This is a genomic window from Capnocytophaga stomatis (assembly GCF_002302635.1).
GTDB lineage: Bacteria > Bacteroidota > Bacteroidia > Flavobacteriales > Flavobacteriaceae > Capnocytophaga > Capnocytophaga stomatis.
This window is the reverse complement of record NZ_CP022387.1, coordinates 1,495,650-1,610,992: the sequence shown is the minus strand read 5'-3', so window position 1 is coordinate 1,610,992 and position 115,343 is coordinate 1,495,650. Positions and strand designations below refer to the sequence as shown.

The following is a 115,343-nucleotide window of genomic DNA, read 5'->3' as shown; positions in this document are numbered from 1 at the left end:
TGTTAAAACACAAAAAACCATATATTTAGATATTGACACTACTGATGAGCATTATCTTACAAATCTTTCGTGGTCGCCTGATGAAAAATACATTTTGGTAGCAGAAATCAATCGTGATCAAAACCACTATTGGTTAAACAGATATGATGCTTCCACAGGAAAAAAAGTGAACACACTTTTTGAAGAAAAAAACAGCAAATGGGTTGAGCCTGAATATCCTGCAACCTTCTTGCCTAATAAAAATGATGAATTTCTGTGGATGAGCGAGCGAAATGGGTTTATGAACATCTATCATTATAACCTCAACGGAAAATTAATCAAACAAATAACTGATTTTAAATGGGTTGTACAAGATATTTTAGGATTTGATTCAAAAGGAAAGTTCGTTTTTATCTCAGGAACGGGCAAAGACCCACGTGAGAAACACACTTACAAAATAGAATTAAAAAATCCGAAGAAAATTACAGCTTTAACCAAAATTGCAGGAACGCACAAAACGCAATTGAGTGCTGATGCCAAATTTTTAATAGACGCATACAGCAGTGTTTCCGTTCCTCAAAACATCAATGTTGTAAACACAGAATCGGGAGTGGTGCGAAATATCCTGACTGCAAAAAATCCGCTTGAAAATATCGCTGTGGGAACCACCGAACTTTTGGAAATCAAGGCTAATGACGGAACTCCGCTATATGGAAAAATACACAAACCTAAGAATTTTAATTCTGCAAAAAAATATCCGGTTTTAGTGTACGTTTACGGAGGACCTCACGCTCAAATGGTAACTAATTCTTGGCTTGCCGATTCTTACCTTTGGATACCTGTTTTTGCTCAGAATGAGGATTATATCGTTTTCACACTTGATAACCGAGGAAGTTCCAATCGTGGATTTGCTTTTGAAAGTGCCATTCATCGTCAGTTAGGAGAAATGGAAATAAAAGACCAACTCAGCGGTGTTGAATATCTAAAATCTCTTCCTTATGTTGATAGCTCACGAATTGCCGTTCACGGATGGAGTTTTGGTGGATTTATGGCTTCGAGTTTGATGCTACGTCATCCAAAAGTATTCACTACTTCGGTTGCAGGAGGTGCGGTTACAGATTGGAAATTTTATGAAATAATGTACGGAGAACGCTATATGGACACACCCGAACAAAATCCTGAGGGATACGAAAACAGCCGTGTAGGTAAATATCTCAACAATTTGGAAGGTAAATTACTTTTCATTCACGGAAGCGTTGATGATGTGGTAGTTCCGCAACACGTGCTTTCCATTATGCAAGAATCTATCACGAAGAAAAAATTGGTGGATTTGTCCATCTATCCGATGCACGCACACGGTGTACGAGGTGCTGACCACGCCAATTTAGTACAACGAATTTTAGATTATGTAAAAACAAACAATAAGTAAAAATCACAAAGAGAGAAAAGTAGGAAACTTTCTGTTTTTCTCTCTTCGTTTTAAAAATAAAATCGTGATTCGAAAAAGAACAAAACGTACTTTATTGAAAATCTTCGGGTTATTTTCATCAGTTCGAGGGTACAACATTTTAATGGTTTGTATCGCTCAATATTTGGCTTCGATTTTCATTCTTTCAAAAAGCACTTCTATCCGCAAAGTGTTACTTGACGACAACCTTTTTATGTTGGTTTTAGCCGGAGCTTTGGCAATTGCGGGCGGATATATCATCAACGGATTCTACGATAAAGAAAAAGACCTTATCAACAAGCCACTTAAATCAATGATTGACCGCTTGGTAGGGCAAAACACCAAACTAACACTTTACTTTCTGCTCAACTTTTTATCTGTAATTGTAGCAAGTTATGTTTCTTTCCGAACTGTAATATTTTTTTCGGGTTACATTTTTGGTATGTGGCTTTACTCGCACCGAATAAAAAAAATTCCCTTTTGGGGGAATTTCACCTCAGCAATTCTGGCAATTGTTCCTTTCTTTGCGGTATTCATTTATTACAAAAATTTTGACGGAGTCATCTTCATTCACGCTCTTTTACTATTCCTTTTGATACTTATCAAAGAATTTATTAAAGATTTGGAGAACTTAAAGGGCGATTTGGCACATAATTACCATACAATTCCGGTAAAATATGGCGAAAAACGAGCTAAAATAGTGATAACTCTCGCTACAATCTGTTGTTTTATTCCTATTTATGTACTAATTATTCATTTTAATGTCGGATATATGGCATATTATCTGATTTTTTCTCAAATTACGCTACTTTTATCCCTTGTTATTTTATGGAGCGGCAACTTTCAAAATCGTTATATTTTGATTCATAACATTCTGAAATTTGTACTTATTGCGGGGATATTTAGTGTGCTTCTGATTGATTTAAGCTGGATTTCAAAAATAAAAATAGTTATCTGACAGACATTAACTTAGCTACATACTTCCCTATAACATCAAACTCCAAATTCACGACACTTCCTACTTTGATATTTTTAAAATTCGTATGTTCCATCGTGTAAGGAATAATCACCACACTAAACTGATTTTTAGAGGAATCCACAACCGTCAAGCTAACTCCGTTTACCGTAATTGAGCCTTTTTCAATAGTTACATTGCCGCTGTTAGCATCGTATGAAAATGTAAATCGTGTGCTTCCGTTTTCGTCTTCAATTTTTGTACAAACGCCTGTTTGGTCAACGTGCCCTTGTACAATATGTCCGTCCAAGCGTGTACTTATCAACATTCCTCGTTCTAAATTCACAATTTCATCCATTTGTAAACTTCCAATATTGGTTTTTGCGAGTGTTTCAGCAATGGCAGTTACTTTGTATGTATCTCCTTGAATATCAACAACAGTCAAACAAACCCCATTATGAGCTACACTTTGGTCTATTTTCAATTCTGAAGTAAATCTACTTTTCACCCACAGATGCAAGTTTGATTTATCTTTTTCAATCTTCGTAATTTTGCCTAAATCTTCAATAATTCCTGTAAACATTTCTTATAGAATTAAATTCATAAAAAAAATACACCACAAGCCACAAAGATACTAATAACTTCTCAATATTTTCTGAAAGAAAAAAATTAAATATTTTTTACATTTGTTTAGCTTTTTTGTAAAAAACTTATAAATTTGTGGTTCGTTAACAACTCCTATTTTTCTAAATACCTTTGTTACGAAAAAGAGCAAATGTTCTTCACAATTAGTAAATTAATTCAAAACAATTTGATATGTACAGAAAATTAGCCGCATTATTTGTGCTGATGCTTTTGGTGTTGCCACTGTCAGCACAAGTAAAAGTAACCGGAAAAGTTACTGATGACACCAACAGTCCACTTCCAGGAGCCAGCATTTTGGTAAAAGGGAGTACACACGGAGTTAGTTCTGATTTTGATGGAAATTATGAAATAGAAGCCAAACAAGGCGACATACTTGAATTTAGCTTCATCGGATTTCAAACGCAAACCAAAAAAGTAACAACAACAGGCAAATCAACGACTATAAATGTTGTTCTTTTGGAAGACGCTCAACAACTTGAAGATGTTGTGGTTATCGGTTATGGTACTCAGAAAAAAGAAAGCTTAACAGGAGCTTTACAAACCGTTAAAAAGGAAAAGCTGGCAGATGTTACCACACCTTCTGTGGAGAATATGCTTAACGGAAAGGTTTCCGGAGTGTTTGTTGCTCCCGGTTCAGGGCGTCCTGGAGAAACCGGAGCCGTTATCATTCGTGGGAAGTCGACCTTAAACGGAAGCACAGCACCTCTTTGGGTAATTGACGGGGTGATTGTCGGGTCAAGTGCAGGAGCTTTAAATCCTTCTGACATTGAGTCTATGACCATTTTGAAAGACGCTGCTTCTACCGCAATTTATGGTTCACAAGGAGCCAATGGAGTTATCTTGATTACAACCAAAAAAGCTAAGGAAGGGAAATTACAATCGCAAATATCTCTCAGACAAGGAATCAGCTCACTTACAAATGGAAACTTGGAAGTAATGAACGGAGCAGAGTTGTACGATTATTTCAATTCGTTTTCAAACGTTTCAAACATTAAATTCCCTCGTTGGAATCCTGAACTTCGCAATAGTAATTTTGACTGGTGGAAGGAAGCAACTACAATGGGAATTGTACGCGACTATAGTGCTTCTATCAGTGGTGGTTCCGAAACGCTTCGTTCGTATTTCTCCTTCGGATTTTACGATGAAAAAGGAGCTGTAAAAGGGCTTGATTATACAAAATATGATTTCCGTGCGAAAGCAGATTATCAACCTTTTAAATGGCTTACCATCAAACCAAATATTTCTGGTACAGTTCGTACTACTGACGACAGGCAACATTCAGTAGGGGCGATGTATTCAAATTTACCTTGGGACAGTCCTTACGACAAAGATGGAAATATCGTTCCTCACCGCTCATCACTTTGGGTTAATAGCAACTCAACAAACTATTTGTATGATTTACAATGGAATTGGGGTAAAAGCAAGCTATTCCAAGCAATGGGAGGATTGGATTTTGATATCAAAATAAACGATTGGCTTACTTTCTCTTCAGTAAATAACTATAAGTATATAGGAAGTTTTTCTACTGGCTATGCTGACCCTCGTTCTTCAGGAGGAGAAAGCGTAAAGGGGCGTGTGTCAGAATCACAGGACAATATCATTCGTCGTTATACAAACCAAATTTTGAAATTTGACAGGTCATTTGACAAACATTCAGTAAATGCCTTAGTGGCATATGAGTATAATGACTATTGGGGGAAATCGCTCTCAGTGGCAGGTACAGGCATTGTTCCTGGTTTTTCAGTGCTTGATATAGTTACCAAACCTGAAAAAACTAAAGGAGGAATTTCTGAATGGGCAGTTCAATCACTTCTGTCAAGAGCTGTGTATAGTTACGACAATCGCTATGTTTTGGAAGGTTCTTTACGTCGTGACGGGGCTTCTAACTTTGGTACAAATGCCAAGTATGGTACTTTCTATTCAGTGAGCGGAAGCTGGAACATACATCGCGAAAATTGGTTTGCTCCAAAATGGGTAAATGCACTTAAACTTCGTGCTTCATACGGAACTGTGGGTAGCCGTCCTAATATTTTATACCCGCAATACGATTTGTACGCTGTTTCAACAGGAGCAAGTTATAATCAAACGCCTGGTGCTTTGATATCACAAGTGGGAAATAAAGATTTAACTTGGGAAAGTACAGTAACCACAGGTTTGGGATTAGATGTTACCCTCTTTGACAGAATATCTTTCACATTTGATTATTATAACAAAGACATTGATAATGTGTTATATCCTGTTCCAGTTTCAGGGCTTACAGGTGTTACTTCTATATGGCGTAACGTAGCAGCTCTTTCAAATGAAGGATTCGAAGCTACATTAGGGGCATCAATTATCAAGAATGATAATTTTCAATGGTATTTGGATGTAAACATAGGAAAAAACACCAATGAAGTTAAACGATTATATGGAGATAAGGAAGAAATTATCATTCGTGATGGTTTGGGAATTGCCGGCTCAACTGATAAAATACTAAAACCAGGATTAGATGCTGATACATTCTATATGAGAGAATGGGCAGGTGTAGACAAACAAACGGGAGCTCCTTTGTGGTATAAAACGGTAACAGATGCCAATGGTAATGAAGTTCGTGAAACAACTTCTAACTATGCCGAAGCCAATCAAGTAGCTTTAGACAATGCTACTCCTGATTTCTTCGGAGGATTTGGAACTTCGTTAACTTATAAAAACTTCAATTTGAGTGCTAATTTTGGTTTTTCATATGGAGGAAAAATTTATAACTATTCCCGAACAGAATATGACTCTGACGGAACTTATACTGACAGAAACCAAATGAAACTCAAAAAAGGCTGGTCAAGATGGGAGAAACCTGGCGATGATGCTACACACCCCAGAGCCTTATATGAGAACAAAAGTAATTCAAATAAAGTTTCTTCCCGTTTCTTAGAAGATGGAAGTTACTTGAAACTTCGATCTCTTTCAATTGGTTACAATCTTGATCTTTCTCAATATAAATTACCTAAATTACATTTTTCTCTTACAGGAGAGAATCTGTTCTTTATTTCGGATTACTCAGGTGTTGACCCAGAGATACCAAGCATTGGAGGTAATGCTCTTAATTCTGCTGGTCCGTCAATTTATCCTGCAACACGTAAATTCATCTTTGGAATAACTGCTAATTTTTAAAATAAACATTATGAAGAATATAATATACATACTTATAGTTTTTATAGGGCTATCCTCCTGTGACATTGATAGATTTCCTCACGGAAGTATGCCTTCAGAGAAAATAACAGGAGACCCTGACAGCTCACTTGATGGACTGCTTAACGGTTGTTATGCACAAATGAAAGGCTGGTCGGACGTAATGCACCGTTGTGGAGAGTACGCGGGTGATAATATGATGATTCGTGGTAGCTCAACTGACTCTTTTTATGAGTTTATTTCATATTCACGAACGCCAAACAATGGTCGTCTTCAATCGTTTTGGGACAATGGTTACAAGGTAATCGCACAAGCATCAAATATCATCAAGTTAATCCCTGAAGAAACAGCTTCAGCAGAAACTAAAAGTAAATTGGGAGAATGTTATTTCTTGAGAGGAATGATGTATTTCTATCTTTCAAGAGCTTACGGACGCCCTTATTTTCAATCACCTGAAACAAATTTAGGCGTGCCTATTGTTAACGGAACTCCTGAGGATTTGGTAAATTTGAGCTTGCCTGATCGTTCTTCTGTAAAAGAAACTTATGAACAAGCCATCAAAGATTTGTTAAAAGCAGAAGAGTTAATCACTCGTCAAAGAGGAAATGCCTATGCTTCAAAAGAGGCTGCTCAGGCTCTTTTATCGAGAGTATATCTTTATATGTCAGGGACTTATGAAGCTCCAAATACAAATTACGCTCAACTATCTGCTGATTATGCAACTAAAGTCATTGATTCAGGAAAATATACTTTGCTTGATCGTCAAACTTTTATGAAATACAATACATTAACACCAGAAAACAACAAAGAATCAATCTTTGTAGTAAAAAGAGTTGCGACCGAATTTTCTGGTTACGACCACTACTACGGTATTGGCGGAATGTACGCTAACATCGGTGGAATGGGTTGGGGAGAAATGTACGCCAGTGCCAAGTACATTGACCTGCTTAACGAAACAGGACGCAACGACTGGGCAAAAAACAAAATCGTTGATGCCAGAGCAAGCTTTATTGAGCCTCAATATGTAGCTCCTTCGGTAAAAGTTACGATAAACGGAAAAGAAGAAGTATTTAAACAAAAAGTTTTCCGTTTCATTCATAAAACTTTCGACAAACAAGGAAAACAAACAGGCTATGGTTACACACAAGCCGCTGTTGATTACGATTACGAAAATGACCGCCTAAAAACTCCAACTTGTACTGTTAAAGTTGGTGATGTAACCACTTCATTTACACTTACTACGGTAAATGCTCAAGAAGGTATTTACAGCATTAATTACAACAATGAAGTTTGCCAAGGAGTTATCGATGATTTGATGAAGCTAAATCGTGCTTATCCGATGTTTTACATAGCAAAATGCTCTCGTGAGGGAGAGGATTCACATTTGCATTCACCTGTAATTTCCCGATTAGGAGAAATTTACCTCAACCGAGCTGAAGCTTATGCCAAATTAGGTCGTTACGGAGAAGCTCTAATCGATTTAAATAAAATTCGTGAACGTTCTATCGTGGGCGGAGGTTACCCAGTGTTAAATGCTTCAAACGCCAGTGAGTTGATAGATAAGGAAAGACAATTGGAATTGGCTTTCCAAGCTGAACGTAGTTACGATGTGTTCAGAAACGGAAAATCACTTACACGTCATTACCCCGGACCTCACGATGCTTTAACTGATATTTCAGCAAGTGATTATCGTGTTGTTTATTATATACCACAAACAGCAATAAACTCATACCCAGGCACATTGACACAAAATCCAACTAAATAATTTCTTTTTGTAAAGAATAATTTTATACTTTCATAAAGATAAACAGTAGAGGAGTATTTCTTTACTGTTTATCTTTTTTTATCTGTAATCACAAAAATTAATACTATCTTTGTAGCTCAATAAAATAAACATACAAACCAAATAATATGAACTTTTTAGATTTAGCAAAAAATAGATACACCACAAAAGTTTATCAAGGCAAAAAAATTTCTGAGGAAAAAATAGAAAATCTGAAAGAAATTCTACGTTTAGCACCATCTTCCATAAATTCGCAACCTTGGCGATTCATTTTTGTATCTGACGAAAATAAAAAACAAGAATTAGCAAAAGTTTCTTTCTTTAACGAACCAAAAATCAACAATGCAAGCCATTTGGTTGTTTTCTTAGGATTTGATAATCTTGAGAAATTTGAAAGTCAAATCCAGAAGTATTTACTTGAAGGTCAAATCAATTACTACTTTCAGAATGTAAAGCCTAAAGGTGAAGAAGCCATAAAGAAATGGTTGCATCGTCAGGTATATATTTCGTTGGGTTATTTTTTAAGTGCTTGTGCATCAATGGATATCGACAGTACTCCTATGGAAGGAATCCAGTTAGAGAAATATGACGAAATCTTAAAGCAAGACGGTTATAAAACACTTTTCGCTGTGGCAATCGGTTATCGCGACCCAAACGATAGCAATCAACCCAGCAAAAATCCTAAATCACGTTTACCTTTGGAGGAAATCATTTTTGAATTATAAAATCTTAAAAATGACAAATAAAAAAGGAGTTAGAAAAATTCTAACTCCTTTTTGTTATGTAAAGAAACAAATCTTTTACAACCATTTAACCAAAGCAAAATCCTGACGATGAGGCAGTAAGTCATTTTTAGGGAAAATTCGTACTGCTAATTGCAACGAACCAGGATAATCCGTAACTACTTCAAGTACATAAACGCCTTTGCTTCCTTCTTGTGAAACAGCAGTAAATTCTTTCTTATCTACCACTTTTATGCGTCCGTCCTTATCTTCCTTGGCAATAACTAATTCTACACCTATGTCACTGACTTTCAAGTCTCCTATATCCAAAGTGATTTCTCCTCTGTAATTTTTACCAATTGAAATAAGTTGTTTATTTTTATTCGGTGTTATCACTTCAACCACTTTGATATTATCCCATTCTTGGCTTACTTTACGTTTCCAAGCAGAAATTTCTATTGCTGTAGCATAATTATCTTTTTTCAAACTTGCCGCACGCTCACTCATCGGATAGTAGAACTGATTTTCGTAATCCGTTAACATTCTTGTAGTTGTAAAGTTTACAGCTACTTTAGCAATTGTATTTTTAATGAAAGAACACCATCTTTGCGAAATTCCGTCTCTATCTTTTTCATAGAAAGCCGGAGCTATTTCATCTTCAATAATGTTGTAAATCGTTTCGGCATCCATTTCATTTTGGTACTCTTGACTTTCGTAAGCACGTTCCATTGGCAATGCCCATCCGGCATCTTCACGATAACCTTCTACCCACCATCCGTCAAGTACACTGAAGTGCATCACACCATTCATCGCAGCCTTTTCACCACTGGTTCCTGAGGCCTCTTGCGGACGTGTAGGCGTATTCATCCATACATCCACACCTTGAACCATATGGCGAGCCAGTTCCATATCATAATTCGGGATGAAAAGGATTTTTCCTAAGAATTGTGGTAATTTGGATATTTCAACGATGTGTTTTATCAAATCTTGACCTGCTTTATCGGCTGGGTGAGCTTTTCCGGCAAAAATAAACTGTACGGGACGTTCCGGATTATTCACAATTTTATCCAATCGCTCGATGTTTGTGAATAACAAATGTGCTCGTTTGTACGTTGCAAAACGACGAGCAAAACCGATTGTCAGGATATCTTTACGTAAATTCTCCTTGATTTCAATTAGCTGTTTTGGAGAGAAATACGGCGTGTTTTTTTCTAAACGTAACTTCTGTTCCACGCGTCGTAGAAGTTTAGCACGTAACTCGGTTTTTACTTCCCAAATGCGTTTATCGGAAACCTTGTAGATTCCTTCAAAACTTTTCGGGTCATACGTATGTGTTTTGAAATCTTCTCCAAACACTTCATTTTCAATTTCTTTCCATAAGCCTGCTGTCCACGTTGGTTTATGTACACCATTAGTCACATAGCTGATATGCAATTCCTCAGGCATATATCCAGGCCACAAATATTTGAAGATATCTCGGCTTACCTCTCCGTGTAGCCAGCTCACTCCGTTTACTTCCTGAGAAAGATTCGCTGCCAAATTACTCATTGAGAATTTCTCTCTTGGGTTGTATAAATCAATTTTACCCAAAGCCAGAATTTGTTCCCAATTCACGTGCAATTTTTCTGTATAGTTCTCAATATAAGCACGTAGCATTCCTTCTTCAAAGAAGTCGTGCCCTGCAGGAACTGGTGTGTGAGTAGTAAATAACGATGATGCACGTACCACTTCCATCGCCTCAGAGAATGACAAATTATCATTTTGGATGTATTCGCTAAGTCGCTCTAAACCAATAAACGCCGCGTGTCCTTCATTACAGTGATACACATCAGCATCAATGCCCAATTTACGCAACATTTTGATTCCTCCCAAGCCTAAAAGCATTTCTTGCTTCAAACGATTTTCCCAATCGCCACCGTACAAGTGATGCGTTACGAATCGGTCATCTTCTCTATTGTCTTCAAAATCAGTATCTAATAAGTACAATTCTATTCTACCTACATCCACACGCCAAACTCGTGCATAGAGCGTTCGTTGAGGCAAATCAACGGATACAATCAACCATTTTCCATTAGGCTCAGTTACAGGAGTTACAGGAATTTTTGAAAAGTCTTGTGCCTCATAATCAGCCTCTTGATTTCCTGCAGAAGATAATTTTTGCGTGAAATATCCGTAGCGGTATAACAAGCCGACACCTGTTATTTTTGTAGCTTTGTCACTGGCTTCCTTCAAGTAATCTCCTGCCAGAATTCCTAATCCTCCTGAGTAAATTTTTAACGAAGAATGCAAACCATACTCCATACTAAAATAAGCCACAGAAGGACTTTCCATTTCTACTTTTTTTGCCATATAGTGCTGAAAATCATCATACACTTTTGACAATTTTTTCATAAAAACAGTATCATTTTCAAGCTCTTTGTATCGAGAAAGTGAAATTGTGTCAAGTAACGCAATTGGGTTTTTGCGTGAATCAATCCATTTCACCGGGTCAATGCTATAGAACAATTCCGAAGCCTCATTATTCCAGCACCACCATAAGTTTTTAGCAAGTTCTTCAAGTGGTTGCAATGCTTTTGGTATAGCTCTGTGAATGATAATGTTACGCCACACAGGAGTATTAACCATTTTGCTTTTTTCTAAAGCCGAAGAACCTTCCGTATCGATGTTTGGTAGGTTGATGATTCTATCCTCAATGCTTGTCAATGTAAGTTCGTAGCTTTTCAAATAATGCTGACTTAAATTTTTCCACAACGCTATTTCCGAAACTTTTTTAGCCGTTTCACGCAAAGCATCAAAATCTTCATCTTTCATTTGCAAAAGCGAAATGATATTTTTAGTAACTTCTGCTACTATATCTCCATAATTTCCGTCATTGCGTGAAATAACTTCAATAGCATTCTGTTTTTCAGGATAATATTGTTCTACCCATTTTCCAAATCCTGCTAATGAAGTAGTTATGGTTGGCACTTTGAAAGCCAAACTTTCCAAAGGTGTGTAACCCCAAGGTTCGTAATATGAAGGGAAAACTGTTCCGTCTATCCCGATAAGCAAATCGTAGTAAGACAAGTTGAACACACCATCATTTCCATTCAAATAACTTGGGCAGAAAATAACTTTCACCTTATCTTCCTTACGGTTGAAAAGCTGTTGCTCGTGAATTCTTCGTAAAATTTGGTCATTGTAAGTGTCTGACAAATAATGCGTAAGATGTTTTTGTTCGTTTTCCTTCGCTTGTTGCGGATTTTCCAAATTATGCAATAATCCTGCATTTACGGCTTCGTGAGCTGTCGGAATCAGAACGAAAGCAAGTAATTCTTTCTTGTTTTTTGTATTTCGGTTTAATGCCCCTAACGAATCGATAAAAGCATCAATTCCTTTATTTCGGAATTCATATCTTCCGCTAATTGCTACGATTTTTGTATCCTCACTGACAGAATGCCCCACGAGTGCCTGTGCTACCTTATGAAGCTGTTTTTTAGCCTCTTTGCGTTTCTTATCAAAGGCTTTCGCCGTCGGAACGATAGAATCTTCAAAACCATTCGGAGTAATGATATCCGTTTTTCTGCCTAAGAAATGTAATGCTTCATTGGCTGTAAGCTCACTAACAGTGGTAAAGGTATCAGCTGTTTTTGCAGCAGCTTTCTCCAAGAAATGCTTGTGCTGAACGCCAAATCGGTACGCCATTTCTTCAGGATTATAGCCCTTCATATTGTCATAAAGCGGATAACCATTTCCTGCAATTGAACGACCAACTACCGTTGCGTGCGTGGTGAAAACAGAGCCAATTTTTGGCATTTTGTCCTCAATATAAAGCACTCCACTTCCTGTCATCCACTCGTGGAAATGACAAAGAACATTCTCACGTGAAGCAGTATTGAATTTCACAAAACTTTCTATAACCTTTGCAGAAGCATACCCGAAAAGCACTGATTCGATGTAATCCCACGAACTGTTGAGTGAATCTAACTTGTAAGTATCCCAGTAGTAGCGTAAAATTTCATTTTTGTTGCTGATGTATCGTGCAAAATCAACCAAAATTACTATCGGATTGCCCGGAATATTCCAATTTCCTACACGAACGCGCAAACCTTCACTTTCTGCTTTTATTTTCCACGATTTGAATAATTCCTTATTCTCAACAAATTCTTTACTTTCGGTATGTTGCCACACATCCGGACCAATGAGAATATATTTATTTTTGAATTTCTTGGTGATACTCAACGCTTTGGTTGAAATAACAGTATGAATACCACCCACTTTGTTACACACTTCCCAACTTGTTTCAAAAACATAATCAGGGTTTAATGTTACTTTCTTTGTTGGCATAATTTAAAATACGTTGTTGCTATTATTAACTATCTTTTTTACAATTTTTTCAAGAGGTAAAAGTACGAATTAATATTCTCTTCTCTGCAAAAAAAGAGGAAAAAAATTAATCTTTTTTGCCCAAAAACAAAAACCACAGCCTAAGCTGTGGTTTTCGCAATTCCTAATCCTTAAAAATATGAAAAATTTCCTCTATGAAGAAGATCTCGTGGTACCTCCAGGAATCGAACCAGGGACACAAGGATTTTCAGTCCTTTGCTCTACCAACTGAGCTAAGGTACCAGTTGTTTTGCTTTGCGAGTGCAAATATAGAAACTTTTTTCAAACTAACAAAATAAATCTTGCAAATTTGTACAATTTTTCTTCAAAAACAAAAACAATTACTGATTATCAAATCATTATAAAAATAGTTTTTCTGTAAAAATTTTAATCTCTCCTTTTAGCTCTTGTGCTTTTTTGTATATTTCTGAAATATTGATATCCGAATCATCTGTTTCAAAAAAATAACTTCCTTCAGGAATTGTCCTGAATACATTTTGTAATTTCTCGTTTGTAAGCAATTCTTTCCCGAAAGAAAGACATATTCCTTTCTGCAGAAGCATCTCTGCCACAGATTGGTTTTTATTAAATCCGTGTAAAATCCAGATTTGATGCGGTTGGAATTTCTTTTTTAAGGCTATCAATTCGCTGTATGCTTTTACGCAATGGATGATGAGAGGCTTTTTCAGCGTCTCTGACAATTGTATATGCTTTTCAAAGATGATTTCTTGCAATTCCAAGCTTTCTGAGACGTTTTTGTCCAAGCCACATTCGCCAATGGCAACACAATTAGGATGTTTGGCTACATTAACAAGCGTTTCCCACTGTTTGTGCCAATCCTCCAGAAACCAAGGATGAATCCCAACAGAGAACAAATCATCGGTTTGGGCTGTAAGCGGATATTCATTCTTTATAACGATGGTATCGTAGGAAGATTTCTGCTTGTGCGAATGTACATCTAAAAATTTCATTCTCTATTTTTGGTGTCTATGATAATCGTTACGGGACCATCGTTGCATAAATTCACTTTCATATCTGCTCCGAACTCTCCCGTGCCTATTTCTTTGCCCAAATCATTTTGTAACTGCCTTACAAACCCCTCGTACAAGGGCACTGAAATATCGGGCTTGGCTGCTTTGATGTAACTTGGTCTGTTTCCTTTTTTAGTAGAAGCGTGCAAGGTAAATTGCGAAACTACAATAACTTCGCCATCGATATCTTTGACAGATAAATTCATCACGCCATTTTCATCATCAAAAATGCGGAGACTTGCCACCTTTGCCGAAAGCCATTTCACATCTTCTTCCGTGTCAGCTTCCTCTATGCCAACTAAAATCAACAATCCTTTGTTAATTTTTGACGCTATTTTATTTTCAATCACCACAGAAGCCTCCGATACACGTTGTATTACTACTCTCATCTGTATTTCTTACTTACTTTTTTGATTCAATTATTTTCAGTGACAAAAATAATTCTTTTCCGTTAGCTTAACAATTTCTGAAAACAAAAAAGAAGAGGAACATTTATTCCTCTTCTGACATAAATTATATAATTTGTAAACACCATCTTGCTATAATCCCCAACGAATACCGAAAGAAAGCGGGTATTCATTTACCGGATTATTTCTGAAAAGCGGAACAAGACTATATTTTGCATAAATAGCTTTATTTCTATAACCAATATGTGCCGACAATCCGTACACCCAATCATTGGTGCTTAATTTGTTATAGCTAACATCCTTGCTTCTTTTTCCGTTTTCGTTGTAATACTTTACTTTCTGCTTGCCTGTTAATAATCCGCCCACATATGCACCTATACCCAATCGGAATCCTCTGTTGTACTCTCTTTCTTTGTAGTCATAATACCCTCCCAGATTTAATTCCAAGCTAACCGGAAGTATTAAATAGGTTGCCCGAAACTTAGACTTATACGTATCAAAAGGATATGGCTGTATTGAAGTTACTCCATCTTTATTTACAAAGTAATCATCACCTTTCATTTTTAATTTATTGAACATAAAGGAGTAGCCATAGTTAACACGAAGTAATTCACTGTTTTTGAATATCCTTGTACTTCTGCCTCCACCTATTTCGAAGGATTTTGATCCCCAAACTTTGAATTTATCACTTCCGAAGTTCCCCGCACTGTTCAGTGTATGGAATCCTAAAGCTATGTGCGAGCCTGAAATGGTACGTTTTGACCTTTTGGGAGTTGGAAATATATTAATTTCTGTCCTTTCTTCCTCTCCTCCATTTTTGGTTATCCTTACCAAACCCAAAATATTTATATCCTGAATTCCGTTATTAACACCATCTTGATATTTACTATCGCTATCATCTGAAATCACATCAACAGGAGCCTCCGATTCGGTGGCAAATAATGAATCCAGCTTTTTCACTGCCATTTCAAGCTCTCTTTCAAGATTAGTATTGTTATATTTGTAAATAGAATCCTGTTTTGCTAACTTTTCCTCGATAACTTTTTTCTGCACCTCTCTCTTTTCTTTTAGCAGGACTATAATTTTGTTCCTTTCTTTCTTGATTTTGTTCTGAATACTGTCTTTTGTTTGTGAAGAAAGGTCTCTTTTCATTTTGTTGGCGGTGTATTCGGATATTTCTTTATTCTTAACCATTCTGTCGATTACTATAATCTTCTCGGTAAGTAATTTTCTTTCTTTGCTGATGATAGAATCTATCCTTTCTTTTGATTCTCGGATTTTCTTATCATAATCATCTTGCCCAACAATCGTTCCCGGAAAAAGCAGGAAGATAAATAAAATACTATGTAATATTCTCATAAACTGTATATTTAAAAATTAGTTATTCTTTTTCATATGATGAAATGCTATCCTTAATTTGTCGTATTCATCATTGACTCTGTCAAAAAACAAACGAGCTCTGTACTTAAAATCAGACTTCTCAATATCTGAAAGTATCTTTTCGGTATCCAAATTTTCTTCTATATACTTATTCAGCTTGGCTTCCGATGATGCAACCAATAGCAATTCATCAGGATTGATATTAGTAAAGTACATCGCTTGGAAGATACTATCAACACGTTGCTCAAAGAGAACATCTTCTTGAAGTGCCAGAAATATATTCTCGGAAGAAAAGTCACCCAGAACCTCATCTACATATTTTTCCGAATCCGAAATGATTTCATCTTCCGATATTTCTTTCAATTTATCCCGATTGGGAGGCTCTTCCTCATTGACTACATATTTGTTATTCTTAGTGTAGTTCTTTTCCAAAGCAATTGAATTTTCAATAACCGTTTCGGAAGTATTTTCCTGAATATTTTTAAATTGAAAATCCTCAGCGGGATTCCTTTTCAAGGATTCTGAATTATTTTTCACAATTACATATCCCTTTGTTGGGTTTTTCTGATTAAAGAAATGTTGATTGTACAGTATTATTGTTGTTAAAAAAGATGCTGCTACTGATAAAACAATATAGTGCGACTGTTTCCGATTTTTGTTTCTTGTATAATGGTTATCCAATTGGGATTCCAACTGATTCCATAACTCCGGCGTAGCCTCAATCTCTCTATTTTCAAATGTATCTTTTATATTATTTTTCCAATCATTTTGCATAATTATATTTTTTGTTGGTGAGTTTTTCTTTCAATAACTTCTTGCTGTATGCCAATTGCGATTTGGATGTCCCTTCCGAGATACCTAATTCTTCTGCAATTTCCTTATGGCTATAATCTTCAAATACGTATAAGTTGAAGACCATTTTGCAACCCGATGGTAGTTCGTCGATAAATGCCTGCAAGTATTCTTGCTCAAATAATTGCTCGCTGGATATTTCTTCTGTGTCATCGTAGGAATTTTCCCAGTCCGAATAAACTACCTTTTGGGTTTTGCTTCTCAAAAAATCAATGCATTCATTTACCGTGATGCGTCGCATCCAAGCATACAGATGCTCTTGTTCTTTGTAATCCTTCAAATGTGTGAAAATTTTGAAGAAAGCTTTTAACAGAACATCTTCAGCAAAATGTAAATCATTGATGTACAAACGGCACACGCTTAACAGAGATGACGCATACGCTTCATAAAGTTCCTTTTGTGCTAAACGGTCGTTTTGCTTGGCTCTTTCAATGAGATACTTCTTATCTGTTTTTATTTTTATACTTTTTGACATTCCTGCTAAGTAATTCTATTTGCTTTCTTTCTTATTTCATTTCTTTATAAACTTATTTTGCCCTTCTGAAAGGCTCTTTGCAACTATAAACGAAAAAAATAATACTAAGGTTGGAAAAAATTCATCTTTTTACAAAAAAGGTTGTCCCTAAAACAGAGACAACCCTTTTCTCATCAATGAAAAAATTAAATTACATTACAACTTTAAATATATTTTAAAGGTAAAATACTACATTGTTAAGCTTATACCAATTCCAAAAGAATGATTACGCTGAAAACCTTTTATGTTTTTAAACAAATCCTTTACACCATAATCATAATACAACGATAAGGACAACTCACTATGTTCTCCTATGTTTGGAGCTAATGCAAAACGAAAACCATAATCACTTTTTGCGATACCCAAATTGCTTTTATTAACGCGTAAAGAGTAATAAGGTCCTCCCACAACACGTAAAGTAAATGGCGAATCAAATAAATATCCTTTATGAAGGGCTACACCAAACTCCAAAGGCATTTTCAAGTAATTAATTGGAGTATCGCAACTTCCTTTTGATGAAAATCCAAGCCCTGTTCGAAAAAAATACCAACCATTAAACGTAGTTGATAAATAAATATCCGATGAAACAGAAGTCCGCATTCTTGATGAATAATCTGAAATATAGCTATTCATTAACATAACTCTGGCTCCTAAACGAAACCAAAGCATTTTAGAGTGAGACGTTTTAAATATCTTCTCTTCCTGTAATTTTTCAAGTTCAATAAATCTTAAAAAGTCCTTTACCTTTATATCTCCTGAATAATTATTAATCAAAGTCCCATCGGATGATAAAATAATTAGTTTTCGCATACCTCTTCCTGGGTAAACTTTAAACCTGTCTAAACTTTTTAAGAGGAAAATTAAAAGTTCCAAGAATTTTTAGCATTTTTGTTTTGCATAACAAAATGAAAATCAAGGAACTTTGAGCAAAGATATAATAAAAAAATGGATTATTTCCCATTTGAGTATTGGAAAAAGAGGATTTAAAACAAAATTTGATTTATCATTAATTTTTCTTCTGATAGTCAAACGATTAAAAACAGGTTGCCAGTGGAGGGAACTTCCGGTAGAAGTGTATTTTAAAGACCAAAAAATAAGCTATCAAACAGTCTATTATTATTTCAATAAATGGAGTAAAGATGGTAGTTTTAAGCGAATTTGGCTTAATTTGTTGCTTGAGAATCGGAGAAAATTAGATTTATCAAGCGTCCAACTTGATGGTAGTCATACTCGATGTCGAATGGGAGGACAATCTGTTGGTTATCAGTTAAGAAAAAAGTCAAAGACCACGAATTCTATCTTTCTGTGTGATAATTTGGGGCAAATTTTAGCAATGGGTAGTCCAAAATCCGGTAATCATCACGATTTGAATAATATAGACTTTGTTTTAAAAGAGATTTTGAATCTTTTGGAGGAAGCGAAAATAGAGCATAAAGGCTTGTTTGTCAATGCAGATGCAGGTTTTGATAGCCGAGACTTAAAAAGTTTTTTACAGGAAAAAGAAATAATACCTAATATCAAACAAAATCCCAGAAATGGACAAAATGAAAATATTTATTTTGACGAAGAATTATATAAAAATCGGTTTAAAATAGAGAGAAGTTTTGCGTGGCTTGATGGTTTTAAAGGATTGATTATAAGATATGAAACCCTAAACACAACTTGGATGGCTATGTTGTATCTAGGGATTATACTAACATTTATTCGAAAAGTTTAAACAAGTTTTTTATCTAAAAGGTTTGCCTCCTTTCTGTTTGTATTCATTTTTAACACGATGTACTTTTCCTGAAGCTTTGCTTTTACATCTTTATTAATAAAAATACAATCTTCAAATACTTTATAATCGGAAAAATAAGTATCATAAAAGAAAAGCAATATTTTTTTATCCTCTTCTTTTGCTTTTTTTAATGCTTTTTCAAAAGAAAGCTTTGAAAATATCGACTCTGATTCTGAAATATCATCCGATTTTTGCAAAGAATTTATGCCTGAAATTTCTCTAATTATTCTTTTAAATCCTTTTATGGTATTTTTATCTTCATAATAGGCAAGTTGAACTGATTTACTTGTCTCTGGTAATGGTTCGAAAAATAATTGATACTTAATTTGTTTTCCTTTTTCCATCGGGATTTCATCATAAGTAATTCCTTCTACCTTTTGTAATCCATATTGTAAGGAATCTAACTCTGTCCAGATAAAAAGATTTTCAGGTAGCTTAAAAGTATCCTCTTCTTCCCTTGCTGTTTTTATAAAATGAAAAACAGTGGTACTATCTGTTAATATTATCTTTTCAATTGTTCCCAATATCAATGAATGATTATCCCAAAATTTTTCAATAACCTTTTGTGGGTAAACATATGCACTTACCAAATATAGTGTAACTAATAAAAACTTACCTTTTATATTCATAAAAATTCAATAATACAAAATTAATCTTTTTTAAAAATATTTTTTAAGTTATTTTAATTATCACGACTCCATTTTTCCCATTCCACTGTTTTCGTTACCTTTACGTGGAGCATTTCTTCGTGATAACACATCTGAAAAATACTTTCTGCTGTTGTTAATTACGTCCAATGCTTTTATATGGAAATCTGATTTGCGTATTTCTGCCGATGTAAAAATATAGTTACAAACCTTGCGGTAGTTATCTGACATCTCTTTTCTTAATGCCCTGATATTGTAGGTTGTTTTTTCAAGGTTTTTATGTGAGCGATTTGCAAAAACGGCATCAAATTCCGCACTTGATTTTTCCAACTCTTCAACAAAAGATAAAATTTTTAATACGGAAACATCATTAGCATATTTTTCAGACTTCAACAAGGATAATAATGTTGCCAGACGCTTGGTTTGTATTTCATACGCTTGCGTTTCAATACCTTTGTAGCTTGCTAATAACATCGACAGGTTGTGATACGCATTTTTCTGGGCTTCTGTCTTTGCCGCTCGGTAAGGTTTAATACTTGCACGCAAGGCTTTCATATCCTCATCACGTACTTTATCCAGCTGAGCCAAATTTTTAGACTCCTCATTATAGTAGGTTTGCTCTAACGCTTTGTCGTACGTATTCAAACGGTCTTTCAAATCTTCCAGAACTCTTTTTACTGCCTCATCTTCGGATAAATTAATCCCTGATTTGGTAATATCTTCAAACAATCGGGTCAGTAATTGTCCGAACTCCGCATTTTGCAAACGCGATACTTCTAATTTTTGTAAGTTTATCTTTTCCATAATTTTCTTCTTAAACATTAGAATATTAAAATAGACACTATAATTATACACTTTCAATCCTCAAATTGAAATATCTACTCCACAAATGTATGAAAATATATTTCAGAAAGAAAACTATTTATAAAATATTTAAGAAAAAATCTAAAAAAGTAATATAAACAACAATAAGTTTCTATCTTCCTTCATTTCAGATTTTTTATAATAAAAATACCTCTACGATAATGTAAATCAAAATTATTTCAACTCAAAATACCACTACGACAGACTAAAATATTTTTATAGCTTGATAAAATACCTATACGATAACGTAAATCAAAATTATTTCAACCCAAAATACCACTACGACAGACTAAAATATTTTTATAGCTTAATAAAATACTACTACGACAACATAAGCAAAAACTAATTCAACCCAAAATACAACTACGACAGACTAAAATATTTTTAGATATTGAAAAATTACAACTACGACATATTTAATACTTTTTTATACATCAAAAAATGTATCTACAACAAGCCGAAATCTTTTTTAAAATCACAGAAATAGCACTATTATTATAATACGGAAACTTTCTGAAGACTTTTTTGTAATCAAAATTGTAATTTTACATATCGAAAATCGTGTACTATTGCCTATTTTGCCTTATCGTAAAAATAAAAGTTGCTGCCGTATCCCTACGACAGCAACAACCTAAATCATATGAGTATAGCATTACGCTATGAAAGCTTGGCTATAAAATAGCCGAAATCTTTTCTTTGTTATTTCAGCCTGATATGCAATTCATCAAGCTGTGCCGGGTCAATTGGCGAGGGTGCATCAATCATCACATCGCGTCCGGAGTTGTTTTTCGGGAAGGCTATAAAATCACGGATGGTTTCTTGTCCTCCCAAAATGGCTACCAACCTATCAAAACCGAAAAAGTTATCCTTGTAGATTGAATATAGACTTCTTGAAAAGGTAATTTTTCTAAGAACATTTATAAATTATAATTTACTCCAAAGGATAAGCTCATCAAATCAGGATAACCAGGTACAAAGGACGTCGTTAAGTCAAATCGCTCATTCAAAGCATATTTGTATTCAAATTCTCCGCCATACCACAAAAACAAATATTGCCACTGACTGTCTTTGCCTCCTTTAAATACGTTCGGATTATGATAGCCCTCTAATTTTTGCCAATTCTTACGAAATACCAAAGTGGGACCTACACCACCTGATAATTTATGTTTCTGTATTTCAAAAATTTTAAAGCGAATACCGATATGCGAAAATCCGCCAAACCGAACTGCACAATCGGCATAAATCCCTTGTGCAAATTTTATACTTATATTCTCATAAACAAATTTTTCAGCAGAAATAATCGCTCCCAAATTCAGAACAAAATAAGCATTTTTGTCTAATTTATTAGGCATTAGATGAGCATTCTGCCTCTCTCCCAACGGATGAAAACTCAAACCAAAAAATTTTATGCCGATATTATCTCGTACTAAACATTTATCGTCCTGCCCTAAACATTGAGATGAAATTAATATTGCTAAAATTAAAAAGTATTTTTTCATTTTAACCTGATATGCAATTCATCAAGCTGTGCCGGGTCAATTGGCGACGGTGCGTCAATCATCACATCCCGACCCGAGTTGTTTTTCGGGAAGGCTATAAAGTCACGGATGGTTTCTTGTCCTCCCAAAATGGCTACCAACCTATCAAAACCGAAAGCTAAGCCTCCGTGTGGCGGTGCTCCGTATTTAAAGGCATTCATCAAGAAGCCAAATTGTGCCTCTGCTTGCTCAGGCGTGAAGCCCAATAACTCAAACATTTTGGATTGAAGTTCTTTATCAAAAATTCGGATAGAACCTCCCCCTATTTCGTTTCCGTTCAGCACCAAATCGTATGCATTTGCTCGTACTGCCCCCGGATTGGTGTCAAGCAGCGGAATATCTTCGGGTTTTGGAGATGTAAACGGATGGTGCATTGCAAAAAATCGGTTCTCTTCTTCATTGAACTCCAACAATGGGAAATCTACCACCCATAACGGAGCAAATTCGTCCGCTTTGCGTAAGCCCAAACGCTCAGCAAGTTCCATACGCAAGGCTGAAAGTTGCCCACGCACCTTGTCCGCTTTTCCGGAGAGGATACAAATCAGGTCGCCTGCCTTGGCTTCGGTACGTTCTGCCCATTTTTTGAGGTCTTCTTCCGTGTAGAATTTATCCACAGACGATTTGAAGCTGCCATCTTCGTTGCATTTAACATACACCATTCCTGATGCACCCACTTGCGGGCGTTTTACCCATTCGATTAGGGCGTCAATCTCCTTGCGTGTGTAGCTGTTAGCTCCCGGAACGGCAATCCCGACCACCAATTCCGCTTCGTTAAATACTTTAAAGTCTTTGTGTTGAGCAATATCGTTAAGCTCACCGAATTTCATCCCGAAACGGATATCCGGTTTGTCGTTTCCGTATGTTTTCATCGCTTCGGCGTAAGTCATTCGTGGGAATTTTTCTACCGAAACGCCTTTTACTTCCTTCAAAAGGTGTTTTGTAAGTCCTTCGAAGGTATTTATGATGTCTTCTTGCTCCACGAAGGACATTTCACAGTCAATTTGGGTGAATTCCGGCTGTCTGTCAGCACGTAAATCCTCATCGCGGAAGCATTTTACTATCTGAAAATATTTGTCCAGCCCGCCAACCATCAAGAGTTGCTTGAAGGTTTGTGGCGACTGCGGAAGTGCGTAAAACTCTCCCTCGTTCATACGTGACGGCACCACAAAATCGCGTGCTCCTTCGGGTGTTGATTTGATAAGTACGGGAGTTTCTACCTCAATAAAGCCCTTTGCAGAAAGATAATTGCGAACCTGCATCGCTACCTCGTGGCGGAAAATCAAATTATTACGAACAGGTGTGCGACGAATATCCAAATATCTGTATTTCATACGGATATCTTCCCCGCCGTCCGTGTTATCTTCAATGGTGAAAGGAGGAAGTTCCGATTTATTAAGCACGGAAAGTTCGGTAACCAAAATTTCCACTTCACCTGTGGGAATATTTTTATTTTTGGACTCGCGTTCAATAACTTTTCCCCTTACCTGAATGACGTCTTCCCGTGATAGGGCTTCGGCTTGCTGAAAAACATTTTTGTCAGTGCGTTGTTCGTCAAAAATGAGCTGCGTGATTCCGTAACGGTCACGGACATCTACCCAAATCATAAATCCTTTATTTCGAGTACGCTGTACCCAACCGCTGAGAGTGATTTCTTTATTTACGTCCGTCAGGCGAAGCTCGCCGCAAGTATGTGTTCTGTACATTTTTAGAGATTTGTTTTACGATTGCAAATGTAGTGAAAAATTAAGAATTCAAAAAGCAAGATTTCGTTTTTATAACAAAGAAAAAATCCCCAACAATAATACATACTGCTGAGGATTCATTTCAGAATTTATTGTTTTAACTATCTTTTCTTATATGTTGTAACTGTAGTAATTGTTATATTATTATCTTGCTCTACCAAGGTCATCGTGAGAGTATTGCCACTTATTGTAAAATTAAATTCTTCAATAAAATACCTCTATCTAATAAATGCTTAATTGAGTTTTCTGTATAGGTAATCATATTGTTATACAATGCATCTATTCCACTCGGAGCCCCTTCTCTTACAGGCATATAATAAATAAAATCAGACCACGATTGCGGATAATTAAAATCCATATACAAAAAACTTACTTTATCCAATTTGGACATTTTACTATCATCTGACGCTATTATATCCATTAAAAACGCTACTGCCCAAAACAAATAACAATCTTCTTCAATGTTTACATTTTCGGCATCCACACCCATATTTTGCACAAATTCATTGAGAGCTTCTTCACTATATGAATCTGCTAATACATAAGCATCTGCTAATTGGTCATCTGAACAAAGAATCTTTCCCTCTTTACAAAAAATAATAACCTGTTCTATTGTTATCCAACCCTTTCCTAAACCTACGCAAACTGCATTCCAATCTTTAAGAATAAAATCTCTTTCGAATATTTTCATAACAACATCAAATAATTTTTTTAAAAACTATTTTCTACCCAAGAAAAAACACAACTCCTTTTCGATATAATTTTCAAGATTTTTTATTAATTCCGCATCGCTATATAAAATATTTTCCGTTTTAATTGAATACCTTATGATTTTATTCAACGCCCATCTATTAGGAAAATTAAGACTATAAAACGCCTCATAAACCTTATCAAGTTTTTCTTCTTCTGAAATATTCATTTGATGAATGGTTAGTAAAGAATCCAATTCCCATATTCTAAAATATTCGTCAGGAATATCAAATACATCATCTTTTTCATCACAAGGATTGTTATCTTCATTACAAAACGAAATTATTTGTTCAATAAATTGATTTTCAGACTTCAAATAAGCATCTTCCAAAAAATAATTTCTTAATTCGTCCGATTTTTTAATCATTCCTTTTTTGGACAGTTCTATGATTTCCTTTCCAGAAATGTATCCCAATTTATAATCGACGTAAATTTCAGCAAAATTATCAATTAGGATGTTATATTGGTTAAGTGTCATATTTACAAAAACTTATATTTATTATTTCTACCAAGTAGGAGAAGGTTTGACAGGTGCTCACCCCTAACAGAATTACCCCACGCTTTTTTACTCTCTATTTTAGAAATTTGATTAGAAGCATCTTTGCGATTGTTAAATCTTTCTCCTTCCTCGAAAGTAAGATATCTCTGTTGATTTTTATCTACTTTCATATTTGCATATATACATAAAATATCTCCTTCTATCTTTCCTTTCCAACGAAAAGCGTTCAAAAATCCCCATTGATGTACTTTTTTAAGCTTTCTATTATAACAATTTTATTATCAACTACATATACTCCCTAAATAAATTTATCATCATCAAAATAATTATACATTTTATGCTTTTTATTTTTAACATATTCATCAATATTACCATTATATTTAATTGATAAAAAAGTTCCATCTTCGAAAAAAATTAATATTTTTGAAAAACCTTTAAATACTTTTTTTATTATCAAAAGAAGTTTTTGTACTTCTTTCCGATTGAAACGATTGGTGAGAAGTTATCAATGCACAAGATTGTATCAGAAAGCTCCAAATTACAAGAATGTATAACTTTTTCATAACTCAAATATTTTATCAATACTATCATATTGTAATACTAGGCGGGATTCTTTCCCACCTATATTGATAGATATTATCTGCTAATATAGCTTCTATTTCATCAAAAACGTACTTTCCTTCATCTCCATTATTAAAAAATAAACAATTATTATCGTCTGTTTTTATCATTACATAATAAATAACATTTTCTCCATTAGATTCCTTCCCGATGCCAAATTGAATATCTAAAATTCTTTTCCCTAACAGCCTCCCTAATTTTGATTCTTCTTTATCAATTTTCTTTATTGAATAAATTTCACTATCCAAGTCTTTTGTCTCTATCCAATGCTTGGTTTCTGAAAATAAAATCGTTTCTCCATCATCTGAGATTGCTATTTTTAAAGCCTTTTTCTTACCCAAATATTCAATGTTAATATACAACTCTAAAAGTATTTCTTCTAGTGTTACTTCTATCACATTGCATATTTTATAGCATTTAAGTTTAGTTATCGTGTCCATATAGTTGTGGCTTTATTAAAATATTTATTACCCATAGTATTCTTAAGAGTAGTAATCATTGTTCCATCGGAACGTGTGACAATAATATGTCTTCCATTTGAAAAAATAGAGCATCTTTAAATCCTCCAGCCATAGGATTTTACTTCTAGAATTAGGATTAGCATTGCATCACTTACACTCTCTAATATGTTTCCTACTTGACGTAAAGCTGTTGTAGCCTATTTTGGTTACTTTTTTATTTTATAAACTTGTTTAAACTTTTCGAATAAATGTTAGTATAATCCCTAGATACAACATAGCCATCCAAGTTGTGTTTAGGGTTTCATATCTTATAATCAATCCTTTAAAACCATCAAGCCACGCAAAACTTCTCTCTATTTTAAACCGATTTTTATATAATTCTTCGTCAAAATAAATATTTTCATTTTGTCCATTTCTGGGATTTTGTTTGATATTAGGTATTATTTCTTTTTCCTGTAAAAAACTTTTTAAGTCTCGGCTATCAAAACCTGCATCTGCATTGACAAACAAGCCTTTATGCTCTATTTTCGCTTCCTCCAAAAGATTCAAAATCTCTTTTAAAACAAAGTCTATATTATTCAAATCGTGATGATTACCGGATTTTGGACTACCCATTGCTAAAATTTGCCCCAAATTATCACACAGAAAGATAGAATTCGTGGTCTTTGACTTTTTTCTTAACTGATAACCAACAGATTGTCCTCCCATTCGACATCGAGTATGACTACCATCAAGTTGGACGCTTGATAAATCTAATTTTCTCCGATTCTCAAGCAACAAATTAAGCCAAATTCGCTTAAAACTACCATCTTTACTCCATTTATTGAAATAATAATAGACTGTTTGATAGCTTATTTTTTGGTCTTTAAAATACACTTCTACCGGAAGTTCCCTCCACTGGCAACCTGTTTTTAATCGTTTGACTATCAGAAGAAAAATTAATGATAAATCAAATTTTGTTTTAAATCCTCTTTTTCCAATACTCAAATGGGAAATAATCCATTTTTTTATTATATCTTTGCTCAAAGTTCCTTGATTTTCATTTTGTTATGCAAAACAAAAATGCTAAAAATTCTTGGAACTTTTAATTTTCCTCTTAAAAAGTTTAGACAGGTTTTATATAAACATTTGTACTATCAGGTTTGGGACTAAATTCTTTGAAATGATATATTGTATTTGAATCAAACCATTTGTTTCCCAACCCTTTTTCTTTATAAATAATAAAAGTTGTATCGTTTAAAATTTCTCCAATAGTATGGTATTGCCTATATGTACTTCTCCCTATAAAAGTTTCTGTTTCAATATTGGGATAATTTATTGAAAAAACACCGTAGGAATGAGGTTCTTCTTTTGCCTTTTTTATAAATTCAGAGTTTAGTAATATCTTGTTTTCTATAACAGAGAAAATATTCTCTTCTGTTCTTGTATAAATACGTAAACAGATACCATTTCTATTAAATACAAAAATTCCGTTCCCTCCCCAAGGGTGTGTAAGGGAATAATAATAGCCATCTGTTCGTAATTCTTTCCCTAAATAAGGCTTACGTTGCATAGTTAAACTTTCTACTGTTTGTTTGTAACACGACAAAAACAATAGTGTGAATGTGAATATTAAAAATTTCTTTACCATAATGTATAAGGATTTGATGAATAATAACCATAATATAATCTGTCAGAAAGACTCAATCTTCTAAAATGGGGCACACCAAAAAGGTTGTGAAAACCGTTTTGTATCGGTGCTCGTACGTTTCTTTCGCTGTTGTAACCTACTTTGGCTCCTTTTTTATTTTATATAAACATTTGTACTATCAGGCTTTGGACTGAATTGTCTGAAATGATATGTTGTATTTGAATCAAACCATTTATTTCCCAACCCTTTTTCTTTATGGATTACAAAGGTTGTATCATTTAAAATCTCCTCAATAGTGTGGTATTGTCTGTACGTACTTCTCCCTATAAAAGTTTCTGTTTCAATATTGGGATAATTTATTAAAAAAACACCGTAGGAATGCGGTTCTTCCTTTGCTTTTTTTATAAATTCAGGATTTAGTAATATCTCATTTTCTATGATAGATAAAATATTTTTTTCTTTTCTACTTATGAAAACTTGTAAACAAACACCATTTCTATTGAACACAAAAATTCCGTTTCCTCCCCAAGGATCTGAAAGAGAATAATAATATCCGTCAGTACGTAATTCTTTTCCTAAATAAGGCTTACGCTGCATAGTCAAACTTTCTACTGTTTGTTTGTAACACGACAAAAACAACAATATAAATGCGAATAATAAAAATTTCTTTACCATAATGTATAAGAATTTGATGAATGATAACCATAATAAATTTTGTCAGAAAGGTTTAACCTTCTAGAATGAGGTGCTCCAAAAAGATTATGAAATCCATTTTGTATGGGTGCTCGTACGTTTCTTTCGCTGTTGTAACCTATTCTGGATCCTTTATTATTTTATATAAACACAAGTACTATCTGGTTTGGGACTGAATTTTTTAAATTTGTAAGTCAAATTTTCATAAACAACATTCCCTTTCTTACTATTGACCGTTCTGTGTAAAACAAAAGTAGAATCATTTAAAATCTCACCATAATGCTTAAATGTAGGAAAAACACTACTTTCGAGGGTTTCCATTTCAAGAGTAGGATAATTTACTTGGAAAATACCTATTTTATCTCCTTTGGAGCACACAGATTTTATGTAATCAGCATTTAATAATATCTCTCTTTCCAAATTTTTCAAAAGTTCAGGAATATTTTCGCCTTTACCAATATCTCTACTCGCTAAATTATAACAAACACCATTTTTGTAAAAAATTCCAATAAAAATATATTTACTATATTTTTGATTTACAATATTTGAATAATAGTACCCATCTGTTCGTAACTCTTTTCCTAAATAAGGTCTGCGTTGCATTTGCAAATCATCAATACTTGTTTTGCAACTAAGTGTTGAGATAAAACTAACTAATATTAAAAATTTCTTTACCATAATGTATAAGGATTTGATGAATAATAACCATAATATAACCTATCAGAAAGGTTTAACCTTCTAAAATGAGGCACCCCAAAAAGATTATGAAATCCATTTTGTATGGGTACTCGTACGTTTCGTTCGCTGTTGTAACCTATTCTGGTTATTTTTTCATTTTATATAAACACTCGTGCTATCAGGCTTTGGACTGAATTGTTTAAATTTATACATTAGGTTTTTATTAAAAATATATCCTGTTTTACTATTTACTATTTTATGTAATAAAAAAGTAGTATCGTTTAAAATTTCTCCATAATGCTTGAATGTAGGAAACATACTTCCTTCAAATGTTTCCATTTCAATAACAGAAGAATTTATTTGAAAGACACCTATATGATATGCTTTTGCACGTAAATCATTGATAGTATTAGGATTTAATAACAACTCTTTTTCTAAATTTTCTAAGAGTTGTAAAATAGTTTCATTGTCTTGAATATCTCTTGTTGGAATATTATAGCAAACCCCATTTTTATAAAAAATACATATATAAATATATTTTCTTTCATTATCATACTTACTATCAATAGTAATAACATTTGAGTAATAATACCCATCGGTACGTAATTCTTTCCCTAAATAAGGCTTACGCTGTGTTTGCAAATCATCTATACTTGTTTTACAACTAAGTATTGAAATAAAACTAACTAATAATAAAATTTTCTTTACCATAATGTATAAGGATTTGATGAATAATAACTGTAATAAATATTCTGCATTGAACAATTAACACGCAAATAAAAGCATTATCAAGGAGGTAACCAAATAAAAAATCGGAAATAAAATTTCCGATTTTTTTATATTTATTCTTCAATATATTTGACAGATGATTCTGTTTCACTTTTTTGAGTGTCAGCTTTCGTGTTTATAATACAAAAGGCTATTTCACTAGGCTATTCTTCAGTATCATCATATTGGTCATCATCGTAGTACTCTTCATCAGCTTCTTCTTGAACAGCTTTCGATGTTGCTTTCTTACCCTTTCCCGTTGGCTTAGGTTCAGATTCATTGCCTTTGAGGTATTCTCTGATTTTCGCTTCCAACTCCTCTGCCAATTCAGGATTATCTTTCAATAACGCTTTTACGGTATCACGCCCTTGACCTAATTTTGTTCCTTCATAGCTGAACCAAGAACCACTTTTGGTGATGATATTTGCATCTACGCCTATGTCGATGATTTCTCCAATCTTAGAAATTCCCTCTCCGAACATTATGTCAAATTCAGCCGATTTGAACGGAGGAGCAACCTTGTTTTTAACCACTTTCACCTTGGTACGATTTCCGATAATTTCCCCGCTGGAATCCTTAATCGTTCCACCACCCGCTTTACGGATATCCAAACGCACTGAAGCGTAGAATTTCAAAGCATTTCCTCCCGTTGTAGTTTCGGGATTTCCAAAGGTTATGCCTATTTTATCTCGCAACTGGTTGATAAAAATAACGATACAGTTTGCCTTGTTGATACTTCCTGTTATTTTACGTAACGCTTGCGACATTAGTCGTGCGTGAACTCCCATTTTTGAATCGCCCATATCTCCTTCAATTTCACTCTTCGGAGTAAGTGCTGCCACTGAGTCGATTACAATCAAATCAACTGCATTTGAGCGAATCAAAGCATCTGCAATTTCCAATGCTTGCTCTCCGTGGTCAGGTTGCGAAACTAATAAGTTATTGATATCTACTCCCAACTTATGTGCGTAAGAGCGGTCAAAAGCGTGCTCCGCATCGATAAATGCTGCCGTTCCGCCTGCTTTTTGAACCTCAGCAATTGCGTGTAACGTCAAAGTGGTTTTACCTGATGATTCAGGCCCGAAAATTTCAATTACTCGTCCTTTTGGGTAACCGCCTACTCCTAAAGCCATATCCAAACTCACTGAACCTGTGGAGAAGGTTTCTATTTCTTCTACCTTTGCATCGCCCAATTGCATTACCGTACCTTTTCCAAAGGTTTTATCCAACTTTTCTAAGGTCAATTTCAAGGCATTCAATTTTGCCTCTTGTGGGCTTAATTCTTTACTATCTTTTTTAGCCATTTTTCTACTATTTCTTAATCTGATTTATTGGGTTGCTAAGTTAGCATTTATTTTTATAGAACACAAATTTTCAAGCAGAATCCTACAAACAAAAACAGCTGCAAATCTACAGCTGTTTTCGAAATGTAATAATCCAATTGTTTAATCTGCTAATATGGTAGCTCTGTTATTGTTAAATTCCAGAGTACCCCCATTAATGGCAAGCAAAAACTCTTTTTTCTTATCGCCTTTCTCAAAACGAGAAGCCACTTCCTCCCTCGGTTGGATATCTCCGTACAATTTTATGTATCCTTTTGTTAAAACCGATACAATTGCGGCGTGGTTCTCTAACATTTGAAACTCCCCGTTAATTCCCGGAACAGATATAGCCTCTACCTCTCCCTTGTACAGAATCATTTCGGGGGTAACAATTTCTACTTTCATATTTGTTTATTTTTCAAGATTATTGAGCCTCTGCTAACATTTTCTCTCCGGCTGCGATGGCATCTTCAATATTTCCTTTTAGGTTGAAGGCAGCCTCCGGCAAGTGGTCTAACTCTCCGTCAATAATCATATTAAATCCTTTGATGGTATCTTTAATATCTACCAATACTCCAGGAATACCTGTAAATTGCTCTGCTACGTGGAATGGCTGTGACAAGAAACGTTGTACACGTCTTGCTCTAGCAACTGCCAATTTATCTTCTTCAGAAAGCTCTTCCATACCCAAAATAGCGATGATATCTTGCAATTCTTTATAATGTTGCAACAATTTTTTCACACGTTGAGCACACTCATAGTGTTCTTTTCCTAAAATTTCAGGAGTCAAGATACGCGAAGTGGAATCCAACGGGTCAACCGCAGGATAAATACCTAATTCGGCAATTTTACGAGAAAGTACCGTTGTAGCATCAAGGTGGGCAAAAGTAGTTGCAGGAGCAGGGTCAGTCAAGTCATCCGCAGGAACGTAAACCGCTTGTACAGAAGTGATTGAACCTGTTTTTGTTGATGTAATACGCTCTTGCATCGCACCCATTTCGGTAGCCAATGTAGGCTGGTAACCCACAGCCGATGGCATACGCCCTAACAACGCCGATACCTCAGAACCTGCTTGCGTAAAACGGAAGATGTTATCCACGAAGAAAAGTACGTCTTTCCCTTGTCCGTCACCGGCTCCGTCACGGAAATACTCGGCAATGGTAAGCCCCGAAAGCGCCACACGAGCACGAGCTCCGGGAGGTTCGTTCATCTGACCGAAAACAAACGTAGCTTTTGATTCTTTCATCGCTTGTTTGTCCACTTTGCTCAAATCCCAACCACCTTTTTCCATAGAGTGCATAAATTCCTCTCCGTACTTGATGATTCCGGACTCCAACATCTCTCTTAAAAGGTCATTTCCTTCACGAGTACGCTCTCCTACTCCAGCGAATACGGAAAGACCTCCGTGTCCTTTTGCAATATTATTGATAAGTTCCTGAATCAAAACGGTTTTTCCTACACCGGCACCACCGAACAACCCGATTTTTCCTCCTTTGGCATAAGGCTCAATAAGGTCGATTACTTTAATTCCGGTGAAAAGCACTTCGGTTGAAGTAGAAAGTTCTTCAAATTTTGGAGCTTCGCGGTGGATAGGCAATCCGTTTGCACCATCTTTCGGAAGATTTCCTAATCCGTCAATTCCGTCACCAATTACGTTGAATAGGCGTCCGTAAATATCTTTACCAACAGGCATTTGAATAGGATTTCCTGTTGCAATAACTTCAGTGTCACGGCTCAACCCTTCTGTTGAGTCCATCGAAATAGCTCTAACTACATCCTCACCAATGTGCGATTGCACTTCCAACACCAATTTTGAACCATCTGCTTTAATAATTTCCAATGAATCGTAAATTCGAGGAAGCTCGCTTTCGGAAGCAAATACAACATCTACTACCGGCCCGATTACTTGTGATACTTTACCTTTTTGAGACATTACTTATCTGTTATGTTTAATTTTTTGTTTGATTTTTTAAATTTTCCGTAAAACATTGCAACTATGTGCAATTACTACTGTCCGCAAAGATATATTTTTATCGGTAAATCTAAAAATTTTTTAATCTTTTTTATTGATTAAAATCAGTTTTAATTATCTGACAAGAATATAAGATATTTAAAATCAGTAAAATAAACTTCAAAACATTATTTTCATAAAACTCAATTTCAATGCTTTTCATTTTGTTTTTATTCTTTTTCAATTCAACTAAAAATTATATAAATCAATTTTAAATTAAATCACTTATTCTCAATACGAAATGAGGAACAAGAGTTTTTATGTTTTGAATTTCACGATTATATTTTTGAAATAATTGGTTTACTGTATTATCTTTGACCCTGAATTCTTTTTACACAAAACTGATTTTGATTAACTTATGATAGAAAATAAAAACGAACAACGCACGGCTTTGGCTGATTTGGGAGAATTTGGGCTGATTGAACATCTCACAAAAAACTTTGAAATTAAAAATCCTTCCACTTTAAAGGGAGTTGGGGACGATGCTGCTGTGATTGATTTCAAAGAGAAGAAAGCTGTAATTTCCACCGATTTGTTAATCGAAGGAGTTCACTTTGATTTGAGTTACGTTCCGCTGAAGCATTTGGGATACAAATCTGTAATGGTAAATTTGTCAGATATTTATGCAATGAATGCAAAAGCTACACAGATTACGGTTTCCATAGCTGTATCCAATCGTTTTCCGTTGGAAGCCTTGGAGGAACTTTATGAAGGCATTAGGCTTGCGTGTGAAATATACAAAGTGGATTTGGTGGGAGGTGACACCACTTCATCTACACGCGGACTCATCATTTCGGTTACGGCTATCGGCGAAGCCGAAACAAACGAGATTGTGTATCGCAACGGAGCACAAGAAAATGACCTTGTTGTAGTTACGGGTGACTTGGGCGGTGCTTACCTTGGTTTACAAGTTTTGGAACGAGAAAAGGCTGTTTTTCAAGTAAATCCAAACTCTCAGCCTGATTTAGATATGTACTCCTATATCATTGAGCGTCAGCTTAAACCGGAAGCCCGAAAAGATATTCCTCCTTTATTGAAGGAACTGGGAGTTTTGCCAACATCAATGATGGATATTAGTGATGGATTGTCGTCCGAAATTCTGCATATTTGCGAGCAATCCGGAATGGGATGTCGTTTGTTTGAAGATAAAATTCCGCTTGACCCACAAGTAATTAGCACCTGCGAAGAATTTAATCTGGATAGCACAACGATTGCCTTAAGTGGTGGCGAGGATTATGAATTGTTGTTTACCATCTCTCAAAAAGATTACGATAAAATCAAAGGTAACCCTAATCTTTCAGTTATCGGATACATCACAAATAAAGAGCAAGGCAGATACTTGGTTACTCGTTCGGGAGAAGCCGTAGAAATTATCGCCAAAGGCTGGAATGCGTTGAAAAATGAATGATACAAATTGCTCTTAATCTGGCTTATATTTACTTGCGAAAGTTTTTCGTCAAAGGAGATTTGCTTGCGGTAAGTCTCCTTTTGGGAGGTGTTTTTTTCTCTTTGTTTGGTGTTTTTCAGCATTATACAGATTATTACTTTTTGCTATTTCTGTTTCTTTGGGGAACCACATCTCATCACCTGGGAAGAAAAGACATTGAGTTGCTGAAAAATTATACAAATCACAGAAAAATACTTTTTGCGGAATACTGCATTGAAAATATCTTGGTTTTATTTGTTTTCTTGTTAAAAAAAGATTTTGTAAATCTCCTAATCTATTTGGTTTGCATTACTATTATTACATTTTTACCGCAAAAAACAAGCAAAACGAAGTATCCTTTCCTGATTTTCGACCCTCAATGGCATATTTCATTCCGAAAGTACAGATTAATATTATCTTTCCCCTTATGTTTAGCCTTAATTTGCATCGGATATACCTACGAAAACGAAAATTTAGGGATTTTCTCATTAATTTTAGCCGCTTTTGTATGTACATTACCTTATTTTGAACGTGAATTGAGCGTTCATATTTCTATTTCAACTTATTTAGGAAAAGATTACTTATGGGAAAGTTTGAAAGTCGGTTTCTTAAACTTCCTGATGTTTTTTACTCCTATCTTTCTGACTTTTTTAATCGTATTTCAAGAATTTGCATACTTTTGGGTTTTTCCAATATTTTTCACGCTTCCTTTAGTGGGAATTTTAACCAAATACGCTTTTTTTGAAAGCACAATAATGCAAAATTTAGTATTTTTTGCTGTAATGAGCGGAATTCTATACGGAGTTCCTTTGGCAGCTATTCCTTTACTTTATTATAAGTCTGTACAATCTCTCAAAAAAATACAATATGCTAACTATCAACATTAATGATAAAAAATATAGTTCAAAAGTTATCTTGCAAAATATCGAACTACAAATTCCCAAAAACGGACTTTATGGATTTGTCGGAAAAAACGGCTCAGGAAAGACAACTCTTTTTAAATGCGTCAGTCACTTAACTGATTTTCAGGGTGAAATTCTGTATAAAAACAAAAAACTATTACCGCAACAAATTGCTTTTCTCCCCACAGAACCCTTTCTTTATGAGCATCTTACCGTAGGGGAATTTTACAATTTTTTTCGTAAACTCGCTCAAATCAACCACGCTCAAAAACCCATTTTTGATGTAAATAAAAATCTACTGATAAAAGAATTATCAACAGGAATGCGAAAAAAGGTCTATTTCAATGCCGTTTTCCAAAAAAAATATGACATCTACATTTTTGACGAACCTTTCAACGGATTGGACTTAGAATCAGTATTTTCCATTAAAAAACTTTTAACAACGCTATCCGAAAATCACATTGTTTTCATCTCTTCTCATATTTTAGAAACTTTGAAAGATTGCCACAAAATCTTCCTTTTACAAAATAATTCCTTAACAATTTTTGAAAATTACCAATTAGATGAGCTAACTTCTTTTTTATCAAAAGATTCTATTTAATTCTGAAAAAAATCTAAATCAGCAAAAGAGCTTAATCCACGCCTGATTTGCAACCCCCTGTATGCTTTCGATAAATTTATGTAATTTTGTACTCGAAATTTTGATTTTTCATCTGTTAAAATGGAACTCTCCGCTATTGACATAACGCTGCAAACTTTGCCCGATTCGCCCGGAATTTATCAATTTTATGATAAAAACGACACCATTTTGTATGTAGGAAAGGCAAGAAATCTCAAAAAAAGAGTCTCTTCCTACTTTCAAAAGCAACACGAATCGGGAAAAACACGCGTTTTGGTCAAAAAAATAGCCCGAATTGAGCATATTGTGGTGGCTACCGAAAGCGACGCACTGCTTTTGGAAAATAATCTCATCAAAAAATACCAGCCTCGATACAATATTCTGCTAAAAGACGATAAAAGTTATCCGTGGATATGCGTCAAAAAAGAACGTTTCCCACGAATTTTTCAAACCCGACGCGTGATTAAAGACGGTTCGCTTTACTTTGGTCCGTACACCAACATAAAAACCGTCCGAACCCTGCTGGAACTCATCAAAGAACTTTATCCTCTGCGAAATTGCTCGTATGATTTATCCGTTCAGAATATTGAAAATCAAAAATTTAAAGTCTGTTTAGAATATCACATCAAAAATTGTAAAGGAGCCTGCGAAGGGTTACAAACAGAAACCGATTACAACCAAAACATTGCCGAAATCATTGAAATTCTGAAAGGAAATTTTAAAGATGTTTTAAAACGATTTCGGGAAGAAATGACCATTTTGGCAGGCGAACTTCGTTTTGAAGAAGCACAACAAATCAAGGAAAAAATCGATATTTTAGAAAATTATCAGGCAAAATCAACGATTGTGAGCTCAAAAATCAACAATGTTGATGTATTTTCGATAGTTTCAGACGAAGAATTTGGCTACGTGAACTTTTTGCAAGTGGCTTACGGAGCAATTGTTCGGGCTCATACCATCGAAATCAAGAAAAAATTGGAAGAAACCGACCGAGAGCTCCTTGAATTAGCCATTGTGGATATTCGGGAACGATTTTTTTCCAATTCTAAAGAAATTATCGTGCCTTTTGAGGTAACTTTATCCGAAAATTTGCATTTAACTATTCCGAAATTGGGCGAAAAACATCAATTATTGGAACTTTCACTGCGAAATGCAAAACTTTTCCGACAAGAACGCTTCAAACAAGTGAAAATCACTGACCCTGAACGACATACCAATCGGATTTTATCGCAAATACAACGGGATTTGCACCTGTCTGTTCCGCCAATTCACATTGAATGCTTTGATAACTCTAACATTCAGGGAACCAATCCGGTAGCAGCTTGTGTAGTTTTCAAAAATGCCAAACCAAGCAAAAAGGATTATCGTCATTTTAACATTAAAACGGTAGAAGGTCCGAATGATTTTGCTTCAATGGAAGAAGTAGTTTATCGGCGTTACAAACGTCTGTTGGAAGAGGAACAATCTCTGCCTCAACTCGTTATCATCGACGGCGGAAAAGGGCAACTTTCATCGGCATTAAAGGCTTTGGATGATTTGAATCTGCGAGGCAAAATAGCCATCATCGGGATTGCTAAACGCTTGGAAGAAATTTATTTCCCGGGAGATAGCATTCCGCTGTATTTAGACAAAAAATCAGAAACCTTAAAAGTTATACAACAGCTTCGTAATGAAGCACATCGCTTCGGGATTACCTTCCACAGACAAAAGCGAAGCAAATCGGCAATTACTTCCGAATTAGACAATATTGAAGGCATCGGCGAGAAAACCAAAGAAGCCTTGCTAAAACACTTCAAATCGGTAAAACGTATCCGCCAGGCAAGCCTTGAAGAGCTTGAAAGCATTGCAGGACACCGTGGAAAAAAGGTTTTTACTTATTTCCATTCCAAATTATTGTAATATTTTTCAAACAAAAAATATTTTTATGTTATATTTAATCATAAAAATATATAAAATTATTGAAACGTATTTCAAAATATTGATTATAATAAAAAATACCGTACCTTTGCAGAATTGTCTTAGAAAATTTTGAATAAAAAACTAATCAAAAGAATTTACTGTTGAAATTCCATTGAGTTGCGGCTATTTGTTACATTAAAATCACTTTTTATTGCTTTTTTTACATTTATTTTCTACTACAAAACAAGTCAGAGAACCTGAAACAGTGACTCTAAATTTGTAATCAGGATTACCAACAATAATTAATAACAAAAACAAGATTTCAATGAGAGAAAAAGTTTTAACGTTGTTTGTGTTTTTGATGGGAGTTTTCTCTTACTCATTGTTAGCACAAACTTCATCAGTAAAGGGAGTTGTTACTGATTCAGAAGGGGTTCCCCTTCCCGGAGTAAGCGTTGTTATTAAAAACAGCAATCGCGGAATTTCTACAGATTTTGACGGAAATTTTGAAATACGTGCTGAGCAAGGAGATATTCTTGTTTTCAGTTCTTTGGGATTCTCAACGCAGGAAAAAGTTGTAGGGAAGGACAAATCCAAAACAATGAAGATAATCCTGATGGAAGAGGCACAAGCCATTGAAGAGGTGGTTGTTGTAGCGTACGGTACTGCTAAGAAACAATCTTTGGTTGGTGCACAATCAACCGTGTCAGCAAAGCAGTTAGAAATGCGACCAATCACAAACCTTACCAGTGCGTTGAGTGGCGTAGCTCCTGGTGTTCAAGTAACTACTTCAAGTGGACAACCTGGAACATCGAGCACGATACGAATCCGTGGATTTGGCTCTGTAAATGCTGGGAATGACCCTATTTACGTGGTAGATGGTTCAATTTACAATGGTCTCATTTCAAACATTGCAGCCCAAGATATTGAGAGTATTTCAATCTTAAAAGATGCTGCCTCTACTGCTTTGTATGGTTCCAGTGCAGGAAATGGTGTTGTGCTTATCACAACAAAAGCCGGGTCAAGAGCTCAGAAAAATACCCCTATGGTCACATATACCAGCAATATTGGATTTTCCCGCAGAGGACAGGAAGATTATGAGAAAGTGGGTGCTATGGACTATTATACAATACGTTGGCAGCAGTTCTTTAATGACAATAAGTACTCAAAAAATCATTCTGATATACAAGCTGCCGGACAAGCTTCATATGACTTGTTAAACGCTTTCAAATATCAACCATATGCGGGAATCGAATCTTACTATGAGTTTGATAAAGCCACCAATATGTGGTCACTTACTAAAAACCCTACAATAGGAAATGATGTAACTCCGGCTATGATTCTTCCTGATGGGTCATTGAATCCGGAAATTACTGGTCTTTTATGGGCAGATGACTTGGATTGGGAAGGAAAACTATACAGAACAGGTATTCGGAATGAACATACTTTGAATGTCAGCTATAACACAGACAAGTTAAAAAGTTACATTTCGGCAGGATACATTAACGAAGAAGGATATCGTATCAAGACAAACTACAAAAGAATGTCCGGAAGAGCCAATTTGAACTATGACGTAAACAAATGGCTTAGCTTAGGTACTAATATATCTTATAGCAAAACCAACGATAATGCACCAAGAACCACGGGTTCAAATAGTTCTAATACATTTAGCTTTATCCGAAGTATAGCTCCAATCTATCCAATACACAGACACAATGAGGATGGAAGCTACTATCTGGATAAAAAAGGAAATAGAGTTTTTGACTATGGACAAGGAAGACCTTTTAGAGGAAATTACAACCCCATACTTGAATCAGATTTAGACCTATACTCATCAGATGACGACGCCCTAACTACACGTTCGTTTGTTGAGATTAAACTTCTACCTGAATTAAAACTTCGTGCAAACTATTCATACGATATGTTGCGTTACACGACAAAAGAAAAATACAACAACGTATTAGGAGCACAACCAGAAGGAGTACTGGGCATCAACAATTACAAAAGAGGAACAACCACATTCACTCAATTGTTAGATTACGATAAAGTATTCAAAGATATTCATCATATACACGTTCTTCTTGGTCACGAGAGCTATGAGTATGATTATTACACACTTGGAGCAAGTAAAAAGGGAGCTGGTTTTATAGGAATTGATGAATTAGGAAATTACTCAGAAGTACAATCAGCCTCTTCCAGAACAGATGAATACAACAAGGAAGGATATTTTGGTAGAATTAACTACAATTACAGTGATCGTTATAATGTCTCTGCTTCTTATCGTCGTGATGGAACTTCACGTTTTCACAAAAACCAACGTTGGGGGAATTTCTGGTCAATAGGAGCAGGATGGCATCTAAAAAATGAGAAATTCTTAAAAGATGTAAATTGGCTAAATAATTTAAAACTTCGTGTTTCAACAGGAGAAACAGGAAACGATGCTTTAAGCTCATACTATGCATCTCAAACAACTTATTCTTTAGTAAAAAATAATACATTATTAGGACTAAGAATTGGAACTTATGCTGATCCTAGTTTGGTATGGGAAAAACAACGTAATTCTGACATAGCATTAGAATTCGGTGTCTTCAATAGACTTAGGGGAACTATTGAGTTTTTCAATAAAGAATCCGATGACCTTATTTTTAGCGTACCTCTACCCGCTTCTACTGGTATAGGTGATGTTGATAAAAATATAGGAAAAGTAAGAAATTACGGATTAGAAATGGAATTTACTTACGATATTATCAATAATGCAGAAGTAAAATGGAATGTAAACTTCAATGGAACAATCCTTAAGAATAAAATTGTAAGTCTTCCTGATCACAATAAGAAAGATGGAATAGAATTTAGCTATCATAAATATTTGGAAGGAACTAGCATATATGATTATTATCTACCTGAATGGATTGGCGTAAATACAAACGAAGGATTTGCTATGTATCGCCTTGATGCAGAAAAATATCCTAAATTGGCTGACCCTTCAAACCCTAATTTTAAAGGAGTAGAGAAAGATGGCGAAATGGCTGGATATACATATGATGCAAACTATGCCAAAAAACATTTTGCAGGAAGCTCTATCCCTGATTTGTACGGAGGATTCGGAACCAATGTATCCTGGAAAGGATTCAATCTCAATGTGCAAATGGCTTATCAGTTAGGAGGTAAGGCCTATGATGGAGGGTACGCTGGACTAATGGGACGTGATTTGAATGGAGGATTAGCGGCACACAAAGATATGTACAGAGCTTGGCGTAAACCAGGGGATATCACTGATGTTCCAAGAGTAGATGCCGGAACAAGAGGGCAATACGATAGCTCTCGTTCTGATAGATTCTTAATATCTAAAACAGCTTTGATGCTTAAAAATGTGTCTTTAAGTTACACTCTTCCTAGTGATGTAGTAAAAATGCTAAATGTTAACAACGTTCAAGTAGGGATTTCGGGGGAAAACCTATTCTTATGGTCAAAAAGAAAAGGTTTAAACCCAATGAGTAATTATAGTGGAGTTGTGAGCACAACAGGCTATAGTTACGCTAAAATAATAACTTGTAATTTTTCAGTTTCTTTCTAATCAATTAAAAATAAAAAGATGAGAATAATAAATAAATTAGCCATAGCTTCTTTAGCAGTAGTAATGGCAAGTGGATGTTCTGAAGATTTTTTGGAGACAGCTCCCTCTAATGCCATAAGTGAAAAAATTGCAGAAAATACAACACAAGGGCTCAACGCAATCCTTGAAGGCATACATAATATGATGTATATGTACAACTTTGGACAAAGATTCGCATACGGGCAAGCAGCGATGAATGCACAATTGGATATAATGGGTGATGATATGATTAATACATTATCAGGATATCATATGCAGCAATATAGATTCACAGGAAGTAGAGATATCTCCTCTGATAATGGAATTAACTATAAAGCGTGGGATTATTATTACACTGTAATCCTTCATACTAATAAAATACTTGGCAATGTAGACAAAACACCTGACCTTACTCCTTCTGACAAGGCAACTATTTTAGGGGAAGCACACGCATTTCGTGCTTGGGCATATCACAATCTAGTTCAACTTTTTGCAAAACGATATGAAAAAGGTGAAGCTAACAACCATTTGGGAGTGATTATCCGTACTCCAGACAAACTTGAAGAGCCTTTGCCTCGTTCTACCGTAGCAGAAGTTTACAATTATATTGATTCAGATATGGCTGCTGCATTAAGTAATTTGAAAAACGCTCCGGACAAGAAAAGAAAAAATGCTATTCGTTACTCTACAGCTTGCGGAATTGCTGCTCGTATCGCACTAACCAAATCAGATTGGGAAAATGCTGAAAAATACGCTGATATAGCAATGGCTGAATCAGGAGCATCTTTGCAAAAGGGAATGAACTTGGTGAGTGGGTTTAATAATCTGAATGACACTGAATGGATGTGGGCATATACACAGTCCGTAGATCAAATTCTTGGCTATGGTGGATTCTTTTCATCATATTCGTACAATTTTGATGATGGATGGAACGATGCCCTTCGTTTTTCCGTAAATCGTGATATTTATGATTTGATGGGGGAAAAAGATGTACGTCGCAAATGGTGGGTGTGCTTAGACAGAGACGATGAAATTCCAGCAGATGCCTTTTCCATATACTTTAAAGGTGGCACTAGCAAACCAAATTGGGAAACCACAGGACAGTCAATCAAGTTCAAGTCAAGAGCAGCGAAAGACAGTCGTGGTGATATATTCTTGATGCGTTTGGCAGAAATGTATTACATAAAAGCCGAGGCACAAGCTCGCCAAGGGAAATACAATGAAGCACAAACTACGCTTAACACAATTATGGTAACTCGTGATGTAGAATACAATACAACTGTTACTGGTGAAAAACTCATTGAAGAGATAATGCGTAACAAGCGTATTGACCTCTGGATGGAAGGACAACGTTTCTTTGATATGAAACGCTTGAAAGAAGTTCATAACCGATTAAACTCAAAAAATATCCAACAGTATTTAACAGGCGCTAGGAAGCAAACGGCTATTTCTCGTAACTCAGGAAACATAGTAGAGAACGTTCCCACATCTCCTGATAGCAAATATTGGCAGTTTCTTATTCCTTATGCTGAACTTAAAGGAAATCCTCTTATTGAGCAAAATGAATTATAAAAGATTCTAACAAAAAAGCCGAGTTGAATTCAACTCGGCTTTTTTCAAAAAGGTAGAGACATTTTCATTCTCCACTTATAAAACTAAAACTATATCCTAATTTTTAAACCTGCAAAAAGTGTTCTCGGAAGTGAAGGTCCATAAATGTAAGTAGGGTCGCGGTCAATTCCTTTATCAAAATCTTTTTGGTAATCATTGAACAAGTTTTTAATACCAGCACTTACTTCCATTGTGAAGAAATTATCAAATCTGAATTCGTAAGAAGTATTAAGCCCAAAATCAAACATATTCGGCGTAGTTAAAAGCTCATTTCTGCCTTCGTGCAATGTTTCCATTGAACCTGTAAAAACAGTTGTTAAGTTGATAGTCCACTCATCTTGAGGTTTGTACGTTGTTGTTAAATTTCCGTATGCATTTGGCGAACGCAAAAGTTTGTCAGTTTCGGCAATAACATTTCCGTGTTCGTCTTCCGCCACTACTTGTTTTTTATCATATTTTGAACTTTGGAAAGTAGCTCCTAATTGGAAAGCAAATTTAGGATTAGGACTGTATTTGAACTCCAAATTCACACCTTTTACAGTGGCTTTGTCTCCGTTTTGTTTCTCTTTGATATCCAAATCTTTCTCTCTACCAATTGAAGTATATACAAACGGATTATGCAATGCAGTGTAGAATCCTTCAATCATCGCAACGATTTGATGGTCTTCGTGTGAGTGGTTGTACTCCAATGAAGCCGTAAAGCTGTCCGATGTTTCTTTCTTCAAATCTGAAGCCAACTGCACCCTGCGAACTTCTCCCGTAATTAATTCAGAATGAACATCTTCGGAATAAAATAGCGGAGCTCTGAATCCACGAGCATATGAAGCTCTGGCAATTACTTCATCAGTTATGTTATACAACAAACTCGCTCTTGGGTTGAGTGCCGTAACTGATTTTTTCAGCAAGTTGGAACTGATGTTATCCAAACGTAAACCTGCTAAAACTTTGAAATTCGGAAGAATTTTCCAATCGGCTTGCGTATATAACCCGAAGATTTTTTGGTCTTGATTTACCGCAAGAATATCCGGATTACGTCTGGTTTCTGAGATATCATCAAATTTGTACTCTGTTCCTGATGTCCATTGGATGCTTCCTTCTCCGGCATAAATTTGAGCTGTGTGTTGCCCTCCAATTACCCAAATACTTTCACGAGTAACACCGTAATTCAATGCTTCAACATCGTAGGTATTGTTCTCAGTATCAAAAGCTCCGTAGTAGTTGTTAGCTTTAGTGCGTTGCCCACTTGCAAACACTGAAAATTTATGATTGTAAGAAGGCGACAAATAATCATAATTGATATTTCCTCCTACCATATCCGTGCGGATAGATTCTGCAATATCTGCCAAGTGCTCAGGAAGGTCAAATTTATTTCCTCCTCTACGATTTTCATTACTTACGTTAAGTTCTCCTTCTAATTTTTTACGAGAATCAAATTCATTAAAGAATTTTGCTCCGGCATTGATGTTTCTCAATTTTGTAAGTTCTGAAAGGTCATCACCATTGGCATCGTATGATTCACGAATACGATTCATCCCATAGAAAGAAATACCTCTTGTAAGATTCTCATTTACAATTGAACCGTTAAATGATGAAACGATATCTTCGGATTTTCCGCCTATTAAAGCCGCCGAAACGCCTGCTTGAGCCTCATTTTTGGTTGGATTTTTAGTAATCACGTTAATAGTTCCTGCAATGGCATTTGCTCCGAACAAAGCCGAACCACCTCCACGAATAACCTCAATTCGGTCAATCATACTTGCCGGTATTTGCTCCAGTCCGTAAACACCATTAAGTGAACCAAAAATAGGACGGCTATCAATCAAAATTTGAGAATACGCACCTCCTAAACCATTGATTCTCACTTGTGAAAATCCACAGTTTTGGCAATTCACCTCTGTTCTCAAACCAGGCTGAAAAACCAAGCCTTCCATAAGAGTTGTTGCTCTTACATTTACCAAATCTTTCTGTCCTGTAACACTTACCAAAACGGGTGCTTCTTTTCTGTTCAACGCTGTTTTAGTAGCTGTTACCACCACTTCATCTATCCCTAAAACGTCTTCTTTTAGTTCAAAATTTCTTTCGATAACTTCACCAGATTTAACCGTAATTTTCTCTGTAACAGTTACAAATCCTAATGAAGAAACTTTCAAATTATAATTCCCTTCAGGAACGCTTAACTCAAAGTTTCCTTTTTTGTCAGAAATTACCCATTTTTTATGCGTTTTGTTCTCCAAAACTACGGAAATTAGCTCCAAGGGATTCCCATCCGAAGAGATATTTCCTTTCAAAGTTCCGTTTTGAGCAAAGACTTTTGCCCCCAAAAATAGTAGAAATACTAATAAATAATTTTTCATAAAAATATTTTGATTAAATTTCATTGAATAATTTTTTTCGGCAAATCTAAAAAATATATTTCATATGCAAAAACATTGTTTGATTATTTTTATTGTTTTATTAATCTAAATCTGAATATCAGCAAAATAAAAGAGCTAAGAAAAATTCCCAGCTCTTTTAAAAGTTTTAAATTGACAAACGTTTTACTCTGCCCGATATACCTCAACCCATTTGCCTTCGGTTCGGGTATTGTAACGATTGTTGTACATCGCCTCGGCAAAAGTTCCCGGAAGATAGTAACGTCCTGCGTACGAGGCGTTTAACTTCAGTTTTATTACTTTTGTCTGATTTCCTTTCAATGACAAGTAAAAATTAGCTCTGTCATCTCTAAAATCCGCATAATCAATATACGAACTTTGCTCTGTATCCCCGTAATCCGTGAAACGCGTGTTGATAATCTCCCAGCCTGACGGAATAATTTGCGTAAGTGCTACATTTTCAACAGATTCGTTAGTCAAATTTTTAACCTCGATAGAAGCAATCAGTTCCGTACTTTGACGTACTTGGCTTACATCAACCACATTACCGTTTTTATCTCGATACGTAGTTGACAGAGCCAAACCGTTTTGCATTGGCAATTCTTTCCCCACAGGTAGCACGCCACTCGAAATTAATCGCACATAAAGCGTTTGTTTTGAGGTATTTTTAATCTGTAACGATTGTTTATCTCCTTTAATAGGTAATTCAACAGAAGCCATCGGTTCACTTGATTTGATGTTTTCTGTTTTTCCTCCCAAAGAATACGATGCCGAGAATGATTTTCCACTTTTGTTGATTTCCACATATTTAGCCATTGCATAAAGTGCGTAAGCTGTGGTTTGAGTGCTCATCCAATCGGAAGAAGAAAGCCTATCCGCAATTTCTAAAGCCCAACGTGCTGCATCTTCTTTTTTGCCAATCAACAAAGCTGTTTCCAAAGCCATCGCCTTGTTACGAACTTCGGAACCGTAATAGTAATAATTTCCATCATTATCATCTACTGAAACCGATTGAAACAAATTATTTGCTGTTTGCTTTTGTCCGGAAAAAGCGTAAGCCGCTGCTAACAAGCGTTTTGCGTTAGATGAAATATCTTTAGTTTCACGCAATCGATTCATTGCTCCCATATTAGGACTTCCTGCCAAAGCCAACGTGTACAAACGATATGCCTGAGCGAAATCATTCTGATATTCAGGATTATAACGCCATTGACGAGCTTCATTGTTTTGATAGTTCAGCCAATTTTGTTTGCTTCCCGACGGAAGTACGTATCCTTTTTTCTCTGCCAAAACGAAGAACTGACCAATGTAAGAAGTCGTCCAGTCGTCAGCATATCGGTTTCCTTTCCAGTAAGCAAATCCCCCGTTAGGAAGTTGATTTTCGTGAAGTTTACTAATTGCTACGGTTACATTTCGGCGTACTTCTTCTGCCTTTTCAGGTGTTAAATTGACAAAATCGCTCAAAAATAATTGCGGAAAAGCTCCAGAGGTGATTTGCTCGCCGCAACCGTGAGGATACGAAATTAAGTAATTCAATCTCTGATGTAAATTCACTCCCGGGAAGCTGGAAATTTCAAGCACATTTTTGGCTTTTTCTCCAAAAACAGAAGCATTCAAGTTTTGCGAACTTCCTTCTGTAAGTACCGCATTCTGAACAAAATAAGTTACAGGATTCGGGTTGTACACATCCATTTCCACTTCGTAAACCGCTTTTTCACTGCCCGAAGTTGCTGTGATTTTCACTTTCCCGATGCCCGTTTGTTGCGTAGTTTCTAACTCAAAATATGCCATTTTCTCACCCGTTCCGTCAAATTGTAACGATTGCGATTTATTGCCAACTACCTTAAAATGAGTATTTGTTTCCACAGAAATCGTTGCATTTCTGATGCTTTTCTCCATTGCAAAAACCGTAACCGGCAACGTAATTTTTTCGCCAGGAACTGCTTTTCTTGGTAAAGAACCCAACAATGAAAGCGGACTTATAACAGGAATATCTTTCTTCTCGGCACTTCCAAATGCGTTTTTGGTAACATCCGAAGCCACTACCATCACCCTTGCTGAGCCCATATAATTTGGAACTTGAATATCGTGAGCATTCGTGTTTCCTTTTTTCAAAGTGTAAGGACCTTTAACAATCACAAAAGGTTTAAAACGATTTGCTTTTTGAGCCTCTGCTCCCCCCAAATCTTCGTCTCCTCCTATGCTAAATGCTTGATTTACTGTTCCTCCGTAAGCTCCGATAATGTCATTATAAACATCCCAAGTCTTCACACCCAAAGCTGTTTTTGAGAAAAACTTGCTCCAAGGATTTGGCGTTTTGAATCGGGTTAAGTTAAGCAATCCGTCTTCTACAATTGCCAAAGTGTATGTCATCGGTTTGCCCGATTTCTCACTAATTTTGATGGTTGTTTTCTGTTCAGGACGCAGTACATCAGCCATTTGAACCACAGGGTTCAACTGAGTTTCTTTATCTACTACCGAAATTGGTAAAACTCCGTATAGTCGTATCGGGGCGTCATTTACCGAATTAGCGTGAGGCTGCAATGATGTTACGTATAAGTACACATTCGGAGTCATTTTTTCTGTAATAGAAATTTCATAGTTAGTTTCGCCCGATTTGGTTTCTACCCAATAGGTTTCCAACACATCATTTCCATTTTCAACAGAAATTAAAGCCCTGCCACCTTCATCAGAAGGGAACGATATTTTAGCTTTTTCACCTACATTATATTCTTTTTTATCGCTTCCTAATGAGAGCATTACAGCTTCTTCACTTGATGCTTTTCGCGATTTTCCTGACCAACTACCCCAATCAAAATAAACCGTAGTTCCACTTTTGTGACCGCTATCTTCATCGGAAAGTAAAATGAAATATCTACCCCAATCTCCATCAGGAATTTTCAAATCGAATTTTGCCTTACCACTGCTATTCGTTTCAACCGTTTTTGTCGTATAGATGGCGTTACTGCTTGAACTATTGTACGTTGATATATTTTGATTGGAAGCATCCCACCACCAATTCCAGCCTACTTTATAAACAGTTACCGAAACATTTTGGTCACGTAAAGGCTCTCCTTTTTCAGAAAGAACAATCGCTTCAAATGTGTGATTTTCTTCTGTGTTATAATAGTCATATTTGTTAGCTTCAGGTAATCTCAAACCTACGTAACTATCATAAGGTGAGAACGATGCAGTACTTACATCCGTACTGAAGTCCCCCCCACTTTCATTAGCTTGGGTAAGGAAATTCACTCGTAACATTCCGGGAGCTTGTAATTCATCTGCTTTGAAGTAGAAATTAGCACTCCCTTGAGAATCGGTTCGTCCTTCATATACAGAAATTTCCTGATTTTCAAACTGATATGCTTCATTATTGAAAATATACTTTTCGTAACCTTTAAAAACTGTTTCCATAGGATAGAACTTCGCTTTAACGTTTACTTGCGTATTTCCCGCAGGCGAACCGTGCAACCAAAGTACTTGTAAATTGGCATTTGCTCCGTTGGCTGAAATCAGTTTTCCGCTCAAGCTGTTCTCAATTTTCAACCGATTGGGCTTGATAGTTTCTATTTTTATTGGTTTATGGAATTTTGCTGCTCCTGCCGAAATACTCACATTCCAGTTTCCTGTTGGGGCTTCAGGCGATGTTTTCAACCCGAAAACATAGTGGTTTGTTGGGTTGCTACTTTGCATACGCTCAGCAATCACTTTACCGTAAGGGTCTGTAAATTTGAGTTTTATCGGAAGTTTTTCGGGCAATTTTTGAGCAAAATCATTGAGTACAAAACTCACGTAAATACTATCACCCGGACGCCAAACACCTCTTTCCGCATAAATGAATCCGTTTAATCCTTTTTGCAAGCGCAATCCGTCCACATCATATTTACTAACTGATTGAGGTGCTGCATCATCCATTTTAACATAAGTAGTGTTATTATCCTTTCTGATTTTTGCAAAAAAGGCCCTGCTGGAAATTTCAAATTTAATAATTCCCTCACTGTTTGTTTTACCTTCTTGAATTTTTTGTTGCTGATAATCAAAAACTTCCACAACGGCTCCACTTACAGACTCTGTGCTTAAAATGTTATTTACAACTACCGTGTAGCTATTATTTTGCCCTTTTTTAACAATTACCCCCAAATCACTGGCTAAAACATTCGTTCCCACAGTTTTATTATAAAAATAATCGTCACAAGGATTGTCGCTACTTCCCCAATAATAGTAATCATCTTCATAATCTCCCAACTCTTTTTCAAGCGGTTCTTCTTCAAATGACAAATCAAGAGGTTCGCTCTCCGAGCCACAAGCGTAAAGCGAATAATTTTTCTTCATTGTAAATTCCACTCGATAAATAGCTCCTGGTTCCGGTGTAATAACTGACGATAAATCAAGCGAATATGTGTTCCATTCCCTCAGAGGCGAAAGAGCACTTTCCGAAAGTTGGATAACCTTTTTGGCAATTGGTTTCCCCACTCTTTGCAAACCGTAACTTGAACCTAAGCTATTTTCTTGCAAAAATTGAAGAATATTATTTTCATAAATACGATAAACCGTAGCATTTACGGCCCGCAAGTTAATTGCCTGAAAATGAACTTTTAAATTTTGAGAACTTGGCAAAATCGTTCCGTTTTTCACAAGTCGGATTTCCGGTTTTTGTTGCAGAAAACGAACCTCAAAATTTTCAGAATTACTAATACGTTTACCATAAATGCTACGCACTCCTTCGTGAACAGTTACCTGAAAATCACCCTCATTGGTTGCTTCTCGGAAAACTTTTAAAACGTTTCCGTTTACACTGTATTTCAGCTCTGTATCGGTGTTGCTAAGTGTTACTAATCCGTTGAAATTCTGATTCTTTTCAAGCGGTTCCGAAAAATTGATACTAAAAGACTGATTCGATGAATCTTCTGTCCTTGTAAAAAGAGCTTTAAAAGCCCCTTTTTCGGGTATTGAAATTGAAAAAGGAAGCAAATTTTCGGAAGGAACATCGCCTGCATTCCACGAAATTTTCAAAGTTTCTGCATCATCCGAACGTGGAATACTGTCAAAAACAATCGGAAATTTATTGCTATTGCCCTGAGAAAGAAATTTTACAGAAATTTTCTTCCTTCCCAGCGTTGCAGAAACCAATTTTTTAGCCGTTTCGTACGAAATTTTGTCACTGGCAAGCAATTCAGCATTCAAAAAATACAAATTTTCATTGTAGGATTGCAAATCTCCTTCCTTAATTCTGTAGCCTTGCTGTAAAGTTTTCACTGAAAAGTTGAAAATTTCCAAGCCTTCAGAAACTGAAAATAAATTCTTCAAATTGAATGAAATTTTGTAGTCAGTGTTCTGTTCCAAGCGTTTTTCAGGAATAAATTCCACCTCGTAAGGATTCAGGCACAGCACCTTACCCTTCACTTTAGGCGAAACTTCAAACAAATCCAAATCATTGATTTTGGCTATCTTCTCTTGCGAAATTGCCTCATTGAACAATACTTTGAAACTTGTTTCAGCAGAAACCGTTCCGCTGGTAAATCCTGAAATGTAGTCCTTGTACAACAGCGGATTACTGTTGAAAATAGTAGCCTCTTTCTTACACGCAAAAAGCGTTAAAAGAGCAATCGAAAATAAAATTACTTTCTTCATAGTCTATACGCGTATTTGAATCGGGTAAAGATACAAAAAAGTATAAAAATTAATCAAATTATTCAAAAAAATAATTTTTCAACTCTCTGCCTTTTATTTTTGTACGAAAATCTTATCTTTGTATCAAATAATTGAATTGAGAAATGACAAAATTAAGTGTAAATATCAACAAAATTGCTACTCTTCGCAATTCCCGCGGCGGAAATGTTCCTAACTTACTAAAAGTAGCTGCCGATGTGCAAAAATTTGGAGCAGAAGGAATTACAATTCATCCTCGCCCTGACGAAAGGCACATTCGTTATCAAGATGCTCTTGATTTGCTGGAGGTCGTGGTTACGGAATATAACATTGAAGGAAATCCTATTCCGAAATTTATGGATTTGGTGCTAAAAGTAAAACCTACGCAGGTAACGCTTGTTCCTGATGCTGATGATGCTATCACTTCCAATGCAGGCTGGGATACTATCAAGCACAAAGCGTATTTGACAGAAATAATTGCTGAATTCAAGCGAAATGGCATCCGAACTTCATTATTTGTTGACCCTGTGGAGGCAATGGTAACAGCCGCTGCGGAAACAGGAACAGACCGTGTGGAACTCTACACCGAAAGCTATGCCACCGAATATGAAAAAGGAAACAAAAAGGGAATTGAGCCGTACATAAAAGCAGCTTTGGAAGCTCAAAAAGTAGGTTTAGGACTTAACGCAGGACACGATTTGAGTTTGGAAAACATCAAATTCTTTAAGGAAAATATCCCAAATTTGTTGGAAGTATCAATCGGACACGCACTCATCAGCGAGTCACTTTATTTGGGACTGGAAAACGTAGTCAATTTATATTTGAATAAACTTAAATAAAACAAAAAACTCCAAATTGCTTTTACAATTTGGAGTTTTTTTATCCCTTAAAACCAATTCTGCCAAGGTATTCTTGACAGAAAGCATATCAAACCTAAGGCATAGAAAATGGCTATTTTTCCAAAAGCACGATTGTCCGTAGGTTGTTTTTTGTGCAATGACCAGCCAATGGTAATCAAAGCCACCCCAACAACAATCATCAGCGGATGTTCCAAAAGCATTCTTCGCAAATATGAATCTTTCATAACTCCACCCGCCTTCCAAGCGTTAAAAAGTGGAGAAGTTACATAAAGAATGATACCTATAAGTAACTGAATATGCGAAAAAATAAGTGCGTAAAGACCTAATCTTAAATCTTTTGCCGTATATTTTCTCTTGCCAAAAAAGCCTATGATTGCATTTACTGTTGCCGCAAGAAGCACCAAAAGCACTGCGTAGGCAAACCACGAATGAAGTTGAAGAATTGTATTGTACATAGCGAATTATTTAGTTCGGGCAAATATAGATGATTTAAACCAAAAACAAAAGCCTGAATAATGTTTTTTCAAAATTCAGGCTTTAAAAAGATAATAAGATTGAAAGTAAATTCAGAAAATAAATCTTGTTGACTCTGTTTTAGAGGTTTTCAACAATTGTATCCTTATCAGATTCTACTTGGTAAACAAATCTGATTTTTTTGTTTTCATTGGGTTTTAAGTTTAGTTTCCACTTCAAACTTCCCTTTTCCTTATTGAAAACAGCTTCTTTAGCTTCTGTTAGCGAAACTTTGATATCTTTTTCTGTACTGACAGGCACTTGGTCTTCAATTTCAATAGTTATCGCTTCTTTTTTGTTGTTTTGCACACTAATTTCATAAGTGAATGTCTGTATTTTTTTAGAACTTAATGACTTATTTTCAGTATTTTTTGAAATCAATTTTCTTTCAGTAATGATTCTTTTGTCTTTTCCTAAGCTTAACAACAGTTTTTTATCGGCATTTTCAGGATTAATCGTTGTTTTTCCAACGTACATTCCCTCAAAAATAAGGCTTGCCTCGCCCGAAAGAAGGTTATATTTGCCATAATTTTCAACATTTCCCATCAAATACGCTCCCAAATCATATTTCGGTGCCGAATAATATTGATAAGTTGCAGGAATTTCCAAATTTTTGAGTGAAACGCTGTGTTTTTTTCCGTTAGAAAGAATTGTGTAAGGCAAATCAATATCAAAAACTACGTTGAATTGTGTTTCGCCCACAACTACTACATCATCTAACGATTTATCTTCCAAAATCATATCTTCATCAGCAACTTCCACAGATTCAAGTTCCATTGTTTGCATATTTTTATGAAAAGCTGCTTTTTCTCTTCTAACATTTGTAATTTCTTGATATACTTTTTTGTCAGAATCTTTTTTTCTGGAGTGTATAAACCAAGGATTCAACGTTGGAGCTTGTGTGTATGCATTCACATAACCACTTGATAAAGTTAGCTTTACGTTATTCCAATCAACTCCGGTATTCTGACTTACAGCTGCATTGTACTTCAATGTAATCGGAGTGTTGATTTTCTCGGAACGAACTTCGTAAAATGGATTCCAATGAACTTGGTATGAAATATAATTAAGTTGAAAAGGAACTTTTCCCGCAACTTCGTTAATCACTCTGAGTACCAATTTGCCTCTGTTATTCGTATTTTGGGAAGAAGCTGCCCCCAAACGAAACTTCAATAAATTCAATTTTTTTTGTAATTCTTTATTCTTTTCGGCAATATTTTTCAACTGATTTTCAAGTTCGTATCTTTTATTTTTGTAGAAATCAAGCAGTTTTGAGAGTTCTGCAGTATTCACATTCGCTCCTGATAATTGTTGATTTTTGTCCAGCAATTCAACGGATTTCGCTACGGAATTCTCAAGAATTTTATTCTTTCCGATTTCTTTTTCAACAAGTTGAATACTGTCATAAATCGGGCGAGCCAATTCCGATACGTAATTGTCTTCATATCCCGTAATTGCCTGATTTGTAAATTGAACCGACAAAATAGTAACTTTAGAAGTTGATTTTATTTGTATGGAATTTTCATCCAAATAATTTGCAACATTGGCAACCACCACCTCAGAAGTTCCTTTAGGAAGAGTGACGTTAGCTACTTGCTGAATTTCGGCACCATTGAAGTAAAGCTGTACTTTTTCGGCTTTTGCATTAGTAAAAATGGGTGCCTGAGCAAACAATACGTTCGCTGTGAGGGCAAAAAAAGCAAAAAAGGCAATAGATACATTATTTTTCATCTCTCAGAAAATATTAAAACGTTAATACTCTTACAAATATACAATAAGCGTGCCTTTTTGCAAGAAACAATGACTTTGGTAAATATTATCTTTCAGCAAAATCAATTTAAATAACTGAAAATAAGAATTATATATAATTTTTACACTAAAAATTTTTCTTTTTACAAATGCATTTTTAACTTCATACAGCAAGTGTTCAGTGTAGAAAAGTAATGTTCTATCTATTAATTTCTGTCAATTAATTTTATTTTTTGAAAAAAATCTTATATCTTCGCTGGAATAATTAAAAAATATTTTGCAATGAAAAAATTTTTATTAACACTAACAATTTTATTTACAGTATTTTACGGTTTTTCACAAGAAAATGAGAATTTCAAAAAAGACACTCAAAAGCTAATTTCAATCGTAAGTAAAGATTCTTTTGATGCTGTGACCGCTTCTCTGAAACAATTCATTCCTGCGGACAAAGTTGATGCTGCTGAGAGTGAAATCAAAGCCTTAATGCCTGAACTTTACGAAACTATGGCAAAAATTTATATGGAAGAGTTCACGCACAGTGAAATTAAAGAGTTGCTCAAATTCTACGAAACTCCGATTGGTAAAAAAATGGCTGAAAAAACTTCTATTTTAACACAAAAAGGACTTACGGAAGGAGCAAAATGGGGAAGAGAAAAACTAACTCCTATCATCCAAAAATATATGAAGTAATAACAAAAAAGGCAGTAGCTGATTTTTTTTAAAAACTCACTACTGCCTCCTATCCTAAAAATGATTCATATGGCTTCTATTTTGCTTTAATCGCACACGAATCTATCTCAGAAACGCGTAAAGTATTCACTTTTCCTTTGCCTTGTATTGGCATCGCTGCCAAGCTAATCATAATATCTCCCATATTTACGTAACCTTTCTCGTTAGCAATATGGTTAACATCCTCGATGGTTTCATCAGTTGAAACAAATCTGTCATAGTAGAAAGTTGTCACTCCCCAAAGCAGGCTCAATTGCGTCAAAATACGCTTGCTTGATGTAAATACTAAAATGTGTGAATTTGGGCGGTATGATGAAATGCGATAAGCCGTGTATCCACTATTTGTCAAAGTTGAAATAACTTTAGCATTCATTTCGTTTGCCATTGTAGCTGCGTGAAAACAAATCGAATTAGTTACGTAACGTCCTGAACGAACGAAAGGTGTACGCATAGGAACTTTTATCAATTCCGATTCCTCCACGCTTTTAATAATACGACTCATCTGCTCTATTACCTGCACCGGATATGCCCCAACAGATGTTTCTCCTGAAAGCATCACCGCATCAGCACCATCCATTACAGAGTTTCCTACGTCATTTACCTCGGCACGTGTTGGAGTTAAGCTTGAAATCATACTTTCCATCATTTGTGTGGCAATGATTACGGGAATATGATATAATTTCGCTTTATGCACTAACTCTTTTTGAATCAAAGGCACTTCCTCTGCAGGAATTTCTACTCCCAAATCACCTCGAGCAACCATAATTCCGTCACAGTTAGCCATAATTTTATCAATGTTCACCAAAGCCTCCGGTTTTTCAATTTTGGCAATAATCGGAATTCTGTTGCTTGAATTTTCATTTATCAAATCTTTCAAGTCCTGAATATCAGCAGGATTACGAACAAACGAAAGAGCAAACCAATCTACTTCCTGCGAAATGGCAAAAAGTGCATCTTTTATGTCTTTCTCGGTAAGTGCTGGCAATGAAACGTTTGTGTTAGGAAGATTTACTCCTTTTTTGGATTTTAACGGACCTCCTTGAATTACCTCGGCTTCAACTTCATTTTCTCTGTTTGTTGAAACTACTCTGAAAATGAGTTTTCCGTCATCAAGCAAAATGCGTTCACCGGGATTCACATCTTTAGGGAATTCCTTGTAATTCATATACACTCTGTCCTGATTTCCCGTAAAAGGCTCTCCTGTTGCGAATGTTATTTTATCCCCCGGATTTACGATAATTCCTTCTTCCATAACCCCCACACGTAACTTAGGCCCTTGAAGGTCAGCCAAAATTGCTGTGTTATATCCGTATTCTTTATTGACGGAGCGAATCATTTCTATACGCTTTTTCACATCTTCGTAATCGGCGTGCGAAAAATTGATGCGGAATACATTCACTCCTGCCTGCATCATATCTTTAATTACATCTCTTGTATCCGTAGCCGGACCCAAAGTAGCTACAATTTTCGTTTTCTTTGTATTTAACATTCTTGAAATATTAATTTATGTTTTGAACTTAATGTGTCTGTATCTATTTTATAAATTGCTGAAATATCAGGGATTGCTGCAATCTTTTTTATAATTTCTTTTTCGTCAAATCTTCCTTCCGGATTTATTTTCAGGAAAAAATCAACTTTTTTCTGATTGTCAATCAAATAACTAACAGAAGTGGTAGTTTCAAACAAAGAAGTTATTTTCATTTTAGTTTCGGTAACCGCTTTATTGGCAATGCAATTCCAATTGATTTTTGATGACTCATCGTACCAATGGTAATATGAAAAATCGGCATTGCCGTCAACTCCCACAAAAGTTTTTTTCTTGGATTCTTTCGATAGCCTGATTTTCAAAATTTTATTCAGAAAATAAACCAAGCGATAATCCTTCATTGTGGTATGAATAGCCATCAGCCTGAAATCATCATCTAAAAAATCTCTTGATAGTCTGTGTACAATCATAACACAACCTTTAACGCAACAAAAGTACGAAAAAAAAGACAATTGGCAACCAACCTCACACAATTAACAATTACTTAATTATTTTGGTGAGAATAAAAATTTCTTGCAGAAGAATGGAAACCAATTTATGAAGATTGTGAATCTCCTTTTCCGCTACCTCGCTTTCTGCTTCTTCTTCTGAGAAAGAACATTGCTAAGGAAGCCACCGCGAAGGCAATGTAAAGGTAAAAAGACTGTTTTTCGTCCGTTTGCCAATACCCCATAGCTAAGTAAATGGAAATTACACAAACTGCCAAGTAAGCGTATTCAAAAAAAATTCTTGCGTTCAACGTTGTAAAAATTAAATTGTGATTTATTCTTGTTCTTCTTTATCCTCAATAGCCAAAATTCCTGTAGTTTTGTGAGCCTTTACCGTTGAAAATTCTTTATCGAAATCCATTCCAACGCCCTTTGTGAGTGTTCCTTTAATAGAATCAGTGAAAACAAATTCCTTTTCTGTAAAAACCCAATCTTGTTTTTGGTCCCAAAAAAGTTGAGAAGTTTCGAGTTTTTTCCCATCAAAAGTTGTTAAAACAACACTATCGCGGAGCTCTACCATTTGTGAATTATTGTAAATAATCCCATATTTAGCTTGTACAGTATTCTGATTATTTTTGTTATCAAAAAAATCAACTTTCACGCCTTTGGGAAATTCCCAATAAGGAAATTGCTGATTGGAAAAATCCTTGTTTTGCGGACTTGTGATAATAGCAACCACCTTCGTAGAATCCGTGTAAACCAATCTGAAATCAAACACTTCCCCTTGCGGAAACTTATGAATAACATTCATCTGTTGAAGGCTTTTCAAATCATTTTTACACGAAAAAAGTATTGCCATACAAGAAAGTACGGCAATGCTTTTCAATTTATTTTTAGATAACACAAAAAACTTCATATCGTTATAGTGCAGGAACTTTCACTGATTGTCCTACCCAGCATTTGAATGTAATTGTTTTCCCGGCCATTCCTGACTCAAAAACATCAACTTTTGACGGAGCCAACGCATCATAATGTTTTGCTAAGCTTTCCAATCCTCCTTTACGTGCTGTACTTGCTGCTAACCAATAGATTGCACGTTTTTCAAAAGAAGTACTTCCACACTCGTTAGCACTGCTTGCATAAGCTTGAGCCATTATACGATAAGCATCAGAGTTTGAAGGATTGTATTTCAAAGCATCTTGAGCATACTTAACTGCACCTGATTTTGAATGTTTTGAAGCAATCTTGGTTAAAATTTTTGATTTTTTAAGATTGTCGCTTTCTAAACGAACAGACTCATTATAGTACTCAACAGCTTTTGCAGAGTTTTTATTTCTGTCATTCAATACTCCCAAATAGTATGCTGATGAAGCTGAAGGAGACAACTCGTGCAAAGAGCTAACTATTTTCACGAAAAGCGGGTCACTTGTACAGTCTTTATCTGACATTTTTCCGGCAGCTCTTCTTAGCCAAACTTCGTTGGTTTTATTCGCATCAAAGTTTTTGCTGTACAACGGAATTAAGTTGTCACAATCAGCCAATCTTCCCAATTTTGTATCAATGCTTTCTCCTATAAGCTCATAGTTATCAACACGTTGGCGAGAAGCTTCTAATATTTTTTTATCCTTAGCACTGATTGTTCCAGCTTCTTCTTGTGCAATGTATTTGTTGATAGTTTCAGATAAAAGGTTTTTCTCATCCTGAATTTTCTCAACAACGTCATCGTATGTGTCAAAAACATCTTGCAATGGCTTTTTACCTTCTTCGTGCAAAGAAACTAAAACTGAAAAATACAAATACAATGCTTTTTCATTTTTGAAGTTTTCTCTGTCTTCTTTAAATGCTTTGCTAAGTAGCTCGTAAACTTCTTCTTTTCTGTCAGAAATCAACAAAGCTTGCTTAGTACGCATTTCAGTTGTTCCCATTCGGCTTGGGAAATATTTATTATAATCTTCGTAAAGTTTAAGCAAATCCTTCACGAAATTTTCTTTTTCAGCTCCGGTACTTTTATCTATCTTATGTTTTAGGATAGCTTCTCCACGTACAAACACAGCGGCATTGATACTTGGGCATTTCTCATAAACAGATTTCCAAACGGGATACGCCGCATCATAACGTTTTGCTTTTGCATCCTCATTAAAAATTGATAAATTTTGTTGAAGCTCTTGGTCTTGTTTACAATCCTGAGCTTGTGCACTGCCCACGTAAAAAACACTTACTACAAATGCTGCTAATAAAAATCTTTTTTTCATTTTTCGTTGTTTTTTATTGTTCTTATTGATACTTAGTTCTTTGGAACCATTTGTCATTCAACGTGATTCCTATTTTAAAATTAAAGTAATTTTCTTTTATTAAATTTTGTTTTAATGTTCCTTTTTGTCCGAATTCAAATCCTGTTGTTAGGTTTGAAAATCCTCTTACTGGAAAACTTAACCCAAAAGATATGCCAAAGTCATCAATTGATTGATTATTTAACATAATTCCTGTTTTCTCATAACGAAATCCAGCTCTGTATGTAACTCTTTTCCAATAACTTGAAATCGAATTGTACTGAGGAACATAAAATCCTCCAAGTGCGATTTTATATCCGTTTTCATACTTTACATTTGTTGCAGAAAGAAACGGATTTGAGAATTTTTCAGTATTTGAGTGTGTATACTCCACTCCTGCGAACCACTGCAAGTCTTTCCCTACACCAAAGCCAACCTCAAACTGTGAAGGTAACGTTAGTTTTGTTTCCTTCAACCCAATAGCTTCTAAATCCTTTACTTGAGTTTCCTTAACAATCAAACTAGAATTATTGCCAGCATTTGCATTTCCAAAGGTAGATACTACTCTTTCATTGTTTGAATTCAATTTACTTTCAGGCCTAAACACCAATGATGATGAAATTCTCAATTTATTCTTCAAGGATTTCGTATAATGTAGCCCGAAATTTGCAGAAACACCTCTTAGTGATGATTTGCTATCTTCCTGCGTATAAAAATCAACATTTGAAATTTTTAGCAAATCTTTCATTTCAATCTTTCCGAAATTAAATTTGAGTGATGCTCCAAAGCTCAATCCTTTGTAAATTTCATATCCCGATGAGATAAAAAACTGATTTACATTACCATTCCCCTCAAATTGATTGAGCTGAGCTACCCCATCAATCGTCTGCCTCGATGCCAACTTGTATCCCACAGAAGAAAGCGGAATCAATCCTGCCGCAAATCCTAACTTATCAACAATAGGAAAACCTAACATAACATAATCCACTGAAGTAGAATTAGTTCCTATTTTTGTTACATTTGAAACAATTTTTTTATAATCAAAAGAAGCTCCTCCTGAAAAAGCAGTCAATTTTAGGTGTGACAAAGTTGCCGGATTTTGCATATTTACGCGTGTACTGTCAGCAAAAATTCCTATTCCTCCCATAGCTCTTTCCTCAACTGTCCCTTCGGGATTTAGCTCCCCAATGCCATAGTAGGAATAAGGCGACTCTGTTGTTTGTTGCGAAAACACAGTATAAACAACTGAAAATAAAGCAAAAACAAACAAAAATATTTTTTTATTCATATACAATAAAGCTAATGTTCTTTTGTTATCTATCTCTTTTTTGCCACTCCAAAATGGCATTCAACCCCTCCAATAAAAAAAACGAGCTTGCAAATATGCAATTTTTTATGTTCTTTACCAAATAAAGATGATTGCCTCCTGTTAAAATTGTTGTTAAACTCTCGAATTTTTCTTCATATTGTGCAATAACACCTTCAATTTCGCGAACTACATTATGATAAACCCCTGAAAGCATACAACTTTCTGTTGAATTTCCGATAAAATTTTCAATATCAAACTCCTGCTCGGGAATTAATGGCAATTTTGAAGTAAATTCGTGCATTGCTTTTAATCGCATTGCAATTCCCGGAGCTATCGCACCTCCCAAATATTCTCCTTCTGCGGTCATAATATCGAAAGTGATACAAGTTCCCGCATCGATTACCAGTACGTTTTGGTTAGGATAAAGACTTACAGCTCCCGCCATCAATGCCAATCGGTCGATTCCCAAAGTATTGGGAGTCGCATATTTGTTGATAAAAGGCATCGGCGTTTGTGAATTTACAAATAAAACGCTTTTTATTTTTTCTTTCAGAAAGAAAAATCGCTCTTCAACTTTTTCTACAACCGAAGCAACAATACAGGATTTAATTTTATCAAAATCAATAACTTGCAAAATTTCTTCCTGAAAATTATTTTTTGAGAAAACTTGGAAAAATATTTTTTCTTGATTTTGAAAAACAGCCACCTTTACAGCGGTATTTCCCTCATCTACAACTAAATTCATAATTTTAATTAACCAAAAATTGTGTGCTTTACTTTAGTCATTTCGTTTTCGTTACTTTTCGAAACAAAATCGGTCAAAACTTCCTACAAATCGACAAACAACGACAGACAATCAAGCTAAATCAAAAGGCAATAATCGTCGTTTTATGCAATCAATTTCCGTCCCGTTACTGTTTGACAAACAGACAGACCGCAAATATACAAAAAACTGTTTTTCAGAGAAAAATTTATTTCACAATGCTTAATTTTATTTCAGAACAATACTTGAATATTTTTTACGAAATACGGAAATTACGTTTGAAATATCTTTATTATTTATAAAAAATCTAAATACTCGGATTTTTAGATTCTTTTCACTTTTATTTAGAAAAATATTAGCTTTTCTCTTTGCTATAATAAAACGTTTTTGTAGCTTTGCGAGACTCTAAGAAAAGTAATTTTTTAGAAGATTATCAAAAATAAGGAAACAAAAATTAAATAATTGAAATATGATGCGTGTTTTAATGAAATCTATGCAAGAAGCTGTAAGATTAGGATTTCTTACCATTCTTGTAGGTGGATTTTGGACAAATTCAGTCTATGGAAAGACTGATGGTTTGTTTGGAAAAACCACTGTTTTTCAACAACAGACTAAAAAAGTAAGCGGAGTAGTAACAGACGCTAACGGAGAGCCTTTGCCCGGAGTAAACATCATTGTTAAAGGCACTTCCGTAGGAGTTACATCCGATTTTGACGGAAATTTTGAAATCAATGTACCGAATGACAAAACCGAATTGGTATTCTCGTACATCGGGTTCAAAGAGCAAACTATCAAAGTTAGTAAATCACAATCAGGTTTGAAAATTGTTCTGCAAGAGGAAGTTATGGAGCTTGAAGGTACAGTAGTTACTGCCTTGGGTATCAAGCGACAAGAAAAAGCCTTGAGTTACAACGTACAACAAGTAAACAGTGAGGAACTGACTAAAGTAAAAGATGCAAACTTTGTAAACAGCCTTAACGGTAAAGTTGCCGGAGTTACTATCCAACGAAGTTCTTCCGGAATTGGAGGTGCTACCAAGGTTGTAATGCGTGGAGCCAAATCCATTGAAAAATCTAATAACGCTTTGTACGTTATTGATGGTGTTCCTTTGTTTTCTACAACGATGGCACAAGGAAGCGGACGTTTCCAATCATCAGGTTCAACGGAAGGTATCGCTGATATAAACCCTGAGGATATTGAAAGTATGACCGTTCTTACGGGAGCCTCAGCAGCAGCACTTTATGGTTCGGCAGCAGCAAACGGAGCTATTCTTATCACTACTAAAAAAGGGAAAGAAGGCAAACTTCAGGTTAGTTTTTCATCAAACACGGAAGTTTCCACTCCTTTCATCTTACCGGAATTCCAAAATACATACGGAAATGACGGAAGAGTAGAATCTTGGGGAGCAAAACTTCCTGCGGATTTTGAAAGATACAATCCGAAAGACTTCTTCAGAACCGGATACACTTTAACCAATAACGTTTCGTTATCTGGCGGAAGCCAAAAAAATCAAACGTATTTTTCTGCAAGTAGCACACAAGCGGAAGGTATCGTTCCGAATAATCAATACAACCGATACAATTTCACTTTCAGAAATACAGCACATTTGCTTGATGACAAGTTAAAAATTGATGCTTCAGTAAATTACATCTTGCAAGACCACCGCAATATGGTAAACCAAGGAGAATATATGAACCCGTTAGTTGGAGCGTATTTACTTCCTCGTGGTGAAAATTTTGAAAGCGTACACACGTTTGAAAGATATAATCCGGCACGTAAGATATACGAACAGGAATGGCGTTACGGAACAGGCGATTACACTCTTCAAAATCCGTATTGGGTAGCATACCGCAACCTACGTGACGTGAAAAGAGAACGTAATATGGTTGCTCTTGGTATTTCTTACGATTTGAAAAAATGGTCGGAAACTGAAAAATGGGACATTGCCGGGCGTGTTCGTACTGATAATTCACACATCAAATCAACTGACAAACGTTATGCAACAACAGCTCCGACGTTAGATGTTAGCAAAACCGGATATTTCGGGTTACTAAAAGGGACAGAAAGACAAACGTATGCCGACGTTTTGACTAATTTCTCAAAAAGATTCAAATTCGGAGAGAAAGACGTTGTAATCACAGCCAACCTTGGGGCATCGTTGCAAGACACTCGCTACGACGATTCACAAATAGCAGGTCCGCTTCGTGAAAACGGAATTCCGAACGTATTTAACACTTTCAACGTAGAACAAGGAGCTCAAAAAACAAGAATCGGTCAAGTTGGTTGGATAGAACAAACGCAATCTATCTTCGGTAGTGTGGAAGCCGGATACAACGGATATCTGTACTTAACATTAACAGGACGTAACGACTGGGCTTCGCAATTGGCTAACTCGCCAAATTCATCATTCTTCTATCCTTCTGTTGGGCTTTCAGCGGTAGTAACCGATATGCTTTCAGTGGATACAAAAACGAAAATCAGTCCGATTCTGTCATTTATGAAAGTTCGATTGGCGTTCAGTTCAGTGGGTTCTCCTTTCGACAGAAGCCTAACAACTCCAACTTATACTTTTGACCAAGATAGCAAAACTTGGAAAACAGTTTCACACTTCCCAATCGGAGAATTGTTCCCTGAACGTACCAATTCGTATGAAGTGGGAATTGCTTCAAAATGGTTAAAAGGAAAATTGACTTTGGATGCAACTTTCTATCAAACGAATACTAAAAATCAAACTATTGGTTCCGAAATTTCACCTTCAACAGGATATGACAAAATTTATCTTCAAACAGGAGATGTTCGTAACAGAGGTATTGAATTAGGATTAGGTTATGATTTCCAACTAATTAAAGACTTTAATTGGAATAGCCACTTTACAATGGGATACAACAAAAACGAAATTATGTCGTTAGTGGAAGATTATGTAAATCCTATAACCGGAGAGAAAGAAGGCAAAGAACATTTGGTTAAAAACTCATTCGGTTCATTGCGTTACATTCTTAAAAAAGGAGGCTCGCTCGGAGATGTGTATTCCAATGCTGATTTCACACGTAACTCTGACGGAAACATCTACATTGATGCCAAAGGAAATGTAACTAAGAGTGAATTTGCCAACGGTCATTTTGAAAAATTAGGAAGTGTACTTCCTGATGTTACAATGGGTTGGAGAAATGATTTCAGCTACAAAAACCTTAGCTTCGGTGCGATGCTCTCTGCACGTTTAGGAGGTGTAGCTATTTCAATGACAGAAGCCGCTTTAGACCATTACGGAGTTTCAAAAGCTTCTGCCGAAGCACGTGACGCAGGCGGAGTTTACGTTAACGGTTTCCCTATCAACGCAAAAAATTACTTTGAAGAACGAGGAAAAAATCGCTTAGCTCAATATTACACATATTCAGCAACAAATGTTCGCTTGCAAGAAGCCTACATTTCATACAAATTGCCTAAAAAATTACTAAACGATTCTATGGGACTTACCATTTCTGTCATCGGACGTAATTTGGCTATGCTTTACAGCGAAGCACCGTTTGACCCTGAGTCAGTTTCTTCAACAGGAAATTATGTACAAGGGTTGGATTATTTTATGATACCGAGCCAACGCAGCATCGGGTTGAGCATCAAAGCTGATTTTTAATTTTATAATTTGAACGAAATGAAAAAGTCTATTATAATAGCGTCAATTGCCCTTATTGTAGGAAGTTGCACCAAGGATTTTGAAAAAATGAATCAAGACCAGTATGGGATTACAGCGAAAGAACTGGACAGAATACCGCAAGGTGGTAACCAGTTGATTGACTTGCAAAAGTTGATACTCCCTGAGCAAGAAAACTCATACCAAATGTGTTTTGACTTATATGCAACGGGTTATTCGGGATACGCAACCACCAAATTTACAGGAGATTACCAAACATATAATCCAAGAGCAGGTTGGTTCAGTTATCCTTTTAACGATACGTACCCCAAAATTTACAAAGCATATAACGAGTTAAAAAAGATTTCAAAAGGAGATTATGACAAACCTTATTTTGCATTAGGAAGCATTTATCGGGTGGCTATTACTCACTGGCTAACAGACACCTACGGACCTCTTCCTTATTCGCAGATGAAAGAAGGGCAACAGCAAGTACCTTATGATTCTCAAAAAGATTTGTATTTGAGTTTCTGTGAGGAATTGGTAAAATCTATCGAAGGATTGAAAAAAGTAGATGCATCCGACAGAGAGTACGCTCCGTTTGACAATGTTTACAAAGGAGATATGCAAAAATGGATTAAATATGCAAATTCATTGCTTCTTCGTATTTCTGTAAGAATGTCAAAAGCAGCTCCTGCCGAAGCCAAAAAATATGCTGAAATGGCAGTTAGTGGAGGAGTAATTACAGCCAATGCCGACAACGCTCAGCTGGTAACGCTTGATAATCCAGCCTTTAAAGTAAGTGCCTCTTGGGGAGATTCACGCGTAAGTGCTGACATTACCGAGTATATGAATGCTTTTTCTGACCCACGTCGTGCGAAATATTTCACAGAAGTAGATGGTAGAAGACAGAAGTATTTCGGTTGCAGAAGTGGAGCTCCAAACATTGCTTTTACAAAAGATAATTATTCATTGCCAAATCTTCAAAAAAACTCTCCGATTATGATTTTCTCGGCTGCGGAAGTCGCTTTCTTGAAAGCCGAAGGAGCTTTGAAAAATTGGAATATGGGCGGTTCTGCCGAAGAGTTGTACAAGCAAGGAGTTAAGCTTTCATTTGAACAATGGGGAGCAGAAGATGCTACTGCTTATCTGACCAACGACAGCCAAAGAGGAGCTTTCCTTGATGAAAAAGAAGCCGGATACGATGATGCTTCTTTCAATTCTTCAATTACAGTGGCTTGGGAAAATGCAAACAACGATGAGCAACGATTAGCAAAAATCATCACACAGAAATGGATTGCAATGTTCCCGTACGGTTCACACGAAGGTTGGGCAGAATGGCGTAGAACAGGTTATCCGAATTTACTTCCGGCTATTGAAAACAAAAGCGGAGGTTCGGTAAAAACCATCTCTCAACAAAACGGAAAAGATGTTGGAGGAATGCGAAGATTACCATTCTCTACCAAAGAATACGAAGGAAGTAACCTTAAAAACATTCAAGAAGCTGTTAATCTGTTAGGAGGAGCGGACAACGGAGGCACTGACCTTTGGTGGGCAAGATAATTTATTCACATAAATAAAGATTTAATGATGAAAAAAATAGGAATCATTTTCGGATTATTAGCTGTGGCGTGCAGTAAAGTTGAGCCAATTGAAGTTATTGCTCCTCAGCGAGATATCGATACCGAAACATTGAAGAAATACAAGTCCCAAGCCGAATTGGAAAAAAGAAATATCGTGATGGGAATGATGTACAATTGGGGAAAAGAAAGCGGTGCTTTTTTGATGAACACCCCCGATAGCTTGGATATCGTTGTAATAAAAAGCGGATATGATAACATAACCGAAGATTTAAAAAACGATATGCAATTTGCTCAAGAGAAAAAAGCAACCAAAGTACTTTTAGGAGTTGATTTTGAAAGTGCATATCAACAATATGAAGCCGAAAAAGAACAGGCAATAGGTGCACAAATAACTGAAAAAGAGCAAGAATGGAAAATTTCGAACGAGCGACTAACTAGCCAAGAAAAGAAAGAAGTTTTCAAAAAAATTGAGCAAGAAGTTACCGAAAATCTGGCAAGCGTAGCAAATCAAAAATTAGAAAAACAAGCTGCTGAATTGCTTAATATTGTCAAATCAAACGGATTTGACGGAATCAGTGTTGAATTTCCTCAAAACTTGAACGAGGTGTATTCTACTGAAAATCTGGACAAATTTCTAGCAGAAATCACAAAAGAAGCAGGCAAAGGAAAAAAACTTCTCTTTGTGGCAGAAAATCCGCACGGTAATGATACAACAACAGCAGAGGTTAAACCTATTGACTCGGCTAATTGGATAGTATATCGCAAATTAGGAAAACAATTATTCAAGAATTTTGACGAGCAAGCACAAAGTTGGTCTAACTTCAGATACTTGCCTTCAGCTGATTTTACTGAGGAAGATTTAGCCGAAGGTTTTGGAGATTCGCAAATCTTCGTTCCGGGCGGAAGATTGAATCGTATCATTGATGTGATTAACTGGAAAGGCTCTAACAAAGGCGGTGTGGCATATTATCACATCGAAAAGAATTACTATGACAAGTTGGGTGATGTAACTTTCAAAACCCTGCGAAATGCCATCGGTAAACTACAATCTCAGAATTAATATTTAAAAATTAATCGAAATGAAATTCACAAAATTAGCATTTATAGCGATGAGTTGCCTCTCTGTAATATCCTGTTCAAATGAGGAAAAAGAAGGAGGCGAATTATTTGAGCAACAAGCGATTCTATATAAATTAGAAGGTACAAGCCGAAAACAAGCCGATTTTTCTCAAAAAACCTCTGTTTCTGCGTCTATCAGCGATGTAGGAACGAAAAAAGAAGAACGATTTGTTGTGGCTTTGGCTAAGGAAAATATGCAAGACGTTTCTGTTCATTTAAGCCTTAGTCCTCAAGAAGTTGAAAAGTACAACAAAACTTACGGAACTGCGTTTTTGCCTTTTCCTGAGAAAAACATTGAGCTTACCTCTACTTTAAACATCAAAGCAGGAAACGTAACTTCTGATGTAGGAAATGTAAAGATGGCTATTTCTCCGGAATTGAAAGACAATACTCCGTATATGTTTGCCGTAACGATGAATTCTGCAAGCGGAGCCAACGTAATGAAAACTTCCAAAACCTTGTTCTACACCGTAGAATTAGTAAAAGGGCAGATTAATAAAACTATTCGTATAAAATCAGATGCTTATCTTGAACCTTCAAAAAGAGTTGCTGTAGGAACTCCGTTTACTATGGAAGGGCTTATTTATGTAGATGAATTTTCTCCGACAGAAGCAAATATCAGTACCTTTATGGGAATTGAAGGAAATGCCTTAATGCGTTTTGGTGACTCAGGAGTTGACCCAGACCATTTACAAGCCAGCGGTACAGACATAGGAATCAAATTCAAACCTAAAAAATGGTATCATATAGCTATGGTCGTTGATAATTCAAAAACAACAATGTATGTAGATGGTAAAAAAATAATAGAATTCGCTTCCACAAAAGATTTGAATTCTTACGGAGACGGGTTCTATATAGGAAGAAGTTACAACGGAAATAGAGGAATTAATGCCCATTTCTCTGAAATCAGAATTTGGAATGTAGCTCGTTCAGGTGCACAAATAAGCGAAAATATGTACGAAGTTGATGAAAAGAATTCGGACTTGTACGCTTACTGGAAAATGAACGAAGTCGTTGATAATAAAATCAAAGATGCTACAGGTAACGGCAGAGATTTGGTAATGAAAGGACAAAAAGGAGCGATAGAAGGACAAATAGTCAAAATGACTGTTTTTGAAGAAGATGCTCCTGTAAAAGTTGATTAATTTTAATTTGTATTTAAGATGAAAAAAATAATTTTAGCACTCGCAGCAGTATCTTTTTTGGCTGCCTGTGAATCACAATTAGACCCAAAATTTGAACTTCCAAAACCTGAAAGTTCTTTTGGTGCATTTTCAGAGAGTGCCCTAATTAACAAAATAAATCCCGAAGCTTCTTCTTCTAACTTATCAGCAGACGGAACATACACATTTGTTGCTAAATTGGGACATCCTGCAAAAGAAGATGGTACAATTACCTTAGCAAAGTCCGATTTGCAAAAGTTAGTAAAAGATTACAATGATTTTAAAGGAGTGTTCGACTATGTTCTTTTCCCTGAAACTCATTATGAGTTCGTTGAAGGAACCTTCAAAAAAGGAGATAATTCAGGTGAAGTTCAAGTAAAATTGAAAGAATACGAGAGCTTGGAGCAAGGTGATTACATTTTGCCTTTAATTGTCAATATGGACGGAAAGAAAATGATGCACCCTGTGTTTATCCGCAAAGATGCTGATTATGTAGCCATTTCAGAAACAAACAAAAAGCCAATGCCTTCTGGGGATTACAACTGTCCTAATCGCAAAGAGCCTATGAAAATGGTAGCTTATGTAGAAACCAATGATTGGGATATCCGCAATATGGGGCAATTTATCTTGAAGGAAAGCAAAAAACCTGTTTTTGACATAGTGATTCTCTTTGCTGCCAATATGAATTACGATGCAAAGGCGGGAAGACGTGTCCTGCATTTCAACGATAAATTACAACCCATTGTAAACGACCCTGAAAAATATATTAAACCTTTAACATACAGAGGTATAAAAGTACTTATTGACATATTACCAAACCATCAAGGAGTAGGATATTACAACTTCCAAAATTACGAAGAAGCTCTTGATTTTGCTCGCCAATGCAAGCATTACACCGATAAGCTGGGTATTGATGGCTGGGATATTGATGAGGAGTATGCAAGGTACGATGTGCTACCAGAAAAACCTGAAAAAGGCAATCAGTCTCTTTTATGGTTTATGAGAGCAATGAAAGAGGTAATGCCTGATAAATTATTGACATTGTACGATTACGGACACAATCTGAGGTATGATTCCGTTGATGAAACAGGCAAAAAACCTAAGGATTACTTGGATTACAGTTGGGCGAATTATAGCGAAGATCACGGCTCTTTTGCTGGAATTCCTGATGAACGTTATGGGAAACTATCAATAGAAGCTGCACAAGGAGGGTTAAATACGTACAACGCCAAATATAGAGCAGAACAAAATCTTCGAGATTGTATGGGCTTGCTGATGATTTTCAACATAAATGGAAGAACTATAAAAGGAGGTAGGGCTGCCACCGCTTTAAGCGAAGCAACCAAACTTTTTTACGGAGAAGAATGTATTTTCGAAGGAAAGTATCATAACGGACCCAAAGATTAATTTAAAGTGAAAATAAAATGAAAAATATTGTATATTTGATAAGTGCATTACTAATTGTAGGATGTGCTAAGGACGACGATAACAAAGGTGAAACCCCGATAGTTGGCTCCAAAAAAGATTTAATCCCGACAGAAATCGTGGTAAAACAAGGAGAAAACATTATTACTGATGCTGTTAAGGAAGGAAAAATAACTTTGGAACAAGGCAAAGATTATCGGGTAAGTATTTCTTTTTCAGAAGATGTGGAGTTGCAAAAAGGAGAATTCCTGAAAGTCAAAACAAAAAATCCGCGTGAATTTTATGCCGATTTTTACGGACGAAACATTAACGAAATCTCCGAAAAAGTAATTTTTAAGAGAGAAGGGTATAATGATTTTGTTCTGCAAATCGTACAAGACAAAGTGATTCCTAACTTTTACATAGACGTAAAAAATCTGGTGGAAAGAGAAGGGAGTTTTGTTTACACAGATGATGATAGAAAAACCGTATGGGTTTTGAATACAAAAGAAACAGGAAAGAGAGCTGCCATTGATATGGAGTTTTTAGGTCCTGTATTTTTGGAAGATTTGATGCAAGAAGGAGTACAAGTGGTTGCGGTTCAAAAGCAAGGTGATGGTGCCAAATACAGAATAGCGATAAATGCTACAAAATTAGCAAACGGAGGTTCAGTACAGTTGCCTGTATATTCGCTTGTTAATGACCAAAAAGGAGAAAAAATAGGTGAAATTACATTTGTAGGAGAAACAGCACCATATTACAAAAGCACAGAGTGGTGGTCGCAGTCTCTTCCTAACACTTTTTCACACTATATAGGATTTGATGATTTGAGTACGGAACTTCAATTCTATACTTTTATGGAGCAGGAAGAACACATTTTTATTGATAATGTGAATGAAGAATTAGTTGAAGTACACAGCTTGAATCCTGACCGAAAAGGAGTACTTTCCTTGACTCTCAAAGAGTTGATTCGAACAAAAGTGAATCAAACGATACGCGTCTTTGATATCTATCAGGGCGAACTCGTAAACGGTAAGATACAGAAAAAGAAAGGAGCTACCAAACGGGAAATGTTCGTTAGCGTGTCTGGGTGGTAATTTTTTTCTTCGTTTGGGAAAAATAGTACAGAAGCTAAACAGAAACGAGTATTCTAATCGAAGATAAGGAGCCTATCCAAATGTGGTTGGGCTTCTTTTTTTGAATATATGTCAAAACGATATTGATTCATTGTTTTTTGTAAAAAAAAATCATCAAATCTTTTTGGTATGGGAAAAAATATTATTTTTGTGGCGTTATTATAGTTAATTTATCTGTTTATGGAGGTCAACAATAAAAAAACATTGAAATGGTTTGGACTTGTTTTGTTCTTTTGTGTTTTTATACAAACTGCTTTGGCACAAAATAGGCTGATTACTGGGAAAGTGGTCGATGAATTTGGAATACCACTTCACAATATAAGTGTTACGGTAAAGAATACGATGCGTGGTGTGGAAACGGATTATAATGGAATGTATCGAATAGAGGCGAAAGATGGCGATGTTTTAATCTTTTACATTTTAGGAATGGAAAAGCAAGAACATAAAGTAAAGCCAGGTATTCAAACTATTGATGTAGAAATGGTTTTAGAAATCAATGAGTTAGAAGATGTCGTTGTTGTTGGGTATGGTTCTGCTAAAAAGGTGAGCACTTTGGTTGGGTCAGTAGTAAAAATTGATAGGACACAAGTTTCTAACAAACCGTCGGCAAATCTTCTTGATGCCTTGCAGGGCAAGGTGGCAGGGCTTTCCATCTTCTCTAATTCGGGAGAGCCTTACGGAATGGGAAGTATTCGTTTGCACGGAATTGGCTCGTTATATGGGGGTGGAGATCCTTTGTTTATTCTGGACGGTTCACCAGTTTCCAAAAAAGTTGTGATTATGATGAATCCTTCTGATTTTGAAAGTGTTTCCGTTCTGAAAGACGCCTCGGCAACTTCCATTTACGGGACTCGTGCTGCCAACGGGGTAATTTATATCACTACTCGGAACGGAAAAAACAGACAGACACCAGTCATTTCAATAAGTTCGCAATACGGTTTTTCATCTTTGGCAAGTCGTAAATTCTTTGACGACATAATGAATGTTGATGAATATGCGTATTATTTGGTTGATAAAGGCTATATGACTCAGGAAGAGGTAGATGCACTTTTGAGAGAAAATCCTTATAGTACAAGGTGGGATAGAGTTTATTTCAGAAATAATGTACCTAATCAACAGATTGATGTTTCAGCCTCAGGAGGGGGTGAAAAAACCAATTATTATGTGTCTGGTAGTTTCTTTAACCAAGAAGGACTAATGTATCGTTCAGGTTTCAAGAGATATACGGGTCGAATAAATTTGAGGACTTCCTTAACCGATTGGTTAGATTTGAATTTAAGCGTATCCGCCAATTATGGAGAATATATGCAAAACCCTTACGTTGGAGGAATGAATGCTTCTTACGGAAGTTTGTCCATTCTTTCGCCACCTATTTACACGCCTGTTGACGGAAACGGAAAAAGATATGATTATATTCCTGGTTTGGAAGTTCCTCACCCCAATTACATTGCAGATAATCATCCTGCAAAGACAAAAAATATGAACTTTATTCCTCAGATAAGTTTCATTGTCAATCCAATAGAGAACCTGACAATCAAATCACAAATAGGAGTGGAATATATCAATTCTATTGGTTATGATTTCATATATCCTTCGTATATTCAGAGAGATAATGAAATAAGTTTGAGTTCGTCAAAACAAAAAGCCCATACTTCACGTACATCAGGAGAAAACATTATTAAAACCTTTACTAATACCGCAGAGTATGTACATAACATAAATGGGAATAATAGGTTTACTTTCCTATTGGGGCAAGAGTCAGTAAGTTATGATAATTCTCATTTTTTAGCTATTTCCAAAGGACAAACGTCTGACCGTGCAACAATGCTTTCTCACGGCACTTCTGACAAAGATGTGGGAGATGGGCGTTCGGTTAGTACGTACAATTCCTTTTTCATTCGTGCGGACTACGGACATAACAACAAGTACTTCTTTGATATTTCTGCTCGAAGAGATGGCTCATCACGTTTCGGAAAGAACAATCGTTATGCAAACTTTTGGTCGGTAGGAATGTTGTGGAAACTTAAAGAAGAAAAATTCTTAAAGAATTCCTCTTGGATTGATGATTTAGACCTGAAATTTAGTGTCGGAACAAGTGGAAATTCCAATGCTCTTAGTGATTACGCCTCTCTTTCTTTGGTTTTGAATAACCAGTCCTATAAAGATTTACCTGGTTATTTGCTTTCGGGGGCTGGAAATCCTGATATTCAATGGCAAAAACAGCTTAAAACTACATTAGCGGTAACTTTGGGAATGTTTAAGAGAGCTGATCTGACTGTTGAGGTTTATGACCGAGTTATCAACGATATGTTAGGCTTTGTACCACGCCCTTCTTTTTCGGGAAGTGAGGGAATTGTGGAAAATGGAGGGAAATTCCAAAATCGAGGAATTGATGCAACCTTAGCAGTAAGTGTTGTCAAGGGTAAGGACTTTTACGTAACGCCTTTCCTATCGTTAAATTACAATCAAGAAAAAATTTTAGAATTGCACAATAATCTGCCTTATATTATTGGGGAACAAACTCCTGTAAGTTTTGTAGTAGGCGAACCTTTGTTGTATTTTTATCCAATATTTTGGCGTGTAAATCCAGAAGATGGATATTCACAGTGGTATCTACCAGGTAAAGACTTGATACATACCAATATAGACGCTAACAGTGTAACTAACACATTTGACGCGATTGCATTAAGGCAAAATACGGGCATCAAACGAAATCCGCCATTTAATGGGGGCTTCGGGTTAGACGCGGCTTATAAAAACCTCAGTTTACGAGTTGCTTTTGCTTTTTCTTCTGGAAAATATACAATAAATAGTGATCGTTATTTTACTGAAAATCCTGTTGGGACAATATCCTTTCCTGACTCCAATCAAAGCCGTAGGGTGCTTGACAATTGGAAGAAACCAGGAGATGTTGCAACGTTTCCTGCTTATGAACACGGATTGCCTTTTACCGAGTATGACAGTCGTTTGATAGAGGATGCCTCTTTCATTCGTATGAAAGATCTTACGTTGAGTTATAGCTTGCCACAAAAGGTTCTTAATCAAATAGGTTTTTTTAAAGATATACGTGTTTTTGGTACAGGTCGTAATTTGTTGACCTTCACCAAATATTCCGGATTAGACCCTGAGTTTGACACATCGGCGGGTTCCGCAGGAGCTAATCCCGGAACGAAAGAATATACTTTTGGAATAGAAATAAAATTTTAATAGGGCAACAAAATGAAAACACTTAATTACATTTTTATAATCATAACATTGACCTTAGTTGGCTGTAATAATTTAGAGCAATCACCGTATGACTCCATTGCCTCAAAAGATGCGTTTGAAAAGGTAATTGACGCACGAGCCTGGGTAAACGGAATGTATATTCGGTTGCGTTCCAGCGTTTATGGCGGATATATGATGACGAATGATGTGCAGAGTGATTTGCTCAATGCTACTGCAATTTATGGAGGGCGTTACGAGGCCTTCCATCGATGGGAAACCTTAAAACCAGATGACATAAATTTAGAAGATTTTTGGAGGGAAAGTTATAGAACCATTAGTAATATCAACGAAGCTTTAAGCGGTTTTACACGAATTTCCGTTAGGGACGAAGAGGAAAGAGAATTACTCAATCAATACACGGGAGAACTTCATTTAGGGAGAGCGTATATCTACACGCGTTTGGTAACTTCGTTTTGCAAGGTTTATGATCAAGCAACAGCTCAGTCAGATTTGGGTGTTCCGTTAGAATTGGTTTTTAATACAAAAACCAAAAATGTAAGAGCTTCTTTACAAGAAACATACAATCAAATTCTGTCGGATATTACCAAAGCAGAAACGCTACTTGAAAACAAAAATGGAGAAGAAGGAGCCGATACCTTTACGATTGATGCGGTAAAAATACTTAAAGCCCGCGTATTGCTTTTTATGGGGCAATGGAGTGAAGCCTACAAAAATGCAAACGAAATTTTGAGTACATATCCGTTGGCTTCTTCCTCAGAAGAGCTACAAAAGATGTGGCATAATGATTCTAAATCAGAAAGTATAACTCAACTTTACGTAGCAAAACCAGACCAACTTCCTTCAACAAATGGTATTTACATTTTGGAGTCAAGAGGAAAAGTAAGGCCATACTATATTCCCACTCAATGGATTGTAGATTTGTACGGAGATGATGATTATCGAAGAGATATTTATTTCAGAAAGGAAACTATTGAAGTTGGGTTTAATGACGATGTGCCTGATATTTACATTGTGAATAAATATCCAGGTAACCCTGAGCTCGAAACGGGTAAAGAGAATCCCGATTATGCACACGCACCGAAAGTCTTTCGTGTCGCCGAAGCTTATTTGATTGCCAGTGAAGCTGCTTTCAAAAATAACGACCAAGCAAACGCATTGTACCATCTTAACGAAATTAAAAAATCTCGAGGTTTGCAAACTGTAAATCTCAGTGGGAATGCACTATGGGAGGAAATTAAGACGGAACGTCTACGGGAATTTGCCTTTGAGGGATTTCGCTTGTTTGATTTGAAACGATGGAAAGAACCTGTAATACGAAGAAATCCTCAAAAAATTGAGGCATTAGCCAAAACTTTGCCCACGACACAATTTCACGAACTCAATCGTTCAGTTGATGATTTCCGCTTTGTATGGCCTATTCCCAGTAGAGATAAACTTCACGGAAAATTACAGCAGAACCCAGGATGGTAATAGCTTTTCTATGTGAAAACTATAAGTTCCGTACAAGAATTATTCTTGTGCGGAATTTTTTTAGAAAAAAACTATTTTTTTTGAAAAAAAATTCCTCAATTTTGTAACAATTCCTTTTTTTGTGCATCTTTATAACAAAAAGAACGACTTTGACCACTTCAACCGACATACTCATCGAGGCTTGTCGCCAAAACGACCCCAAAGCTCAATTGGAGTTGTACAAACAGTACGCCAAAGCGATGTATAATACCGCCTTGCGTATGCTCCAACAACAGGACAAAGCCGAAGATGCCACGCAAGAAGCCTTCATAAAAGCGTTTCAAAAGCTAGATGAGTTTCGGGGAGAGAGTAGCTTTGGAAGTTGGCTCAAACGCATCGTAATCAATGAGGCTTTGATGATAATTCGGCAGGAAAAACGAATCCTCTCCTTGGAAGAAAGCTTCATCGACCAAATTGACGACAACGAACAAGAAAAATACGACTTTCAAGAGGACGAAATAAAGGTTTTACTGCACGCACTGAGCTTGCTCCCCGAAAAATTACGCGTTATCCTGAATCTTTCGCTCATTGAAGGCTTTGATAATGAAGAAATCTGTGAAATTTTACACATATCCGATGGAAATTGCCGAACAACGCTCTCCAGAGCCAAAAAATCATTACGTGAAACCATAGAAAAACTCAAAAATGAAAGAAAATATATTTGACATATACGACCTTCCGGACGGACACGAAGCCCGATTCCTTGAAAAAATAGCAAAACGGCAGTCAGAACCCGAAAAACGACCTGAACCCAAACGCCAAACGGTTAGAAAAATTCTCTATTGGAGCATATCAGTTGCTGCATCGGTGGTGGCGGTACTGTTTTGGGTAGCACAAAAGCCTGCAAACCTCGAAAATATATCCGAAACAGCTTACAAATCGGAACAGTATTATCTGCCTATCATTCAGGAGAATATAAATATTATCAAAAATCATACGGAAAACAAAAAAATGACTGAAGACGCTCTCAAACAGTTAGAAAAAATGAACGCCGATTATCTGGCTATCCGAAATAAAATCATAGAAGAAGGGCAAAACAAGCAATTAATCAACGCAATGGTTATCAATTTTGATACACAACTTAAATTTTCAAATAATATCATCGAAATGATGCTTTAAAAAGAAAAAAAATACAAAAATCATCACGAAAGAAAGCAATATCAGTTTAAAAAAATATAAAAACGACACATAAACTTGAAAAAATATGAAAAAGTTACTATCAATCATCATTATTTTGTGCTTCGGAGTTATTTCAGCAAAAGAAAATAGCTCGCCGATGGGTGAAAATGATTTATTTAAAAGATACAAACATACCGAAACAAAGACAATCCGCAAGGAATTTAAGGTAAACGAGACGGCTTCTCTATTCGTAGCGAACAAATATGGGACAATCACGCTCATAACTAATGAAAACAATAAAAATTCTATCAATTTTGAGGTAGAAATTAAGGTAAGTAGCAACAATCCGAGCGATGTTAAGGAGCGGATAAAGCAAATCTATGTGGATTTTTCAAATTCCGGAAGCAATTCAGTGTCTGCAAAGACCGTTATTGAAGACAATTCTTCATTTTTTAAGAATTTCGGACGCAAAAAAAGCATCAGTTTTCAGATAAATTACAAAATCACTCTTCCGGAAAAGGTAAAAATATCGCTGGAAAACGAGTACGGGAATATTTTTTTGAATAAAACGATGAGTTCTTTGAAAATCGATGCCGATTATGGTTCTATCAACTTGGGGGAAATCCTTTCCGATGCTTATATCAACCTCGAATATTGCCAAAATTCCTCTATCGAACAGATAAATAAGCTCAATTTGAACGCGGATTACTCGGGCGTATCGATAAATAAGGCAAACTACATCAAAGCCAACTGTGATTACACAGCGGTGAAGATTGGCGATGTAAAAGAACTCAATGCAAACGTAAGTTATAACGCAATTGCTGTGGAAAATTTGGAAAAAGGCGAGATTATTGCAGATTATTGTGGCATTTTGGTGAAGGAAGTATCTAAAAGTATCTACATCAGTTGCGATTATGGTTCGGTGAAGATAGAAAAAGTCCTTCCGCAAGCAAATTCAGTAAAAATCGACACGGAATATGCGGGAATTTCAGTGGGATATCATCCAAATTGGGAGTTTCAGTACAATTTTTCCAATTCTTACGGGAAAATCTCAATGCCGGAGAGCCTCCCCTACACCAAAAAGAACATTCAAATGATGGAAAGTACAATCATCGGTACAAAAGGAAACGGAAAAAATATATTTAACATCTCAAGCGAATACGCAGGAGTGAAAGTCTATGAGAATTAATGCTCAAATGATATGAAATCTTGCTCCATCTGATAGAAATCATACGCCATCCGATGGAAATGGAGCACCATCCAATGGAAATGGAACGCCATCCAATGGAAATGAAGCACCATCCAATGGAAATGGAGCATCATCCGATGGAAATGGAGCATCATCCGATGGAAATCATACGCAATCCAATAAAAACAACACTTAAAATCAAACATTGAAGCAAATTTTATTCAAAACGAATATATAAACTTATTCATTTTCTACATTTTTCAACTAAAAAGACACTCAATCTACTTAAAATATTGATAAAAACATTCAAAACGATTAACTAAATAAATAATTAACATATGAAACGATTAGCAACAATTCTATTTTTGGTTACATTTTCGGTAAGTTACGGACAATGGTTTGGAAAAAAGACCATAAGAGATAATGGAAATATTATAAACAAAGAACGTCACGTGGGGGATTACACTTCTGTTAAGTTGAAATGCTTCCTTGATGTGATTTTACTCAAAGGCGAAGTGGGGAAAGTACGCATCGAGGCTTCGGACAACATAGAACCTTACATTTTAACCACCATTAAAAACGGGGAAATCATCATTGAGTTGCAAGAAGGATATAATTACAACTTTAAGCATAAGGTTAATGTGTATGTACCTGTAAACGAACAATTGGAACAGGTTTCACTGTCAGGTTCAGGCGATATTTCAATGAAGGAACAGATAAAAGTAGGTAATTTGAAGTGTACGCTATCAGGTTCGGGTGATATCTCTGTCAATTTTAATGCCACTCGATTGGACTTGTCATTAAGCGGTTCAGGTGACCTTGTTGTTACGGGAAAATGCCCTGAAATTGATATAAAAATGGTTGGTTCGGGTGATATTACCACTGATAGCATTCGGGCTGAGCGTGTAACGGTGCAACTTTCAGGCTCAGGAGATATAGATGTATATGCTTCTAAATCAATTAAGGCAAAAGTGTCTGGTTCAGGTGATATTTCGGTAAAAGGAAATCCTGAATTGCAGGATACGCACGTTTCAGGAAGCGGAGAAATCCATTTTAAGTAAAAATATGACATTATAGCCAATCTAAGATAGCTTGTCATACTAATTCCCCCTTTGAAGGGGGGTAGGGAGATGTAAATCTTAAGAAAACATCCTCCGTCCTTCGGACACCTTTCTCAGTCATACTAATTCCCCCTTTGGAAGGGGGGTAGGGGGATGTAAATCTTAAAAAAACATCCTCCGTCCTTCGCCACATACTCTGCTTTTGCAGACTTCCTCCTTCAAAGGGGATTTTGTAAAATGACAATCTAAAGTGAGTTAGCTATATCAAATTGAATAAAATCGAAGGTTTCAAAAGATCACTAAACTTGCTTGTATATTTCATATAATAATATCAATCAGAATAATCACTTATGAAAAAACTCTTTCTTATTCTATGTTTTTTAAGTACACTCTCTTACGGGCAGCATTTTTCGCTTTTGGGCAAGGTAATTGATGCTCAAACAAAGGAAGAAATGCCCTTTGCAGAAGTATCTCTGCAAGGAATATCGCATAAATCGGTTGAAATTGGCGTAGTTTCGGACGAAAAAGGACGATTTCAAATAAAAAACTTACAAAAAGGGAAGTATTTAATGAAAGTTCATTTCGTGGGATATGAAAAACAGACAAAAGAAATTGAACTTATGCAAAATAAAACTGATTTAGGTGTGATTTTTCTAAAAATGACTTCCGAAAATCTCTCCGAAGTAGTGGTGGAAGGCAAGCGTGCAGCACTTTCTTATAGTGTTGACCGAAAAACTATCAATGCGGCTGCCTTTCCAGAGGCTTCTAATGCGATTGATTTGCTCACCAACGTGCCATCTATCCAAATCAGCGTAGATGGAAAAATAAGCTATCGCGAAGGAGGTTCGTTTAGCGTGTATATCAATGGAATTGCTGTGAAAAATGGCGAGGAACGTTTGCGTACGCTCGACGCTTCGCAAATTGAAAAGATAGAAATCATTACCAATCCGTCCGCCCGATACAGTTCGGGAGGAACGGCAGGAATTATCCGTGTGTTGCTCAAAAAGAACCGCTTGGAAGGGTATGCCATCAATTCCTCCGTGTTGGGAAACTCCCTCGGCACCAATCAAATCAGTTTTTCAGTGGATAAAAAGGGCAAACGAGGCGGTTGGCACACCTCTGCATATTTGGGGCATTCCACCAGAACAAAAACGGATATGGAAACGTTCAACCAGCTGCAATCTGATAATAAATTCTTTGAGATACACGAAATAAGCAATTCCAAAAAGCGAAATAGAAGTAATTTTTTTGAGTTTGGGTTCAATTATGATGTAACCGATAACGATTTTATTGATTTTTCGATAAATCTGAAACCTTTACGCGACCGCGAAAAAGAAACTTCCTACCTCCAAACCGTTGAAAACATATTCGACCTAAACCGAAACCTAATCACTTCGGAAAAATCAACCAGCGACAATAGTTATACTTTTGATTATCAGATGGTGGGCGTGAATTTGGAATACAATCACTTTTTCAATAAGGATAAATCGCACTCGCTGAAACTAACTTCGGGATACGATGTGTTTATAGGAAGTTCTGATACGGAATCTCGAAACGTGTGGACGCGTCCATCAGAAACCATCGTTTTTGGAAGCATAGAAGCAGAAAAAAATGAAATCTTTACTTCTACGGAATTGGCTTACGAGTTGCCTCTGACCGAAAAAAGCAATTTGGAAGCAGGAATTGCCATAAAAACGGACTTCATTCCTGAAATTACCAGCGAAAGCGGAATTTTTCAAGGCAATAAAATAGGCATTCCTTCCCCCGATTTCCCGAGTAATCAGAAAATTAAATACGAACAGAATGAGTACGCTGCCTATGCCACTTTTAAAAGCAGCTGGAAGAAATTTGAATATAAATTGGGACTTCGGGTGGAGCATACACGGCGTGATGTTTCGTACACTTACACCAAAGCAGCAGCGGAAAGAGTAATTGACGAGTACAAAAAGAACTTTACCGATTGGTTTCCGTCTGTGCATTTGTTGTATAGTTTCTCGGACGATACGCAATTGGCTGCCAATTACAGTCGCCGCATACAACGCCCTGAATATTGGACAATTACTTCCGTCTTCAAAATGGAAGATAGGTACACTTATATCAACGGAAACAGCCGTTTGCGGTTCAGTTACACCGATGCTTACGAGGTGAATTTCAAAAAATCGTGGGGCAAGAATTTTGTTTCGGCAGAGGTTTTTGCACGGAATCAGCACGATTTCTTTGGGGATTATCGCCGTCCGTTTCGCGATAATATATTGCTCATTGTACAGGAAAATCTGGGCGATTCGTGGTCGGTAGGTTCCGAACTGATGACAGGGGTAGATGTTTTCTCGTGGTGGAATGTAAATGCTTCGCTGAGTGGTTTTTATTTCGAACAAAAAACGAACGTAGATGACATTAAAAATGATTTTTCACAATGGCGTTTCAACGCAAAGATGAACAATACGTTTCAATTTCCGAAAGATTTTTCTGCCCGATTGAATTGTGCGTTTCAATCGCCCATTACAAACTTACAATTTGAAAGTAATGCGATTTTCTTGGCTTCGGCATCGCTTACCAAAAGTTTAAAAAATAAACGTTGGCAACTGACGCTTTCGGGCTGGAATGTATTCGATTCAAACCGACAAACTCAACAAAGAAATGGCGAAAAATTCGCTCTAAAAACCCAAACCCGCTATCATCCTTATGTGGCTTTCTCTGTGAAATATCAGTTTAACAATCAGAGGTAAAGCTCGGATAACATTCTACAAAAAGCGAAAAAGCTGAGGGTTTTCTCAGCTTTTCATTATTTTCATATTTAAGTTTACATCAATATTGTTCCAACAAATAATTAATCAAATCAGTTGTTGTTACAATTCCCACCAGTTTATCATTTTCCAACACAGGAATGGAATGAAAACTTTGTTTTGATAGTATTTCAGCTACTTCCTTAATAGTTGCATCAGAATTTACTGTTAGAGGCGTTTTTGCCATTATTTGGGGAATGGTGTACATATCGTAAACCACAGAGGTCACTTCGTCCTCGTTATCGGTCATATCCGCAAAACTGATTCGCAACAAATCGGAATAACTAACAATACCAATAATCCTATCACTTTCCACCACAGGAATATGACGAATTTTGTGCTTTTTAAAAAGCCTTTCTGCATCGTACAAAGACTGCGTCGGGGTTAATGTTATCAGCTTCCTCGACATAATTTGAGATATGGGAACTCGCTGTTTCATAGTGTTTTGTTTTTTATTTTGAATAATTTCTACAAGGCAAAGTTATCCCTAAAATGCGTGAGAAAGTATGACCAAAATCATTGGCTTTTAAATTTCTTTTTCGTACCTTTACTGAGTTTTTGAATGTTTATGTTTTGTGCATAATTTAAAACAAAAAACCTGAACAAAATTGCTCAGGTTTTAAAATCTTGAAAATATATTTTTTTAGAAAACAGCTGCTAAATCTTTTTTGTACTTAGCAAGCAATGCTCTTGTTAATCCAAGGTTAGCTTTTGTTGAATCTACTGCCAGATAAATAAAATAACTTCCGTTTGCAGAGATATCTATAATATGAATTTGATTTGCCAAAGTAATCAAAATATCCTCAATTCTGTCCTTCAATCCCAAAACTTGAAGTGCACTTTGTTCCGACTTAACAACCTCCAAATGGTAGGCAGAAGCCAAACTAGGGTCAAAATTAGGGTCAACTGTCTCAGAGCCATAAGAAACTCCAGATCTTACCTCTGTAACAGACACTGCTATAAATCCAGGAACATTATTCCTCATATCCTGAATAAACTTATCCAATACGTTTGTCATTTTATTATTTTTTAGTGTTGTTTCTATACTAATTACTAAAACTCCCAAAAAGTTAGAGGCATCGAGCGGATTCGAACCGCTGTACAAGGTTTTGCAGACCTCTGCCTAGCCACTCGGCCACGATGCCTTTTTTACTCAGGTCGCAAATGTACAATCTTTTCTAATATTAACAAAATCTTTTTCGTTTTATTTTTATGCTTACAGCTTCAACATCTCCTCCGATTGGCGGATTTAGTTTTGAAATTTTAACTGTAACTTTCTCTGTAATAATAAGTTCCTTAAATATTCTGTCAGATATTCTTCCTGCAACGTGCTCCAAAAGCTTTGAGCGAATTGCCATTTCTTCCTTTACTATTCTGTTTAAATGAACATAATTCACCGTGTCCGATAAGTCATCTGAGGTTATTGACTTCTCCAGACTTAGCTTAACTTTCAAATCCACACGATAATCACTGCCTATCAGCTTTTCCTCGTTCAAACATCCGTGATTTGTATGAATCCGTATGTTTTTTAAAATAATTTGCCCCATATTATTGATGAGTACATCTACAATTACTTACTCCTTGGAACAAATCAAGCCCTAAAGTAATAACGTGTGTTCCTGAATTATATTTTATTATGTTGTTCAACATCAGCTGGTATGAATATGCAAAATAAAAATGCCCTCTTTTTATTCCTGCCATCGGACCTGCATTCAATGGTACAAATACCTTATCATTCAAAAATCGATAATTTACCCCTACCCAATAGTAATCCTCCAAATCTCTCCATCGGAATTTGAGGTTAACATCTGTTGAAGAACGTCTGTCACTTTCGTAAAACTGAGCAAAAATAGAAGGTTCTATTTCAAAACTACTGTTACGATCTCTTTTATATCTGTACCCAGTGTATAAAGTATAGTTACGTAACGCTTTAGGCTCATTTGTTGCAAAAACATCAATATCTTTATTCAAAATATTTAACGCATTCAAACTTAAGAACCATCCTTTGTAACGATACAAAAATCCGACATCAAAGTTGTGATTTATTTGTGAACGATTGTTCGTAACGGAAGGGTCTGCCCCTGCTGATTGGTCAAACTTATCAATATCAATTCGGAAAGAATTCAGTGCATACGAAATACCAAAGGATACGAAATGATTCTCATAACGATCTAACGTTAAATGGTGAGCAAAACTTGCCTTCCCTCCCATTTGCTTAGTATTTCCATTTTTATCATTGTAAAGAATCAAGCCTGCTCCGCTTCGTTCTCCTATCCTAATATCTCCAGAAAGCGATTGATAATCAGGTGCATCTTTAATCCCCACCCATTGGGAAACCCCACTAAATCGCAACTTAACAAAGTCACCAATCCCTGCATAAGTAGATGTGATTAAAAACTCACTATCTGCCAAATACTGATTCATCTGAGGCAAGTGTAATTCCTGAGCATAGGACTTTCCTCCAAAAATAAAAATTGTAAGGATTAATAATATTTTCTTCATTGTCATAAAGTTATATGTAAAATATAAATCTTGTTTTTATATACAACTATGTGATGCAACACACAAAATTTCGACAAATATCTTTACTTTTTTTCTCTTTTCCTACTTTTTTTTTATTTTCCTATACACATTTAACATATTCGAGTTTTTTTAACATTTCTGAAAGATTTTACATTTAACACTTTTTCTATAAAATCAACAGCCGTTTCTTCCTACTAAATTTGCACATAATTTCGACCGATATATTTATTCCTAAAAAAATTTATCTTTCTTAAACTATTATGATTGAATAGATTAAATTAATAATGATAGATTTTTTCTCATTTTTTGTTGAAAAATATTTTTTATTACAAAAACTTACGTATATTTGCAACCTCAAAACGCTCATCACTTGCGGGTGTGGTGAAATTGGTAGACACGCCAGACTTAGGATCTGGTGCTTCACGGCGTGGGGGTTCGAGTCCCTTCACCCGCACAAACTAAAAGCCTTAATATGTTGATAAACAACATCTTAAGGCTTAATTTTTCTCCCAATCCCCTAAAATTCCCCTAAAATTGAGAAAAACCATTTTTTTGGAGCAAATATCACAACTTAAAAAGTCAAGGTTTTATACCAGTAGTTAAGCATTACTTAACAACTGCTTTTATCTTTCGGTTGGGGTTTGTACTTGGAGTTGTGGTTTTCCCTGTATGGGCTTTCGGTAGAATTACGCATAAATACGCTACAAGTCTTTTAAGAGCCTTGTTTTTGTTGAAGTATCAAAATCTTTGCCCTCATACAAAAAAGCATTAAAAAAAGCCCCACCGTTGAGGTTTAGGGCTTGTTATATGTTATCCTTTTATTATATCCTTTACGTCAAAGGTAGGTAATAAACGTTTGACAAATGATATACATTCTTTTATTTGTACCGAGTTTGAGCCATACACTTGCCCGTGTTCCCAGTCGTTTAATTCTGTGTGCCTGTTTTCTCCTAATGTTAGGGCGGTTGTTTCGCAAACGCTTAAAATATCATAAGCTCCGAAAAATTAAGAGGGTGTCAGTCCCTTCAACCGCACAAATGAAACGCTTTATTATATTGACGGTCAATATTTTAAAGCGTTTTTTGTTTTCTGTAAATTTCAACTTATTTTTATAAATCAATTCTTCCATATTTCACAAAAATAATTTAGCTCAACTGCAATCGATTAAGTTATTGGTACTTCTTCACAAAAACGAAAATTAACAAGAAAAAGAAATTGGGTAATTTTCATAAAAACTATTATCTTTGCCTCAATCAATGTGAAAAATAATCTAAATTTTTCAACATAATTGTTGCTTTTTTAACTACAAAACTAAATTATTAATGAAAACTCATAAAAACAAAATAGTTACAATCACCACAGTAGGTTTTGCATTGTTTGCAATGTTCTTCGGGGCGGGAAATCTTATCTTGCCTCCACTCATAGGATTAAGCACCGGAAAGGATTGGGGAGAGGCATTAATCGGTTTTTTTATATCGGCAATTATAGCTCCCTTTTTAGGGATTCTTGTGGTCACAAAATCAGGAACTTCATTTACAGACTTAGGAAAAAAAGTACACCCGAAATTAATTGACATTCTGGCTGTTCTGATAATTTTATGTATCGGACCCTTGGTCGCAATTCCTCGCACGGGAGCAACTACCTTTGAGGTTGGTATAAGTCCTTCTTTTCCAGAATTAAGCAATGTTGTTTTTGCAATCATATTTTTTGCAATTGTTTTGGTTTTGTCAATTTCGCGAACAACAATCGTGAATATCATTGGGAAATTTCTAACTCCAGTTTTGTTATTATCGTTATTTGCGTTAATCATTTTAGGAGTTTTATACCCCGTGAAACCTATTGAGGAAGGAATAACAGAATTTCATAGCTCAAGGGCATTCAGCGTAGGATTTACGGAAGGTTACCAAACTTTGGACGTTTTGGCTTCTGTTATTTTTGCAGGAATTATCATTTCAGCGGTTGTTAGTGATGGATATACTTCCGTCAGAGAACGTGTAAAAATCACAATATCAGCAGGTATGATATCCACTTTAGCTCTGTTGATTATTTACGGAGGTTTGATTTATTTGGGTGCTACTTCGGATTATTTGGAGGCAACCGGAGTTTCTCCATCTGAAATTTCAAGAACAAATCTATTGCTTCATATTTCAACTTCGATATTAGGGAAAGGAGGAACATTTGTTATGGCAATAGCCATCGCCTTTGCTTGCTTAACAACAGCCATCGCTTTGACCTCTGCCACAGGCTCCATTTTTGAAAAAATGTCAAAAGGAAGAATTCCGTACAAATTAGGAGTTACTTTGTGTACTATTATTTCTGCTTTCATATCAGTAAATAGTGTTGACAGCATTATAAATTATGCTATCAACATACTTCTGTTTATTTATCCGATTGTTTTTACTCTTATTTTGTACATTTTGCTTTTCGGAAGATTTGTACAGTCAAAAACACCTTTTGTTGCCAGCATTGTAGCAACTACCTTAGTATCACTTATTTCCGTACTAAAAAATCTTAACTTAAATTGGAATTTAGAGTTCCTATTCCGAATAAAAGAAGCCTTACCTTTAAACAGTTATCACTTAGAATGGTTACTTCCTTCGCTGGTTGTGTTTGTTATTTTTGCTATTTTTGGAAAGAAGAAATAACTTGAATGTATTTATTCTCTCCAAAAGAAATGATTTAGGACTTTGCCTGTTTTGATTTCTAACAGATGTTGGTTTGTAGTTTTGCTATCAAGCCCCCCCAATGACGGAATCCATTTTCCTGTTTTTATATAATCCAAGCAATCAAATAATTGCGGATATTTTCGAGCTATTTGCTTGGTGTTCAAACCTGTATAAAGAGCTGTTTTTAAATCCTTTCCGTTTGCAATTGTAATAAATTTCAGCAGTTCATCAATATCCCATTCCCCTCCCATAAAAAGCACACAGCTGATAGCTCCCTCGTACTTGTCAAGGAGCTTTTCGAATAATTCCACTGTTAATAATTCTCCTGAATTGGGATTCCAAATATGTTCAGAATGGCAACCTTTACAAGCTAACGGACAGCCCGTTATCGTGAAACAAAGTGAAATTTCATTCGGAACTTCCTGTAAAACAATATCATACTCGCTATACCGAAGCATTTCCGTAATATCTTTTCTTTGCTTCTTTTTGTCTGTCTTTTGAAAAATTGGTTATTCGTTTTAAATATCCAATGATTCGCGTTGCATAATCAACGTCCGTTGAATGGCATTTTACGCAATGTTCAGCAGTATGTTTATTAATGTAACCACAACTGTTACAATAAGTTACCTTTATATTGAAACAGAAGTAATTACAACCCGTTTTCGCTGCCACGTTCAGCAGTTTTAAAAATCCTTCTTTGGTTGGATATTCCTCTAAATTACAATGATACGCCGAGCCACCATCCAAAAACTGAATATATTCGTGTCCGTGCATATAAAATTTATCTATTATATTAACAGACTCATCTTCAACAATATAAAAATAAGAATTGTAACAATCTCTCGGCACAAAAAGCCCGTCTGCTCTATCCCAATTGGCATTCTTAACACCCAAATTTTCCGCAGGAACAAACTCCGTGTTAAACATATAACCATATTTTGATTTGGCTTCCTTATTCTTGTTGTAAATCAATTTCAGATTTTTATTGATAAAAGATTTATATTCTTCATTATCAGATATTTTCACACCAAGATATTCCGCTGCCTCTACCATTCCGTTTATGCCAATGGTAAGAAATTGTTTATCAAGTGAAATAAATCCGGCGTCGTACACGGGAAGCATTCGAGCATCTTTATAATCCTGAATAATAGCACGATACGCCACTTGATATTTATGGATATTATCAATCATTTCTTCCAAAGGAAGCCCTTTTTGATACAATCGATTCATATTGATGGTAATAACATTGATGCTCCCTGTGGAAACACCGCCCGCACCCAGCGAATAGCTAAAAGTATTGTCAGAAATTTCATTCCGTAAACGGCAGCAACTCGCCAATGAATCGGCATTATCGGATTGATAAATGAAAAATGCATTCCCTTCACTGAGTTCTTCAGCACAGAAATTGGCAAAATTTTGGTCAAAAACTTTCTTGTCTTTCGTTAACATTGCTGCTGTGACCACAGGAAACGTTAAAATGGCTTTAGTTCGCTCATTGTTGAACCACTTCATAAAATATTTCTGAAGCCTGTCCAATGATTCATAAACGGGTTTGCTTCCGTCAGGAAAAACAAAATTTCCGAACATCGAATCGAAATAAGGCTTGTCATACAACGAAATATTCCAAAACACAGACTGATACCCACGTGCCGCTGCAGGCTGATTGATAGCATAAACCACGTGTTGCATTTCGTTTTCCACTATTTTTTCGTGTGTTTGTAAGTAATTGATTCCGTAGTCTTTTCGAGCAAAATAATCAAAATACATTAAAAATTCAACCGTTGCTACCGCTCCGGCAAATTGAGAAGATACTGAAAATAAGAAATTTACAAACGAACCGCAAAAACTTGCCAAATGTTTTGGAGCTTTGGATTCTCCGCCAAGTTTTAAAAGCCCGTCAAGCAAAAGCGGATACATCGAAACGCTCACGCAATAAGGTTTCAAGCTGGTTTCATCGTGAACGTAAATTTCGTGTTCCTCAATCTGGCGGATATATTCATCTGCTAATTCCTGACCGAAAAGTTGAGCTATTTTGTGCGAAACTAACATTCTATTTACTTGAATATTAATATCTTTATTAAGCTCAGCTTCCATTGTGGCTATGTTTTTATTGGAAACATTCGCATTTGAATCAAACAAAGAGCCACTCGCTGCATTTAATGATTTCAGGTAATTTTCAATGAAATTACACTTCGTTTTTAGTTGTTCGGGTGTTAATTTTGTGAATTTTGACATAATAAATTGTTTTTTGCTCCACAATAGTTGTGAAGTTTGGGGTTTATTAAAATGAAAAATACTCGTATTTAGTAGTAACCTCTTTGGGCTGAATTCTGTCTAAGACTTTTCTTATGTAAAAATGGTTAGTGAAGTGATTCAGTTTCTGAAATTATCAGAAAACAAGATTGAGTTTTGTTGCAATACAAATTATTACTATTTGTTTTTCAACCGCTTAAAAGAAAAAGTTTCTTAAGATTTCCGTGTTGCGAAGCTATACAAATAAAAGACTAATAAATCTTAAAATAAAAAATAGTTATGCACAAACTTATCAACACCAGATTAATCAACACTTCAAAAATTCAATTTATTTTTCTGATATAGCGATTTTTGAAGGTGATATTTTTCATTTTCGAAAAATAATCCCCCCATTTTTACACATTTATCAAATGAAGAAATATTTTTTATTTCTCAATATGAAAATATTTTTATACCTTTACAGAAATTTTGTCCGTTCATTCAATGACAAAAATTAAACCATTGGCAAATTTGCCAGATAACAACAAAACATTTGAAGAAACTCAATAAAATTTTAACAATATGTCAAAATTTAGAACAGAATCAGATTTATTAGGCGATTTACAAGTGCCTTTTGAAGCCTACTATGGCGTGCAAACCCAGCGAGCTATTGATAATTTCTACATTTCGGGAAGCAAAATGAGTGAATTTCCTGAATTTGTCAGAGCCATTGCTTATGTGAAATTAGCAGCCGCACAAACCAATCACGAATTAGGATTACTTCCTGACGAACTTTTAAAATCTATCTCACAAGCTTGTAACGAATTGATTGAAGGCAAAATGCACGACCAATTCCCTGTGGATATGATTCAAGGTGGGGCAGGAACCTCTGTAAATATGAACGCCAATGAGGTGATTGCCAATCGGGCTTTGGAAATTATGGGCTACGAACGCGGTGATTATCAGCATTGCTCGCCTAATGACCACGTAAATCTTTCACAATCAACCAACGACGCGTACCCAACTACCATAAAATTGGCTATCATCCGAATGAATGATTCGTTGGTAAAACATTTAAAACAGCTTGTTGATGCTTTCCGAAATAAAGGAAAAGAATTTGCCGATGTGATTAAAATGGGACGCACACAATTACAGGATGCTGTTCCGATGACACTTGGACAAGAATTTGAAGCTTTTGCAGCAACTTTGGAAGAAGAAATCACGCGTTTAAACAATCTTTCGGATTTGTTCTTGGAAATCAATATGGGAGGAACCGCCATCGGAACAGGATTAAATGCTCCTAAAAACTTCCCGAAAATTTGTGCTGAAAAATTAGCAAAAGCCACAGGCGAAGCCTTTGTTCCTGCAGCCGATTTGGTAGAAGCCACACCAGATACAGGTTCGTACGTAATTTACTCATCGGCATTAAAACGTATGGCTGTGAAACTTTCAAAAATATGTAACGATTTGCGTTTACTTTCTTCCGGACCGCGTGCAGGATTGAATGAAATCAATCTTCCGGCAATGCAACCCGGTTCGTCAATTATGCCAGGTAAGGTAAATCCGGTAATTCCTGAAGTTGTGAACCAAGTGTGCTTCAAAGTTTACGGAAATGACCTTACCGTAACATTTGCTGCCGAAGCAGGTCAGTTGCAATTAAACGTGATGGAACCTGTTCTTTGTCAGTCAATTATTGAGTCAATTGTCTTTTTGGAAAGAGCTTTAGACACCCTTCGTGAAAAATGTATTGATGGAATTACAGCCAATCGTGAAGTTTGCTTAAATATGGTGAAAAACAGTATCGGAATTGTAACGGCACTTAACCCATTCATAGGTTACAAAAATAGTACAAAAATTGCCAAAGAAGCCCTCGAAACCGGCAAGTCAGTTTATGACTTAGTTTTAGAACACAAACTGCTTTCACAAGATAAATTAGACGAAATTTTAGATCCTAAAAATATGTTGGGACTTTAAACAACTAAAAAAGAGCGATTAGAAAATCTAATCGCTCTTTTTTTATTCTTTTCTTTACTTCCAAAACGAATGCGAAACAACATCTGTTCGTTCATCGTTCTTTTTGTCGTATTTTCGTAGCTGACCCAACCAATACACAAAAAACACAATCGCAATTAGTATAAAAACCCAGCTTATTAGGTTGGCTGTCCACCAATTTTCAAGTTCCAAATTGCGTAAAAAATCCAACGGAATGAATAAAATTTCTTCAAAAAGATATTGTATAGCTTCAAAAAATGCTTTCATAGCTTATTGTTTTTAACAGTGTTACTTTTCGGGCAAAGATATTAATTCTTTTTAGATAAATAAACTTTTTTTCCAATTTCTAATGGATTATTGCTCAAAAAATGAACTTTTTCTCCGTTGGAAATACCGATTACCAAAAAATTTTCTCCCTGAAAATAGCAATTTTCAATCAACGTTTCCCAACCCGATTTTTCAACAACTTCAATTTGATAAGGTTTTAAAAGAATCGTTTTTCCGTTTTCAACATACTTGCTAACATCTCCAAAGAGTGAAGCCGTGTAGAAATCATCCTTCTGGTTATATACATCTAATAAATCTCCAAACATAAGCAAATTTCCATCTCTCATTATCAAGGCTTTATCAGAAAAAGATAACGCTTCCTTGCCATCGTGAGTAGCAACAATACAGCTTATTTTTTTCTCTTTCAAGTGGGTAAATAATGTTCGTTGGAGTTTATTACGGCGAAAGCTGTCAATTTGGCTAAACGGCTCATCAAGTATTAGTAATTCAGGTTCTTGTGCCAAAGCCATCACCAAACCGATGCGTTGTTTTTCGCCACCGCTGAGCAAAAGAGCTTTTCTGTTTGCAAAACTTTCCATTTCCACCAACGAAAGTAACTCATTTACACGTTGCTTTTTATATTCCAAATCAATGTTAGACAGGAACTTACCAACATTCTCAGCAACAGTATGGTATGGCATCAGCCCGAAATCTTGTGCTAAATACTTCATTTTTTCATAGCCGGGAACCAACTGACGCGAAGGTCCTACAACCTTTTTACCGTTGAAAAAAATGGTTCCCTCCGGCAGGTCGAATAATCCGTAAATGGCTTTCAGTAAGGTACTTTTACCGCAGCCACTCTCACCCATAATCGACAAATGTTCACCTTGTTTGAGCTGAAAAGAAATGTTACGAAAGCCCGCATCGGAGCCATCGTGTGTGTATGATATGTTATTAACTTCGAGCATCGTTTAAAAAAAGGCAAATATATAGGAAATAACTAAAACCACAATACTAACACATAATCAAACATTTACGAAATTAATTTTAGCTCAAATGAAAATTATTTTGAAAAAAGTTGTTGAAAAATTTTTTCTATCAAAAATTTGTTTCTACATTTGTAGTGTAAAATCTAAAATTGTAGAATATGAAAAAATTATCAAATACAGAAGAGCAGCTTATGGAGTATTTATGGCAGAAGCAAACCGCTTATATGAAGGATTTGATAGAGGCTTATCCTGACCCAAAGCCAGCAAATACAACCATCGCCACGCTCCTTAAACGAATGATTGACAAGGAGATGGTAGGATATCATCAGCGAGGAAACTCACGCGAGTACTATCCGAAAGTTTCTAAAAGTGCTTATTTTTCGCGAAAAATGAAAACCATTATCAGTGATTATTTCGGAAATTCAGCCTTTCAGTTTGCTTCCTTTTTTGCTAAGGAAATTTCAATGACTCCCGAGCAATGGGAAGAATTAAAAAAAATAGTAGATTCAAACCTTAAAAAGGAATAAAATGATACCATATCTTATCAAAACGCTATTATGTGGAATGTGTTTTTACACATTGTATCACTTTCTTTTATCACGAGAGAAAATGTTGATATTCAATCGGTTTTTCTTGCTTTCGGCTTTGATAGCATCGTTTGTTTTTCCGCTGATTACCATAGAAATGCCTTTTGAACCCATATTCGAAAAAATATTCGAGCAAACAGCTGTTACACAAGAGGTTAACAATTCCTCAATTTACGCAAATCCAACAACAGAGCAACTCATTACAGAAAATAACAACTTTACAAATCTGATTATCATATGTTTATATGGAGTGATTGCGTTTCTGATGTTATTTCGATTCTTACGTAACTTGTTTAAAATCTTCAATAAAATCAAAAAACATCCTAAACAAGTTTACGAAGGAGCTTATTTGGTCATTTTGGAAGAAGAATGTGCTCCTCATTCATTTTGGAATTACATTTTTATCAATAAAAAAGATGCCTATGAACAGAAAGTTTTATTACACGAACTGACACACATTCGGCAGAAGCATTCCGTTGATTTGCTTTTTGTCGAGCTTTTGAAAATCGTGTTTTGGTTTCACCCTGTGGTGCATTTGTTTGGAAAAGCCATCCGAATCAATCACGAGTTTTTAGCCGATGCTTGTGTGGTTTCTAAACACACAAATATTGCAGAATATCAAATACTTATACTCAAAAGAGCTGCTTCTGCAAATATCTCGATTTATAATTATTTCAATTTTTACAACACGAAAAAACGTTTGATTATGTTACAGACAAAAGTAAATCATTTTCGTAATTTATGTAAGGTGGCGTTGCTTATTCCAACAAGTGTTCTATTCCTTGTAGTTTTCGCCGAAAAAAGCTACGCCCAAGAAGTGGAAAAACAAAAAGAAGTTTCACCTTCACAACCTTCTGGTAAATACAAAATAATGAAGGTACAAGGCGTAGGTCTTCCTAACGGAAAGGGAGAAAAAACAACTGTTACTTTGACAGATGAAGCCGGTAATGAAATTGTGGAGCAAATCACAAATAAAGCAGAACGACAGGCTTTTACGAAGAAGTATGGCTTACAATTACCGCCTCCGCCACCACCTCCGCCACCTGCTCCTTCAATACCTACTAAAAAAGTGAGCTATATGGAGTTGCCAGTTCCGCCACCTCCTCCAGTACCCGTCAAAGAAAAGTAATGAAATTTACTATAATGACTATTGATGCTTCGACTCCGCTCAGCAAGACAAACTCCGTGTCAGTCTGAGCGAAGTCGAAGACTTTTATATCGGTTATTTTAAATTCAAAATGATATAGCTTTATTTTTCTGTGAAAACATTAACAAAAAAGCAAGTCTTAAAAACTTGCTTTTTTATTGTAAAGTCATTGTATAAACTTTAAGCTATCATAAAATACACTTCTATAAGCAGATTCAACCCAATTAAAGTGTAAATAATTGTCATAACACCTATACCAAGACTAATGAAACCTTTAGTTTTTCGTTTTTTAGTCAGTAAAAAGTAGGATTCTGCCATCAAATATAAAGAAGAAATCGCACTCCACAGAAAAATAGATAGAAACAAAATCCTCTCCATTTTGATGTCATCTATTTTTGAAAAAATGTATCGTATAATCAAATAAATTAAAAGGAAACCTACAAAACGTAGAAGAAAATGTACAATGTTTGATTTCATTTATTTACATCTTACAAAGCACCTTTGAATTGCTCTAAAAATTGCATATCATTCTCGTAGAACATACGAATATCTCCGATTTGGTACAATAGCATCGCGATACGTTCCACGCCCATACCGAAAGCAAAACCGCTATATTCTTCGTGATTTATACCGCAGTTTTTCAATACGTTAGGGTCAACCATTCCGCAACCCATAATTTCAAGCCAGCCCGTTCCTTTTGTGATGCGATAATCGATTTCGTTGTTCAATCCCCAATAAATATCCACTTCCGCAGAAGGCTCTGTAAATGGGAAATACGACGGACGCAAACGAATTTTCGACTTCCCGAACATTTCTTTCGTAAAATACAAAAGTGTTTGTTTCAAATCAGCAAATGATACATCTTTGTCGATGTACAATCCTTCCACTTGATGGAACAAACAGTGCGAACGTGATGAAATAGCTTCATTTCTGAACACACGCCCCGGAGAAATGGTACGAATTGGTGGTTTGTGATTTTCCATATAACGAACCTGCACCGAGCTGGTATGTGTGCGAAGCAAAATATCCGGATTGGTTTGGATGAAAAACGTATCCTGCATATCACGAGCGGGGTGATATTCAGGCAAGTTAAGTGCCGTGAAGTTATGCCAATCGTCTTCAATTTCAGGACCTTCGGAAACGTTAAACCCAATATTGGAAAAAATTTCTACGATTTGTTTTTTTACCAGCGATATCGGGTGTCTTGCCCCAATAGCAATGGGAGTGGCAGGACGCGTTAAATCGCCATAAACGCCTTTACTTTCCTGCTTTTGATCCAAAGCATCACGAAGTTCTTGTACTTTGTTTTCCACCTTGTTTTTAAGCTCATTTATGACTTGCCCAAATGCTTTCTTTTCTTCGTTAGGGACTTGCTTAAACGCAGCAAAAAAATCGTTCAAAATTCCTTTTTTTCCTAAATATTGAATTCTTAATTGCTCTATTTCTTCCTTTGTTGAAGCGTTAAAATTCTCAATTTCGGCAATATGTTCTTTAATTTTGTTTATCATCTGTTGAATATCTTTTCTCAATTTTGAAAGTACAAAAATATGAATTTTAACATAAAGAGCAAAAGAGGAATAAAATTTATTTCCATTCTTTCAATACAAAAAAGCAGACCCTCAAAGAGCCTGCTTCTTCACTAAAAAATAAATATTATGGTAATTAGTTCTCAGTTATTTATTTTGCTGCACTTGCCGCTATCAAGTTCAAAGCACTTCCTGCTTTAAACCACTCAATTTGGCTATCATTGTAAGTATGGTTTGCTACAATAATGTCTTTTGTGCCGTCAGCGTGAACAAATTCCAAATGCAATGGTTTGTTCGGAGCAAATTCTGTCAAATCCAAAAAGTTAATTGTGTCATCTTCTTGAATTTTGTCATAATCGGCTTCGTTAGCAAATGTTAAAGCAAGCATTCCTTGTTTTTTCAAATTCGTTTCGTGAATACGTGCAAACGATTTTACCAAAACTGCCCGAACTCCCAAATGACGAGGTTCCATAGCTGCGTGCTCACGTGACGAACCCTCTCCGTAGTTTTGGTCACCCACTACGATGGTAGGAATGTTGTTGGCTTTGTACTGACGTTGCACTGCTGGTACTTCGCCGTATGTTTCTGTAAGTTGATTTTTTACGGAATTAGTCTTTGAATTGAAAGCATTTACGGCTCCAATAAGCATATTGTTTGAAATGTTATCCAAATGCCCACGGAAACGCAACCAAGGTCCTGCCATCGAAATGTGGTCTGTGGTACATTTTCCTTCAGCTTTGATAAGTAATTTAGCTCCTGTGATATTTTTTCCGTCCCAAGGTTGAAAAGGCTCAAGCAATTGTAAACGCTGTGAATCAGGACGTACCACCACCTGAACAGATGAACCGTCTGCCGCAGGAGATTGATAGCCAGGGTCATCAACATCGAATCCTTTCTCCGGAAGTTCTTCCCCAAAAGGAGGCTTGAACATAACTTCTTCTCCTTTATCGTTTAACAGTTTATCTGTCATTGGGTTAAAATCCAAACGCCCTGCAATTGCCAAAGCAGCAACCATTTCAGGTGAAGTAACAAATGCGTGCGTGTTCGGATTCCCGTCTGCTCTTTTAGAAAAGTTACGGTTGAAAGAGTGAATAATCGTGTTTTTTTCTTGTTTTTCAGCTCCTTCTCTATCCCACTGACCGATGCAAGGACCACAAGCATTGGTAAACACTTTTGTGCCAAGTTTTTTGAACGCATCGATAATTCCATCACGCTCAATAGTATATTTAATTTGCTGAGAACCAGGATTTATCCCAAGTTCTGCTTTTGGTGTGATTCCCAAGTCCAAGGCTTGCTCCACGATAGAAACAGCTCGTGTCATATCCTCGTATGAAGAGTTTGTGCAAGAACCTATCAAGCCCCACTCTACCTTCAATGGCCAGCCATTTTCAACGGCAACTTTTTTCATTTTTGAAACCGGCGTTCCTCTGTCCGGAGTGAAAGGACCATTTACGTAAGGCTCTAATTCAGAAAGATTTATCTCAATTAATTGATCGAAATATTTTTCAGGATTTGCATATACTTCAGCATCAGCCGTAAGATGGCTCGCTACTTTGTCAGCCTCAAGCACTACATCTTCACGACCTGTGGCACGCAAATATCTTCTCATTGAATCATCATACCCGAAAGTAGAAGTTGTTGCCCCGATTTCTGCCCCCATATTACAAATTGTTCCTTTTGCAGTACAAGAAATTGATTTAGCTCCTTCCCCGAAATATTCGATTATCGCTCCCGTACCTCCTTTTACTGTGAGAATATCGGCAACACGCAGAATGATATCCTTAGGAGCAGTCCAACCGTTGAGCTCTCCTGTAAGTTTCACCCCGATTATTTTCGGGAATTTAAGCTCCCACGGCATTCCTGCCATTACATCTACAGCATCGGCACCACCAACTCCAATGGCAATCATTCCAAGACCACCTGCGTTGGGCGTGTGTGAGTCTGTACCTATCATCATTCCCCCAGGGAATGCATAATTTTCCAAAACCACTTGGTGAATGATTCCCGCTCCGGGCTTCCAGAAACCAATTCCGTATTTATTTGATACTGAAGAAAGAAAATCAAAAACCTCTTTTGATTGTTCTTGGGCAACTTTCAAATCTTGCTCTGCCCCAACTTTTGCTTGGATAAGGTGGTCGCAATGTACCGTTGTAGGCACTGCAACTTTTGATTTTCCAGCGTGCATAAACTGCAATAAAGCCATTTGGGCAGTTGCGTCCTGGCAAGCAATACGGTCAGGAGCAAAATCCACATAATCCTTTGCACGCCCGTACGCTTTTTCGGGCATTCCGTCCCAAAGGTGAGCGTAAAGAATTTTCTCAGAAAGTGTCAGCGGACGTCCCACAAGTTCACGTGCTTTCGAAACTCTTTCGGGCATACGCTCGTACACTTTTTTTATCATTTCAATATCAAATGCCATAAATGTAATTTTTTAGTTTTATGTACTCGCAAATGTACGAAATGTTTTGATGAAATAAAAAATATTCAATCAAATATCCTTTCTATTATTTCATCAATATTTTAGAATTATTTACCACTTTGTTAAAGACACTTTTCACAAAATTTCTTTTTGTCAAATAAACCACTTAAGTATTACAAAAACAATACAATTCAACACATTTTAACAATTGAAATTTTTACAACAAAAATCATTATTTATAATAATTCTATTTTACAAAACCAAAATATGGAAGTATTTCTTACAAAAAATCAGAAAGCAATTTAATCAATTATTTCCAATTTTTTCATCAAAAAAGTAGCATTTTTATTCCGGCAAACGCCATCTCTGATTTTATAGTCAAAATGGAGCGAATCATTTTCAATTTGTACTTCAAAGCATTTATTTTGAAGCGTTTGCGGATATTTTTTTGTGAGCTGGCAAACTTCAACATCGTGTGTGGCAACAACGCCAATGGCATTCAAGCGGATGATTTTCTCAATTATTTTAATGGTTCCCAATTGTTTATCTTCCGAATTTGTTCCGCGTAAAAGCTCATCTAAAAGCACAAAACAAATTTGATTTTCAAGGCTTTGTATAATTCCTTGAATCCTACGTATTTCTGCAAAAAAGTACGATTTTCCGTCGTTCAGAGAATCGGATAACCGCATAGAAACCAATATTTTCATAGGATGGACAACCGCCCTCTTAGCACAAACAGGCAAACCCATCGATGTCAGAAGCATATTCACGCCCAAGGTTCGTAAAAAGGTGCTTTTTCCTGACATATTTGAACCCGTTAAAATTACAAACGAATTTTCAATAAAGGAAATAGAATTTGTAACTCTTTGTTTTTCAGAAATAAGCGGATGACCAACTTCTTCAAAATATATCTGATAATCTGAATTTATCTCGGGGAAAACATATTTCGGATTGTTATACTTAAAATTAGCGAAACTACCAAGTGCTTCCATCTCTCCAACAACGTCTAACCAATCTTTTATGTAACTTGAATATTGATTTTTCCAACGAATTAACTGAATATATACGTGAAAATGATAAAAAGTAAAGCAATTTAACGGAATTGACACCAAAACATTGCTCAAATTATCCAAATCATCAAGTAAATTGGATAGTTTTTTGATTAAAACACTCGATTTTTGTTCTTTTTGATACAATTTTTGTTGGATTTTATTCAATTTATCCGATTTAAAGTCTGAATTTTCAACAAAAGCAATACTTTTTCTGTAAGAATATAAAATTTTGTATGCTCCTTCAAAACTTATCTTATTGCGTTGGATAACTCCGAATACGTAACCAAAAATCACCAAATTAACCAGAAATAACAATTTTGCCCAATTATGAAACGGAAAGGCGTCCGAAATAAATCCTAAAATAGTGCAACTAATTAATAATAAAGGAGATATATAAGCGAAAAATTGCATCCATTTTGGAAAAGAAATTTCCTTTTTTTGAGTCCACATCTCAATTTTTTCGTAAAAATCAGCGGAATCGCTCACCTGTGAAGTCAGTGCGGAAAAATTCTGTCTCCAATCTATTTTTTCTGATAATTCAGAAATACTTTGCTGATTTTCAGCAATATTTTCCATTTCTGGATTTAAAAAACAAGATGCTAAATGCTTCTTACCGAGGAAAGTTTTAGCCCGATTAATATGATGAAATAAAGATTTTTCGCCAAAAACATCCAAATCATACGCGTAAGAATGTGATTCTTCCTGAAATTCAGCTCCATTATCTGAAAAATATTCATTTTTTTCCAAAAAACGAATCTCTTTTGCATTAATTTCTATCTTTGACTTCTCCAATTTACGAAAAAAAGAGATTTTTTTATGCCAAACGACAAGAAATAAGAACAAAACAACCAAAAAAGCAACTCCAAAAACAGATTTTATATTAAAATCTTGAAAACAGAAGTAAATCAATACAATAGCAAGCACCGTAACAACGAGCCTTAAAAAACTAATCAGGTTGTATTTTTTGGTTAGCTTTTGATAGTTGATGGTCGCTTCCTGTAGTTTTTCTTTGTAAATAGAAATCATAATGTTTGGGAATTTTTCTCTACAAATTTCGGATATTTTTTTGAATTTATTTGCTATTTGAATAAAAATTCTTTGAGTTTTTGCTTTATTTCATCTGGGTAAATGGCGGTGAAATATTCCACATCATCGTTTGAAATACAAGATGCTGATTCTATGGTTTCATCTCTATATCTTTCATAATCAGAATTATTCCCTTTTTCTTTGTGGATTTCACTCAGGAAATAGTTTACCTCGAAATAATCTTGGTCAAACTCTTCGTACACAAAATTTAGTTCTTCTTTTGCAGTTTTCAAATAATCAAGTGCAATTTCCAAATATTTTTCTGCTTCGTTTTTATTCCCCAAGAAATAATTACAAAGTCCTGTGTTGATATAAATTCCTATTATGATTTCAATTCTTTGTTTAAAATCCTCTTTTTCAATATCATCAATTCCTTTTTGAAGTACCGAAAGTGCCTCTTGAAAATCTTTTGACTGCATACAATAGTCAGAATAGTTGAGATAACTGGCTCCCAAATAATCTCTATTTTTCATTTTTGACATTTGTTCCAAAGCACGACGTTCCATTTGTAAAGCTCCTTTCAAATCCCCGCTATCATCAAGAGCACAAGCGAAATCGCTGTAAAACAAGGCTTTGCAAATAAGCGTTCCGTATTCGGTTAGGATAACTTCATCATCGGTCAACATTTCAGGATTTTTTTCCACTTGGGAAAGAATTTCCTCAAACAGAGTTATTGCTTCTTGTGTGCTATTTGTATCTCGTAACTTGATTGCTTTTTCGTACTGTGTTATGAATTGTTCTTTTGTCATAGTTTTAAAGTTTTAGACTCACTACCTCCCCATATACACCAACAAAATACTAATATCCGCGGGGGAAACGCCACTGATACGCGAGGCTTGGGAAAGGCTCGTCGGGCGGATTTTTTTCAGCTTCTCGCGGCTCTCAAACGAAAGCGACGTCAGCTTGTCGTAATTGAAATTCTCGGGTATGCGAATGTCTTCCAAGCGGTTGAGTTTGTCAGCGTTGTTTTTCTCCTTTTCGATGTAACCCGCGTATTTGACCTCAATTTCGGTTTGTTCAATGATTTCTTTGTTAATTTCATTAGCTTCCACGAATGATTTTACGCTGTCCAATTCCTGCAAATCGGCAATGGTTATGTTGGGTCTGGAAAGCACTTTGTACATCTTGTCGCCCTGTTTCATTGGGGACGAATCGTATTTTGCCAAAATCGGATTCGCTTCCTCAGGGCGGATGCTCGTTTCCTTAAAGAAATCAACAAAAGCGTTGGTTTGGGCTTGTTTTTTCTCCAAAACCTCCATTCTTCGTGGCGATGCCAAACCGAGCGAAAAGCCCAGTGGGGTGAGTCGTGCATCGGCGTTGTCTTGTCGCAAAAGGGTGCGATATTCCGCTCGTGAGGTGAACATTCGGTAGGGTTCTTCCGTGCCTTTTGTGATTAAATCGTCAATCAAAACACCGATGTAGGCTTCACTTCGCTTTAAGATAATTTCCTCTTGCTCACGGATTTTGCGTACTGCATTGATTCCTGCCATAAGTCCTTGTGCAGCAGCCTCCTCGTAGCCTGTTGTTCCGTTGATTTGCCCTGCGAAATACAGATTTTCAACCAGTTTGGTCTCTAATGTATGTTTGAGTTGCGTTGGCGGAAAATAATCGTACTCAATGGCGTACCCTGGGCGGAAAAACTTCACGTTTTCAAAGCCTTCTACCTTGCGAAGTGCCTCAAACTGAACCTCTTCGGGCAGTGATGTGGAGAATCCGTTTACGTACACCTCCACCGTGTCCCAGCCTTCGGGTTCGACGAAGATTTGATGGCGGTCTTTGTCGGCAAATCGGTTGATTTTGTCCTCAATTGAAGGGCAGTATCGCGGTCCTACGCCCTGAATGGCACCTCTGAACATCGGTGAACGGTCGAATCCTGTACGGAGCAAGTCGTGTACCTCCTCGCTGGTGTAGGTCATAAAGCAATCCTTCTGAATTTGAAGCGGTTGGGTTTCTTCCGAGAAGGAAAACTTTTCGGGTTTGTCATCGCCAGGCTGTGGTATCATTTTGGAATAGTCGAGTGAACGGCTATCCACGCGAGGCGGCGTTCCTGTTTTCATTCTTCCTGACTCAAATCCGTGATTTACAAGGCATTCGGTAATTCCTTTGGAAGCCTTTTCTCCTGCTCTTCCGCCTCCAAATTGCTTCATCCCGATGTGAATAACTCCATTTAGGAAAGTTCCGTTAGTGAGAATTACCGTTTTGGCAAAAATGGAAATCCCGAGCGAAGTTTTCACACCTTTTACCTGATGATTTTCGATAATGAGGTCGGAAACCATATCCTGATAGAAGTCGAGATTGGGCAATCTTTCGAGTTGGAGACGCCATTCTTCGGCAAATCGCATACGGTCGGACTGAGCTCGCGGACTCCACATTGCCGGTCCTTTGGACTGATTGAGCATTTTAAACTGAATGGCGGTTTTGTCAGTAATGATGCCCGTGTATCCGCCCAAAGCGTCAATCTCACGAACGATTTGCCCCTTGGCAATTCCACCAATGGCTGGGTTGCACGACATTTGTGCGATATTTTGTAATTGCATTGTGATGAGCAAGGTTTTTGCTCCCATATTGGCAGCGGCAGCGGCAGCTTCGGCTCCTGCGTGTCCGCCCCCAACTACGATAACGTCGTATTTTTCTTGAAACATTTTTTTCTTTTTTTAGGCAATAGGGATTAGGCAATGGGCAATTGTGATTTAAAATTCCACTGGCTTAATTCCTAATAACTTTACAATTAGGGCGACAAAAATACGATAATTTAGAGAAAAAGAATTACTGTCTAAAAATCTTGTTGATTTTTAGCTGAAAGAAATTACATTTTTTAAGGAAGTTACGAGCCTTAAACTACAAATAAGGCAAAACGATTTTCTTCCACAGCAAGTATCCTTCCGCCATTAGATGAAGTCCGTCGTTGGTGAGTTCGGGTTTTAGCTTGTCGGTGTTGGGTACGATAAAATGCGAGTACAAATCCACATAAGCGACTTTATATTTCTGGCAAATTCGGCGAATTTCAGCGTTAAGCTCGTGTATTTTTTCGGGTTGTTGATGAGCCTCAAACATCTTAAAATCAGAATTTACCGGCAAAACACTTTGCAAATAAATCTTGGTTTTTGGCGAAACTTGCTGTATTTTCATCACAATTTTTTCGATGTTTTGCGAAGTGGTTTCCAACGGAATTTTTCGGGCAATGTCATTCACTCCAATGAGCAGAAATATTTTTTTAGGCTTTCCGTTTACGATATTGTCCAATCTTTCATAAACTCCCTGCGAAATATCGCCGCTAATACCTCTGTTTTTTATGTTTTTCTTTCCGAAGAGTTCCGCCCATTCGCACCCGTTAGTAATGCTGTTCCCTAAGAAAACAATATCTTTTGAAGTAACAGGGAACTTATCGAAAAAATCGGCACGTTGGTAATAAAAATGAGAATGTTTTATCTCTTGCGAAAAACCAGAAAATGAAAGCATTACAGCGAATAAAAGAATAATTTTTTTCATTGTTATTTAGGTTAAATGGTTATAGTTTTTTATAAACTTTCAATGTAAAATTTAGTAGGAATATTCAGAAGCAATAACTTTTCTTTGTTCTTAATCTATCTCTTTTCGTGCTTATAATTCTTAAAAACGTTATCAGGGATTGTCTTTTCAAAAACTTTCTGATACTCTTTAAGTTGAATATCATCTTTAACAGGATAATTCAATAATATGAAGCTATTTTGAGGATTTGTCTTTTCATAAATAACTATATAATTAGCAGACAAATCTGGTTTTATATCAGGTATCTCTACTCGTCCTGGCTCACTATACTTTTCAATATAAAAATCTTCACCAACAAAGTAACTATATTCTACACTATTGTTTGGTGCGCTCACTCCCATTGTTGGTATGCTAACTTTACCGCCAACAAAATAACCATCTATATATCCTTTGGTTATAGCGTAATTATCGGTTAATCTGTAAAACTTATCGTCTCTAAATTTCATGATTACTAGCAGACCTGAAATAGAGAAAAGCAATATTATTGTTAAGGTAACTTCTTATTTATCAACTTTTTTCATTACCTTGGGAACGACAAGAGACAGAGTCAATAAAATTAATGATAAAATAGCTATAAGCTTGATACCTTCAGACATTTCTTGAAACATACTATTTTTTTATTTGTTTAAACTTAAACTCATACGATGGAGGAATCACCACCCTTCCTCATACCCATAATCACTACTTTAAAACTAATTCTATTCGACTTTTCTTCGTATTTCTATCCAACCAACTTCTTCTTGACCTCTAAAAACCTTATAAACATTACCTAACCCTATACTTGTTTTCATAAAATCAAAAGCAAAAATAGAAATTTCTACATCAAAAGGTTTCTCATATTGAGCGAAATTTTCATTCAACGTTTTGTAAACAAATCCGTATAGATTTTCTTCTATTTGTAAAAAAAGCCGGTTGACGACATCATCTTTTGGGCTTGTTGTATTAGGTAAAAATATACTTTTTTTGATAAATAAGAGGGCATTAAAATGGTATTTTCTATCTAATGATAACGTCATAATTTTAGTTTAGATTTTATATGAGGTAACACTTCTTTTGGAAAATTATATGCTCCTATGTCTATATTGGGATACCAATGGTATTTTAAATTAAAAGGAGTTTTTGTAGTTCCTTCTATAACTCTAAACCCACTAGGATAGACACCTACAGTGGCAACTTCTGTTGTTACCAAAAAACTAGCTCCAACAGTTACACCAGTAATTTCCGTTCAGTCCCCGAAATAGCTACAACTCCAAAAGCAGTTAGTAGAATAATCACCAATTTACCTACACAAACAATCCCATTTTTTCTTCTTCTTTATTCCGCATTTGCTGGCTTTCTGCGTCGGTTTTGTCTTTGTAACCGCATAAGTGTAGCACACCGTGAGCCATCACTCGCAACAATTCGGTTTGAAAATCCACATTGAAATCTTGGGCGTTATCGGCAACTCGTTCCACCGAAATAAAAATATCTCCTGAAATCGTTTCCTCTTCCGTATAATCAAACGTTATGATATCGGTAAGTGTATCGTGGTCAAGATATTGCACATTGATTTGATGTAAATACGCATCATCACAGAAAATATAATTCAGCTCGCCCAATTCTTTTTCTTCGGAAATTATTATCTTTTCAATCCACGACTGAAAAACGGCTTCTTGCTCGGGGAGTTCAAATTCGGTTTCGTAATTAAATGTTATCATAAAAAATCTTTAACGTAATAAATGAAGTACAAAAATAATTCATAATATTGATTTACTTCACATTCATCGAAACATTTTTCTGATATTGGCTTGGCGTGATGCCAAATTCTTTTTTAAATACTCGCGAAAAATAGCTCAAATCATAGAAACCGCAAACGTCAGCTACCTCGCCCAAACTAACCGACGTATCGTGAAGCATTTTCTTGGCTTTGTTCAGTTTCACTTGAAGAATATACGAAGATGTAGGGAATCCTGTTATTTGATTCAGCTTTCTACTTAACTGTGAAGGACTTACTGCCATTTTATCCGCAACAAAAGCCGCATTGAAATTAGGGTTATTTAATTCGGAATGAATTATTTCAACCACCTTTTGTAAAAACTTCAAATTTTCATCATTATGCAAACGAGCTTGAGAGTTACTATCGGTAATATTCAAATATTTTTCTTTCAATATCTTTCTGTTTTCCAAAATATTATGAACACGAATTAATAATTCCTTAGAAGAGAAAGGTTTTTCTATGTAGGCTTCCACTCCGTATTTCAATCCTTGCAAACGGTCTTCTTTTGAAGTTTTTGCAGTAAGCATAATGATAGGAATATGATTTAGTAACACACTATCTTTCATATATTTACACAACTCATATCCGTTTTTAACGGGCATCATCACGTCTGTAATTACCAAATCAGGCACGCATTTCTCAGCCAATTCCATTCCTTCTTTTCCGTTCTTAGCTGTGATAACGTTGTAATTTTCTCTTAATAAGGATTTTACGTACAATGTTACATCTTTATTGTCCTCCACAACCAATACCGTAGGCAGGTGGGAATGCTTTGCGTTATCATTACAAGCAGAATCTTCCTCCGGCTCACTTTCTGCGATTTTTGGAAGCGTAATTACTTCTTTTTTAATGTTTTCTGAAATTAGAGTTACTTTTACGTCTTTATTTTTTAAAGGCAAGGTAACCGTAAATGTTGTTCCTTTTCCAAGCTCGCTTTCCACAGTAATTTTCCCGTGCATTTTCTCAACCAACATTTTGGTAAATGCCAGCCCAATGCCCGTTCCTGAGGTGTTTTTTGCATTCGGACTTTGGTAGAACAATTCAAAAATGTGTGTTAATTCACCCTTTGGAATTCCTACTCCGTTGTCTGTAACACGGATAACTATAGTATCTGGTTTTGAACCTTTTACAACGATAAAATCAATTTTGTCGCCATCTTCGGTATGTTTGATGGCATTGGAAAGCAAATTCCCAACTATTTTATCAATATAGAAAGGAACAAAATCCATTTCTTGTTTGGCAATATCGGTGTAAAAAATCAGATTTATGTTTCTCTCCTGAGCGTATAACCGAAAAGTTTCTGCCGTCATTCGTAAATAAGGAATGATATCGTCTCTTCTCCATTCGGGTTTTTCGGTTCCGCTTTTCAATTTTGTGACGTCCAATAGTTGATTAACCAAATTTAGCAAATTGCTACTCTGCCGAGCGATGGCATCCATAAATTTTGATTTCTCTTTTTCGGAAAGGTCTTTTCGTATTTGTAGCTGACGATTAAGCCCTTGAATTACTGTAAGAGGCGTTCGGAACTCGTGGGTGAGGTTCGTAAAGAAGTCTGTTCTGGCTTTTTCTACATTTCTGAGTATTCGGTTGCTGATGGCACGTTGCCTATAAGCGTAATACAAAAGCCCCAATATGATTACTACCACCAAAACTACCGCCCAAGATATCTTCAGCAAAAATTGTCTTTTCCCTTCTTTGATTATGCTTTCAGCCTCAACTTGCTTGAGCCTGCGTGAGTTTTGTTCTCTTTCATAATTTACACGCAAATCCATATAATGATTTGCATTTTTGATACCCTGAACGCTATCACGCATCATAATGCTTTTCTTGTAACAATCAAGTGCCTCTCGGAAATTACGTTGCTTTATGGCTTGATTGTATTTTAGTTCATTCACCTCCGAAATATGCCCCATAGAGCCAATTCGGTTTGCAGTTTCTTCAGCAAGTTGAATGTACTTCTTGTATTTCCCAACATTTCCCTGTTCTTGATATACGGTAGCAAGGGCAACACACGCATTAAGCCAATGCCATTTATCGGCAAACTTATCCATTAAATCGTATGCCTTTTGGTACTCTTCTTCTGCAAGGTCGTATTTTTGTTCAATACTATACAAATTTCCAAGGTGAATGTAGCATAATCCTATGCCTAATTCCGAATTAGCTTTGATATTTTTCTCCAATGAACGCTGATAATACACTCTTGCAGAATCGTACTCTTGCCTGCCTCTGAACACGGAACCTATATTTGCGTAATTTATCGCCTCTCCTAATTCACTTCCCAATGCAGTTTCTTCGGCGAGAGCTTCGCGAAAATATCTTTCAGCATCAGATAAATAACCAAGTTGCTGACTAATGTTACCTATTCCGTTTAAAGCCACAACACGAGCTTTTCTTCCGCTGTTTTTCAAATCTGAAAAAGCATCTGCATACCGAAGTGCCTCATAATGGTAGTTTGAAGCCTCAGATGTTGCTCCAATGCGCCTAAAATCAGTTCCTAAATCATTGAACGCCTGAATAATTTCAACTGTATCTTTTATTTTTAAAGCAAGTTCCAAATACTCTTGATGAGACTCAATTGCTTCTGCAAATTTCGCATTTTCTCGCTGGTTTTTCCCCAAATACTTGTATGACAACATCATACCAATATCATCTCCTGCTTCAATTTGCTTTTGAAGCATAATTTTCAAAGAATCTTCCTTTTTTGAAATACCATTGAGTGCTTCCAAATATTCTTCTTTGGAAGCACTCTTCCTGATTTGTTCTTTTTCAGGAGAGCAAGCATCAAGAAAAACGAAAGTGCACATCAACAGAAATGACATTCTTATTCTGACGAAAATATCCATTGCAAACGAAATTAATAGAAAACAAAAATATGTAATAGGTATGAATAATTTATGAAATTTAACAAAAAAAATTAGTTATGCATATAACTAATTGATTATCAAATCAGGTAAAAAACGAAAATATTAAAATCACAGAAGATAAAAATTCACGAAAAAGACTGCAAAAAACACTTTCAACGACAATAACCGACCTGTATTTTTTCCAAATTATTTTTCGACTCTGATTGTTTTTATGTTTTTATAATCTTTTCAAATCAAAAAAATACAATTCCTTTCATTTCTTTACAAATAAGATTAAAAGATTTATTTGTATTTTTTTATTCATCATTTTCAATGAGTTGTACAAAAAGTATGCGTGATATATACAAATCTGAAAAATGTTAATGCGTGATATATACAAATAAATATTCACTTTTTACAAAGGTTTGATCACTCGGTAGCATAATTTTGTCCCAAGAGATTAGCACCTGAATTAAACTAAAAGACTAGACGAGTTGAGAGAGTGATTTTATGAAACTTGATTTTTCACATTGCGTAGGTACGGTTCTGAGTTGTGGTTGTGTTACTGATGCCACAGCCACAACTGCGAACTGTAGATTTTTATTAACTAATAACTATTAAATTTTGAGGTTATGAATTTGCTTGGTAAAATTAAATCTCTAGGATTCAAATTATTACATCGAAATGTTGATGTAATAAAGTGTATGGAAAACAAAAACAAATTGTGGAATGTTTTCTCTTCCCCAGCAACCATCAAAAATGGAGCGAAACTTGTTGTTGATAACACACACGTTGCAGCACTTGTGAGTGGTGGTCGGTTGGCGGATATGTATAGTTGTGGTCAACACGAATTGGTTGCCTCCAATATGCCAATTTTCGCGACACTCAAAGGATGGAAATACAATCACGCCTCTGCGTTTGAAGCGGAAGTTTATTTCATAAATACTGCAACATTTAATAACCAAAACTGGTCTACTCTTTATCCTTTCCCTCTTGAGGATCAGAAGTTAAAATCTGTAGCCATCGAAACCTCAGGCAGATACAGTTTTTGTGTAAAACCAAATCCTTCTGCATTTATAGAAAACTTGATAAAGGACCAAGAAGTTGATTCTCAAGAAAGATGGTTCAACAATTTCATTATTAAAAGATTCAGAAATTATTTGGAAACATCAGGTGTTGATTTACTGAGCATTGTAAAAGAACCTCAAAAGTTTTCTAACGATTTGAAGATTAATCTTAAAAATGACCTTTTAGATTTTGACATCATATTAGATGATTTTCAGATAGATAACTTTACTGTTTACAAAAATTAAAAGAAAAACTTCTAAGCTCCTTAATCACGTAGCATTTTTTATTAAAACTTGTTTAAACTTTTCGAATAAATGTTAGTATAATCCCTAGATACAACATAGCCATCCAAGTTGTGTTTAGGGTTTCATATCTTATAATCAATCCTTTAAAACCATCAAGCCACGCAAAACTTCTCTCTATTTTAAACCGATTTTTATATAATTCTTCGTCAAAATAAATATTTTCATTTTGTCCATTTCTGGGATTTTGTTTGATATTAGGTATTATTTCTTTTTCCTGTAAAAAACTTTTTAAGTCTCGGCTATCAAAACCTGCATCTGCATTGACAAACAAGCCTTTATGCTCTATTTTCGCTTCCTCCAAAAGATTCAAAATCTCTTTTAAAACAAAGTCTATATTATTCAAATCGTGATGATTACCGGATTTTGGACTACCCATTGCTAAAATTTGCCCCAAATTATCACACAGAAAGATAGAATTCGTGGTCTTTGACTTTTTTCTTAACTGATAACCAACAGATTGTCCTCCCATTCGACATCGAGTATGACTACCATCAAGTTGGACGCTTGATAAATCTAATTTTCTCCGATTCTCAAGCAACAAATTAAGCCAAATTCGCTTAAAACTACCATCTTTACTCCATTTATTGAAATAATAATAGACTGTTTGATAGCTTATTTTTTGGTCTTTAAAATACACTTCTACCGGAAGTTCCCTCCACTGGCAACCTGTTTTTAATCGTTTGACTATCAGAAGAAAAATTAATGATAAATCAAATTTTGTTTTAAATCCTCTTTTTCCAATACTCAAATGGGAAATAATCCATTTTTTTATTATATCTTTGCTCAAAGTTCCTTGATTTTCATTTTGTTATGCAAAACAAAAATGCTAAAAATTCTTGGAACTTTTAATTTTCCTCTTAAAAAGTTTAGACAGGTTTTTAGTATTATATATTCACTTCCAATACTTAGGAGCTTAACATTGTGCTACCACTTTTCTCAAGAAGATACCCAAAAGTATCTTCTTTTTTCATTTTTATAGGATTAAAAACCATTCTACGGCAATATTGCACTTCATTTTTTATTCTTTCAAAACAAAATTACAAGTAACTGATAATCAAATATATAAATACAGTGTTTTATAACATACGCTATTTCAGCTTGTTAAATTATTTGTAATTGTGTATCAATTTTTTCAAAAAAAAGTTTTTCATATGAAACTTATTTATATTTTTGTCCCCAGATAAGTAAATGTTTTTTAGTTTTTTTTGGTTTTTTTTAACATTTGCCCTTTGTTATTAGTTTTTAAAAACCTGTTTTTTATGTGATTAAAATCAGAACAAAAATATATAGCAAGAATAAATCAACTCAAATATAGTCATGAAAAACGCTACGCTTACTCTACGGAGTTTAATTCAAAAACAGAATCTTTTCAGATTCTTCACCTACACAGCAATGGTAGGAATGATTTCATTAACAAGTTGTAAGAAGGAACAAGAAGAGCTAATCAATCCTATTACAAATTCAAATTCTTCATCTTCAGGAGGGGAGAAATCCAATTCTGGAGGAACTAACTCCAAGCCCGATTCAGATTTAATTTTTGTGGAAGGAGGCACATTCCTAATGGGAAGCCCCGCTGGTTCAGGTGACGGGGACGAACGCCCACAACACAAAGTAACCCTTAAAAGCTTCAAAATCACCAAGTACGAAATCACTAATGAGCAGTACGCCAAGTTTTTATCTGAAAGAGGGAATCAGACTGAAAACGGAGTGAAGTGGTATCAGGGAACAGATTTTGATGTAAAGGGGAAAAAGTTCACTCCTAAAAAAGGGAAGGAAAGAATGCCCGTGCGATTCGTTAGCTGGAACGGAGCCAATGCCTATGCCAAGTGGGCAAAAGGGAGAATCCCAACCGAAGCCGAGTGGGAATACGCAGCAAGAGGAGGCAAAAAAAGTAAAGGTTACACCTGGAGCGGAAGCAACAACATCAATGAAGTTGCTTGGCACGTGGGTAATTCAGGACAAAGACTTCACAATGTGGGTGAAAAAAAACCAAATGAGTTAGGGATATATGATATGAGCGGGAATGTATGGGAGTGGACTGCTGATTGGTATGGTGCCTACACGAAAGAAGCCAAAACGAACCCTAAAGGTCCCTCTACAGGCAAGGCTCGTTCACGACGCGGTGCCAGTGCCTTCTGTACTCCTCACAACAATCGTTCTGCAAATCGTAGTAACAGAGCCCCTAATGGAGTACGTCACAATTTAGGTTTTCGTGTAGTTTTTGACTAACGATAAAAAGAACTTGTTAATTTAAAAAATCCCGTTTATTTTTATAATAAGCGGGATTTTTAACATATTTATTATACATATATTAAGAAACAACCGATTTGATTATGTGTATTGTCAATATTCAGAAAAAAATTCTGCACGTGCAAAACATATTTTTATATTAAATCATTATAAATAAGGCTTCTAAAAAGAATATACTGACCTTTAATTTTTATTAACTTCTTATAAAGTCTGCATAAATATTTTTCAGAACAACTTTCTTTTATAGTTTTGCCCCCGAAAGAAACTATGTAACACATAAGACCGATTTTAAAATCAATGGTCACGATAATTCCTCTGGATTAATTAAAACAAATTAAATATAGTATGAAAAAAAACGTTCAAACCGCAGTAAAAAAGTGGGATGCTTTTAAACTGCACAAATTTTCGAAAGGTATTGCCGTATTAACAGTAATGGCGACAACCACACTAACAAGTTGTAACAAAGAGGAGCAAGACTTCACCCCCTCTGACACTGTAACGGTTGAAACACAGCCGGAAATTTCACCCAATCTTTTTTCAAAATCAATAAAAGACAACACTGTTTTTGTTGAAGGAGGAACTTTTAATATGGGAACAGTAAGTGCCCATAAGGTGACTTTAAGCAACTTCAGAATCACTAAGTACGAAATTACCAACGCTGAGTATGCACAATTTTTAAATTCAAAAAAAGAAAATAAGATTGAAAACGGAGCCAAATGGTATCAAGGGAAAGACATCGTTCAAGAAGGAAAAACATTTAAGGCTCGAGCTGGTAAAGAAAATCTTCCTGTAATTTTTGTTACTTGGAACGGAGCTAAGGCATACGCAGAATGGGCAGGAGGAAGAATCCCAACCGAAGCAGAATGGGAATATGCTGCCCGTGGAGGTAAAAAAAGCAAAGGCTATATGTGGAGCGGAAGTAACAACATAGATGAAGTTGCTTGGTATGTGAAAAATTCAGGAGGAAGAATGCATCCTGTGGGAACGAAGAAACCCAATGAGTTAGGAATTTATGATATGAGCGGAAATGCTTGGGAATGGACTGCTGATTGGTTTGGCTCTCTACCAAGAACTCAACAAACAAACCCGAAAGGTGCTAATCAGGGAAGTTTACGCGTAAGACGTGGAGCCAGTGCCTTCTGTACTCCAGCAACTTGCCGTACTATATATCGAAGCAAACGTGCTCCTAACGGTGTACGCCACAACTTAGGTTTCCGTGTTGTTTTCCCAGCAAGATAAGTATAAAAAATTATAGTATAAATCCACCTTTTTTAAGAGGTGGATTTTTTTATTGGATTGATTAACAAGCTATTTCCAAAAGCTGAATAAATCACAAAGCACCACAAAAACAAATTTCCTTCTTATATTTTTTTAAACATTTTAACTTTATAACATTAAAGTTTACATCTTTTTTATGATTAAACCATTTTTTGTGTAAAATTAATTTGTATATTTGCACCCTCAAAACTATTGCTTTTGGAATTGTATTTCAACCACTTAAAAGAGATTTTATAAACTTTTATAGCGATGAGATTATTTCAACAATAATAGTTTACCAATAAAAGATTAATAATTTAATACTATTACTTATGAAAAAGAACATCATAAAGTTAACGAAAGGTGTTATCACAATTTCGATATCAGTAGCAATGATTTCATTGGCTAGTTGTAATAAAAAAGAAGAAGAAATAACACAAAAACCATCAGTTGAGAACACTCAAGAACCAAAGAATGAAACACCTGAAACACCCAATGCAGAGACACTAAATCCTCTTCTTAAAGAGTTAGATGTTGTGCTTGTTGAAGGAGGGACTTTCCTTATGGGAAGCTCAACCAAAGATAAACAAAGTCAAGGAGATGAAAAACCTCAACATAATGTGACTTTAAGTGATTTTAAAGTAAGTAAGTACGAAATCACTAATGCACAATATGCAAAATTCTTAACTGCAAAAGGTAATCAAACCGAAGACAGAAAAAAATGGTATCAAGGTTTTGATATTGAACAAAAAGGAGATGTTTTTACACCAAAAGACGGAATGGAAAATCATCCTGTGGTACGTGTTTCTTGGTATGGAGCTAAAGCATATGCTGAATGGTTAGGTGGTAAATTACCTACTGAAGCTGAATTTGAGTACATCCTAAGAGGAGGAAACAAAAGAGTAAACCAAGATGGTATTTTTGCCGACGAAGATGGTATTGGTGATAACATCGGTGATTATGCTTGGTACAGAGCTAATTCGGGTGGAAGATTACATCCAGTTGGAGAGAAAAAACCGAACGAATTAGGGCTATACGATGTTAATGGAAACGTTTGGGAATGGACTGCTGATTGGTACGGATATTACCCAAGTACTGACCAAACGAATCCTACAGGACCTGAGAGAGGAACTTATCGTGTTCGTCGTGGAGCGAGTTTCTCTTGTTTGCACGATAAATGTCGCATTGCTAACCGAGGAACTTACATTGCTCGTGACGGACAAGCAAATATCGGATTCCGTGTTGTTTTCCCTGCGAAATAATATAAAGTTTTATAAAACAAAAAGCCTCAACGAATTTGTTGAGGCTTTTTTTATTCTCCTTACTATTACTTTCTTTGCAAAAACTGTAATTCTACTTTTAAAATAAACAATCTTTTCTTTATACTATATTGTTAAATTTTTAGGATTAAATCTTAAAAAAAAATCGTTTTTATTAAAAATATT

General features: G+C 35.8%; 91 protein-coding genes and 3 tRNA genes (1 of these 94 only partly in view). 37 read left to right on the top strand and 57 right to left on the bottom strand.

Features of this window, described 5'->3' with window-relative positions; all coding sequences use genetic code 11:
- Together CGC58_RS07190 and CGC58_RS07185 are read left to right on the top strand one after the other, a co-directional pair.
- On the top strand, positions 1-1,408 hold the 3' portion of the coding sequence (locus CGC58_RS07190) for a S9 family peptidase (RefSeq protein WP_095896106.1). 746 nt of this gene lie to the left of the window's left edge; 1,408 of the gene's 2,154 nt are visible here — the last part of the coding sequence; its start codon lies beyond the left edge, outside the window; it ends in the stop codon at positions 1,406-1,408.
- A 142-nt stretch (positions 1,409-1,550) separates the two neighbouring features.
- On the top strand, positions 1,551-2,384 hold the full coding sequence (locus CGC58_RS07185) for a geranylgeranylglycerol-phosphate geranylgeranyltransferase (RefSeq protein ID WP_232748883.1): 834 nt from the start codon (positions 1,551-1,553) through the stop codon (positions 2,382-2,384).
- Here CGC58_RS07185 and CGC58_RS07180 read toward each other — a convergent pair.
- Positions 2,377-2,964, bottom strand: a complete 588-nt coding sequence (locus tag CGC58_RS07180) for a riboflavin synthase (protein ID WP_095896104.1) — start codon at positions 2,962-2,964, stop codon at positions 2,377-2,379. The two genes, CGC58_RS07185 and CGC58_RS07180, sit on opposite strands and share 8 nt — an antisense overlap.
- Positions 2,965-3,197: 233 nt before the next feature.
- On the opposite strand from CGC58_RS07180, the gene CGC58_RS07175 reads away from it, so the two are divergent.
- The 3 genes from CGC58_RS07175 to CGC58_RS07165 all read left to right on the top strand — a co-directional run bounded on the left by CGC58_RS07175 (position 3,198) and on the right by CGC58_RS07165 (position 8,699).
- Positions 3,198-6,173: a SusC/RagA family TonB-linked outer membrane protein gene (locus CGC58_RS07175; RefSeq protein ID WP_095896103.1), complete on the top strand. Its 2,976-nt coding sequence runs from the start codon at positions 3,198-3,200 to the stop codon at positions 6,171-6,173.
- Between the two features lie 10 nt (positions 6,174-6,183).
- Complete coding sequence (locus CGC58_RS07170; RefSeq protein WP_095896102.1) at positions 6,184-7,956, top strand: RagB/SusD family nutrient uptake outer membrane protein; 1,773 nt, start codon at positions 6,184-6,186, stop codon at positions 7,954-7,956.
- A gap of 146 nt (positions 7,957-8,102) precedes the next feature.
- Positions 8,103-8,699, top strand: coding sequence for an NAD(P)H-dependent oxidoreductase (locus CGC58_RS07165; RefSeq protein WP_095896101.1), 597 nt, complete (start codon positions 8,103-8,105; stop codon positions 8,697-8,699).
- A gap of 75 nt (positions 8,700-8,774) precedes the next feature.
- On the opposite strand, the gene glgP is transcribed toward CGC58_RS07165, so the two are convergent.
- The 8 genes from glgP to CGC58_RS07125 form a co-directional block, all read right to left on the bottom strand.
- Positions 8,775-13,025, bottom strand: a complete 4,251-nt coding sequence (gene glgP, locus CGC58_RS07160; protein WP_095896100.1) for an alpha-glucan family phosphorylase — start codon at positions 13,023-13,025, stop codon at positions 8,775-8,777.
- A 206-nt stretch (positions 13,026-13,231) separates the two neighbouring features.
- Positions 13,232-13,304: transfer RNA gene (locus CGC58_RS07155), tRNA-Phe, on the bottom strand.
- Positions 13,305-13,420: 116 nt separating this feature from the next.
- Positions 13,421-14,032 (bottom strand): TatD family hydrolase, encoded by a 612-nt coding sequence (locus CGC58_RS07150; RefSeq protein WP_095896099.1) that lies wholly within the window; start codon positions 14,030-14,032, stop codon positions 13,421-13,423.
- Positions 14,029-14,481, bottom strand: a complete 453-nt coding sequence (gene dtd, locus CGC58_RS07145) for a D-aminoacyl-tRNA deacylase (RefSeq protein WP_095896098.1) — start codon at positions 14,479-14,481, stop codon at positions 14,029-14,031. The genes CGC58_RS07150 and dtd overlap by 4 nt, the downstream gene beginning before the upstream one ends.
- A gap of 150 nt (positions 14,482-14,631) precedes the next feature.
- The gene (locus tag CGC58_RS07140) at positions 14,632-15,858 is read right to left on the bottom strand and encodes a hypothetical protein (protein ID WP_095896097.1); all 1,227 of its coding nucleotides are present in this window, start codon (positions 15,856-15,858) and stop codon (positions 14,632-14,634) included.
- Between the two features lie 18 nt (positions 15,859-15,876).
- Positions 15,877-16,653 carry a hypothetical protein gene (locus tag CGC58_RS07135; protein ID WP_095896096.1) on the bottom strand — a complete coding sequence of 259 codons (777 nt, stop codon included), beginning with the start codon at positions 16,651-16,653 and terminating at the stop codon, positions 15,877-15,879.
- On the bottom strand, positions 16,643-17,206 hold the full coding sequence (locus CGC58_RS07130; protein WP_373279396.1) for an RNA polymerase sigma factor: 564 nt from the start codon (positions 17,204-17,206) through the stop codon (positions 16,643-16,645). The genes CGC58_RS07135 and CGC58_RS07130 overlap by 11 nt, the downstream gene beginning before the upstream one ends.
- Positions 17,207-17,434: 228 nt before the next feature.
- Complete coding sequence (locus CGC58_RS07125; RefSeq protein WP_095896095.1) at positions 17,435-18,055, bottom strand: hypothetical protein; 621 nt, start codon at positions 18,053-18,055, stop codon at positions 17,435-17,437.
- Between the two features lie 112 nt (positions 18,056-18,167).
- Here CGC58_RS07125 and CGC58_RS07120 point away from each other — a divergent pair, with 112 nt between their 5' ends.
- Positions 18,168-18,962 (top strand): IS5 family transposase, encoded by a 795-nt coding sequence (locus tag CGC58_RS07120; RefSeq protein ID WP_095894635.1) that lies wholly within the window; start codon positions 18,168-18,170, stop codon positions 18,960-18,962.
- On the opposite strand, the gene CGC58_RS07115 is transcribed toward CGC58_RS07120, so the two are convergent.
- The 17 genes from CGC58_RS07115 to atpD form a co-directional block, all read right to left on the bottom strand.
- Positions 18,959-19,651 carry a thioredoxin family protein gene (locus CGC58_RS07115; protein ID WP_095896094.1) on the bottom strand — a complete coding sequence of 231 codons (693 nt, stop codon included), beginning with the start codon at positions 19,649-19,651 and terminating at the stop codon, positions 18,959-18,961. The two genes, CGC58_RS07120 and CGC58_RS07115, sit on opposite strands and share 4 nt — an antisense overlap.
- A gap of 60 nt (positions 19,652-19,711) precedes the next feature.
- Complete coding sequence (locus CGC58_RS07110) at positions 19,712-20,473, bottom strand: DUF6261 family protein (RefSeq protein ID WP_095896093.1); 762 nt, start codon at positions 20,471-20,473, stop codon at positions 19,712-19,714.
- Positions 20,474-21,232: 759 nt separating this feature from the next.
- Positions 21,233-21,376 carry a hypothetical protein gene (locus tag CGC58_RS12625; RefSeq protein WP_157909229.1) on the bottom strand — a complete coding sequence of 48 codons (144 nt, stop codon included), beginning with the start codon at positions 21,374-21,376 and terminating at the stop codon, positions 21,233-21,235.
- 74 nt (positions 21,377-21,450) lie between these two features.
- Complete coding sequence (locus CGC58_RS07105) at positions 21,451-22,032, bottom strand: hypothetical protein (RefSeq protein WP_095896092.1); 582 nt, start codon at positions 22,030-22,032, stop codon at positions 21,451-21,453.
- On the bottom strand, positions 22,029-23,774 hold the full coding sequence (gene aspS / locus CGC58_RS07100; RefSeq protein WP_095896091.1) for an aspartate--tRNA ligase: 1,746 nt from the start codon (positions 23,772-23,774) through the stop codon (positions 22,029-22,031). The genes CGC58_RS07105 and aspS overlap by 4 nt, the downstream gene beginning before the upstream one ends.
- Positions 23,775-23,997: 223 nt before the next feature.
- Complete coding sequence (locus CGC58_RS07095) at positions 23,998-24,504, bottom strand: DUF2247 family protein (RefSeq protein ID WP_095896090.1); 507 nt, start codon at positions 24,502-24,504, stop codon at positions 23,998-24,000.
- 27 nt (positions 24,505-24,531) lie between these two features.
- Positions 24,532-25,041, bottom strand: a complete 510-nt coding sequence (locus CGC58_RS07090) for a hypothetical protein (protein WP_095896089.1) — start codon at positions 25,039-25,041, stop codon at positions 24,532-24,534.
- Positions 25,042-25,043: 2 nt separating this feature from the next.
- A complete protein-coding gene (locus tag CGC58_RS07085) occupies positions 25,044-25,232 on the bottom strand; it encodes a hypothetical protein (RefSeq protein ID WP_095896088.1) in 189 nt (62 codons plus the stop codon).
- A 417-nt stretch (positions 25,233-25,649) separates the two neighbouring features.
- Positions 25,650-26,081, bottom strand: coding sequence for a hypothetical protein (locus CGC58_RS07080; RefSeq protein WP_232748806.1), 432 nt, complete (start codon positions 26,079-26,081; stop codon positions 25,650-25,652).
- A 294-nt stretch (positions 26,082-26,375) separates the two neighbouring features.
- A complete protein-coding gene (locus tag CGC58_RS07075; protein ID WP_095894635.1) occupies positions 26,376-27,170 on the bottom strand; it encodes an IS5 family transposase in 795 nt (264 codons plus the stop codon).
- 79 nt (positions 27,171-27,249) lie between these two features.
- A complete protein-coding gene (locus tag CGC58_RS07070; protein WP_157909228.1) occupies positions 27,250-27,774 on the bottom strand; it encodes a hypothetical protein in 525 nt (174 codons plus the stop codon).
- Between the two features lie 153 nt (positions 27,775-27,927).
- Positions 27,928-28,449 (bottom strand): hypothetical protein, encoded by a 522-nt coding sequence (locus tag CGC58_RS07065; protein ID WP_157909227.1) that lies wholly within the window; start codon positions 28,447-28,449, stop codon positions 27,928-27,930.
- A gap of 153 nt (positions 28,450-28,602) precedes the next feature.
- A complete protein-coding gene (locus CGC58_RS07060; protein ID WP_157909226.1) occupies positions 28,603-29,145 on the bottom strand; it encodes a hypothetical protein in 543 nt (180 codons plus the stop codon).
- Between the two features lie 153 nt (positions 29,146-29,298).
- Positions 29,299-29,856: a hypothetical protein gene (locus CGC58_RS07055; RefSeq protein WP_095896083.1), complete on the bottom strand. Its 558-nt coding sequence runs from the start codon at positions 29,854-29,856 to the stop codon at positions 29,299-29,301.
- A gap of 221 nt (positions 29,857-30,077) precedes the next feature.
- Entirely contained in the window at positions 30,078-31,217 is a 1,140-nt protein-coding gene (recA, locus tag CGC58_RS07045) for a recombinase RecA (protein ID WP_095896081.1), read from the bottom strand.
- Positions 31,218-31,358: 141 nt separating this feature from the next.
- Positions 31,359-31,640: a hypothetical protein gene (locus CGC58_RS07040; protein WP_095896080.1), complete on the bottom strand. Its 282-nt coding sequence runs from the start codon at positions 31,638-31,640 to the stop codon at positions 31,359-31,361.
- Between the two features lie 19 nt (positions 31,641-31,659).
- Positions 31,660-33,168 (bottom strand): F0F1 ATP synthase subunit beta, encoded by a 1,509-nt coding sequence (gene atpD, locus CGC58_RS07035; RefSeq protein ID WP_095896079.1) that lies wholly within the window; start codon positions 33,166-33,168, stop codon positions 31,660-31,662.
- Between the two features lie 436 nt (positions 33,169-33,604).
- On the opposite strand from atpD, the gene thiL reads away from it, so the two are divergent.
- From thiL to CGC58_RS07005, 6 genes are all read left to right on the top strand, one after another.
- Positions 33,605-34,654 (top strand): thiamine-phosphate kinase, encoded by a 1,050-nt coding sequence (gene thiL / locus CGC58_RS07030; RefSeq protein ID WP_095896078.1) that lies wholly within the window; start codon positions 33,605-33,607, stop codon positions 34,652-34,654.
- A complete protein-coding gene (locus CGC58_RS07025) occupies positions 34,651-35,559 on the top strand; it encodes an ABC transporter permease (protein ID WP_095896077.1) in 909 nt (302 codons plus the stop codon). Before thiL ends, CGC58_RS07025 begins: the two co-directional genes overlap by 4 nt.
- Complete coding sequence (locus CGC58_RS07020) at positions 35,540-36,175, top strand: ATP-binding cassette domain-containing protein (RefSeq protein WP_095896076.1); 636 nt, start codon at positions 35,540-35,542, stop codon at positions 36,173-36,175. Before CGC58_RS07025 ends, CGC58_RS07020 begins: the two co-directional genes overlap by 20 nt.
- A 120-nt stretch (positions 36,176-36,295) precedes the next feature.
- Positions 36,296-38,092 carry an excinuclease ABC subunit UvrC gene (gene uvrC / locus CGC58_RS07015; protein ID WP_095896075.1) on the top strand — a complete coding sequence of 599 codons (1,797 nt, stop codon included), beginning with the start codon at positions 36,296-36,298 and terminating at the stop codon, positions 38,090-38,092.
- Between the two features lie 325 nt (positions 38,093-38,417).
- Positions 38,418-41,666 (top strand): SusC/RagA family TonB-linked outer membrane protein, encoded by a 3,249-nt coding sequence (locus CGC58_RS07010; protein WP_198540711.1) that lies wholly within the window; start codon positions 38,418-38,420, stop codon positions 41,664-41,666.
- A gap of 18 nt (positions 41,667-41,684) precedes the next feature.
- Entirely contained in the window at positions 41,685-43,256 is a 1,572-nt protein-coding gene (locus tag CGC58_RS07005) for a RagB/SusD family nutrient uptake outer membrane protein (protein ID WP_095896074.1), read from the top strand.
- 89 nt (positions 43,257-43,345) lie between these two features.
- Here CGC58_RS07005 and CGC58_RS07000 read toward each other — a convergent pair whose 3' ends face one another.
- Both CGC58_RS07000 and CGC58_RS06995 read right to left on the bottom strand, forming a co-directional pair.
- Entirely contained in the window at positions 43,346-45,649 is a 2,304-nt protein-coding gene (locus tag CGC58_RS07000; RefSeq protein WP_095897151.1) for a TonB-dependent receptor, read from the bottom strand.
- Between the two features lie 183 nt (positions 45,650-45,832).
- Positions 45,833-51,298, bottom strand: coding sequence for an alpha-2-macroglobulin family protein (locus CGC58_RS06995; protein WP_095896073.1), 5,466 nt, complete (start codon positions 51,296-51,298; stop codon positions 45,833-45,835).
- Between the two features lie 143 nt (positions 51,299-51,441).
- On the opposite strand from CGC58_RS06995, the gene CGC58_RS06990 reads away from it, so the two are divergent.
- The gene (locus CGC58_RS06990; protein ID WP_095896072.1) at positions 51,442-52,155 is read left to right on the top strand and encodes a pyridoxine 5'-phosphate synthase; all 714 of its coding nucleotides are present in this window, start codon (positions 51,442-51,444) and stop codon (positions 52,153-52,155) included.
- A gap of 47 nt (positions 52,156-52,202) precedes the next feature.
- On the opposite strand, the gene CGC58_RS06985 is transcribed toward CGC58_RS06990, so the two are convergent.
- A complete protein-coding gene (locus CGC58_RS06985; RefSeq protein ID WP_095896071.1) occupies positions 52,203-52,631 on the bottom strand; it encodes a hypothetical protein in 429 nt (142 codons plus the stop codon).
- Positions 52,632-52,770: 139 nt separating this feature from the next.
- Positions 52,771-54,420, bottom strand: coding sequence for a DUF4139 domain-containing protein (locus tag CGC58_RS06980; protein WP_095896070.1), 1,650 nt, complete (start codon positions 54,418-54,420; stop codon positions 52,771-52,773).
- 300 nt (positions 54,421-54,720) lie between these two features.
- Between CGC58_RS06980 and CGC58_RS06975 the strand changes: the two genes are divergently transcribed.
- The gene (locus CGC58_RS06975) at positions 54,721-55,128 is read left to right on the top strand and encodes a DUF2059 domain-containing protein (RefSeq protein ID WP_095896069.1); all 408 of its coding nucleotides are present in this window, start codon (positions 54,721-54,723) and stop codon (positions 55,126-55,128) included.
- 76 nt (positions 55,129-55,204) lie between these two features.
- Here CGC58_RS06975 and pyk read toward each other — a convergent pair whose 3' ends face one another.
- The 7 genes from pyk to CGC58_RS06940 all read right to left on the bottom strand — a co-directional run bounded on the left by pyk (position 55,205) and on the right by CGC58_RS06940 (position 61,465).
- Positions 55,205-56,656 (bottom strand): pyruvate kinase, encoded by a 1,452-nt coding sequence (pyk, locus tag CGC58_RS06970; RefSeq protein WP_095896068.1) that lies wholly within the window; start codon positions 56,654-56,656, stop codon positions 55,205-55,207.
- A complete protein-coding gene (locus CGC58_RS06965; RefSeq protein WP_095896067.1) occupies positions 56,650-57,123 on the bottom strand; it encodes an IPExxxVDY family protein in 474 nt (157 codons plus the stop codon). Before CGC58_RS06965 ends, pyk begins: the two co-directional genes overlap by 7 nt.
- A 125-nt stretch (positions 57,124-57,248) precedes the next feature.
- Positions 57,249-57,452: an LPXTG cell wall anchor domain-containing protein gene (locus CGC58_RS06960; protein ID WP_095896066.1), complete on the bottom strand. Its 204-nt coding sequence runs from the start codon at positions 57,450-57,452 to the stop codon at positions 57,249-57,251.
- A 23-nt stretch (positions 57,453-57,475) separates the two neighbouring features.
- On the bottom strand, positions 57,476-58,057 hold the full coding sequence (lptC, locus tag CGC58_RS06955) for an LPS export ABC transporter periplasmic protein LptC (RefSeq protein WP_095896065.1): 582 nt from the start codon (positions 58,055-58,057) through the stop codon (positions 57,476-57,478).
- A 4-nt stretch (positions 58,058-58,061) separates the two neighbouring features.
- The gene (locus CGC58_RS06950; protein ID WP_095897149.1) at positions 58,062-59,393 is read right to left on the bottom strand and encodes a hypothetical protein; all 1,332 of its coding nucleotides are present in this window, start codon (positions 59,391-59,393) and stop codon (positions 58,062-58,064) included.
- A gap of 22 nt (positions 59,394-59,415) precedes the next feature.
- The gene (locus CGC58_RS06945) at positions 59,416-60,699 is read right to left on the bottom strand and encodes an outer membrane protein transport protein (protein ID WP_095897150.1); all 1,284 of its coding nucleotides are present in this window, start codon (positions 60,697-60,699) and stop codon (positions 59,416-59,418) included.
- A gap of 25 nt (positions 60,700-60,724) precedes the next feature.
- On the bottom strand, positions 60,725-61,465 hold the full coding sequence (locus CGC58_RS06940; RefSeq protein ID WP_095896064.1) for a type III pantothenate kinase: 741 nt from the start codon (positions 61,463-61,465) through the stop codon (positions 60,725-60,727).
- Positions 61,466-61,952: 487 nt separating this feature from the next.
- On the opposite strand from CGC58_RS06940, the gene CGC58_RS06935 reads away from it, so the two are divergent.
- The 14 genes from CGC58_RS06935 (at position 61,953) to CGC58_RS06870 (ending at position 82,348) form a co-directional block, all read left to right on the top strand.
- Positions 61,953-65,114, top strand: coding sequence for a SusC/RagA family TonB-linked outer membrane protein (locus CGC58_RS06935; RefSeq protein WP_232748805.1), 3,162 nt, complete (start codon positions 61,953-61,955; stop codon positions 65,112-65,114).
- A gap of 18 nt (positions 65,115-65,132) precedes the next feature.
- Entirely contained in the window at positions 65,133-66,674 is a 1,542-nt protein-coding gene (locus CGC58_RS06930) for a SusD/RagB family nutrient-binding outer membrane lipoprotein (protein ID WP_095896063.1), read from the top strand.
- A 24-nt stretch (positions 66,675-66,698) separates the two neighbouring features.
- Positions 66,699-67,754, top strand: coding sequence for a glycoside hydrolase family 18 (locus CGC58_RS06925; protein WP_232748804.1), 1,056 nt, complete (start codon positions 66,699-66,701; stop codon positions 67,752-67,754).
- 19 nt (positions 67,755-67,773) lie between these two features.
- Positions 67,774-68,958 carry a DUF1735 and LamG domain-containing protein gene (locus CGC58_RS06920; RefSeq protein ID WP_095896061.1) on the top strand — a complete coding sequence of 395 codons (1,185 nt, stop codon included), beginning with the start codon at positions 67,774-67,776 and terminating at the stop codon, positions 68,956-68,958.
- 18 nt (positions 68,959-68,976) lie between these two features.
- On the top strand, positions 68,977-70,383 hold the full coding sequence (locus CGC58_RS06915; protein WP_095896060.1) for a BT_3987 domain-containing protein: 1,407 nt from the start codon (positions 68,977-68,979) through the stop codon (positions 70,381-70,383).
- Between the two features lie 17 nt (positions 70,384-70,400).
- Entirely contained in the window at positions 70,401-71,477 is a 1,077-nt protein-coding gene (locus CGC58_RS06910) for a hypothetical protein (protein ID WP_095896059.1), read from the top strand.
- A 219-nt stretch (positions 71,478-71,696) separates the two neighbouring features.
- Complete coding sequence (locus tag CGC58_RS06905) at positions 71,697-74,723, top strand: SusC/RagA family TonB-linked outer membrane protein (RefSeq protein WP_095896058.1); 3,027 nt, start codon at positions 71,697-71,699, stop codon at positions 74,721-74,723.
- A gap of 12 nt (positions 74,724-74,735) precedes the next feature.
- On the top strand, positions 74,736-76,214 hold the full coding sequence (locus tag CGC58_RS06900) for a RagB/SusD family nutrient uptake outer membrane protein (RefSeq protein WP_095896057.1): 1,479 nt from the start codon (positions 74,736-74,738) through the stop codon (positions 76,212-76,214).
- 149 nt (positions 76,215-76,363) lie between these two features.
- Complete coding sequence (locus CGC58_RS06895) at positions 76,364-76,918, top strand: RNA polymerase sigma factor (RefSeq protein WP_095896056.1); 555 nt, start codon at positions 76,364-76,366, stop codon at positions 76,916-76,918.
- Positions 76,899-77,372 (top strand): hypothetical protein, encoded by a 474-nt coding sequence (locus tag CGC58_RS06890; protein ID WP_095896055.1) that lies wholly within the window; start codon positions 76,899-76,901, stop codon positions 77,370-77,372. Before CGC58_RS06895 ends, CGC58_RS06890 begins: the two co-directional genes overlap by 20 nt.
- An 85-nt stretch (positions 77,373-77,457) precedes the next feature.
- On the top strand, positions 77,458-78,561 hold the full coding sequence (locus CGC58_RS06885; protein ID WP_095896054.1) for a hypothetical protein: 1,104 nt from the start codon (positions 77,458-77,460) through the stop codon (positions 78,559-78,561).
- Between the two features lie 53 nt (positions 78,562-78,614).
- Complete coding sequence (locus CGC58_RS12690) at positions 78,615-78,770, top strand: hypothetical protein (RefSeq protein ID WP_157909225.1); 156 nt, start codon at positions 78,615-78,617, stop codon at positions 78,768-78,770.
- 129 nt (positions 78,771-78,899) lie between these two features.
- On the top strand, positions 78,900-79,622 hold the full coding sequence (locus tag CGC58_RS06875) for a head GIN domain-containing protein (RefSeq protein WP_095896052.1): 723 nt from the start codon (positions 78,900-78,902) through the stop codon (positions 79,620-79,622).
- Positions 79,623-79,972: 350 nt separating this feature from the next.
- On the top strand, positions 79,973-82,348 hold the full coding sequence (locus CGC58_RS06870) for an outer membrane beta-barrel family protein (protein WP_095896051.1): 2,376 nt from the start codon (positions 79,973-79,975) through the stop codon (positions 82,346-82,348).
- A 79-nt stretch (positions 82,349-82,427) separates the two neighbouring features.
- Here the strand turns inward: CGC58_RS06870 and CGC58_RS06865 are convergent, their stop codons facing one another.
- The 5 genes from CGC58_RS06865 to CGC58_RS06845 all read right to left on the bottom strand — a co-directional run bounded on the left by CGC58_RS06865 (position 82,428) and on the right by CGC58_RS06845 (position 84,907).
- Positions 82,428-82,844, bottom strand: a complete 417-nt coding sequence (locus CGC58_RS06865) for a CBS domain-containing protein (protein ID WP_095896050.1) — start codon at positions 82,842-82,844, stop codon at positions 82,428-82,430.
- Between the two features lie 204 nt (positions 82,845-83,048).
- On the bottom strand, positions 83,049-83,423 hold the full coding sequence (locus tag CGC58_RS06860; RefSeq protein WP_095897147.1) for a hypothetical protein: 375 nt from the start codon (positions 83,421-83,423) through the stop codon (positions 83,049-83,051).
- 56 nt (positions 83,424-83,479) lie between these two features.
- A tRNA-Cys gene (locus CGC58_RS06855) sits at positions 83,480-83,550 on the bottom strand.
- A gap of 39 nt (positions 83,551-83,589) precedes the next feature.
- Positions 83,590-83,952, bottom strand: coding sequence for a dihydroneopterin aldolase (gene folB / locus CGC58_RS06850; protein WP_095896049.1), 363 nt, complete (start codon positions 83,950-83,952; stop codon positions 83,590-83,592).
- Between the two features lies 1 nt (position 83,953).
- A complete protein-coding gene (locus tag CGC58_RS06845) occupies positions 83,954-84,907 on the bottom strand; it encodes a PorP/SprF family type IX secretion system membrane protein (RefSeq protein WP_095896048.1) in 954 nt (317 codons plus the stop codon).
- Positions 84,908-85,300: 393 nt separating this feature from the next.
- On the opposite strand from CGC58_RS06845, the gene CGC58_RS06840 reads away from it, so the two are divergent.
- Both CGC58_RS06840 and brnQ read left to right on the top strand, forming a co-directional pair.
- A tRNA-Leu gene (locus tag CGC58_RS06840) sits at positions 85,301-85,382 on the top strand.
- Between the two features lie 868 nt (positions 85,383-86,250).
- A complete protein-coding gene (brnQ, locus tag CGC58_RS06835) occupies positions 86,251-87,573 on the top strand; it encodes a branched-chain amino acid transport system II carrier protein (RefSeq protein WP_095896047.1) in 1,323 nt (440 codons plus the stop codon).
- Between the two features lie 11 nt (positions 87,574-87,584).
- Here the strand turns inward: brnQ and nrdG are convergent, their stop codons facing one another.
- Positions 87,585-88,052 (bottom strand): anaerobic ribonucleoside-triphosphate reductase activating protein, encoded by a 468-nt coding sequence (nrdG, locus tag CGC58_RS06830; protein ID WP_095896046.1) that lies wholly within the window; start codon positions 88,050-88,052, stop codon positions 87,585-87,587.
- A complete protein-coding gene (nrdD, locus tag CGC58_RS06825; RefSeq protein WP_095896045.1) occupies positions 88,039-89,829 on the bottom strand; it encodes an anaerobic ribonucleoside-triphosphate reductase in 1,791 nt (596 codons plus the stop codon). The genes nrdG and nrdD overlap by 14 nt, the downstream gene beginning before the upstream one ends.
- 579 nt (positions 89,830-90,408) lie before the next feature.
- Here nrdD and aspA point away from each other — a divergent pair.
- Positions 90,409-91,800 (top strand): aspartate ammonia-lyase, encoded by a 1,392-nt coding sequence (gene aspA / locus CGC58_RS06815; protein ID WP_095896043.1) that lies wholly within the window; start codon positions 90,409-90,411, stop codon positions 91,798-91,800.
- 54 nt (positions 91,801-91,854) lie between these two features.
- On the opposite strand, the gene CGC58_RS06810 is transcribed toward aspA, so the two are convergent.
- Both CGC58_RS06810 and CGC58_RS06805 read right to left on the bottom strand, forming a co-directional pair.
- Positions 91,855-92,085 (bottom strand): DUF6341 family protein, encoded by a 231-nt coding sequence (locus tag CGC58_RS06810; protein ID WP_095896042.1) that lies wholly within the window; start codon positions 92,083-92,085, stop codon positions 91,855-91,857.
- A 41-nt stretch (positions 92,086-92,126) separates the two neighbouring features.
- Positions 92,127-93,053: an ABC transporter ATP-binding protein gene (locus CGC58_RS06805; protein WP_095896041.1), complete on the bottom strand. Its 927-nt coding sequence runs from the start codon at positions 93,051-93,053 to the stop codon at positions 92,127-92,129.
- Positions 93,054-93,232: 179 nt separating this feature from the next.
- Here CGC58_RS06805 and CGC58_RS06800 point away from each other — a divergent pair, with 179 nt between their 5' ends.
- Both CGC58_RS06800 and CGC58_RS06795 read left to right on the top strand, forming a co-directional pair.
- The gene (locus CGC58_RS06800; RefSeq protein WP_095896040.1) at positions 93,233-93,601 is read left to right on the top strand and encodes a BlaI/MecI/CopY family transcriptional regulator; all 369 of its coding nucleotides are present in this window, start codon (positions 93,233-93,235) and stop codon (positions 93,599-93,601) included.
- Position 93,602: 1 nt separating this feature from the next.
- On the top strand, positions 93,603-94,790 hold the full coding sequence (locus CGC58_RS06795) for a M56 family metallopeptidase (RefSeq protein ID WP_232748803.1): 1,188 nt from the start codon (positions 93,603-93,605) through the stop codon (positions 94,788-94,790).
- 506 nt (positions 94,791-95,296) lie between these two features.
- On the opposite strand, the gene pheS is transcribed toward CGC58_RS06795, so the two are convergent.
- From pheS to CGC58_RS06740, 10 genes are all read right to left on the bottom strand, one after another.
- Positions 95,297-96,316 (bottom strand): phenylalanine--tRNA ligase subunit alpha, encoded by a 1,020-nt coding sequence (gene pheS / locus CGC58_RS06785; protein WP_095896037.1) that lies wholly within the window; start codon positions 96,314-96,316, stop codon positions 95,297-95,299.
- Between the two features lie 169 nt (positions 96,317-96,485).
- A complete protein-coding gene (locus tag CGC58_RS06780) occupies positions 96,486-98,753 on the bottom strand; it encodes an aconitate hydratase (protein WP_095896036.1) in 2,268 nt (755 codons plus the stop codon).
- 302 nt (positions 98,754-99,055) lie between these two features.
- On the bottom strand, positions 99,056-100,831 hold the full coding sequence (locus CGC58_RS06775) for a MutS-related protein (protein WP_095896035.1): 1,776 nt from the start codon (positions 100,829-100,831) through the stop codon (positions 99,056-99,058).
- A gap of 53 nt (positions 100,832-100,884) precedes the next feature.
- Positions 100,885-101,640, bottom strand: a complete 756-nt coding sequence (locus tag CGC58_RS06770; RefSeq protein WP_095896034.1) for a hypothetical protein — start codon at positions 101,638-101,640, stop codon at positions 100,885-100,887.
- A gap of 21 nt (positions 101,641-101,661) precedes the next feature.
- The gene (gene mnmG, locus CGC58_RS06765) at positions 101,662-103,533 is read right to left on the bottom strand and encodes a tRNA uridine-5-carboxymethylaminomethyl(34) synthesis enzyme MnmG (RefSeq protein ID WP_095896033.1); all 1,872 of its coding nucleotides are present in this window, start codon (positions 103,531-103,533) and stop codon (positions 101,662-101,664) included.
- Between the two features lie 196 nt (positions 103,534-103,729).
- A complete protein-coding gene (locus CGC58_RS06760) occupies positions 103,730-104,380 on the bottom strand; it encodes a GDSL-type esterase/lipase family protein (RefSeq protein ID WP_095896032.1) in 651 nt (216 codons plus the stop codon).
- 95 nt (positions 104,381-104,475) lie between these two features.
- On the bottom strand, positions 104,476-104,865 hold the full coding sequence (locus CGC58_RS06755) for a hypothetical protein (RefSeq protein WP_095896031.1): 390 nt from the start codon (positions 104,863-104,865) through the stop codon (positions 104,476-104,478).
- A gap of 252 nt (positions 104,866-105,117) precedes the next feature.
- Positions 105,118-105,435, bottom strand: a complete 318-nt coding sequence (locus tag CGC58_RS06750) for a hypothetical protein (RefSeq protein WP_095896030.1) — start codon at positions 105,433-105,435, stop codon at positions 105,118-105,120.
- A 267-nt stretch (positions 105,436-105,702) separates the two neighbouring features.
- On the bottom strand, positions 105,703-106,116 hold the full coding sequence (gene ybeY / locus CGC58_RS06745; protein WP_095896029.1) for an rRNA maturation RNase YbeY: 414 nt from the start codon (positions 106,114-106,116) through the stop codon (positions 105,703-105,705).
- Positions 106,117-106,168: 52 nt separating this feature from the next.
- Positions 106,169-108,979: a hybrid sensor histidine kinase/response regulator transcription factor gene (locus CGC58_RS06740; protein WP_232748802.1), complete on the bottom strand. Its 2,811-nt coding sequence runs from the start codon at positions 108,977-108,979 to the stop codon at positions 106,169-106,171.
- Positions 108,980-109,722: 743 nt separating this feature from the next.
- On the opposite strand from CGC58_RS06740, the gene CGC58_RS06735 reads away from it, so the two are divergent.
- On the top strand, positions 109,723-110,331 hold the full coding sequence (locus CGC58_RS06735) for an SPFH domain-containing protein (RefSeq protein ID WP_157909224.1): 609 nt from the start codon (positions 109,723-109,725) through the stop codon (positions 110,329-110,331).
- Between the two features lie 52 nt (positions 110,332-110,383).
- Here the strand turns inward: CGC58_RS06735 and CGC58_RS06730 are convergent, their stop codons facing one another.
- Positions 110,384-111,178: an IS5 family transposase gene (locus tag CGC58_RS06730; protein WP_095894635.1), complete on the bottom strand. Its 795-nt coding sequence runs from the start codon at positions 111,176-111,178 to the stop codon at positions 110,384-110,386.
- A gap of 530 nt (positions 111,179-111,708) precedes the next feature.
- On the opposite strand from CGC58_RS06730, the gene CGC58_RS06720 reads away from it, so the two are divergent.
- From CGC58_RS06720 to CGC58_RS06710, 3 genes are all read left to right on the top strand, one after another.
- Entirely contained in the window at positions 111,709-112,620 is a 912-nt protein-coding gene (locus tag CGC58_RS06720) for a formylglycine-generating enzyme family protein (protein ID WP_095896025.1), read from the top strand.
- A gap of 366 nt (positions 112,621-112,986) precedes the next feature.
- Positions 112,987-113,880 (top strand): formylglycine-generating enzyme family protein, encoded by an 894-nt coding sequence (locus tag CGC58_RS06715; protein WP_095896024.1) that lies wholly within the window; start codon positions 112,987-112,989, stop codon positions 113,878-113,880.
- Positions 113,881-114,230: 350 nt separating this feature from the next.
- Positions 114,231-115,160: a formylglycine-generating enzyme family protein gene (locus CGC58_RS06710; RefSeq protein ID WP_095896023.1), complete on the top strand. Its 930-nt coding sequence runs from the start codon at positions 114,231-114,233 to the stop codon at positions 115,158-115,160.
- The last annotated feature ends 183 nt before the right edge of the window (positions 115,161-115,343 follow it).

Coding starts and splice junctions, on each gene's coding strand:
- CGC58_RS06990 (WP_095896072.1), top strand. CDS start 51,442: ATGACAAAATTAAGTGTAAATATCAACAAAATTGCTACTCTTCGCAAT.
- CGC58_RS06770 (WP_095896034.1), bottom strand. CDS start 101,640: ATGACAAAAGAACAATTCATAACACAGTACGAAAAAGCAATCAAGTTA.
- thiL (WP_095896078.1), top strand. CDS start 33,605: ATGATAGAAAATAAAAACGAACAACGCACGGCTTTGGCTGATTTGGGA.
- CGC58_RS06905 (WP_095896058.1), top strand. CDS start 71,697: ATGGAGGTCAACAATAAAAAAACATTGAAATGGTTTGGACTTGTTTTG.
- CGC58_RS07025 (WP_095896077.1), top strand. CDS start 34,651: ATGATACAAATTGCTCTTAATCTGGCTTATATTTACTTGCGAAAGTTT.
- CGC58_RS06945 (WP_095897150.1), bottom strand. CDS start 60,699: ATGAATAAAAAAATATTTTTGTTTGTTTTTGCTTTATTTTCAGTTGTT.
- CGC58_RS06900 (WP_095896057.1), top strand. CDS start 74,736: ATGAAAACACTTAATTACATTTTTATAATCATAACATTGACCTTAGTT.
- CGC58_RS07085 (WP_095896088.1), bottom strand. CDS start 25,232: ATGAAAGTAGATAAAAATCAACAGAGATATCTTACTTTCGAGGAAGGA.
- CGC58_RS06930 (WP_095896063.1), top strand. CDS start 65,133: ATGAAAAAGTCTATTATAATAGCGTCAATTGCCCTTATTGTAGGAAGT.
- CGC58_RS07055 (WP_095896083.1), bottom strand. CDS start 29,856: ATGGTAAAGAAAATTTTATTATTAGTTAGTTTTATTTCAATACTTAGT.
- uvrC (WP_095896075.1), top strand. CDS start 36,296: ATGGAACTCTCCGCTATTGACATAACGCTGCAAACTTTGCCCGATTCG.
- aspA (WP_095896043.1), top strand. CDS start 90,409: ATGTCAAAATTTAGAACAGAATCAGATTTATTAGGCGATTTACAAGTG.
- CGC58_RS06935 (WP_232748805.1), top strand. CDS start 61,953: ATGATGCGTGTTTTAATGAAATCTATGCAAGAAGCTGTAAGATTAGGA.
- CGC58_RS06920 (WP_095896061.1), top strand. CDS start 67,774: ATGAAATTCACAAAATTAGCATTTATAGCGATGAGTTGCCTCTCTGTA.
- atpD (WP_095896079.1), bottom strand. CDS start 33,168: ATGTCTCAAAAAGGTAAAGTATCACAAGTAATCGGGCCGGTAGTAGAT.
- mnmG (WP_095896033.1), bottom strand. CDS start 103,533: ATGTTTCAAGAAAAATACGACGTTATCGTAGTTGGGGGCGGACACGCA.
- CGC58_RS06885 (WP_095896054.1), top strand. CDS start 77,458: ATGAAAAAGTTACTATCAATCATCATTATTTTGTGCTTCGGAGTTATT.
- CGC58_RS06865 (WP_095896050.1), bottom strand. CDS start 82,844: ATGAAACAGCGAGTTCCCATATCTCAAATTATGTCGAGGAAGCTGATA.
- CGC58_RS07000 (WP_095897151.1), bottom strand. CDS start 45,649: ATGAAAAATTATTTATTAGTATTTCTACTATTTTTGGGGGCAAAAGTC.
- pheS (WP_095896037.1), bottom strand. CDS start 96,316: ATGATAAACAAAATTAAAGAACATATTGCCGAAATTGAGAATTTTAAC.
- CGC58_RS07135 (WP_095896096.1), bottom strand. CDS start 16,653: ATGCAAAATGATTGGAAAAATAATATAAAAGATACATTTGAAAATAGA.
- lptC (WP_095896065.1), bottom strand. CDS start 58,057: ATGAAGTTTTTTGTGTTATCTAAAAATAAATTGAAAAGCATTGCCGTA.
- CGC58_RS07180 (WP_095896104.1), bottom strand. CDS start 2,964: ATGTTTACAGGAATTATTGAAGATTTAGGCAAAATTACGAAGATTGAA.
- CGC58_RS07005 (WP_095896074.1), top strand. CDS start 41,685: ATGAGAATAATAAATAAATTAGCCATAGCTTCTTTAGCAGTAGTAATG.
- CGC58_RS06890 (WP_095896055.1), top strand. CDS start 76,899: ATGAAAGAAAATATATTTGACATATACGACCTTCCGGACGGACACGAA.
- CGC58_RS07175 (WP_095896103.1), top strand. CDS start 3,198: ATGTACAGAAAATTAGCCGCATTATTTGTGCTGATGCTTTTGGTGTTG.
- CGC58_RS06760 (WP_095896032.1), bottom strand. CDS start 104,380: ATGAAAAAAATTATTCTTTTATTCGCTGTAATGCTTTCATTTTCTGGT.
- ybeY (WP_095896029.1), bottom strand. CDS start 106,116: ATGATAACATTTAATTACGAAACCGAATTTGAACTCCCCGAGCAAGAA.
- CGC58_RS06720 (WP_095896025.1), top strand. CDS start 111,709: ATGAAAAACGCTACGCTTACTCTACGGAGTTTAATTCAAAAACAGAAT.
- recA (WP_095896081.1), bottom strand. CDS start 31,217: ATGGCTAAAAAAGATAGTAAAGAATTAAGCCCACAAGAGGCAAAATTG.
- CGC58_RS07115 (WP_095896094.1), bottom strand. CDS start 19,651: ATGAATATAAAAGGTAAGTTTTTATTAGTTACACTATATTTGGTAAGT.
- CGC58_RS06980 (WP_095896070.1), bottom strand. CDS start 54,420: ATGAAAAATAATGTATCTATTGCCTTTTTTGCTTTTTTTGCCCTCACA.
- CGC58_RS07065 (WP_157909227.1), bottom strand. CDS start 28,449: ATGGTAAAGAAATTTTTATTATTCGCATTTATATTGTTGTTTTTGTCG.
- CGC58_RS06975 (WP_095896069.1), top strand. CDS start 54,721: ATGAAAAAATTTTTATTAACACTAACAATTTTATTTACAGTATTTTAC.
- CGC58_RS06710 (WP_095896023.1), top strand. CDS start 114,231: ATGAAAAAGAACATCATAAAGTTAACGAAAGGTGTTATCACAATTTCG.
- CGC58_RS06910 (WP_095896059.1), top strand. CDS start 70,401: ATGAAAAATATTGTATATTTGATAAGTGCATTACTAATTGTAGGATGT.
- CGC58_RS06965 (WP_095896067.1), bottom strand. CDS start 57,123: ATGATTGTACACAGACTATCAAGAGATTTTTTAGATGATGATTTCAGG.
- CGC58_RS06740 (WP_232748802.1), bottom strand. CDS start 108,979: ATGTGCACTTTCGTTTTTCTTGATGCTTGCTCTCCTGAAAAAGAACAA.
- CGC58_RS07125 (WP_095896095.1), bottom strand. CDS start 18,055: ATGCGAAAACTAATTATTTTATCATCCGATGGGACTTTGATTAATAAT.
- CGC58_RS07105 (WP_095896092.1), bottom strand. CDS start 22,032: ATGAAAAAATACTTTTTAATTTTAGCAATATTAATTTCATCTCAATGT.
- aspS (WP_095896091.1), bottom strand. CDS start 23,774: ATGTACAGAACACATACTTGCGGCGAGCTTCGCCTGACGGACGTAAAT.
- CGC58_RS06950 (WP_095897149.1), bottom strand. CDS start 59,393: ATGAAAAAAAGATTTTTATTAGCAGCATTTGTAGTAAGTGTTTTTTAC.
- CGC58_RS06800 (WP_095896040.1), top strand. CDS start 93,233: ATGAAAAAATTATCAAATACAGAAGAGCAGCTTATGGAGTATTTATGG.
- CGC58_RS06915 (WP_095896060.1), top strand. CDS start 68,977: ATGAAAAAAATAATTTTAGCACTCGCAGCAGTATCTTTTTTGGCTGCC.
- CGC58_RS06780 (WP_095896036.1), bottom strand. CDS start 98,753: ATGGCATTTGATATTGAAATGATAAAAAAAGTGTACGAGCGTATGCCC.
- CGC58_RS06925 (WP_232748804.1), top strand. CDS start 66,699: ATGATGAAAAAAATAGGAATCATTTTCGGATTATTAGCTGTGGCGTGC.
- CGC58_RS07020 (WP_095896076.1), top strand. CDS start 35,540: ATGCTAACTATCAACATTAATGATAAAAAATATAGTTCAAAAGTTATC.
- CGC58_RS06810 (WP_095896042.1), bottom strand. CDS start 92,085: ATGAAAGCATTTTTTGAAGCTATACAATATCTTTTTGAAGAAATTTTA.
- CGC58_RS06875 (WP_095896052.1), top strand. CDS start 78,900: ATGAAACGATTAGCAACAATTCTATTTTTGGTTACATTTTCGGTAAGT.
- CGC58_RS06805 (WP_095896041.1), bottom strand. CDS start 93,053: ATGCTCGAAGTTAATAACATATCATACACACACGATGGCTCCGATGCG.
- CGC58_RS06940 (WP_095896064.1), bottom strand. CDS start 61,465: ATGAATTTAGTTGTAGATGAGGGAAATACCGCTGTAAAGGTGGCTGTT.
- CGC58_RS07150 (WP_095896099.1), bottom strand. CDS start 14,032: ATGAAATTTTTAGATGTACATTCGCACAAGCAGAAATCTTCCTACGAT.
- CGC58_RS06715 (WP_095896024.1), top strand. CDS start 112,987: ATGAAAAAAAACGTTCAAACCGCAGTAAAAAAGTGGGATGCTTTTAAA.
- CGC58_RS07140 (WP_095896097.1), bottom strand. CDS start 15,858: ATGAGAATATTACATAGTATTTTATTTATCTTCCTGCTTTTTCCGGGA.
- CGC58_RS07090 (WP_095896089.1), bottom strand. CDS start 25,041: ATGACACTTAACCAATATAACATCCTAATTGATAATTTTGCTGAAATT.
- nrdD (WP_095896045.1), bottom strand. CDS start 89,829: ATGTCAAAATTCACAAAATTAACACCCGAACAACTAAAAACGAAGTGT.
- CGC58_RS07070 (WP_157909228.1), bottom strand. CDS start 27,774: ATGGTAAAGAAATTTTTAATATTCACATTCACACTATTGTTTTTGTCG.
- nrdG (WP_095896046.1), bottom strand. CDS start 88,052: ATGCTTCGGTATAGCGAGTATGATATTGTTTTACAGGAAGTTCCGAAT.
- CGC58_RS06750 (WP_095896030.1), bottom strand. CDS start 105,435: ATGACGTTATCATTAGATAGAAAATACCATTTTAATGCCCTCTTATTT.
- CGC58_RS06860 (WP_095897147.1), bottom strand. CDS start 83,423: ATGACAAACGTATTGGATAAGTTTATTCAGGATATGAGGAATAATGTT.
- CGC58_RS07095 (WP_095896090.1), bottom strand. CDS start 24,504: ATGAAAATATTCGAAAGAGATTTTATTCTTAAAGATTGGAATGCAGTT.
- CGC58_RS07040 (WP_095896080.1), bottom strand. CDS start 31,640: ATGAAAGTAGAAATTGTTACCCCCGAAATGATTCTGTACAAGGGAGAG.
- CGC58_RS07060 (WP_157909226.1), bottom strand. CDS start 29,145: ATGGTAAAGAAATTTTTAATATTAGTTAGTTTTATCTCAACACTTAGT.
- CGC58_RS06755 (WP_095896031.1), bottom strand. CDS start 104,865: ATGAAATTTAGAGACGATAAGTTTTACAGATTAACCGATAATTACGCT.
- CGC58_RS12690 (WP_157909225.1), top strand. CDS start 78,615: ATGGAAATGGAGCACCATCCAATGGAAATGGAACGCCATCCAATGGAA.
- CGC58_RS07010 (WP_198540711.1), top strand. CDS start 38,418: ATGAGAGAAAAAGTTTTAACGTTGTTTGTGTTTTTGATGGGAGTTTTC.
- CGC58_RS06845 (WP_095896048.1), bottom strand. CDS start 84,907: ATGAAGAAAATATTATTAATCCTTACAATTTTTATTTTTGGAGGAAAG.
- brnQ (WP_095896047.1), top strand. CDS start 86,251: ATGAAAACTCATAAAAACAAAATAGTTACAATCACCACAGTAGGTTTT.
- dtd (WP_095896098.1), bottom strand. CDS start 14,481: ATGAGAGTAGTAATACAACGTGTATCGGAGGCTTCTGTGGTGATTGAA.
- CGC58_RS06735 (WP_157909224.1), top strand. CDS start 109,723: ATGGAAAACAAAAACAAATTGTGGAATGTTTTCTCTTCCCCAGCAACC.
- CGC58_RS06775 (WP_095896035.1), bottom strand. CDS start 100,831: ATGATTTCTATTTACAAAGAAAAACTACAGGAAGCGACCATCAACTAT.
- CGC58_RS07130 (WP_373279396.1), bottom strand. CDS start 17,206: ATGTCAAAAAGTATAAAAATAAAAACAGATAAGAAGTATCTCATTGAA.
- CGC58_RS06795 (WP_232748803.1), top strand. CDS start 93,603: ATGATACCATATCTTATCAAAACGCTATTATGTGGAATGTGTTTTTAC.
- CGC58_RS07170 (WP_095896102.1), top strand. CDS start 6,184: ATGAAGAATATAATATACATACTTATAGTTTTTATAGGGCTATCCTCC.
- CGC58_RS06870 (WP_095896051.1), top strand. CDS start 79,973: ATGAAAAAACTCTTTCTTATTCTATGTTTTTTAAGTACACTCTCTTAC.
- CGC58_RS07110 (WP_095896093.1), bottom strand. CDS start 20,473: ATGGAAAAGATAAACTTACAAAAATTAGAAGTATCGCGTTTGCAAAAT.
- folB (WP_095896049.1), bottom strand. CDS start 83,952: ATGGGGCAAATTATTTTAAAAAACATACGGATTCATACAAATCACGGA.
- CGC58_RS06995 (WP_095896073.1), bottom strand. CDS start 51,298: ATGAAGAAAGTAATTTTATTTTCGATTGCTCTTTTAACGCTTTTTGCG.
- CGC58_RS07185 (WP_232748883.1), top strand. CDS start 1,551: ATGGTTTGTATCGCTCAATATTTGGCTTCGATTTTCATTCTTTCAAAA.
- pyk (WP_095896068.1), bottom strand. CDS start 56,656: ATGTTAAATACAAAGAAAACGAAAATTGTAGCTACTTTGGGTCCGGCT.
- CGC58_RS07165 (WP_095896101.1), top strand. CDS start 8,103: ATGAACTTTTTAGATTTAGCAAAAAATAGATACACCACAAAAGTTTAT.
- CGC58_RS06985 (WP_095896071.1), bottom strand. CDS start 52,631: ATGTACAATACAATTCTTCAACTTCATTCGTGGTTTGCCTACGCAGTG.